This window comes from Vogesella indigofera, assembly GCF_003633895.1.
Taxonomy (GTDB): Bacteria; Pseudomonadota; Gammaproteobacteria; order Burkholderiales; family Chromobacteriaceae; genus Vogesella; species Vogesella indigofera.
The window spans coordinates 169,745-283,076 of the sequence record NZ_RBID01000016.1; the positions used below are offsets into that span (position 1 = coordinate 169,745).

105 protein-coding genes and 1 riboswitch (2 of these 106 cut by a window edge) are annotated in these 113,332 nt (G+C 64.0%); of the genes, 57 read left to right on the plus strand and 48 right to left on the minus strand.

What is annotated here, in order from left to right:
* Together C8E02_RS12595 and C8E02_RS12600 are read right to left on the minus strand one after the other, a co-directional pair.
* Positions 1-486 carry the 5' end (the start) of an AMP-binding protein gene (locus C8E02_RS12595; protein WP_120811179.1) on the minus strand. It extends 1,497 nt beyond the left edge of the window, so 486 of the gene's 1,983 nt are visible here — the first part of the coding sequence; the start codon lies at positions 484-486; its stop codon lies off the left edge, out of view.
* 304 nt (positions 487-790) lie between these two features.
* Positions 791-1,639: a 3-hydroxybutyryl-CoA dehydrogenase gene (locus tag C8E02_RS12600; RefSeq protein WP_120811181.1), complete on the minus strand. Its 849-nt coding sequence runs from the start codon at positions 1,637-1,639 to the stop codon at positions 791-793.
* A 211-nt stretch (positions 1,640-1,850) separates the two neighbouring features.
* Here C8E02_RS12600 and C8E02_RS12605 point away from each other — a divergent pair, with 211 nt between their 5' ends.
* From C8E02_RS12605 to C8E02_RS12615, 3 genes are all read left to right on the plus strand, one after another.
* Positions 1,851-2,258, plus strand: a complete 408-nt coding sequence (locus C8E02_RS12605; protein WP_120811183.1) for a MerR family transcriptional regulator — start codon at positions 1,851-1,853, stop codon at positions 2,256-2,258.
* 108 nt (positions 2,259-2,366) lie between these two features.
* Positions 2,367-3,554, plus strand: a complete 1,188-nt coding sequence (locus C8E02_RS12610) for an acetyl-CoA C-acyltransferase (protein WP_342766779.1) — start codon at positions 2,367-2,369, stop codon at positions 3,552-3,554.
* Between the two features lie 10 nt (positions 3,555-3,564).
* On the plus strand, positions 3,565-4,707 hold the full coding sequence (locus C8E02_RS12615) for an acyl-CoA dehydrogenase family protein (protein ID WP_120811185.1): 1,143 nt from the start codon (positions 3,565-3,567) through the stop codon (positions 4,705-4,707).
* A gap of 108 nt (positions 4,708-4,815) precedes the next feature.
* Here C8E02_RS12615 and C8E02_RS12620 read toward each other — a convergent pair whose 3' ends face one another.
* Positions 4,816-5,292, minus strand: a complete 477-nt coding sequence (locus tag C8E02_RS12620; RefSeq protein WP_047966089.1) for a winged helix-turn-helix transcriptional regulator — start codon at positions 5,290-5,292, stop codon at positions 4,816-4,818.
* Between the two features lie 193 nt (positions 5,293-5,485).
* On the opposite strand from C8E02_RS12620, the gene C8E02_RS12625 reads away from it, so the two are divergent.
* The 3 genes from C8E02_RS12625 to C8E02_RS12635 all read left to right on the plus strand — a co-directional run bounded on the left by C8E02_RS12625 (position 5,486) and on the right by C8E02_RS12635 (position 9,239).
* Positions 5,486-6,793: a D-amino acid dehydrogenase gene (locus tag C8E02_RS12625; RefSeq protein ID WP_120811187.1), complete on the plus strand. Its 1,308-nt coding sequence runs from the start codon at positions 5,486-5,488 to the stop codon at positions 6,791-6,793.
* Between the two features lie 8 nt (positions 6,794-6,801).
* Positions 6,802-7,872 carry an alanine racemase gene (alr, locus tag C8E02_RS12630; protein ID WP_120811188.1) on the plus strand — a complete coding sequence of 357 codons (1,071 nt, stop codon included), beginning with the start codon at positions 6,802-6,804 and terminating at the stop codon, positions 7,870-7,872.
* 179 nt (positions 7,873-8,051) lie between these two features.
* Positions 8,052-9,239, plus strand: coding sequence for a GGDEF domain-containing protein (locus C8E02_RS12635; RefSeq protein WP_047965987.1), 1,188 nt, complete (start codon positions 8,052-8,054; stop codon positions 9,237-9,239).
* 65 nt (positions 9,240-9,304) lie between these two features.
* Here the strand turns inward: C8E02_RS12635 and sbcB are convergent, their stop codons facing one another.
* Positions 9,305-10,747: an exodeoxyribonuclease I gene (sbcB, locus tag C8E02_RS12640; protein ID WP_120811190.1), complete on the minus strand. Its 1,443-nt coding sequence runs from the start codon at positions 10,745-10,747 to the stop codon at positions 9,305-9,307.
* Between the two features lie 171 nt (positions 10,748-10,918).
* On the opposite strand from sbcB, the gene C8E02_RS12645 reads away from it, so the two are divergent.
* Positions 10,919-12,637 (plus strand): sensor domain-containing protein, encoded by a 1,719-nt coding sequence (locus C8E02_RS12645; RefSeq protein WP_120811192.1) that lies wholly within the window; start codon positions 10,919-10,921, stop codon positions 12,635-12,637.
* 111 nt (positions 12,638-12,748) lie between these two features.
* On the opposite strand, the gene C8E02_RS12650 is transcribed toward C8E02_RS12645, so the two are convergent.
* The 3 genes from C8E02_RS12650 to bfr (C8E02_RS12660) form a co-directional block, all read right to left on the minus strand.
* The gene (locus C8E02_RS12650; RefSeq protein ID WP_120811194.1) at positions 12,749-13,444 is read right to left on the minus strand and encodes a VC0807 family protein; all 696 of its coding nucleotides are present in this window, start codon (positions 13,442-13,444) and stop codon (positions 12,749-12,751) included.
* 218 nt (positions 13,445-13,662) lie between these two features.
* Complete coding sequence (gene bfr / locus C8E02_RS12655; protein WP_047965990.1) at positions 13,663-14,133, minus strand: bacterioferritin; 471 nt, start codon at positions 14,131-14,133, stop codon at positions 13,663-13,665.
* 11 nt (positions 14,134-14,144) lie between these two features.
* Positions 14,145-14,615 carry a bacterioferritin gene (bfr, locus tag C8E02_RS12660; RefSeq protein WP_120811196.1) on the minus strand — a complete coding sequence of 157 codons (471 nt, stop codon included), beginning with the start codon at positions 14,613-14,615 and terminating at the stop codon, positions 14,145-14,147.
* Between the two features lie 352 nt (positions 14,616-14,967).
* Between bfr (C8E02_RS12660) and C8E02_RS12665 the strand changes: the two genes are divergently transcribed.
* Entirely contained in the window at positions 14,968-15,513 is a 546-nt protein-coding gene (locus C8E02_RS12665) for an NADPH-dependent FMN reductase (RefSeq protein ID WP_120811198.1), read from the plus strand.
* A gap of 211 nt (positions 15,514-15,724) precedes the next feature.
* Here C8E02_RS12665 and mnmA read toward each other — a convergent pair whose 3' ends face one another.
* From mnmA to C8E02_RS12680, 3 genes are read right to left on the minus strand one after another with little or no spacing between them, the layout of a single operon-like run.
* Positions 15,725-16,801 (minus strand): tRNA 2-thiouridine(34) synthase MnmA, encoded by a 1,077-nt coding sequence (gene mnmA, locus C8E02_RS12670; RefSeq protein ID WP_120811200.1) that lies wholly within the window; start codon positions 16,799-16,801, stop codon positions 15,725-15,727.
* On the minus strand, positions 16,798-17,337 hold the full coding sequence (locus tag C8E02_RS12675; RefSeq protein WP_120811202.1) for a hypothetical protein: 540 nt from the start codon (positions 17,335-17,337) through the stop codon (positions 16,798-16,800). Before C8E02_RS12675 ends, mnmA begins: the two co-directional genes overlap by 4 nt.
* A 16-nt stretch (positions 17,338-17,353) precedes the next feature.
* On the minus strand, positions 17,354-17,815 hold the full coding sequence (locus C8E02_RS12680; RefSeq protein WP_120811204.1) for an NUDIX hydrolase: 462 nt from the start codon (positions 17,813-17,815) through the stop codon (positions 17,354-17,356).
* An 88-nt stretch (positions 17,816-17,903) separates the two neighbouring features.
* On the opposite strand from C8E02_RS12680, the gene C8E02_RS12685 reads away from it, so the two are divergent.
* The 6 genes from C8E02_RS12685 to C8E02_RS12710 all read left to right on the plus strand — a co-directional run bounded on the left by C8E02_RS12685 (position 17,904) and on the right by C8E02_RS12710 (position 24,138).
* On the plus strand, positions 17,904-18,098 hold the full coding sequence (locus C8E02_RS12685) for a (2Fe-2S)-binding protein (protein ID WP_047965996.1): 195 nt from the start codon (positions 17,904-17,906) through the stop codon (positions 18,096-18,098).
* Between the two features lie 134 nt (positions 18,099-18,232).
* A complete protein-coding gene (locus C8E02_RS12690) occupies positions 18,233-18,895 on the plus strand; it encodes a YecA family protein (RefSeq protein WP_047965997.1) in 663 nt (220 codons plus the stop codon).
* A 126-nt stretch (positions 18,896-19,021) separates the two neighbouring features.
* Positions 19,022-21,025, plus strand: coding sequence for a helicase-related protein (locus C8E02_RS12695; protein WP_120811206.1), 2,004 nt, complete (start codon positions 19,022-19,024; stop codon positions 21,023-21,025).
* A 451-nt stretch (positions 21,026-21,476) separates the two neighbouring features.
* A complete protein-coding gene (locus tag C8E02_RS12700; RefSeq protein WP_120811208.1) occupies positions 21,477-22,370 on the plus strand; it encodes an amino acid ABC transporter substrate-binding protein in 894 nt (297 codons plus the stop codon).
* A gap of 389 nt (positions 22,371-22,759) precedes the next feature.
* Positions 22,760-23,155: a PA2779 family protein gene (locus C8E02_RS12705; protein ID WP_120811385.1), complete on the plus strand. Its 396-nt coding sequence runs from the start codon at positions 22,760-22,762 to the stop codon at positions 23,153-23,155.
* Between the two features lie 11 nt (positions 23,156-23,166).
* Complete coding sequence (locus C8E02_RS12710; protein WP_120811210.1) at positions 23,167-24,138, plus strand: PA2778 family cysteine peptidase; 972 nt, start codon at positions 23,167-23,169, stop codon at positions 24,136-24,138.
* 121 nt (positions 24,139-24,259) lie between these two features.
* Here the strand turns inward: C8E02_RS12710 and C8E02_RS12715 are convergent, their stop codons facing one another.
* Positions 24,260-25,408, minus strand: a complete 1,149-nt coding sequence (locus C8E02_RS12715; protein WP_120811212.1) for a GNAT family N-acetyltransferase — start codon at positions 25,406-25,408, stop codon at positions 24,260-24,262.
* Between the two features lie 8 nt (positions 25,409-25,416).
* On the minus strand, positions 25,417-26,028 hold the full coding sequence (locus tag C8E02_RS12720; protein ID WP_120811213.1) for a class I SAM-dependent methyltransferase: 612 nt from the start codon (positions 26,026-26,028) through the stop codon (positions 25,417-25,419).
* Between the two features lie 121 nt (positions 26,029-26,149).
* On the opposite strand from C8E02_RS12720, the gene pepP reads away from it, so the two are divergent.
* From pepP to C8E02_RS12765, 11 genes are all read left to right on the plus strand, one after another.
* Positions 26,150-27,445: a Xaa-Pro aminopeptidase gene (pepP, locus tag C8E02_RS12725; RefSeq protein WP_120811215.1), complete on the plus strand. Its 1,296-nt coding sequence runs from the start codon at positions 26,150-26,152 to the stop codon at positions 27,443-27,445.
* 35 nt (positions 27,446-27,480) lie between these two features.
* Complete coding sequence (locus C8E02_RS12730) at positions 27,481-28,647, plus strand: FAD-dependent oxidoreductase (protein ID WP_120811217.1); 1,167 nt, start codon at positions 27,481-27,483, stop codon at positions 28,645-28,647.
* 54 nt (positions 28,648-28,701) lie between these two features.
* Positions 28,702-29,856 carry a UbiH/UbiF family hydroxylase gene (locus tag C8E02_RS12735; protein ID WP_120811219.1) on the plus strand — a complete coding sequence of 385 codons (1,155 nt, stop codon included), beginning with the start codon at positions 28,702-28,704 and terminating at the stop codon, positions 29,854-29,856.
* A gap of 18 nt (positions 29,857-29,874) precedes the next feature.
* Positions 29,875-30,627 (plus strand): DsbC family protein, encoded by a 753-nt coding sequence (locus C8E02_RS12740; protein ID WP_120811221.1) that lies wholly within the window; start codon positions 29,875-29,877, stop codon positions 30,625-30,627.
* 28 nt (positions 30,628-30,655) lie between these two features.
* On the plus strand, positions 30,656-30,865 hold the full coding sequence (locus tag C8E02_RS17260; protein WP_147424495.1) for a hypothetical protein: 210 nt from the start codon (positions 30,656-30,658) through the stop codon (positions 30,863-30,865).
* A gap of 67 nt (positions 30,866-30,932) precedes the next feature.
* Entirely contained in the window at positions 30,933-31,136 is a 204-nt protein-coding gene (locus C8E02_RS17265; RefSeq protein ID WP_147424496.1) for a hypothetical protein, read from the plus strand.
* A 17-nt stretch (positions 31,137-31,153) separates the two neighbouring features.
* Positions 31,154-31,552, plus strand: coding sequence for a type IV pilin protein (locus C8E02_RS12745; protein ID WP_120811223.1), 399 nt, complete (start codon positions 31,154-31,156; stop codon positions 31,550-31,552).
* 1 nt (position 31,553) lies between these two features.
* Complete coding sequence (locus C8E02_RS12750) at positions 31,554-32,114, plus strand: GspH/FimT family pseudopilin (RefSeq protein ID WP_120811386.1); 561 nt, start codon at positions 31,554-31,556, stop codon at positions 32,112-32,114.
* The gene (locus C8E02_RS12755; RefSeq protein ID WP_120811225.1) at positions 32,108-32,698 is read left to right on the plus strand and encodes a PilW family protein; all 591 of its coding nucleotides are present in this window, start codon (positions 32,108-32,110) and stop codon (positions 32,696-32,698) included. The genes C8E02_RS12750 and C8E02_RS12755 overlap by 7 nt, the downstream gene beginning before the upstream one ends.
* Positions 32,699-32,708: 10 nt before the next feature.
* Positions 32,709-33,809: a pilus assembly PilX family protein gene (locus tag C8E02_RS12760; RefSeq protein ID WP_120811227.1), complete on the plus strand. Its 1,101-nt coding sequence runs from the start codon at positions 32,709-32,711 to the stop codon at positions 33,807-33,809.
* Positions 33,809-34,225 carry a type IV pilus modification PilV family protein gene (locus C8E02_RS12765; RefSeq protein WP_170152161.1) on the plus strand — a complete coding sequence of 139 codons (417 nt, stop codon included), beginning with the start codon at positions 33,809-33,811 and terminating at the stop codon, positions 34,223-34,225. The genes C8E02_RS12760 and C8E02_RS12765 overlap by 1 nt, the downstream gene beginning before the upstream one ends.
* 173 nt (positions 34,226-34,398) lie before the next feature.
* On the opposite strand, the gene C8E02_RS12770 is transcribed toward C8E02_RS12765, so the two are convergent.
* Complete coding sequence (locus tag C8E02_RS12770) at positions 34,399-35,733, minus strand: nucleotide sugar dehydrogenase (protein WP_047966010.1); 1,335 nt, start codon at positions 35,731-35,733, stop codon at positions 34,399-34,401.
* Between the two features lie 275 nt (positions 35,734-36,008).
* Positions 36,009-36,266, minus strand: coding sequence for an acyl-CoA-binding protein (locus C8E02_RS12775; RefSeq protein ID WP_047966011.1), 258 nt, complete (start codon positions 36,264-36,266; stop codon positions 36,009-36,011).
* 394 nt (positions 36,267-36,660) lie between these two features.
* Between C8E02_RS12775 and C8E02_RS12780 the strand changes: the two genes are divergently transcribed.
* Positions 36,661-37,599 carry a diguanylate cyclase domain-containing protein gene (locus tag C8E02_RS12780; RefSeq protein WP_120811231.1) on the plus strand — a complete coding sequence of 313 codons (939 nt, stop codon included), beginning with the start codon at positions 36,661-36,663 and terminating at the stop codon, positions 37,597-37,599.
* A 122-nt stretch (positions 37,600-37,721) separates the two neighbouring features.
* On the opposite strand, the gene C8E02_RS12785 is transcribed toward C8E02_RS12780, so the two are convergent.
* The 12 genes from C8E02_RS12785 to C8E02_RS12840 all read right to left on the minus strand — a co-directional run bounded on the left by C8E02_RS12785 (position 37,722) and on the right by C8E02_RS12840 (position 50,657).
* A complete protein-coding gene (locus tag C8E02_RS12785; protein ID WP_120811233.1) occupies positions 37,722-38,459 on the minus strand; it encodes a peptidylprolyl isomerase in 738 nt (245 codons plus the stop codon).
* Between the two features lie 308 nt (positions 38,460-38,767).
* The gene (locus tag C8E02_RS12790) at positions 38,768-39,661 is read right to left on the minus strand and encodes a histone deacetylase family protein (protein ID WP_120811235.1); all 894 of its coding nucleotides are present in this window, start codon (positions 39,659-39,661) and stop codon (positions 38,768-38,770) included.
* On the minus strand, positions 39,661-39,882 hold the full coding sequence (locus tag C8E02_RS12795) for a DUF1653 domain-containing protein (protein WP_120811237.1): 222 nt from the start codon (positions 39,880-39,882) through the stop codon (positions 39,661-39,663). Before C8E02_RS12795 ends, C8E02_RS12790 begins: the two co-directional genes overlap by 1 nt.
* A gap of 70 nt (positions 39,883-39,952) precedes the next feature.
* Positions 39,953-40,273, minus strand: coding sequence for a hypothetical protein (locus C8E02_RS12800; protein WP_120811239.1), 321 nt, complete (start codon positions 40,271-40,273; stop codon positions 39,953-39,955).
* A 51-nt stretch (positions 40,274-40,324) separates the two neighbouring features.
* Positions 40,325-43,774, minus strand: a complete 3,450-nt coding sequence (dnaE, locus tag C8E02_RS12805; protein ID WP_120811241.1) for a DNA polymerase III subunit alpha — start codon at positions 43,772-43,774, stop codon at positions 40,325-40,327.
* A gap of 98 nt (positions 43,775-43,872) precedes the next feature.
* Positions 43,873-44,163 carry a hypothetical protein gene (locus C8E02_RS12810; RefSeq protein WP_047966018.1) on the minus strand — a complete coding sequence of 97 codons (291 nt, stop codon included), beginning with the start codon at positions 44,161-44,163 and terminating at the stop codon, positions 43,873-43,875.
* A gap of 101 nt (positions 44,164-44,264) precedes the next feature.
* On the minus strand, positions 44,265-45,353 hold the full coding sequence (locus tag C8E02_RS12815) for a TRAP transporter substrate-binding protein (protein ID WP_047966094.1): 1,089 nt from the start codon (positions 45,351-45,353) through the stop codon (positions 44,265-44,267).
* Between the two features lie 130 nt (positions 45,354-45,483).
* Positions 45,484-46,974, minus strand: a complete 1,491-nt coding sequence (locus C8E02_RS12820; protein WP_047966019.1) for a TRAP transporter large permease — start codon at positions 46,972-46,974, stop codon at positions 45,484-45,486.
* Complete coding sequence (locus C8E02_RS12825; RefSeq protein ID WP_120811243.1) at positions 46,971-47,522, minus strand: TRAP transporter small permease subunit; 552 nt, start codon at positions 47,520-47,522, stop codon at positions 46,971-46,973. The genes C8E02_RS12820 and C8E02_RS12825 overlap by 4 nt, the downstream gene beginning before the upstream one ends.
* Positions 47,523-47,656: 134 nt before the next feature.
* Complete coding sequence (locus C8E02_RS12830; RefSeq protein ID WP_120811245.1) at positions 47,657-48,133, minus strand: hypothetical protein; 477 nt, start codon at positions 48,131-48,133, stop codon at positions 47,657-47,659.
* Positions 48,134-48,234: 101 nt separating this feature from the next.
* Positions 48,235-48,744 (minus strand): C40 family peptidase, encoded by a 510-nt coding sequence (locus tag C8E02_RS12835; RefSeq protein ID WP_120811247.1) that lies wholly within the window; start codon positions 48,742-48,744, stop codon positions 48,235-48,237.
* Positions 48,741-50,657 (minus strand): ATP-binding cassette domain-containing protein, encoded by a 1,917-nt coding sequence (locus tag C8E02_RS12840; RefSeq protein WP_120811249.1) that lies wholly within the window; start codon positions 50,655-50,657, stop codon positions 48,741-48,743. Before C8E02_RS12840 ends, C8E02_RS12835 begins: the two co-directional genes overlap by 4 nt.
* A 144-nt stretch (positions 50,658-50,801) precedes the next feature.
* Between C8E02_RS12840 and C8E02_RS12845 the strand changes: the two genes are divergently transcribed.
* The 16 genes from C8E02_RS12845 to C8E02_RS12920 all read left to right on the plus strand — a co-directional run bounded on the left by C8E02_RS12845 (position 50,802) and on the right by C8E02_RS12920 (position 71,142).
* Entirely contained in the window at positions 50,802-51,164 is a 363-nt protein-coding gene (locus C8E02_RS12845) for a hypothetical protein (protein WP_120811251.1), read from the plus strand.
* Between the two features lie 11 nt (positions 51,165-51,175).
* Positions 51,176-51,625, plus strand: coding sequence for a protein YgfX (locus C8E02_RS12850; protein ID WP_120811253.1), 450 nt, complete (start codon positions 51,176-51,178; stop codon positions 51,623-51,625).
* Positions 51,626-51,631: 6 nt separating this feature from the next.
* Positions 51,632-52,900, plus strand: a complete 1,269-nt coding sequence (gene folC / locus C8E02_RS12855) for a bifunctional tetrahydrofolate synthase/dihydrofolate synthase (RefSeq protein WP_120811255.1) — start codon at positions 51,632-51,634, stop codon at positions 52,898-52,900.
* 9 nt (positions 52,901-52,909) lie between these two features.
* Positions 52,910-53,674, plus strand: coding sequence for an SPOR domain-containing protein (locus C8E02_RS12860; protein ID WP_120811257.1), 765 nt, complete (start codon positions 52,910-52,912; stop codon positions 53,672-53,674).
* Positions 53,671-54,162 carry a CvpA family protein gene (locus C8E02_RS12865; RefSeq protein ID WP_245961145.1) on the plus strand — a complete coding sequence of 164 codons (492 nt, stop codon included), beginning with the start codon at positions 53,671-53,673 and terminating at the stop codon, positions 54,160-54,162. Before C8E02_RS12860 ends, C8E02_RS12865 begins: the two co-directional genes overlap by 4 nt.
* 72 nt (positions 54,163-54,234) lie before the next feature.
* Positions 54,235-55,779 (plus strand): amidophosphoribosyltransferase, encoded by a 1,545-nt coding sequence (purF, locus tag C8E02_RS12870; RefSeq protein ID WP_120811259.1) that lies wholly within the window; start codon positions 54,235-54,237, stop codon positions 55,777-55,779.
* A gap of 89 nt (positions 55,780-55,868) precedes the next feature.
* Positions 55,869-57,050 carry an O-succinylhomoserine sulfhydrylase gene (locus C8E02_RS12875; protein WP_120811261.1) on the plus strand — a complete coding sequence of 394 codons (1,182 nt, stop codon included), beginning with the start codon at positions 55,869-55,871 and terminating at the stop codon, positions 57,048-57,050.
* Between the two features lie 192 nt (positions 57,051-57,242).
* Positions 57,243-57,878, plus strand: a complete 636-nt coding sequence (locus C8E02_RS12880; RefSeq protein WP_047966096.1) for a TetR/AcrR family transcriptional regulator — start codon at positions 57,243-57,245, stop codon at positions 57,876-57,878.
* 34 nt (positions 57,879-57,912) lie between these two features.
* Complete coding sequence (locus C8E02_RS12885; protein ID WP_120811263.1) at positions 57,913-60,366, plus strand: acyl-CoA dehydrogenase; 2,454 nt, start codon at positions 57,913-57,915, stop codon at positions 60,364-60,366.
* Between the two features lie 84 nt (positions 60,367-60,450).
* Positions 60,451-60,840, plus strand: a complete 390-nt coding sequence (locus C8E02_RS12890) for an acyl-CoA thioesterase (protein WP_047966031.1) — start codon at positions 60,451-60,453, stop codon at positions 60,838-60,840.
* A gap of 155 nt (positions 60,841-60,995) precedes the next feature.
* Positions 60,996-62,378 carry an OmpP1/FadL family transporter gene (locus C8E02_RS12895; RefSeq protein ID WP_047966032.1) on the plus strand — a complete coding sequence of 461 codons (1,383 nt, stop codon included), beginning with the start codon at positions 60,996-60,998 and terminating at the stop codon, positions 62,376-62,378.
* Between the two features lie 198 nt (positions 62,379-62,576).
* The gene (locus C8E02_RS12900) at positions 62,577-64,952 is read left to right on the plus strand and encodes a 3-hydroxyacyl-CoA dehydrogenase/enoyl-CoA hydratase family protein (RefSeq protein ID WP_120811265.1); all 2,376 of its coding nucleotides are present in this window, start codon (positions 62,577-62,579) and stop codon (positions 64,950-64,952) included.
* 67 nt (positions 64,953-65,019) lie between these two features.
* Positions 65,020-66,222, plus strand: coding sequence for an acetyl-CoA C-acyltransferase (locus C8E02_RS12905; RefSeq protein ID WP_120811267.1), 1,203 nt, complete (start codon positions 65,020-65,022; stop codon positions 66,220-66,222).
* 263 nt (positions 66,223-66,485) lie between these two features.
* On the plus strand, positions 66,486-69,308 hold the full coding sequence (locus C8E02_RS12910; protein WP_120811269.1) for a valine--tRNA ligase: 2,823 nt from the start codon (positions 66,486-66,488) through the stop codon (positions 69,306-69,308).
* Positions 69,309-69,360: 52 nt separating this feature from the next.
* Positions 69,361-70,026: an ATP-binding protein gene (locus C8E02_RS12915; RefSeq protein WP_120811271.1), complete on the plus strand. Its 666-nt coding sequence runs from the start codon at positions 69,361-69,363 to the stop codon at positions 70,024-70,026.
* Between the two features lie 72 nt (positions 70,027-70,098).
* Complete coding sequence (locus C8E02_RS12920; RefSeq protein WP_120811273.1) at positions 70,099-71,142, plus strand: AAA family ATPase; 1,044 nt, start codon at positions 70,099-70,101, stop codon at positions 71,140-71,142.
* A gap of 982 nt (positions 71,143-72,124) precedes the next feature.
* Here C8E02_RS12920 and C8E02_RS12925 read toward each other — a convergent pair.
* Positions 72,125-72,352: a hypothetical protein gene (locus tag C8E02_RS12925; RefSeq protein ID WP_120811275.1), complete on the minus strand. Its 228-nt coding sequence runs from the start codon at positions 72,350-72,352 to the stop codon at positions 72,125-72,127.
* Between the two features lie 194 nt (positions 72,353-72,546).
* Between C8E02_RS12925 and C8E02_RS12930 the strand changes: the two genes are divergently transcribed.
* Together C8E02_RS12930 and C8E02_RS12935 are read left to right on the plus strand one after the other, a co-directional pair.
* A complete protein-coding gene (locus C8E02_RS12930; RefSeq protein ID WP_120811277.1) occupies positions 72,547-73,104 on the plus strand; it encodes a nuclease-related domain-containing protein in 558 nt (185 codons plus the stop codon).
* On the plus strand, positions 73,059-73,607 hold the full coding sequence (locus C8E02_RS12935; protein ID WP_170152162.1) for a hypothetical protein: 549 nt from the start codon (positions 73,059-73,061) through the stop codon (positions 73,605-73,607). The genes C8E02_RS12930 and C8E02_RS12935 overlap by 46 nt, the downstream gene beginning before the upstream one ends.
* 152 nt (positions 73,608-73,759) lie before the next feature.
* Here the strand turns inward: C8E02_RS12935 and C8E02_RS12940 are convergent, their stop codons facing one another.
* From C8E02_RS12940 to C8E02_RS12950, 4 genes are all read right to left on the minus strand, one after another.
* Complete coding sequence (locus C8E02_RS12940) at positions 73,760-74,527, minus strand: slipin family protein (RefSeq protein WP_120811280.1); 768 nt, start codon at positions 74,525-74,527, stop codon at positions 73,760-73,762.
* Positions 74,524-75,882: an NfeD family protein gene (locus tag C8E02_RS12945; RefSeq protein ID WP_120811282.1), complete on the minus strand. Its 1,359-nt coding sequence runs from the start codon at positions 75,880-75,882 to the stop codon at positions 74,524-74,526. Before C8E02_RS12945 ends, C8E02_RS12940 begins: the two co-directional genes overlap by 4 nt.
* Positions 75,883-76,201: 319 nt before the next feature.
* On the minus strand, positions 76,202-76,330 hold the full coding sequence (locus C8E02_RS17750; RefSeq protein WP_255348020.1) for a hypothetical protein: 129 nt from the start codon (positions 76,328-76,330) through the stop codon (positions 76,202-76,204).
* A gap of 305 nt (positions 76,331-76,635) precedes the next feature.
* Positions 76,636-76,845: a glycine zipper 2TM domain-containing protein gene (locus tag C8E02_RS12950; RefSeq protein WP_047966040.1), complete on the minus strand. Its 210-nt coding sequence runs from the start codon at positions 76,843-76,845 to the stop codon at positions 76,636-76,638.
* A gap of 224 nt (positions 76,846-77,069) precedes the next feature.
* On the opposite strand from C8E02_RS12950, the gene C8E02_RS12955 reads away from it, so the two are divergent.
* A complete protein-coding gene (locus C8E02_RS12955; protein WP_147424499.1) occupies positions 77,070-78,098 on the plus strand; it encodes an META domain-containing protein in 1,029 nt (342 codons plus the stop codon).
* Between the two features lie 111 nt (positions 78,099-78,209).
* A complete protein-coding gene (locus C8E02_RS12960) occupies positions 78,210-78,704 on the plus strand; it encodes a hypothetical protein (RefSeq protein WP_120811286.1) in 495 nt (164 codons plus the stop codon).
* Between the two features lie 122 nt (positions 78,705-78,826).
* Here the strand turns inward: C8E02_RS12960 and C8E02_RS12965 are convergent, their stop codons facing one another.
* From C8E02_RS12965 to corA, 3 genes are all read right to left on the minus strand, one after another.
* On the minus strand, positions 78,827-79,246 hold the full coding sequence (locus tag C8E02_RS12965) for a helix-hairpin-helix domain-containing protein (protein WP_120811288.1): 420 nt from the start codon (positions 79,244-79,246) through the stop codon (positions 78,827-78,829).
* A gap of 136 nt (positions 79,247-79,382) precedes the next feature.
* Complete coding sequence (locus C8E02_RS12970; protein ID WP_120811290.1) at positions 79,383-81,542, minus strand: malate synthase G; 2,160 nt, start codon at positions 81,540-81,542, stop codon at positions 79,383-79,385.
* Between the two features lie 133 nt (positions 81,543-81,675).
* Positions 81,676-82,647 carry a magnesium/cobalt transporter CorA gene (gene corA / locus C8E02_RS12975; RefSeq protein ID WP_120811292.1) on the minus strand — a complete coding sequence of 324 codons (972 nt, stop codon included), beginning with the start codon at positions 82,645-82,647 and terminating at the stop codon, positions 81,676-81,678.
* Positions 82,648-82,788: 141 nt separating this feature from the next.
* Between corA and C8E02_RS12980 the strand changes: the two genes are divergently transcribed.
* The gene (locus C8E02_RS12980; protein WP_120811294.1) at positions 82,789-84,552 is read left to right on the plus strand and encodes an ABC transporter transmembrane domain-containing protein; all 1,764 of its coding nucleotides are present in this window, start codon (positions 82,789-82,791) and stop codon (positions 84,550-84,552) included.
* Positions 84,553-84,626: 74 nt separating this feature from the next.
* Entirely contained in the window at positions 84,627-85,634 is a 1,008-nt protein-coding gene (locus tag C8E02_RS12985) for a nucleoid-associated protein (RefSeq protein ID WP_120811296.1), read from the plus strand.
* 231 nt (positions 85,635-85,865) lie between these two features.
* On the opposite strand, the gene C8E02_RS12990 is transcribed toward C8E02_RS12985, so the two are convergent.
* Positions 85,866-86,498: a helix-turn-helix transcriptional regulator gene (locus C8E02_RS12990; RefSeq protein ID WP_120811298.1), complete on the minus strand. Its 633-nt coding sequence runs from the start codon at positions 86,496-86,498 to the stop codon at positions 85,866-85,868.
* Between the two features lie 113 nt (positions 86,499-86,611).
* The gene (locus C8E02_RS12995) at positions 86,612-87,580 is read right to left on the minus strand and encodes an ornithine cyclodeaminase family protein (RefSeq protein WP_120811300.1); all 969 of its coding nucleotides are present in this window, start codon (positions 87,578-87,580) and stop codon (positions 86,612-86,614) included.
* A 427-nt stretch (positions 87,581-88,007) separates the two neighbouring features.
* Between C8E02_RS12995 and C8E02_RS13000 the strand changes: the two genes are divergently transcribed.
* Positions 88,008-88,787 (plus strand): ABC transporter substrate-binding protein, encoded by a 780-nt coding sequence (locus C8E02_RS13000; protein WP_120811302.1) that lies wholly within the window; start codon positions 88,008-88,010, stop codon positions 88,785-88,787.
* A gap of 104 nt (positions 88,788-88,891) precedes the next feature.
* Positions 88,892-90,133, plus strand: coding sequence for an NAD(P)/FAD-dependent oxidoreductase (locus tag C8E02_RS13005; RefSeq protein WP_120811304.1), 1,242 nt, complete (start codon positions 88,892-88,894; stop codon positions 90,131-90,133).
* A 102-nt stretch (positions 90,134-90,235) separates the two neighbouring features.
* On the opposite strand, the gene C8E02_RS13010 is transcribed toward C8E02_RS13005, so the two are convergent.
* The 3 genes from C8E02_RS13010 to C8E02_RS13020 all read right to left on the minus strand — a co-directional run bounded on the left by C8E02_RS13010 (position 90,236) and on the right by C8E02_RS13020 (position 94,284).
* A complete protein-coding gene (locus tag C8E02_RS13010; protein WP_120811306.1) occupies positions 90,236-91,636 on the minus strand; it encodes an L-serine ammonia-lyase in 1,401 nt (466 codons plus the stop codon).
* Between the two features lie 229 nt (positions 91,637-91,865).
* Positions 91,866-93,119, minus strand: coding sequence for a serine hydroxymethyltransferase (gene glyA, locus C8E02_RS13015; RefSeq protein WP_120811308.1), 1,254 nt, complete (start codon positions 93,117-93,119; stop codon positions 91,866-91,868).
* A gap of 249 nt (positions 93,120-93,368) precedes the next feature.
* Positions 93,369-93,458, minus strand: a riboswitch (glycine riboswitch).
* A gap of 181 nt (positions 93,459-93,639) precedes the next feature.
* Positions 93,640-94,284 (minus strand): NAD(P)-dependent oxidoreductase, encoded by a 645-nt coding sequence (locus tag C8E02_RS13020; protein WP_120811310.1) that lies wholly within the window; start codon positions 94,282-94,284, stop codon positions 93,640-93,642.
* Between the two features lie 109 nt (positions 94,285-94,393).
* Between C8E02_RS13020 and C8E02_RS13025 the strand changes: the two genes are divergently transcribed.
* The 3 genes from C8E02_RS13025 (at position 94,394) to mmuM (ending at position 98,375) form a co-directional block, all read left to right on the plus strand.
* Positions 94,394-95,296 (plus strand): LysR family transcriptional regulator, encoded by a 903-nt coding sequence (locus tag C8E02_RS13025; protein ID WP_211329244.1) that lies wholly within the window; start codon positions 94,394-94,396, stop codon positions 95,294-95,296.
* Between the two features lie 205 nt (positions 95,297-95,501).
* Positions 95,502-97,373, plus strand: coding sequence for a methyl-accepting chemotaxis protein (locus C8E02_RS13030; RefSeq protein ID WP_238377249.1), 1,872 nt, complete (start codon positions 95,502-95,504; stop codon positions 97,371-97,373).
* Between the two features lie 63 nt (positions 97,374-97,436).
* A complete protein-coding gene (mmuM, locus tag C8E02_RS13035) occupies positions 97,437-98,375 on the plus strand; it encodes a homocysteine S-methyltransferase (RefSeq protein ID WP_120811314.1) in 939 nt (312 codons plus the stop codon).
* Positions 98,376-98,433: 58 nt separating this feature from the next.
* Here the strand turns inward: mmuM and C8E02_RS13040 are convergent, their stop codons facing one another.
* Positions 98,434-99,036 (minus strand): LysE family translocator, encoded by a 603-nt coding sequence (locus C8E02_RS13040; protein WP_120811316.1) that lies wholly within the window; start codon positions 99,034-99,036, stop codon positions 98,434-98,436.
* Positions 99,037-99,152: 116 nt separating this feature from the next.
* Here C8E02_RS13040 and C8E02_RS13045 point away from each other — a divergent pair, with 116 nt between their 5' ends.
* Together C8E02_RS13045 and C8E02_RS13050 are read left to right on the plus strand one after the other, a co-directional pair.
* A complete protein-coding gene (locus tag C8E02_RS13045; RefSeq protein WP_120811318.1) occupies positions 99,153-100,028 on the plus strand; it encodes a LysR family transcriptional regulator in 876 nt (291 codons plus the stop codon).
* A 159-nt stretch (positions 100,029-100,187) separates the two neighbouring features.
* Positions 100,188-100,823: a YitT family protein gene (locus C8E02_RS13050; RefSeq protein ID WP_120811320.1), complete on the plus strand. Its 636-nt coding sequence runs from the start codon at positions 100,188-100,190 to the stop codon at positions 100,821-100,823.
* Between the two features lie 289 nt (positions 100,824-101,112).
* Here C8E02_RS13050 and C8E02_RS13055 read toward each other — a convergent pair whose 3' ends face one another.
* A complete protein-coding gene (locus tag C8E02_RS13055) occupies positions 101,113-102,366 on the minus strand; it encodes an MFS transporter (protein WP_120811322.1) in 1,254 nt (417 codons plus the stop codon).
* A gap of 96 nt (positions 102,367-102,462) precedes the next feature.
* Here C8E02_RS13055 and C8E02_RS13060 point away from each other — a divergent pair, with 96 nt between their 5' ends.
* Positions 102,463-103,362: a LysR family transcriptional regulator gene (locus tag C8E02_RS13060; RefSeq protein WP_120811324.1), complete on the plus strand. Its 900-nt coding sequence runs from the start codon at positions 102,463-102,465 to the stop codon at positions 103,360-103,362.
* Positions 103,363-103,611: 249 nt separating this feature from the next.
* Positions 103,612-105,201 carry a response regulator gene (locus tag C8E02_RS13065; RefSeq protein WP_245961146.1) on the plus strand — a complete coding sequence of 530 codons (1,590 nt, stop codon included), beginning with the start codon at positions 103,612-103,614 and terminating at the stop codon, positions 105,199-105,201.
* 224 nt (positions 105,202-105,425) lie between these two features.
* Here the strand turns inward: C8E02_RS13065 and dbpA are convergent, their stop codons facing one another.
* The 7 genes from dbpA to rsxC all read right to left on the minus strand — a co-directional run.
* Positions 105,426-106,808 (minus strand): ATP-dependent RNA helicase DbpA, encoded by a 1,383-nt coding sequence (gene dbpA, locus C8E02_RS13070; protein ID WP_047966101.1) that lies wholly within the window; start codon positions 106,806-106,808, stop codon positions 105,426-105,428.
* Positions 106,809-107,049: 241 nt separating this feature from the next.
* A complete protein-coding gene (locus tag C8E02_RS13075; RefSeq protein WP_238377250.1) occupies positions 107,050-108,528 on the minus strand; it encodes a DegQ family serine endoprotease in 1,479 nt (492 codons plus the stop codon).
* A 71-nt stretch (positions 108,529-108,599) separates the two neighbouring features.
* Positions 108,600-109,232, minus strand: a complete 633-nt coding sequence (gene nth, locus C8E02_RS13080) for an endonuclease III (protein ID WP_120811326.1) — start codon at positions 109,230-109,232, stop codon at positions 108,600-108,602.
* Positions 109,229-109,951 carry an electron transport complex subunit E gene (locus C8E02_RS13085; RefSeq protein WP_120811328.1) on the minus strand — a complete coding sequence of 241 codons (723 nt, stop codon included), beginning with the start codon at positions 109,949-109,951 and terminating at the stop codon, positions 109,229-109,231. Before C8E02_RS13085 ends, nth begins: the two co-directional genes overlap by 4 nt.
* Positions 109,948-110,577: an RnfABCDGE type electron transport complex subunit G gene (locus C8E02_RS13090; RefSeq protein WP_120811330.1), complete on the minus strand. Its 630-nt coding sequence runs from the start codon at positions 110,575-110,577 to the stop codon at positions 109,948-109,950. The genes C8E02_RS13085 and C8E02_RS13090 overlap by 4 nt, the downstream gene beginning before the upstream one ends.
* Positions 110,577-111,578 (minus strand): RnfABCDGE type electron transport complex subunit D, encoded by a 1,002-nt coding sequence (locus C8E02_RS13095; RefSeq protein WP_120811332.1) that lies wholly within the window; start codon positions 111,576-111,578, stop codon positions 110,577-110,579. Before C8E02_RS13095 ends, C8E02_RS13090 begins: the two co-directional genes overlap by 1 nt.
* Positions 111,575-113,332, minus strand: partial view of an electron transport complex subunit RsxC gene (gene rsxC, locus C8E02_RS13100; protein WP_120811334.1) — the 3' portion only. It continues 159 nt past the right edge of the window; 1,758 of the gene's 1,917 nt are visible here — the last part of the coding sequence; its start codon lies beyond the right edge, outside the window; its stop codon occupies positions 111,575-111,577. The genes C8E02_RS13095 and rsxC overlap by 4 nt, the downstream gene beginning before the upstream one ends.

Sequence of the window (113,332 nt, forward strand, 5' to 3'; positions counted from 1 at the left end):
GCCGCTGTGCTGGTAGTGACGCAGGCCGCGCGCATCGTCGTAGACGATGGCCTGCAGTGTTGGCAGGCGGTCGCGAATTTCCAGCAGCTTGTCGACCTGTTCCTGGTCCTCGACCACCGCCATCGCCACTTCGGCATCGGACAGCACGAACACCATTTCCTCCGCCGCCGAGTCCTGGTACAGCGGCACCGGCACGCCGCCCAGACACTGCGCCGCCATGATCGCCATGTACAGGCGCGGGCGGTTGTCGCCGATCACGGCCAGACGGTCGCCGCGCTTGAAGCCTTTGCTGGCAAGGCCGAGGGCGAGGGCGCGCACTTCGGCCGCCACTTGCTGCCAGCTCCAGGTCTGCCAGATGCCGAGGTCTTTCTCACGCATTGCCGGGCGCGCGCCACGTTGCTGGGCATGCGCCAGCAGCAGCTTGGGGAACGTGTCTGCCGTGTGGCCATGCGCGATGGCGGGGCGGACAGTTTCAGGCTTGGCCATTCTCGTGTCTCCTCTTGTATTTTTGGGGCGGCAGCAGGCTGCCACGGGTGGTGCGTGGCCCGGGAACGGGCGGGGGTGATGCCGGGTAAAATCAGACAGGCTTGTGGCCAGTGGGAATGCGGAAGGCTTGTGGCCTTTGCGTTGACGTAAACGTTAACTTGGTGTGACTAAGCTAAAGCAAGCGCTCGGTTTTATGCAAAGGGTTTTTATGAAAGGCGGGTTTACTGCGTTGCGTCATGTTGTGCTTCCGTCACAGCGGTGGACGCCGCGTGACGGAAGTTGCTGATTTTGCAGTAGAAAATGCTCAGTAGGCGTAGAAGCCCTTGCCGGATTTGCGGCCGAGATGGCCGGCGGCGACCAGCTGCACCAGCAGCGGGCAGGTGCGGTATTTCGAGTCGCGGAACTCGCGGTGCAGGATGTCCATGATGGACAGGCAGGTGTCCAGCCCGATCAGGTCGGCCAGCGCCAGCGGGCCGATCGGGTGGTTCATGCCCAGCTTCATCACGGTGTCGATGTCCTCGGCGGTGGCCAGGTTTTCGTACAGCACGAAGGCGGCCTCGTTGATCATCGGCATCAGCACGCGGTTGGACACAAAGCCGGGGCCGTCCTTCACCGTCACCGGCGTCTTGCCCAGCTGCAGGCTCAGTGCGTGGATGGCGGCGTGGGTGGCGTCGTCGGTTTGTAGCGCGCGGATGATCTCCACCAGTTGCATCAGTGGCACCGGGTTCATGAAGTGCATGCCGATCACCCGTTGCGGCTGCGGCACCCAGGCGGCGATGGTGGTCAGCGAAATCGACGAGGTGTTGCTAGCGAGGATGGTGTCGGGGCCGACGATGCCGGCCAGTTCGCGGAAAATCTGTTCCTTGATGGTGGCGTTCTCGGTGGCGGCCTCGATCACTAGCTGGCAATCACCGAGTGTGGCAAGGCCGGTGCGGCCTTGGATGCGTGCCAGTACTTCGCCGGCGCCGGCTTCAGTCTGCACGCCTTTCTTCACCAGTCGCGCCAGGCTGCTGCCGATGCTGGCGAGGCCGCGTGCCACGGCGGCATCGCTGACGTCGGCCATCACCACGCTAAAGCCGGCCTGGGCAAAGACCTGGGCAATGCCGTTGCCCATGGTGCCGGCGCCGATAACGCCAATCTGCTTGAATTCCATCGCTGTTCTCCTGGTTGGGGTGCTCTAAAATTATTTCCAGTTTACGTTAACGTCAACTAAAGTGATAGCAAGGGCGCAGAATTGTGGCGCAGGCGGCGTGCTTTGTTGCCGGCGCAGGGCGTTGCCGGATGTCCGGCAGGGGCCGGCCGTATTACAATTGCGGGTGGCCGACAAGAGCCGATTATCTGGACAGTTAAGCAAGGGGGTTGCCGTGGTTGTCACTGCTGATCGTACATTCAGCATTTCCGAGTTGGCGCAGGAGTTCGATGTCACCACCCGGGCGATCCGATTTTACGAGGCCGAGGGCCTGCTGACGCCGGAGCGCAAGGGGCAGCGCCGCATCTATTCGCGGCGCGATCGGGTGCGGCTGATGCTGACGCTGCGCGGCAAGCGCATCGGGCTGTCTTTGCAGGAGATCCGCGAGTTGTTCGAGCTGTACGATGCGGCCAACACCGACGAGCCGCAGCTGATGAAATTCGTCGACATCCTGTCGCGGCGCGAGCGGCAGCTGTTGCAGCAGCTGGACGACATCCAGCTGGTGCTGAAGGAAATCGGCCAGCTGCGCGGCCAGTGCGAGCAGTGGATGGAAAAGCGCACCGGCGGGTTGCCCGATCTGTAGCCGGCGCAGGCCGGTTTTTGTGTTTGTGCCACAGCCGCTGCGATGCGGCTTGTTTTTTGTGGTTGGTTTACGTTAACGTAAACGTATATTTCACCGCAGAGGAACCGGATGATGCAGAACGATGCAATTGTGATTGTCGGAATGGCGCGCACCGCGATGGGCGGTTTTCAGGGCAGCCTGTCCGGCCACAGCGCCAGCGAGCTGGGTGCGGTGGCGATCCGGGCCGCGGTGGAGCGCGCCGGTGTGGCGCCGGAAGCGGTGGAAGAGGTGATCATGGGCTGCGTGCTGCCGGCCGGCCAGGGCCAGGCCCCGGCGCGGCAGGCGGCGATCAAGGGCGGCCTGTCGCTGGCGGCGGGTGCCACCACCATCAACAAGATGTGCGGCTCCGGCATGAAGGCACTGATGCTGGCGCACGACCTGCTCAAGGCGGGCAGTAACACGGTGATGGTGGCCGGCGGCATGGAAAGCATGAGCAACGCGCCGTACATCATCCCGAAAGCACGCGGCGGCCTGCGCCTGGGCCACGGCGAGCTGAAGGACCACATGTTCCTCGACGGCCTGGAAGACGCCTACGACAAGGGCAAGCTGATGGGCGTGTTCGCCGAGCTGTGCGCGGAAAAGTACGGCTTCAGCCGCGCGGCACAGGATGAATTCGCCATCGCCTCGCTGACCCGTGCCCAGCACGCGATCACCAGCGGTGCGTTCAGCAGCGAGATCGCGGCGGTGACCGTGCTTGGCCGCAAGGGCGAGGAAGTGGTGGCCGAGGACGAGCAGCCGCTGAAAGCCAATCTCGACAAGATCCCGACGCTGAAACCGGCGTTCAAGAAGGACGGCACGGTGACCCCGGCCAACGCCAGCTCCATTTCCGATGGCGCCGCCGCGCTGGTGCTGATGCGCGAGAGCGAAGCCGCCGCCCGCGGCCTGACGCCGCTGGCACGCATCATCGGCCACAGCACCCACGCCCACGAGCCGGCGTGGTTCTCCACCGCGCCGGTGGGTGCAATGCAGAAGCTGCTGGCCAAAACCGGCTGGACGGTGGACGACGTCGACCTGTTCGAGATCAACGAGGCGTTCGCGGTGGTGACCATGGCGGCGATGCACGATCTGGGCCTGCCGCACGCCAAGGTCAATGTCAACGGCGGCGCCTGCGCGCTGGGGCATCCGATCGGCGCCAGCGGTGCGCGTATCGTGGTGACGCTGATCGCGGCGCTGCAGGCGCGCGGGTTGAAGCGTGGCGTCGCCAGCCTGTGCATCGGCGGCGGCGAAGCCACCGCGCTGGCGCTGGAACTGGTGTAAGGGGCGGACCATGCTGCTGACGACAGAACAGGAACAGGTGGTCGATGCGGTGCGCGACTTCGTGCAGGGCGAAATCGCCCCGCACGCCGCCGCCTGGGACAAGGCGCACAGCTTTCCGCGCCAGGCACTGCAGGGCCTGGGCGAGCTGGGCTGCTTCGGCCTGACCGTGGCGCCGCAGTGGGAGGGCGCCGGTTTCGACTACGTGACCCTCGCCGCGGTGATCGAGGAGATTGCCGCCGGTGACGGCGCGCTGTCCACCATCATCTCGGTGATCAACTCGGTGGGCTGCGGCCCGATCGAGCGCTTCGGCAACGACTGGCAGAAGGACACCTTCCTGCGTCCGATCGCGCGCGGCGAGTGGATCTCGGCCTTCTGCCTCACCGAGCCGGATGCCGGCTCCGATGCCGCCGCGCTGCGCAGCCGCGCGCTGCGTGATGGCGACGACTACGTGATCAACGGCGTCAAGCAGTTCATCACCAACGGCAAGCATGCCGATGTCGCCATCGTGTTCGCGGTCACCGATCCGGCCGCCGGCAAGAAGGGCATCAGCGCCTTCCTGGTACCGACCACGGCCGCCGGCTACACCGTGGCCAAGGTGGAAGACAAAATGGGCCAGCATGCGTCCGACACCTGCCAGATCGTGTTCGACAACGTGCGCGTGCCGGCCAGTCATTTGCTGGGCAAGGAAGGCGAGGGCTACAGGATCGCGCTGGCCAATCTGGAATCCGGCCGCATCGGCATCGCCGCGCAGTGCCTGGGCATGGCGCGCGCGGCGCTGGAGTTTGCCACCCGCTACGCCACCGAGCGCCAGACGTTTGGCCAGGCCATCATCCGCCATCAGGCGGTCGGTTTCCGCCTGGCTGAAGCGGCGGCGCGGCTGGAAGCGGCGCGGCAGCTGGTGCGGCACGCGGCGGCGCTGAAGGATGCCGGCAAGCCGTGCCTGAAGGAGTCGAGCATGGCCAAGCTGGTGGCCTCCGAGATGGCCGAGGCGGTGTGCTCGGCGGCGATCCAGACGCTGGGTGGTTACGGTTACCTGTCCGACTACCCGCTGGAGCGCATCTACCGCGACGTGCGCGTGGCGCAGATCTATGAAGGGACTTCCGACGTGCAGAAGCTGGTGATCGCCCGCGCGCTGGAGGACGAAGTCCGCTGATTTTTTGAGTGGGTCGTTGTTAGGGTTGGCCGCAGCGCATGCTGCGGCCTTTTTTATGGCTCAGCCGCTTGCGGCCAACCTTGCGGCCGCCGCCGCGCGCCGCCGGGGTTAGGGCGTGATCGGCAGGATGCCGGTTTCCTTCACTTCTTCCATCACCACATAGCTGCGCGATTCGTTGGCCTGCGGCAGCTTCAGCAGGATGTCGCCGAGGATGTTGCGGTACATCGACATGTCCGGCAGCCGTACCTTCAGCAGGTAGTCGTACTCGCCGGATACCAGATGGCACTCCAGTACGTCCGGCAGCTTCTGCACTTCGCGGCGGAAGGCGTCGAAAATGTCGCCGGACTTGGCCGACAGCTTGATCTCGACAAATACCAGCAGGCTGGCTCCCAGCGCTTGCGGGTTCAGTTTCGCGTGATAGCCTTCAATGACCCCTTCGCGCTCCAGCCGGCGCACGCGCTCGGTGCACGGGGTGGTGGAGAGGCCGACTTTTTCCGCCAGCTCGGTCATGGCGATGCGGCCGTTTTCCTGCAGGTGCAACAGGATCTTGCGGTCGATGCGGTCCAGCTGGCGGGACAGGTTCAAATTGCTGCGCTGCGTTTTCACTAAATAACCACCGATTAACAGGTAAGTTGACTTCCGTTTAGCTGTAACTAAGTTGAAAAAACTGTCTTGCAATCAATATACTACGCAAATTCACTGAAAGTGCAAATGCGCTTTTGGATCCCGGAAAAACAGGCTCCGGCCTGATGAGACAGCATAACTGGCAGGAGAGATCATGAAAGTAATCGTGCTTGGCGGCGGCGTTATCGGTATTTCGACCGCATGGTATTTGGCAAAGGCAGGCGTGGAGGTGACGGTGATCGAGCGTCAGCCCGGCCCGGCGCTGGAAACCAGCTTTGCCAACGCCGGCCAGATCTCTCCGGGCTATGCCGCACCGTGGGCGGCGCCGGGCATCCCGATGAAGGCGGCCAAATGGCTGTTCCAGAAGCACGCGCCGCTGGCGATCCGCGTTGACGGCAGCACCTACCAGTGGGAGTGGATGGCGCGCATGTTCGCCAACTGCAACTATCAGGACTACAACATCAACAAGGGCCGCATGATGCGCCTGGCCGAGTACAGCCGCGACAAGATCCGCGAGCTTACGGCCGAGACCGGCCTCAACTTCGAAGGCCGCACCGGTGGCACGCTGCAGCTGTTCCGCAGCCAGCAGCAGGTGGACGCGATGGGCAAGGACATCGAGGTGCTGAAGGAGTGCGGTGTGGAGTACCAGGTGCTGGATGCCGACGGTTGCGCCCGCGTCGAGCCGGCGCTGAAAAAGACCAAGCACAAGCTGAAGGGCGGCCTGCGCCTGCCCAACGACGACACCGGTGATTGCCAGCTGTTCACCTCGCACCTGGCGGAGATGGCGGCGGCGATCGGCGTCAAGTTCCTGTGGGGCAAGAGCATCGAGGCCATCGAGCACTACGGTGACAAGGTCACCGCCGTGCGCGTCGACGGCGAGCGCCTGACCGCCGACCACTACGTGGTCGCCACTGGCAGCTACTCGCGCGAGATGGTGAAGGCGCTGGGCATCGACATCCCGGTGTACCCGGTGAAGGGCTACTCGCTGACGGTGCCGATCACCAACGCCAAGGGCGCACCGGTGTCCACCGTGCTGGACGAGACCTACAAGATCGCCATCACCCGCTTTGACGACCGCATCCGCGTCGGCGGTATGGCCGAACTGGCCGGCTTCGACCTGAGCCTGAACCCGAAACGTCGTGCCACGCTGGAAATGGTGGTCACCGACCTGTATCCAGACGGCGGCGACGTGTCGCGTGCCGAATTCTGGACCGGCCTGCGTCCGATGACGCCGGACGGCACGCCGATTATCGGCGGCACCCGCTTTGCCAACCTGTCGCTGAACACCGGCCACGGCACGCTGGGCTGGACCATGAGCGCCGGCTCCGGCAAGGTGCTGGCCGACCTGATCACCGGCACGCAGCCGGAAATCCTGATCGACGGCCTGTCGATGCAGCGTTACGCCAAAGGCGGCGAGACGCTGGTGGTGCCGATGGCACGCCCGCTTGCGGCCAACGTATAAGGATCATCATGCGTCCGTTGATTGCAAGCATCCGTCTCGATCATTTTCGTCACAATTACCTGCTGGCGCGCCAGCAGCACGGCGGCCGCGCGCTGGCGGTGGTGAAGGCCAATGCCTACGGCCACGGCGCGGTGCGCTGTGCGCAGGCGGTGGCCGATGTTGCCGACGGCTTTGCCGTGGCCTGCCTGGAAGAGGCGCTGCAGCTGCGTGCAGGCGGCATTAGCGGCCCGATCCTGCTGCTGGAAGGCGTGTTCGAGCCAGCCGAGCTGGCCGAGGTGCTGGCGCACGGGCTGTGGCTGGTGGTGCAGAACCGCGAGCAGCTGGACATGCTGCTGGCGACGCCGGCCGACAAGCCGTACCGCGTGTGGCTGAAGATGGATTCCGGCATGCACCGCGCCGGTTTCTTCCCCGCCGACTACGCCGCCGCCTATCAAAGGTTGGCGGCAAGCGGCAAGGCTGACGCCATCGTCAAGATGACGCACTTTGCCCGCGCCGACGAGCCCGGCTGCGACGCCACCGCCCTGCAGCTGGCCGCTTTCGATGCCGCCACCGCCGGCCTGCCCGGCGACAGCAGTGTCGCCAACTCCGCCGGCATCATGATCCACCCGCACGCGCACCGCGACTGGGGGCGCCCCGGCATCATGCTGTACGGCTCGACGCCGCTGCCGGACGGCCATGCGGCCAACGTTGGCCTCAAGCCGGTAATGCGGCTCGCCAGCCGCGTGTTCGGCGTGCGCGAGCTGGCCGCCGGCGAGCCGGTCGGCTACGGCGCCAGCTTTGTCACCACGCGACCGACCCGTGTCGGCCTGATCGCCGGCGGTTATGCCGACGGTTATCCGCGGCTGGCGTCCACCGGCAGCCCGGTGGCGGTCGACGGCCAGCTCAGCCGCATCATCGGCCGCGTGTCGATGGACATGATCACCATCGACCTGACCGACCTGCCGCAGGCCGGCATCGGCAGCGAGGTGGAATTGTGGGGCGAGCAGATCAGCGTCAATGCCGTGGCCGCCCATGCCGGCACCATCAGCTACGAGTTGCTGTGCAATGTGAAACGGGCACACTTGCAGTATCTGGACTGAGCGCGACCGGCCACGGTGGTTGCACTGAAAAATGCCCGGCTTCGTGCCGGGCATTTTTGCTGGCGACAATGTCGCGAAATGTAACGGAAATCTGGCGGCGGCTTGATATTTGGCAAACGAGTGCACCGCCTGTGTCATGATAATGGCTTCTCGACGTCTTCTGCCTGCTTGCGGAGCCCATGACCATTTTCCATTCCACGACCTGGGTCAAACTGCTGGGCTTGTTGCCCGGCGAGCTGAACCCGAACGAAGCCAGCTGGCTGGTGACGCCGCAGCATCACATGCCGCTGATGAGCAATCGTCGCGCGCAGATGATCCTGAACCGGGTGCGCCTGTTTGCCAGCCTGTTTGCGGTGCTGACCCCGCTGTGGATGTTCGTCGATCTGCTGGTGCTGCCCAATCCGCTGGCGTGGCAACTGGCGCTGCTGCGGCTGGGCGCCACCGGCTGTTTCGCCTTCATCGTCTACTGCTACCGGCCGGAGGTGACGCTGTTCAACGCCTGGCGCGGCATGGCGATGCTGTTTGCCATCCCCACGTTGTTCTACGTGGTGTCCTACGTGCTGCTGACGCACTACCAGCTCACCGGCGCCTCGGCCGCGGTCGGCACCGGTTACGCCTTCCTGCCGTTCATCCTGCTGGCCGGCTTCGCCATTTTCCCGCTGACGCTGCTGGAGAGCGTGATCTTTGCCGCGCCGATCCTGGTGGCGCACGTCACCGCCGGCTATTTCCAGTTCTCGGTGGTGGACTGGCCGTCGTTCTGGGGCGCGTTCTGGCTGCAGGGGCTGATCGCCGGCGTGGCGGCACTGGCCGGCGTCTGCCAGCTGGCGTTCATGATCGCGCTGGTGCAGCAGGCGGTGCGCGATCCGCTGACCGGTGCCTTTTCGCGCCGCAGTGGCGAGGAGGTGCTGGAGCTGCAGTTCATCCTGGCCAGCCGCAGCGGCAGCCCGTTCTCGGTGGCCTTCATCGACATCGACCATTTCAAGGCGATCAACGACCAGTTCGGCCACCAGCAGGGCGATGTCATGTTGAAGCAGTTTGCGCAGACGCTGACCCAGGGCCTGCGCAAGGGCGACGTGCTGGTACGCTGGGGCGGCGAGGAGTTCCTGCTGTTGCTGCCGAACATCGATTGCCGCCAGGCGATGCACGCCTTGCAGCGCCTGCGTCGCAACGGCTTCGGCCTGCGGCCGGACCAGACACCGCTGACCGCCAGCATCGGCGTCGCCGACATGCTGGAGGAGGGTTGCAACGACTGGCGCCAGCTGATCGAGATTGCCGACCAGCGCATGTACGCCGCCAAGCAGCAGGGCCGCAACCGCGTCATCGCCGGTAGCGAGCCGGTGGCTAGCCTGCAGCCGGCCCTGGCCTGAGTCGCCGGCTGTCACGACAACGCCCCCGCATGCGGGGGCGTTTGCTTTGGGGCCGCCGTATCAGATCAGGCCGGTGGCGGGAGCTGGGCGCCAAGCTGCTCGCCCCACTGTTGCAGTTGTTCCAGAATCAGCAGCTGCTGCGCATCGGCGCCATCACGCAGGGTGGCGATTTCCTGCTGGAAAGCGGCAAAGGTGCGCCCCGGCGGCGTACCCAGATGCAGCTTGCGCGCGCACCACTGCTGCCAGTGTTGACGTTCTTCCGCGCTGAGGCTGTCGGGGAAGTTGCGCGCGCGATAGCGGTACAGCAGGCGTTGCAGCTGCGGGTCGTCGAAGCTTTCGCGCGCCGCGGCCAGCGCCGGGGCCGACAGGCCGCGCAGGCGGTTGAGGGTGCGCCGGTCCTGGTTGGAGACAAAGCCGCCGTACAGGTTTTCATCGACATCCGGTGTCTCGCCCGGCTCGCGGCGGAACACCTCGCGCCACAGCGGCGCGAAATCGGGCAACGCCTGCGCGTGGGCGGCATGGCGCTGCACCGCCGCCATGTCGATGCCCAGCTGCTGCGCCCGTTCCGCGCGCAGCACGCGCAGATCGCTGATCACGAACGGCGACTTGTTGATGTGGATGCTCTTGATCGGCAGCCGGCTTTCCCCCTCCGCCAGTTCGCTGCTCTTGGTGAACAGCCGGCGGCGAACGTTGGCCGCATCCAGCGCCAGCAGTTCGCGCGGATCGTGCGCCAGATCCCAGACCAGCACCTCGTTCTTGTTGCTCGGGTGTTCCGCCAGCGGCCACACCAGCGCCAGATTGCCGCGCTCGCCACCGAACATGCCGGAGACGTGAATCAGCGGCACCGGCTGGTGCAGCTGCAGCTGGTGGCGCACCGCATCCTTTTGCCGCAGGCTGAGGCAGAACGCGAACAGCCGCGGCTGTTTGTCACGGATCAGCCGTGCCAGTGCGATGGTGGCGCGCACGTCGGACAGCGCATCGTGGGCGGCATCGTGGGCGAGGCCGTTGGCGGCGGTCAGGTGTTGCAGCTTGAAGCTGGGCAGGCCGTTGTCGTGGCGCGGCCAGTTGATGCCTTCCGGGCGCAGCGCGTAGGTGGCGCGTACCACGTCCAGCAGGTCCCAGCGGCCGCAGCGGTTTTGCCACTCGCGGGCGTAGGGGTCGATCAGGTTGCGCCAGAACAGGAAGCGAGTGACTTCGTCGTCGAAACGGATCGAGTTGTAGCCGACGCCGATGGTGCCGGGCTCAGCCAGCTCGCGTTCGATGGCGGCGGCAAACTGCTGCTCCGGTACTCCGAGCTCGGCACAGCGCTGTGGCGTGATGCCGGTGAGCAGGCAGGCTTCCGGCGCCGGCAGGTAGTCGCGGGCCGGCTGGCAGTACAGCATCACCGGCTCGCCGATTTCGTTGAGCTCGGCATCGGTGCGGATGCCGGCAAACTGCGCCGGGCGGTCGCTGCGCGGCACCGCGCCAAAGGTTTCGTAGTCGTGCCAGAAGAAGGTCGGGGCTGACATGCTGGTTCCGCATCCACTAAAAGCGTGATTGTCGCACTGCAGCTGTTTGCGGCCAACCTTGCGCCGCTCGGGCGCATGGCACTATGACGATTTCCCTCCTATTCTGAATGGCGGCTCATGCTGCTGTGCAGTCATGGCCCGCGTCGATCAACCCCGCGCTGTCGGTGACCTATGACGCAGATACCGGACAAGTTGGCCACGGCGGACATCCAGTTGCTGTTGTCGCGGCAGCAGGGGCTGCTGTGGCTGGTGCAACAGCTGCCGGACATGGCCTGGCTGAAGGATGCCACCGGGCGTTACCTGGCCTGCAATCGCCGCTTCGAGGCCTTTGCCGGCGTCAGCCGCCAGGCCATCATCGGCCAGAGCGATACCATGGTGCTGGGGCCGCAACAGGCGGCGGCACTGAGCCAGGCCGACATCGCCGCGCTGGCGGCGGAAGAGCCGTTGTCCAGCCAGCAGTGGCTGGTGTCCGCGGAAGACGGACAGCGGATCCTGCTGGAGATCGTGACCACGCCGCTGCAGGCCGAGGACGGCGTGTTCGGCGTGCTCGGCACCGCGCGCGACATTACCCGCCAATACCTCAGCGATCTGGCCTTGCGCGCCAGCCAGGACCGTTTCCGTGCCATTTTCGAAAATACCGACGCGCTGGCGATCCAGGGCTACGCGCCGGATGGCACCGTGCTGTACTGGAATCACGCCTCGGAAGCGTTGTACGGCTATAGCGCCGCCGAGGCGCTGGGGCGCACCCTGTTCGAGCTGATCATCCCGCCGCCGGCCAGGACGCACGTCGAGGCCGAGGTGGCGTGGATGTTCCGAGAGCGGCGCGGCGTGCCTGCCGCCCGCCTCGGGCTGCAGCACAAGGATGGCCATATCGTGCAGGTCTATTCCAGCCACGCGATGGTGGAGTCGCCGCAGAGCGGGCTGACTCTGTTCTGCCTCGATATCGACCTGACCGCGCTGGTCCGCGCCGAGGCGGCGTGGCGCGACAGCGAGCGGCGCTATCGTGTGCTGTTCGACGCGTCCGGCGACGGCATCTTCGTGCTGCACGGGCAGATCATCGTCGACTGCAACCAGGCGGCGGCGGAGATCTTTCACTGCGAGCAGGCCGACCTGACCGGGCTGTCGCTGGAGGCGCTGTCGCCGTTGCGGCAGGATGGCGGCGTGTCGTCGCGGCAATTGCTGGGCAGCTATCTGCATCCCGACAGCGATAGCCCGGCGCGCCGTTTCGAGTGGCGCCACCTGCGCCGCGACGGCAGCGAGTTCGACGCCGAATGGATCGTGACGGCGGTGGAAATTGCCGCAGTGCCGCATTGCCTGGTGTCGTTCCGCGATATCACCGAAAAGAAGAAATCGGCGCAGCTGATCTGGGAGCAGGCCAACTTTGACTCGCTGACCGGCTTGCCCAACCGTCACCGCTTTCTCGACCGTTTCGCGCTGGAGTTGCGCAAGAGCGAGCGCAGCAACGGCCAGCTCGCCCTGTTGTTCATCGACCTCGACCACTTCAAGGAGGTCAACGATACCTTGGGGCACCGCGCCGGCGACCTGCTGCTGAAAGAGGCGGCACTGCGGCTGCTGGGCTGCCTGCGCGAGACCGACACCGTGGCCCGCCTCGGCGGCGACGAGTTCACCATCGTGATCAGCGACATGGACTCGGAGCAGTCGCTGGAGCGGGTGACGCAGCAGGTGCTGCAAAGGTTGGCCGCACCGTTTTGCCTTGGTGACGAGCAGGTGTACGTGTCGGCCAGCATCGGCATCACGCTGTTTCCGCAGGACGGCGACAATATCGACGTGTTGCAGCGCAATGCCGACCAGGCGATGTACGCGGCGAAGAAGGCGGGGCGCAACGGCTACTGCTATTACGCGGCGATGCCCAGGGCCTCGCTGGCCTGATCCGTCGTGCGGCCGGCTCTGCCGCGGCAGATGGCAAAACGCCCGTCACAATCTGTGACGGGCGTTTTGTTGTCGGGTGCCGGCTGAGGCTTCAGCTCAGGTCAGGGCTGGTCAGGTCAAGTCCTGGCGCAGCGCCTCGGTAAAGCTGAGCCCGGCCAGCTCGCGCATGCCGCGCGAGATGTAGTACAGCACCGCCATCATCATCACCAGCGACGGGATGGCGATCATCGGGTAGCTCAGCAGTGTCATGCGCCCCAGCTCCTCGTTGAAGGCTTCGGTGCCGGACGGGCTGGTGACGATCCACTTCGCCAGCACGTAGTTCATCACCGAGGAAAAGAAGAAGGTGGCGCTGAGCAGGTAGGTCGCCTTTAGCAGGCGCGCCTCGAACTGGCGGGTGTTGCCGCGCTGTTCCAGGTGCTGCTGTACCTTGGCGACGTCGATCACCGCCGGGGTGTAGAGCACGGTCTTGATCAGCGGGTAGCGGGTGCGTGTCGAGGCCAGCACCGCGATGCCGATCAGGCCGGGAATGGCGGCTTCCTTCACCGCCAGCCACTGCGCATCCAGATGCAGCAGGCCGATACCGCCGGTGAGCAGAATGCTGACCAGGCCTAGGATGGCAATGAAGTTGGTCTTGCGGTTGCGCAGCAGGTCGTACAGCCCCCAGCCCAGCGGAAAGACCAAGGCCAAGAGCAGCGCATTGGCGGTGCCAAGGTACTGTTCCGCGCTGAGCTTCATCAGGATCAGCGAGGGAATCACGATGTTGATGATCAGCTCGAGGAACTGATTGTTTTTCTTTGCTGCGGCCATGGTCGTCCTGTGGCAATGGGCAAGCCTGCGACCGTTATCTGGCGCAGGGCTGGGTTTATTCGGCTACAAGGGAGTTAGAGCGCGTGCGGTGGCGATGGTTCGCGCGGCCGCCGGGCACGGTGGTGACATTCTAGCGGTTGTTGATGGCGCGGGCCAAAAAAACAGGCCCTGCCTGCCACCGTTGTCGGTGGCGGGCAGGGCCGTGTTGCGTCGTGCGATCAGCTGGCTTGCGATTGCAGGTAGTTGTTGATGCCCATGGCCTTGATCAGGCCCAGCTGCTGCTCCAGCCAGTGGGCGTGGTCGACTTCGGTGTCGTCCAGCAGCTTGGTCAGGATGCTGCGGGTGACGAAGTCGTGTTCCTTCTCTGCCAGCACGATGGCCTTTTTCAGGGCGGCGGCAACTTCGTATTCCGTTTCCAGATCGTTGGCCAGCATCGACGGCACGTCCTTGCCAATGCGCAGCTTGCCGCGCGGGGCGATGTCCGGCACGCCGTCGAGGAACAGGATGCGTTCGATCAGCATCTTGGCGTGGCTCATTTCCTCGTCGCGCTCGTGGTGCAGACGCTCGTACAGCTTGCTGTAGCCCCAGTTGCCGTACATTTCGCTGTGGATGAAGTACTGGTCAACCGAGGTCATTTCTGCGGTCAGCAGGGTGTTCAGGGCTTCGATGATTTTCTTGCTGCCTTGCATGGTGCCGCTCCTCAGTCTTCCATTTGCGATTGCAGGTAGTTGGCGAGGCCAACGTCCTTGATCAGGGTCTGCTGGGTTTCCAGCCAGTCCACGTATTCTTCTTCCGCTTCCAGCAGCTCGGTCAGCTCTTCGCGGGTAACGTAGTCTTCCGCTTTTTCGCTGAGGGTGATGCTCTTGCGCAGGTCGCCGATATGGCCGCTGACCAGGTCGATGTCACAGGCCAGCATTTCCTCGACATTCTCGCCGATCATCAGCTTGCCCAGTTGCTGCAGGTTGGGCAGGCCTTCCAGGAACAGGATGCGCTCGATCAGCTCGTCGGCGCGTTTCATCGCCTTGATCGACTGCTGGTAGAAATGCTTGTTGAGGCCGTTCAGTCCCCAGTTCTTGCACATGCGGGCGTGCAGGAAGAACTGGTTGATGGCGGTCAGTTCGTTGCACAGCACGGTGTTGAGCGCCTTGATTACGGCTTTGTCGCCTTGCATGGGAGGGACTCCTTCATCATAAATCGTATTGATATATTTTAATTCAATATCTGATAAGGGCAAGGTATTAATCGTCTTTGAAAACGGCGGATTATTTTCTGACGGATATTTCTTTTAATAATCAAGCCTTGCCGTGGTTATTTATTTTATGGGTTCAATTAACCATTTTACCGGTAGGTGCAAATCAACTGAAAATCAGTTTTATTTGACTATCGTTAATGGCAAGTGTTAATCCGTCAGGGGGCAGCAAGCGCCAGCATGGCAGCCGGTCATGACATGCAGAAGTCGCAATTTCATGGCGCGACGCCTATACCGGTAAAACCATGTCCAATTCTTGCCGGGGAGTGACCAGATGAGCCTCAATGTGCTTGCCGTTTGCGGCAGTTTGCGCCAGAAATCCACCAACAAGGGCCTGATGCGTTATGCAGTGGCCAACGCACCGCAGGGCATGCAGATCGTGGTCGCCGATCTGTCGGAGGTGCCGTTCTACAATGCCGACATCACGGTCAAGCCGGCGACGGTGGTGACGCTGTTGCAGCAGTTTGCCGCGGCCGATGCCTTGCTGCTGGTGTGCCCGGAGTACAACTACTCGATGGCGCCGGCGCTGAAAAACGCGCTGGACTGGGCATCGCGCGAGCCGGACAACGCGCTGCTCAGCGGCAAGCCGGCGGCGATCATGGGCGCGGCCGGCGGCATGGGCAGTTCGCGCGCGCAGCACCACCTGCGCCAGAGCGCCGTGTTCCTCAATCTGCATATCCTGAACCAGCCGGAGGTGTTCGCCAACGCGTTCAGCGCCTCCTTCGACGGCGACGGCAATCTGGTGGACGCCGCGATCCAGGAGAAGATCCGCAAACAGCTGGCGGCGTTGCAGGCCTGGCACCGGCAGCTGAAGGGTTGAGCCGGGCGACGGCCATAAGAGCCACTAACAAAACCTCGCAGCGCACCTGAGCCAAGGCGCGCCGACGCAGACAGTACAAGTCGTACGGCAAGGAGGCGCAACGCAGGATCAGGGATTTTGTTAGCGGCTCTAAAAGCAAAACACCCCGCCGCGGCGGGGTGTTGGCGTTGCGGCCAACGTTGGCCGCAGGCATGGGGGGTGTTAGTGGCGCTTACTGGATGATGCCGCCGCCGAGGCAGATATCGCCGTCGTACAGCACGGCGGACTGACCGGGGGTGACCGCCCACTGCTTGTCGCGGAAGGTCAGCGTGGCACGGCCGTCGACGATCGGCGACAGGCTGCACGGCGCGTCGGCCATGCGGTAGCGGTTCTTGGCGGCGTAGTCGCCGGCGGCCGGTGGCTGCGGCAGCGTCCACGACAGGTCGTCCATCGCCAGCGTCGACTTCAGCAGCAGCGGGTGGTCATGCCCTTGCACCACGATCAGCTTGTTGCCGGGAATGTCCTTGCCGGCGACGAACCACGGCTCGCCGTTGCCATCCTTGTTGCCGCCGATATTGAGGCCCTTGCGCTGGCCGAGGGTGTAGAACATCAGCCCGACGTGCTCGCCGACGGTCTTGCCGTCCGGGGTGATCATCTCGCCCGGCTTGGTCGGCAGGTAGCGCTGCAGGAATTCGCGGAACGGGCGCTCGCCGATGAAGCAGATGCCGGTGGAGTCCTTCTTGGCGGCGGTCGGCAGCCCGGCTTCCTCGGCCAGGCGGCGCACCTCGGTCTTGCGGATGTCGCCAAGCGGAAACAGCGCCTTCGCCAGCTGGTGCTGCTGCAGGCGGTACAGGAAGTAGCTCTGGTCCTTGGTGTGGTCGACGCCCTTCATCAGGTAGTGCACGCCGTCCTGTTCCAGCTTGCGCGCGTAATGGCCGGTGGCGATGCAGTCGGCACCCAGCTCCAGCGCGTAATCGAGAAAGGCCTTGAACTTGATCTCGGCATTGCACAGCACGTCCGGATTGGGGGTGCGGCCGGCGGAGTACTCCTTCAGGAAGTAGGAGAACACGCGGTCCTTGTACTCCTTGGCGAAGTTGACGATCTCCATGTCGATGCCGACGATGTCGGCCACGCTCATCGCGTCCAGCGCGTCCTGCTTGATGGAGCAGTATTCGTCGTCGTTGTCGTCTTCCCAGTTCTGCATGAACACGCCGATCACCTCATGCCCCTGCTGCTTCAGCAGCCAGGCGGTGACCGACGAATCCACGCCGCCGGACATGCCGACGACAATACGTTTTTTACCCGTCACGGAGAAAATCCTTCCTTCCAAATAGCAAGAGGCACCACCACCGGCGGTGCCCCGAAATCCCGGAACCAGCTGTCGATCACCCAATCCTGGCCTGATGTCACGTCGCGCACGGCCACCGCCGCGTGATGGTCGAACAACAGTGGCGCACGGTGCACCTGGCCCAGCAGCTGGTGGTGGCGCAGCCAGCCCTTGCCGGCCAGCAACTGCAGCAGCACCAGCACATTATGGCTGTGATCGAGACAATCCATGCGGCCAACGTTGGCCGCATCCTCGTGATTGCCGCCGCGGTCGCTGGCAATCGGCGCCTCGCGCGCCGCGCGCTGGTAATAGGACAACACAATGTCCTGTAGTGCTGCGCGCTCATCGGCGGCTTCGGCGGCCTCGTCCAGCCGCTGTTTAAACCAGATCAGGGCAGAGTCGTCCACTTCAATGCGCTGCGTGCGATCGCAGCCGTAATGGTAACAGAGCGTCAGCACCTCCGCATCGGCGGCCACGGCCGGCAGCGCCGCGAGCAGCGCAATCGACAGCCAGCGCATGAGGGGTGGCATCGGCTCAGCCTGGCAAGTGGTGGTGGATCAGATCGAGGCTGGCGCGCTGGCCGGCAAGGTAGTCCTGCAGGCAGCGTCCGACCAGCGGGCTGCGCCACAGCGCCGCGCTGGCCATGATCTCGTCCGCGCTCAGCCATTCGGCGGCGAGGATGCCGTCGTCCAGCCGCTGCGCCGGATCGTGCGCGCCGGCGTCACCGCAGAAGGCGAAGCGCAGATAGGTGATGTCGCTGCCGGTCTTGTCCGCCAGATAGATGCCGACCAGTGCCCGCGGCGTGAAGGCGTGGGCGGTTTCCTCGCGCGCTTCGCGCACCACCGCCTGCAGCAGGGTTTCGCCGTATTCCAGATGGCCGGCCGGCTGGTTGAGGCGGACGCCGTCGTCGGTCTGCTCGCGCACCATCAGGAAGCGGCCGTCGCGCTCGATGATGGCGGCGACTGTGGTATTCGGTTTCCATTGCGTGCTGCTCATCGCGGATTTGCCTTCCTCTTAATTGACAATCGTTATCATTGTCTTCTAGTATGGATATCAAGATCAATTCTTATTCAGGATTCATGCCATGTACGTCTGCCTTTGCCACGGAGTAACCGATCGCGATATCCGCGCCGCCGTTTGCAATGGTGCCACGCGCATGAGCGATCTGGCGCGCGAACTGAAGGTCGCCACCGAGTGCGGCAGCTGTGCCTGCCAGGCCAACCAGATCCGCAAGCAGACACTGCTGCAGATCAGCGAGCCGGAACTGGCCGCCGCCTGAACCCGGCAATCTCCCGCAGTCACCACAGCCCGTCAAGCACCTGACGGGCTTTTTGCTATCCTGAAAACAGCACGCCTGCTGCCAGTACCGGGGAACACGCGTACAATGCGCGCCAAACCTTACGGAGAACGAACATGACCGAATTCAACGAAGTAGATCTGGAGCGTCTGGAAACGCTGCTGACCCCGCTGTCGCAGGCCGGCACCACCATGCGCCCGGACGAAGTGCAGGGCTTCTTCTGCGCGCTGGCGTGCGGCCCGGACAAGCTCACCATCGACGACTGGCTGGAAGATGTGCTCGGCGATGCGCCGGCCTTTGAAAGCGCCGACAGCGAAGCCGAGATCAAGGCGCTGCTGCAGAAGTACTACGATGCCGCCGCCGAGGCGCTGGCCGACGGCGACCTGCCGGAACTGACGCTGTACAGCGAGGAAGAGGGCGAAGCGCCGGACTTCCGTCCGTGGTGCAATGCCTTCATGTACGCGCTGGACGTGGTGCCGACCGACTGGTTCGACGCCGCCGACGACGAAGGCTTCGAAGAGCTGCTGATGCCGGTGATGGCGCTGGGCGGCATGTTCGATGCCGACGGCGACGAGCCGGCGATGATGGAATTCACCGCCGCCGAGCTGGAAAGCTTCAAGAGCGAGCTGGACGAAGCGGTGCTGGCGGTGTACGGCTACTGGCGCGCCAAGGAGCAGGCACCGGTGACCATGCGTCGCGAAGGCGACAAGGTTGGCCGCAATGATCCGTGCCCGTGCGGCAGCGGCAAGAAGTACAAGGCCTGCTGCGGCCAGAACTGATCGCGCCGGAACACGCCGCCTGACGGACTGCGCGCAGCCCGCAGGCGGTTTTTGTTTGCCGGCGGCGCCTCGTCCCGCCCTTGCCATCTGGCGCCATCCCGCGCTGTTTTTCCCCGACGGATACCCATGACCGAACCCACGATTGCCCCCGACACCGCGTCCGAAGACGCCATCGGCGCGCTGAACGCCTATCTGCAGCAATACCACGCCACGCTGGTGACCACCGAGGGCAGCTACGCCGTCTCGGTACAGGGGCAGATCAAGGTCGGCAAGCGCACCGTGCCTTATCATCTGGTACCGGACGCCGGCTTCCTCGGCAAAACCGGCAAGTGGCGCAAGCTCGACGCCGCCGAACGGCTGGCGCTGGTCCAGCTGCGCTGGAACGACGAGGCGCGCGAACGCCTCGAGGCGCAGCTGCTGCGCTGCGCCGGCCAGGTGATGACGCTGGCGAACGAGCACCGCGTCGATCCGCAAAGCGCCCTCAACGCGCTGCAGGCCAAGTACGAGCTGGCGCGGCTGCGCTGCGAGCTGGCGCTGGACCGTATCGCGGCACTGGTGGCGACCCGTGCCGCCGCCAGCCAGGCGGAGAAGACCCGCAACGCCATCAACCTGTCGCTGTACCCGGAATCGTTCACCCTCGCCGCCGGCATGCAGCGCCACTTCATCGCGGTGCTGGGGCCGACCAACTCCGGCAAGACCCACGCCGCGATGGAACACCTGGCGCAGGCGAAGACCGGCGTCTACCTCGCGCCGCTGCGGCTGCTGGCGATGGAAAACTACCAGCGCCTGCTGAATGCCAACGTCGCGGTCAGCCTGATCACCGGCGAGCAGCGCAAGCTGCACCCGCACGCCAGCCACGTGGCCAGTACCGTGGAAATGCTCAACCCCAACCGCGCGGTGGACGTCGCGGTGATCGACGAAATCCAGCTGCTGGACGACCCGGATCGCGGCGCGGCGTGGACGGCGGCGGTGTGCGGCGTGCCGGCGCAGACGGTCTACCTGCTGGGCGCGCTGGAAGCCAAGGAGGCGATCCAGTCGCTGGTCAAGCGCGTCGGCGGCACGCTGGAAATCCGCGAGCTGCAGCGCAAGTCGCCGCTGGAAATGGAAAAGGCGCCGCTGGGCAGCCTGAAAAACCTGCGTGCCGGCGATGTGCTGATTGCCTTCTCGCGTCGCGAGGTGCTGAACTGGCGCGACCAGGCCATCGCGCAGGGGCTGAGCGTGTCGGCGATCTACGGCAACCTGTCGCCGGAAGTGCGCCAGGCGCAGGCCGAGCGCTTCATCGACGGCGAGACACAGGTGGTGGTCGGCACCGACGCCATCGGCATGGGGCTGAATACCCCGGCGCGGCGGGTGATCTTCACCACCTCCAGCAAGTGGGACGGCTACGCCGAAGGCACCATCGCCGCCGCGCTGGCCAAGCAGATCGCCGGCCGTGCCGGCCGTTTCGGCCAGCACGAGACCGGCTATGTTGCCGGCTTCGACGGCAAGACGCACAAGGTGATCGCCGCCTTGCTGCAGCAAAAGCTGGAGCCGCTGCCGAGCACCGGTTTCTACGTGGCGCCCAACCTGTCCTACCTGCAGCAGATCGCCGAAGCCAGCGGCCAGGAGCGGCTGCAGGCACTGCTGGAGCTGTTCGCCAAGCACATCAACGTGCACGACGAATTCTTCCTGCCGGCCAACCTCAGCGACCAGATCGAGAAGGCGAAGTGGCTGGACACGCTGAAGCTGCCGCTGGAAGACCGCTTCCTGTTCAGCCTGTGCCCGGTGTCGACCAAGATTGCGATGCTGGAACAGGCGCTGCAGGACTGGGCCGAGTGCCGCGCCAAGGGCAAGCAGGCGTCGCTGCTGCGCATGGAAGGCCGTGGCGGCCGCAACGAGTTGCAGTTCCTCGAGGACACCTGCAAGCTCTACTCCGCCTACGCCTGGCTCAGCTACCGCATGCCGGAGACCTTCCCGCACGGCGAGTTGGCGCAAAGCCTGATGCAGTCGACGTCGGAGAAGATCGACGCGCTGCTGCAGGTGCAGAACACCCGCCACCGCCAGCAGCGCAAGCCGGCGCACAAGCCGACCCACATCACGCCGCCACAGCGCAGCGGCCAGCCCAAGACTGGCCGCAAGCCGCGCACTTGACGTCTGCGCGTTGAAACGCCAAACGCCCGCCGGAGCAATCCGGCGGGCGTTTTGTCTTGTGGCGGGGCTTGCGGCCAACCTTGGCTGGCTGTGTCATGCCCGGCTGCGGCTCAGGCCGGCAAGGCCAAGATCAGGCGCCTGCCTTGCCTGCCTTATCTGGCGCGATGGCGTGCAGAGGGGGCCGGCGTTTGATGTACATCATTGCGCATTGCGGATGGGGATCTAGGTTTAAGGGATCACGGCGTATGGCCGGCTGCTACCGGTGGCGGGCGAGGTGCCGTGAGCGAGAGAAACCGGCGGATGCGTGTTGCACGCGGCTGTGTTCTGACGGTTTTCTGCCGCCTTCATCGTTAATGATCTCAACGACACGGGTGTCAAACGCGCGGATTTGCTGCTGGCAGAGTCAGCGCTAATGGTGACGGGTCCGAGTTGCCTGCCTGAAGGAAATCACATGAAAACCATGAATCTGAAGCCTGCCACGCTGCTCATCGCCAGTCTGGCGGCCATGTCGTCCTTCGTCCAGGCGCAGACCCTGGACAAGATCCTTGAAACGAACAGGATCACCGTGTCCTACCGCGAAGCGGCCGTTCCGTTCAGCTACCGGCCCGCCGAGCACAAGCCGATGGGCTTTGCGGTGGACCTGACCGAGGCCATTGTCGGCGACGTGCGAACAAGGCTGAACAAGCCGGGTCTGGTGGTGGCCTATATGCCGGTCAGCGCCCAGGATCGCATTCCCTTGCTGGTGAACGGCAGCTATGACCTGGAATGCGGTTCCACCACCAATAATGCCGCCCGCGGCAAGGTCGTCGCGTTCGCGGTCAGCCATTTTTATGCCGGGACCCGCTTGCTGGTGAATACGGGCAGCAAGATCAAGAATTACGCCGACCTGGCTGGGCAAACGGTCGCCACCACTGCGGGCAGTACCAACGAGAAAGTCGTTCGCAAGTACAGCACCGACCACAATCTGGGCATGCAATTCGTGCTGGGCAAGGATTACGCCGAGTCGCTGGCCTTGCTGGAAAACAATAGCGCGGCCGCGCTGGCGCTCGACGATATCCTGCTGTTCGGCTTGCGCGCCAACGCCAAGGATCCGGCCGCGCTGAGCGTCGTCGGCGACACCTTGCAGGTCGAGCCCTACGGCTGCATGCTGCGCAAGGATGATCCCGAGTTCAAGAAACTGGTGGACGGCAGCATCGCGCGGCTGATGCAGTCCGGCGAGTTTGAGCGGCTGTACCAGAAGTGGTTCGAGTCGCCGATTCCCCCGAATGGCATGGTGCTGAACATGCCGATGAGTGATCGCCTCAGGGCCAATCTCAAGGCGCTCAGTGACCAGCCGGAGCAGTAAGGCGCGGCGGGATCTGGCCGCAGCCGTGCGCTGGCTGGCCATGCGGTGACCGCTGTTTTGCAGCCTGGCAACGCGGCCATGGTGTTGCCGCGGCACGGCGCGACGGTTCTCCCCGCAGATGGTTGGCCGCAAGCCACGCTATTGATGCAGGTGCGCTGACTGGCAGAACGCCCGCCGGAGCCATCCGGCGGGCGTTCTGTCTTGTGGCGGTGGCTTGTGGCCAACCTTGTGGTCGCGCCGGTTCGTTTGCGCCAGCGTTTACATCCGGGCATGCAATAGGCCAAATCATGCAAATGCGCTGTCTATAATGGTTCAACGCTCGTCACCCTCTTCGTTACGGCATGCGACGCAGCGTCTTCTGCTTCTTAATCCTGCACGAGGAACACATCATGAAACGCTTTCAGCGCACGCTCGCCCTTGTTGTCTGCTGCTCCATGCTCAATGTCAGCCTGCTGCAATCCGCCCAGGCCGCCATGGTGAGCACCGAAGAAGTGGCCCGCCTGGCCGCGACCACCACCCCTGATTCCGGTCACGCCCGCCTGGCCGCGGTACTGGCCCGTGACAACGTGCGTGGCGAAATGGAACGCCTTGGCATCGACCCTGCCAGCGCCCACGAGCGCGTCGCCGCGCTGACCGACGAGGAAGCGGCCAATTTGGCCGACCAGATCGACAAGGCGCCCGCCGGCGGCATCATCGGCGCCATCCTGTTTGTGTTCTTCGTGCTGGTGGTCACCGATATCCTCGGCTTTACCAAGGTGTTCCCGTTCACCCGCTCCGTGCGCTGAGCGGCAAGCCGATGCTGACAACGCTGATCCGGCAGTTGGGGGCGCTGCGGCTGGCGCTCCCGGCTGCGCTGTGTGCGCTGCTGCTGGTCGCCTGCGCCAGCACGCCGCTGCAGCCGGTCACGCTCGCGCCCGGTGAGCCGACCCGCGCCGAACTGGTCGATACCCCGTTCTTTCCCGACGACAGCCATTTCTGCGGTCCGGCGGCGCTGGCGACCAGCCTGTCCGCCGTCGGGCTGGCAACCACGCCGGCGCAGCTGGTGGGGCAGGTGTTCCTGCCGGGGCGGGAAGGCTCGCTGCAGATCGAGATGCTGAGCGGCGCGCGGCGGCAGGGGGCGGTGGCGATGGTCATCCCCGGCACGCTGACGGCGCTGAAACAGGAAATCGATGCCGGCCATCCTGTGGTGGTGCTGCAGAACCTTGGCCTGTCGTGGGCGCCGTCCTGGCACTATGCGGTGGTGGTCGGCTACGACCTTGAGCGCGGCCAGCTGCTGCTGCGCTCGGGGCCGATGCGGCGGCAGGTGATGACGCTGCGCACCTTCGGTCATACCTGGCAGCGCAGCCAGTACTGGGCCTTCGTCGCGCTGCCGCCGGGGCGTTTGCCGGCAAGTGTCGCGGAGCCGGACGCGACGCGGGCGCTGGTGGCCTTCGAGCGCAACGCCAAGCCGGCCACAGCGGTCACCGCCTATCGCGCGGCGCTGCAACGTTGGCCGCATAACACCACGCTGGCGATGGGGCTGGGCAATGCGCTGTACGCCAGCGGTGATTTGCCGGCCGCGGCACAGGTGTTCCGTGACGCCGCCACAACGCACCAGCTGGCCGCCGCCTACAACAACCTGGCGCGCATCCTGCTGCAACAGGGCCATGCCACCGAGGCCAGGCAGGCGGCGGAGGGCGGGCTGGCGCTGGCCGGCCCGCTGCGCGCGACCCTGCTGGACACGCTGCGCGACATCGAGCAGGCCGCCACGTCGCAGCCCGGCTCCTGACGCGGCGCGGTTCCCGCTTCAACCTCAACGCGGCAAGCTGAATCGCTGGCCTGCTCGCGACCAGCGGCCGCGGTGCGTGACCAGCTCACACTGCGGCCAACCTTGCCGTCACCGCTTGTGCTCAGCCCGGCTGCCGGAACGGCAGGTGCTCCGCCATCTCATCCTGATACTGCGCCACCGCCTGCTGTTCGCGCTGCAGGAAGTCCGCAATCATGCCGCGCAGGCGTGGGTCGGCGATGTGGAACGCCGACCACGTCGCCTGCGGCACAAAGCCGCGGCTGACCTTGTGCTCACCCTGGGCGCCGGGTTCGAAGTGCTGTAGCCCTTCGCGGATGCAGTAATCGATGCCTTCGTAGAAGCACAGCGCAAAGTGCAGGCTGTGGTAGTCCGCCGCCGCGCCCCAGTGGCGGCCGTACAGGGTGTCGTTGCTGCGGTAGCAGATGGCGGCGGCGACCACCGCATCGCTGGCGTCGCGCGCCAGGAACACCACCAGCTGCCGTGCCAGCGTGCGGCCAAGCTCGCGGAAGAAGCCAAGGCTGAACGCCGGGTGATTGCCGAAGCGGCAGAAGGTTGACACGTAGTGCGGGTAAATTTGCTGCCACAGCGCGGCGTCGATGTCGTCGCCGTGGCGAGTCTCGATGCGCAGGCCGGCCTCGGCGACGCGGCGCCGTTCGCGTTTCACCTTCTTGCGCTTGTCGGCGGAGAAGGTGGCGAGAAAATCGTCAAAGTCGCGGTAGCCGGCGTTGTGCCAGTGGAACTGGTAGCCGCGGCGCAGCAGGAAGCCCTGGCTCGCCAGCGCCGCGCGCAGGGCGGCATCGTCGTCCAGATACAGGTATTGCAGCGAGGACGCCTGTTCGCCGGCGGCCAGCTGCAGGCTGGCGTGCAGCAGCGCGCGGCTGACGCTGGCGCGGTCGGCATCGCGGTGGATCAGCTGCCGCGCGCCGCTGGCCGGGGTGTAGGGAATGCCGCACACCAGTTTCGGGTAGTAGCGCTGGCCGAGACGCTGGCAGGCGTCGGCCCACGCCCAGTCGTGCGAGAAATCGCCGAACGAGTGTGTGCGCAGGTACAGCGGCTGCGCGCCGAGCAGGCTGCCGTCGTCGGCGTGCAGCGTGACGTGCGCCGGCTGCCAGCCCAGTGCCGGCGCCACCGCGCCGTGGCGTTCCGCCGCCGCCAGGAAGGCGTGGCTGAGGAAGGGCGAGCCGGTGACGTTGAGCGCGTCCCAAAGGTTGGCCGCAATGTCGTCGATGGTGGTGTGGAAGCGGCAGTGCATCGCGGGCCTCAGGGGCGGCGCCACACGCTGGCCAGCCACGGTTGCTGTTCGCGTGGCAGGCCCGGCGGGCGGTAGTAGTGTTCCAGCTCGGCAAAGCCGGCCCCCTGCAGCAGCGCCTGCCATTGCGGCCAACTGTGCCAGCAGCCGTAGCGCTCGCCCTGCCAGCCTTCCTCGCCGTTGCCACGTGGGTTGGAGCAGAACAGCACACCGCCGGGCTTGAGGGTGGCGAACAGCTGCGCCAGCACCCGCGGCAGCTCGGCACCGGGAATGTGGAACAGCGCAGCATTGGCGAACACGCCGTCGAAGTGCGCCGCCGGCAGTTGCAGCTGCAGGAAATCCTGCTGCCACACCTCGCAGCCGCTGTACTCGCGCGCCATCGCCACGAAACGCGCCGCGCCGTCCAGCCCGATCGCCAGGTGGCCCAGTTCATGAAACGTCTTCAGGTCGCGGCCCGGGCCGCAGCCGAAATCGAGGATGGTCTGTGGCGCCGGCGGCAGGTGGCGCAGCAGGCTGGCGATGTTCTGGCTGACGTCGTGGTCGCGGGTGCCTTGCCAGAAGTCGTCGGCATTGTGCTGGTAGTACGCCAGCGTGCGCTGGCTGATGCGCGGATCGGTAGGCATGGTGGGCTAACGGGGTGAGGGTGATGGTCAATTGTAAGCGCTGCCGCGGCGGCGGTGGGCAGGCGTGGCGCGCCTGTTCTGCTAAACTAGCGCGATTTCCACCTTGCCGGACGTAATCGTCATGCATGTCAGCTTTCAACACCGCCGCCAGCGCCTGCTGGCGCAATTGGGCGACGCCATCGCCATCCTGCCCACCGCGCCGGAAGTGATCCGCAACGCCGATGCCCACTATCCCTACCGTGGCGACAGCCATTTCCTGTACCTGACCGGCTTTAGCGAGCCGGAAGCGGTGCTGGTGCTGGACGGCAAGGCCGGCAAGGCGCTGCTGTTCTGTCGCGACAAGAATCCGGACAGCGAGATCTGGGACGGCTTCCGCTACGGCCCGGCCGCGGCGGCAGAGGCGTTCGGCTTTGACGAGGCCTACAGCATCAGCGAGCTGGATCAGCGCCTGCCGCCGCTGCTGGCCGAGCACGCGGCGCTGTACTGGGCGGTGGGGCGCGACAATGGCTGGGACGCGCGCATCGCCGGCTATCTGCAGCAGGCACGGCAGCAGGCGCGCGTCGGCAAGGACGCGCCGCAGCAGTACGGCGACCTGCTGGCACTGATCGACGAGATGCGCCTGATCAAAGACGAGCGCGAAATCGCCGTGTTACAACAGGCCGGCCGCATTTCTGCCGAAGCGCATGTCCGCGCGATGCAGGCCTGCCGCCCCGGCATGATGGAATACCAGATCGAGGCCGAGCTGCTGCATCACTTCGTGCGCCACGGCGCGCGGCAGCCGGCGTACGAGAGCATCGTTGCCGGCGGTGCCAACGCCTGCACGCTGCACTATGCGGCCAACAATGCCCGCCTCAACGACGGCGATCTGCTATTGATCGATGCCGGCTGCGAGTTCAACGGCTACGCTGGAGACATCACCCGCACTTTCCCGGTCAATGGCCGCTTCAGTGGCGCGCAGCGCGACGTGTACGAGGTGGTGCTGGCGGCGCAGCTGGCGGCGGTTGCCGCGGTGCAGCCCGGCGCGCGGCTGGATGCGCCGGCCGACGCCGCGCTGCAGGTGCTGGTGCAGGGCATGCTGGACCTGAAACTGCTGGCCGGCAGCGTGGCCGGGGTGATCGAATCCGGCGACTACCGCCGCTTCTACATGCACGGCATCGGCCATTTCATCGGGCTGGACGTGCACGATGTCGGCGCCCGCCGTCCGGGCGGGCAGTGGCGCAGCTTCCAGAGCGGCATGTGCACCACCATCGAGCCGGGGCTGTACATCCGCCCGGACGACCGCGTGCCGGTGGCATTCCACAACATCGGCATCCGTATTGAAGACAACGTGCTGGTGACCGACGACGGCCACCAGGTGTACACCGACGACGTACCGAAGCGCATCGACGACATCGAAGCGCTGATGCAACCCCATTGACTCCGAACGAGGCCGCCGCGACAGGCGGAACGAGCATGCAAGGCGTACCCGAACATAGTGAGATTGTCATCGTTGGCGGCGGACCGGTCGGCGCGCTGGCGGCATTGCGGCTGGCGCAGGCCGGCCGTGACGTGACGCTGATCGAGGCGCGGGCCAAGGATGCGCCGCTGCGCGATGCGCGCGCGCTGGCGCTGTCGTGGTACAGCCGCCAGCAGCTGGCCGCCGCCGGCGCCTGGCCGGACGAGCTGCCGGCGACGGTGATCGACAGCGTGCACGTGTCGCAGCAGGGCGGTTTCGGCCGCACCGTGCTGACGCAGCAGGATCTGGGTTTGCCGCATCTGGGCGCGGTGGTGGACTACCCGGCGCTGACCGCGGCGCTGGCGACGGCGCTGGAGCAGGCCGGTGTGCGTGTGCTGTGGCAGGCGCGGGTGACCAAGGTCGCGTCGCTGGCGCGCTACGCCAGCGTGACGCTGACGCTGAACGAACAGCAGCACCTGCTGACCTGCCGGCTGCTGGTGCTGGCCGAGGGCGGCGCGCTGGCCGAATCGCTGCCTGGCATCCAGCGCCATGTGCACGATTATCAGCAAAGCGCGGTGCTGGCGATGGTCAATGCCAGCCAGCCGCACCGTAACATGGCCTACGAGCGCTTCTCGGCGCAGGGGCCGTTCGCGCTGCTGCCGCACGGCGAGCAGATGATGCTGGTGTGGACGCGCAGCCACGAGGAGGCGGCGCGACTGCACGCCGCCGACGGCAGCGTGCTGCTGGCCGAGTTGCAGCAGGCCTTCGGCGAGCGGCTGGGCAAGTTTGTCAGCGTCGGCGAACGCGCGGTGTTCCCGCTGGCGCTGCGCCAGCTCAACAGCGTGCACAGCGGCCGCGTGGTGATGATCGGCAATGCGGCGCAGACGATGCACCCGGTGGCGGCGCAGGGTTTCAACCTCGGCCTGCGCGATGCGGTGGGGTTGGTGGCGGCGCTGCAAGGCGCCACCGATCCGGGCGATGCAGCACTGCTGCGCCGTTACGGCGCCGCGCGCCGCGTCGACAGCCACGCGGTGGTCGGCTTCACCCATGGCCTGGTGCGGCTGTTCGACGGTCAGGGCACGGCGGTGAAGGCGCTGCGTGGCTTGGGCATGACGGCCATTGACGCGCTACCGCCGCTGCGCAAGGCGTTTGCCGGGCATCTGGTATTCGGTGTCGGCGTCTGATGCGGCCAACGTTGGCCGCAGGCATCGGCAGCCGGACACAATTGAAAGAGAAACATGTCGGACAAGTTTGACGTAATCGTGGTCGGTGGCGGGCTGGTTGGCGCCGCTCTGGCGTTGGCGCTGGATAAGCAGGGCAAGCGGGTGGCGCTGGTCGAAGGCCAGGCCGAACGCTTTGACGCGTTGGAGCAGGGCTGGGACGCGCGCATCTACGCGGTCAGCCCCGCCAACCGCGCCTTCTTGCAGCAGCTGGGCGCGTGGCCGGATGCCTCGCGGCTGGGCGTGATCGGCAGCATGGATGTCCGGGGCGACCAGGGCGGCCAGATCGCCTTTTCCGCCGCCGATGCCGGCGCCGAGGCGCTGGCGTGGATCGCGGAAAACCGCTGGATGCTGGCCACGATCTGGCAGCGGCTGCAGCAGGCCAGCGGCGTGACGCTGCTGAGCGGGGTGCGGCCGCAGCAGCTGCGCCACAGCGCGCGCGAGGCGGCGATCGTGCTCGACGACGGTCGCGAGCTGCAGGCGCAGCTGATCGTCGGCGCCGACGGTGCCAACTCCTGGGTGCGGCAGCAGAGCGGCATCGCCGCCAGCATCAAGCCCTACGGCCACAGCGGCGTGGTGGCCAACTTTGCCTGCGAACTGCCGCACGGCAATATCGCGCGGCAGTGGTTTCTCGGTGATGGCATCCTCGCCTGGTTGCCGATGCCGGGCAATCGTATCTCGATGGTGTGGTCGACCAGCCAGCCGGAGCCGCTGCTGGCGCTGGATGGTGCACGACTGGCGGCGGCGGTGGCCGCGGCCGGTGATCATGCACTGGGCGAACTGACGCTGCTGTCGCCGGCGGCGGCCTTTCCGCTGCGCCTGATTACGCCGGACAACGTGATCGCGGAGCGGGTTGCACTGGTCGGTGATGCTGCCCATACCGTGCATCCGTTGGCCGGGCAGGGCGTCAACCTCGGTTTCCAGGATGTGGCAAGGTTGGCCGCCGTGCTGGCCGGCGCCCGCGATTGCGGCGAATGGCTGACGCTGCGCCGCTACGAACGAACGCGCAAGGAAGCGGTCAGAACCATGCAGCTGACCTGCGACGCGCTGTTCCAGCTGTTCCATGCCAAGCAGGCACCCGGTCTTGCCTGGCTGCGCAACGCTGGCCTCAACCTGACCAACCGCCTGCCCCTGATCAAAAAACAACTGGCCCGCCACGCGGTGGGTTTTTAACCAGAAGAAAGCACAACCATGATTCTGCCTATGCGCCGTCTTGCCCTCGCCACCCTGATGATGCCCTTGCTGGCCTGCTCCGCCTCCGCCGAAACGCCGGATCAGGTGCGCGCCGCCTTCAAGAGCAAGTTCCCGCAGCACGAGGTCAGCAGCGTGCAGCCTGCGCCGGTGGCGGGGCTGTTCGAGGTGGTGGTGAAGATGAAACAGCAGGGGCGCGCGCAGTACAGCGTGGTGTATACCGACGCCAAGGTAGACCACCTGATCACCGGCGACCTGATCGACACCAAGACCCGCACCAGCGTCACCGAAGAGCGGCTGGCGGAGCTGAACAAGGTGACCGTGGAATGGGCGAAGCTGCCGCTGGACAAGGCAATCAAGGAAGTGCGTGGCAAGGGCGAGCGCAAGCTGGTGGTGTTCTCCGATCCGGATTGCCCGTTCTGCAAGAAGCTGGAGCGCGAATCGCTGAGCCAGCTGGACAACGTGACGGTGTACACCTTCCTCTACCCGCTGGCACAGCTGCACCCGGATGCTCCGCGCAAATCGCGCCAGATCTGGTGCAGCAGTGATCGTGCGGCAAGCTGGCTGGGCTTCATGCGCCAGGGCAAGGCGCTGAGCGGCAGCGACAAGTGCGCGACGCCGCTGGCTGAAATCGCGACGCTGGGCGAACGCCTCGGCATCAGCGGCACCCCGGCGCTGGTGTTCCCGAACGGCGAGCTGGTGGCCGGCGCCATTCCGCTGGCCGAGATCGAGCGTCATCTGGCGGCAAAATAAAGCACGCTAGCCGTGCGAGGACGGGAAAGTGTTTGCCGGCATCGTGATCGACCGTGCGGCAAGGCTTTCCCGTTTTGCTTGGGTGCTGTTTATTTCAAATGCATGGATTGCTGAATCAGGAAATACCGCATTCCAATTTATGCATATTAATTATCCTGGCTGGCTTGTTGCTATTTGTAGCACCAGCACGGGTGCTTTTAAATCACCGTTGACAATGATGACGGGACAACTAGGCTGAAAACAGCGGCGGCAAGGGGCGAGGGCGGATTCCGGGCCGGCTGTTGCCGATAAACCCGCTGCGCGCTGTGGATGAAGCTACGCCTTGGTGGCCGGTTTTCGGCGGTGGCCACGCATTTTTGCTGCTGTTTTACGCTCAAGCTGGCAAAATTCATTACACTGCTGCAGTGAGCGCATTGTTTTTAAAGCTGTTTTATAGAAATTTCAATTGCCGCTATGGCTTGTTGCGGCGTGATGCTTCGCATTCAACCGGAATTGAACGTAATTTATGACGTTTATAAAAAAATCGATGACGACAAGCAAAGGTTTTACCCTGATTGAATTGCTGCTGGTGGTGGCGGTCGTCGGCATCCTGGCGGCGATTGCCATGCCGGCCTATTCCGGCTACATCCAGAAAAGCCGGCGTACCGATGCGACGGTGGCGATTCGCGCGGTCCAGTTTGCGCAGGAGAAGTATCGCGGCAACAACACCACATATGGCACGCTGGCCCAAATTGGCATGCCGGCGACGACCGAGAGCGGCTACTACACCATTGCCGTCAGCAGCGCCACCGCCACCGGCTATGTGGTGACGGCAACGGCGGTGTCCGGCAAATCGCAGGCCTCGGATTCCGACTGCACCGCGATCCAGCTGCAGCAAGCGGCAGGCAGCATTACCACCACGCCTAGCGCGTGCTGGAGCAAGTGACATGAAGCGTCCGGCTTGTACGGCAGCAGGTGTTGGCCGGGGCTTTACCCTGATCGAGCTGGTGGTGGTGCTGGCCATCACCGGCATCCTGATGGTGATGGCGGTGCCGGTGCTGAATGAGCAGATCGACAAGCGCCGCCTGGTGGCGGTGGCCGATGCCATTTATGGCGACATGCAGTATGCGCGCTCGGAAGCCATCCGCAACAACCAGAATGTGCAGATCAGCTTCAGCAGTGGTGCCAGCTGGTGCTACGGCATGGTATTGGGGGCGACGGCTTGTGACTGTTCGGTGGTGGCCAGTTCCAGTACCGGTTATTGCGCGCTGAAACGGGTGGATTACCTGGACTTCCAGAAGGTGTCGATCCCGGCTTCGGCGGGGATCAGTTTCAGCGGCAACAAGACCGGATTCGACCCGGTGCGCGGCGTGGCACTGGGTACCGGTCACGTGATCATGGAGTCGGCGCTGGGCAAGCAGGCACAGGTGAACCTGGCGCTGCTTGGCCGCATCAGTGTCTGCGCGCCGGCGGGCGTCGGGCTAACGGGGACCTATCCGGCATGTTGAAACCTACTCGGCAGCGCGGCTTCACCCTGATCGAGCTGATGGTGGCACTGGTCATTGGCCTGGTACTGATGCTGGGGCTGACCACCTTCCTGATCAACAACATTCGCAGCAATAGCGACACGCTGAAGGCGATCCGCCTGAACCAGGAAATGCGCGCCACCATGATGCTGATGAGCCGCGAGCTGCGGCGTGCCGGGTACTGGGCCAGCACCGCGTCCAGCACCAACCCGTTCCAGACTATGACCACTTCGACCGCCGGCTGCGTGCTGTATAGCTATGACCGCAATGCCACGGCATCGGCAACGGTGCCCAGCGATGTGCAGTACGGCTTTTTGCGGGCGAGCGGCGCGGTGTACATGCGCAGCAGTGGTTCGAGTTACAGCTGCACCCCGGGGGCCAACAATGTCTGGGAGGCGGTGACCGATGATAATGTCACCAATATCAGTGCCCTGAGCTTTGTGCCCAGTAGCGCCTCCGGCACCATCGCCATCACTCTGGTGGGCGAGCTGAAAAATGCCAGCGAGGTCAGGCAGACGCTGACGGAAACGGTCAAGCTGGAAAATGGCCCGCTTACCTTCAATTGAGGGCTGCACTATGCGCAACGCAATCATGATTCTCGCATTACGGCGGCAGCAAGGCATGGCCACGCTGACCATGTCGCTGGTGGTGCTGTTTCTTGCCAGCCTGATGGTGTTTTATACCAGCTCCGGCATGCTGTTCGAGATCAAGACCGGCAACAACCAGCTGTACCAGTCGAAGGCGATGGAAGCGGCCCGCGGTAGCGTGGAGCACTCGATGGCGTGGCTGGTCAACAGCAGCAATACCAGCAGTCTGGCGTGGACTACTGATGCCACCGGCCCGGCCGGTACCAACCAGAAAGCGACGGCGGCATCGTTCCCGTCTTCGGTCAGCAGCCAGACTATCGGTGGTTATACGGTAGCGGTGTCGCTGTGGCGCAATTCTGCAACGCCGACGATTCTGGAGGTGAGTGCGGCCGCCAGCGGGGATGCCAATGCCATCATCCGCCAGCGTATCCGCCTTGGCACGACCACGGTGACCACGACTACACCGAATACGCTGAATATTGCCACGGTGGCACCGATCGTGATTAACGGCAAGTTATTGGATGTTGTAGGGACTCCGGATGTGTATCCAAGCACGATTGGTGGTGTCGCCATTGCGACATCGTCTACTAATTCCAACGATATTCAAATCGGGCACTTGGATTTAAATGGCGGGACCATAAGCTATGGTGCATTCACTGGTGATGCATGGAGCTTTGTTTTTCCTAACACCACCAAGGCACAAATGAAAGCGGCGGCTGATTTCGAGAAGATATATTATTACGATGCTGCGTTGCAGCCGCCAAATCCGTGGCATACCAGTATAGGTACAGCAAGCAATCCGGTGATTTTGATTTTTGATACTGGTGCAGGTTGCCCGACAATCAATGGCAATGTGGCAATTTATGGTCTTGTTTATTTTGCCAATGCCTGTGTTGATAATGGCTGGGGTGGCGTTGAAATTCATGGCAGCATGGTTGCGGATGGCACCATTACAAAACTAAATGCAAATGCGGAATTTACTGGCTGGTCGGTAAGTAGTGGTACAGGGGTCATTACCCTGCCTCCAACCACGACTACCAGTACTGCGCAAACTTTTGCCAAGTTGGCCGCATCATGGAGAGACTTCTGATGACCCGTGTTGGTCACCAAACTGGCTTCAGCTTGCTGGAGATGCTGATCACCATCATCGTGCTGGCCAGTGGCCTGCTCGCCATCGGCAGCATGTATGGCGCGATACTGAACGCCAATACCCTGTCCAAGCAGCGCAGCGAGGCGGTGGTGCTGGCGGAGAAGAAGCTGGAAGAGTTAAGGGGGCAAAGTTACGCCACTCTGGTGTCGGCAACGGATACGGTTACTGCCGCCAGCTCCAGCGGCAGTAGCGCCAATTACCAGCGCAGCTGGTCGGTTGCTACCGCCAGTGGCGGTTTGGCTTACAAGGATGTCGGCGTGACGGTCACGTGGACGGACAATAAAAACCAGTCGCAGAATATCGTGCTGTCGACCCGCATCAGTAATGTCAGTGCCACGCCGGTGACGATTCCATAAACAGCTGGCGGCTTTTATTCGTCTGCCAGTGCCGGCTATCGTAAAATATTCGAGATATTGCCAATCATAAAAGCAGGGCGTAACTGACCGTTACGCCCTGCTTTTATTTTATTGCCAGCTTCTTGTGGCCGGAAGGCTGCAACAAGGAGCAAGCCGCGCTTCAATTTGGTGGCTTACGCCTTGACCACATTGGCTGCTGCTTGCAGGTACTTGCCACGGCTGTCGACGATCAGGTCGCCATGCTTGCTGATCAGCTCGTAGTCGAAACGGTCGTGATCGGTGGCCAGCAGGATGCAGTCGTATGCGGCCAACGTTTCGGCGCTCAGCGGCACGCTGGACAACTCGAAGTGGTGCTCGCGCATCTTCGGGAACACCGGCACGTGCGGGTCGCTGTAGCTGATCTCGGCGCCCAGATCGCGCAGTTTTTCCATCAGGAACACCGACGGGCTTTCGCGCATGTCGTCCACGTTCTTCTTGTAGGCGATGCCCAGCACCAGGATCTTGCTGCCGTTGATGGCTTTCTTGCGCTGGTTCAGCGCCGCGGCGATCTTGCTGATCACGTAATCCGGCATCGACGAGTTCACTTCGCCAGCCAGCTCGATGAAGCGGGTGTGCACACCGTACTCGCGCGCCTTCCAGGTCAGGTAGAACGGGTCGATCGGGATGCAGTGGCCACCCAGACCCGGGCCGGGGTAGTAGGGCACGAAGCCGAACGGCTTGGTGGCGGCGGCGCGGATCACTTCGTGGATGTCGATGCCCATCTTGTCGGCAACGATCTTCATCTCGTTGACCAGGCCGATATTGACCGCACGGTGGATGTTTTCCAGCAGCTTGGTCATCTCCGCGGCGCGGGTGGACGACACCGGCACCACCTTGTCGATCACCGCGCTGTACAGCGCCACGCCAACTTCCTGGCAGGCTTCAGTCACGCCGCCGCACACCTTGGGAATGGTGCGGGTGGTGAAGTCGGGATTGCCCGGATCTTCACGCTCCGGGGAGAACACCAGGAACGCATTCTCGCCAATCTTGAAACCGCGCGATTCGATGCGCGGCAGCAGCTCTTCGTCGGTGGTGCCCGGGTAGGTGGTCGATTCCAGCGACACCAAGTGGCCTTCGCGCAGATAAGGCACCAGGCTGTCGATGGTGTTGAGGACGAAGGACAGGTCCGGCTCGCGGTACTTGTTCAGTGGCGTCGGCACACACAGGATCAGCGCGTCGGCTTCCGGGGCGCGGCTGAAATCGGTGGTGGCCTCGAAACCGCGCTCGCGTGCCAGCTGGATGCTGTCGGCACTGATATGCTCGATATAGCTTTTCCCTTGCTGCAGGCTGTCGACCTTGTTCTTGTCAATGTCAAAGCCGAGGACCTTGTAGCCGACTTCGGCAAAGCGCAGCATGAGCGGCAAGCCGACATAACCCAGTCCGACGATGCCGATCACGGCAGACTTGTCCTGAATGCGAGAGAGGAAGTTCTGTTTCACCAAGAGTCCAATACACAAAGCAGTGCCCATCACGGACACTGTCTAAAAGCGGAAAAAGTTAGTGCCGAATTGTGCTACCAGCCCCTGAAAAGAACAAGCTTGGCAACGCTTTCGCCGCGTATTTTCTGTGGCAGGGCATGGGGGAGGGACGGACTGTCCGCATTTGGCGGGCAAAACGGATCTGGGCGTTGGCGATATGCGGTAAAAGCGGACAAGGCCGGTCATGGTTAGCCCATGACCGGCCTTGTTGGCTTTGTGCTGGCTGCGGCCACAGTTTGTCGTGCGGCGCGAGAGCTGGCGGTGTATCAGGCCATCAGCGATTTAACGACATTGATGTAGTTCTGCATCGCTTCCTCGGCGCTTTGGCCCTTCAGCTTTTCCCACGAGTCGTACTTGGCACGGTTGATGAAATCCATCATGCCCGGGCGTTCGCCGGTGACATCGCCGGCAGTGGCTTGCTTGAACAGGGAGTACAGCTGCAGCATGGTCTGGTTGTCCGGGCGTTCGGCCAGGGTGGTGACATCTTTCTGTGCTTGTTCAAACTGGGTCTTCAGATCGGACATGTGGACTCCTTGTGAAAGTGAGCGGCACTCTATGGTGGCCGGCTAGTTGATGTGTTGTTTGCCCTGCGCGGCAGCGACGTTGGGCTGCCAGGCTGCTTATAATTTACCATGAAACGATCGTTTCAAAATGGCCTGATTGCTTGTGCTGGCCTTGTTTTTGTTGTCGCCAAGAAGAGTGCTAAGCAGTTTCATTCTTGTTGAGTGGTAAGGGCGTCTTTTTTTGTCGAATCTTTCAATTCATATGTAATTTTTTGTTTCAAAGTATGGAATTTGTGCTGCTTGCCGGTTCGATCTCGGTTTACTGTAAGTAAATGGCGGTATCGTAGCGTGGCATGATCGTTGCTCGTTACCGCGGCTATCAGGCAATCGTACTGTTTCTGCTAAGGGAAGATGAATGACGGATGGCTCAACGCCCCCCGCCGACCAGATGCAGCAGCTGCAAGCGCAGCTGGCTGCGGCACTGGCTGAAGTTGCCCACCTCAAGGAAAAGCTGGATGCGGCGCTGGATGGCACCGGCATCTGTATCTGGCAGGGGCGTCCGCAAAGCGGCGATTTGACCGTATTCAACTACCAGAATTTCGAGATCGGCGACATGGCGCCGCACTTCGGCCTCTGGCTGGCCAAACTGCATCCGCACGACAAGCAGGCGGTACTGGATAACTACTACGCGCACCTTGCCGGCAAGACCCCCTGCTACGAGGCGGTGTACCGCACCTTGACCCCGGATGGTAGCGTGTGCTGGCTATGGGATCGTGGCCGGGTGGTGGAGCGGGATGACGCCGGCCAGCCGCTGCGCATTCTGGGCGCCCACCGCGACATTACCCTGGAGAAAGAGCACGAAGCGCAGCTGGCGATGCAGGCGCGGCTGGATCCGCTGACCGGGCTGGCGAACCGTCGCGGCCTGCTCGATTTCCTGAAGAGTATCGATCGTCGCGGCGGCAGTTACGCGCTGGCGATGGTGGATGTCGATCACTTCAAGCAGTTCAACGATCTGCACGGTCACGATATCGGTGACCGGGTGCTGATGGCCATTGCGCGCAGCCTGTCGGCGCCGTTATCCGATTACGACCTGTGCGGGCGCTGGGGCGGGGAGGAGTTCCTGCTGGTGCTCGGCAACGCCGACATGGCTGCCGCCAACGACGTCATCGTGCAGCTGCACCAGGCGGTGCAACGCTTGACGGTCAGTTCCGGCGAGCAGGACTTGTCAACCACGGTCAGTATCGGCCTGACCGTGCACCAGCCGGGTGAAAACTTCGATGAGGTGCTATTGCGTGCCGACCGGGCGTTACTGAGCGCCAAGCGCAAGGGGCGCAACATGGTCTGCCGCCGTTAGCGGTGCTGGCCGGGTGCGGCAAGGGGTTTGGGAAGCGTGTTAGGCTTGCCGCGATGACACAGAAAAATGCCCCCGTTACGGCAAGCGCCGTAACGGGGGCATTCACGTTCGGATGACGCTGCTTAGTTCAGGCCTGGCATGGTGTAGCCTTCGATCTTGGCGGCGCTGACCAGCTTGGTCAGGTAGTCGTGCATCGCCTGACGGCCAGCCATTTCGTTCAGGTATTGCCCCAGGCGATCCTTGATGTCTTCAAAGGCGATCTGGCCACCTTCGCTACGCTGGTTGACCTGGATGATGTGGTAGCCGAACTGGGTTTGCACCAGGTTCGGGGTGATCTGGCCGGCGTCGGTGCCGAATACCGCCTGTTCGAATTCCGGCACCATCTGGCCGTGGCCGAATTGGCCGAGATCGCCGCCCTGCTTGCCGGACGGGCAGGTGGAGTGCTCGCGTGCCAGATCGGCAAAGCGCGACGGGTTGGCCTGTACTTCAGCCAGCACGCCTTCCGCCTTGGCGCGGGCCAGGGTGGCGGACAGCTCGTCGCCGCTACCCAGCGGGAACAGGATGTGGCTGGCCTTGGCGCTGTCGCCTTGCTTGAATTGCTGCTGGTTGGCTTCGTAGTAGGCGATGCAGGCGGCTTCGTCGGCCGGAACGAATTGCAGTTCCTTGTCGAGCAGGGCGCCGATGGCCTGACCTTCGTTGGCGGTATCAAAGCCGCTTTCCTGTGCCTTTTGCAGCAGCAGCTGGTGCAATACCAGTTGCTGGATCGCGGCGTCGCGCGGGCTAGGCGTATCGGCGTGGTTTTCCAGCTCGGCTTGTACCATTGCGTCGGTAATTTCAACGCCGTTAACGATGATGGCCATGAGGTGTCCTGTCTGATGGTGGCACCGTGGTGCCGGTTTTGAAATAAGTGCAATGCAGGTGGGGCTGACGGCAGGAATCTCAATCCCGCGCCGCCGATTTCTCTGCCACTGCTTGCGGCCAACCTTGTCCGGGGGGCATGAGCGGCAAGACCGGGCGCGGCATTTGGCCGACGCTAGACGGCGGCCCCGTAAAACTGCGCGCTATCTTAGCACGCTCGGCTCGCCTTTCCTTGTCGTGTGTCACGTGGTAAGGCCAGCAGCTGGGAGGCGTTTGCCAGGGCCGTTCGCCATGTGGTTTAGCGCCGGCGCTACTGCTGCTGGCAGGCCAGTACCGCGCGCACGGTATTGAGGTGGATGGCGACGGTGTCGCTGATCGGTTCTGCGTAGCCGCCCGCCATCACCACCGCCAGCGGCCACTGTCGCGCCTCGCACAGCGCCAGTACCTGCGCATCGCGCGCCTGCAGTCCGGCCATGCTCAGCTGCAGTCGTCCGAGGCGGTCGCCCTGGTATGGGTCGGCGCCGGCAAGGTAGAACACGATGTCCGGTGCAAAGTTGGCCGCAAGCTGCGCCAGCGCCGGCGTCAGTGCCGCGAGGTAGGCCGCGTCGCCGCAGTCGTCGGCAAGGTCAATATCCAGCGTCGACGGGCTGCGGCGGAACGGAAAGTTTTTGGCGCCGTGCAGCGACAGCGTGAACACCGAGGCGTCGCCGGCGAAGATGGCGGCGGTGCCGTTGCCCTGGTGCACGTCAAGATCGATCACCGCCGCGCGGCGGATGCGGCCTTCCTGCTGCAGCACACGGATGGCGACCGCGACATCGTTGAACACGCAAAAGCCGCTGCCCTGCTGGCGGTTGGCGTGATGGGTGCCGCCGGCCAGATTGATGCCGTGGCCGTGCAGCAGCGCCGAACGCGCCGCGGCCAGGGTGGCGCCGGTGGAGCGGGCGCTACGCTCGACCAGCGCCGCGCTCCACGGCAGGCCGATTTCGCGCATGATCACCGGGGCGATGCTGCCGTCGAACATGGCCTGGATGTAGTCCGTATCGTGGGCCAGTGCCAGCTCCGCTGGCGTCGCCGCGGGTGCGGTGGCCATGTGTCCGGTGGCGATGGCCTCGACCGCGCTGGCCAGCAGCGCATACTTCTCTGCCGGGAAGCGGTGGCCGGCGGGCAGCGGTAGCGGGAACTGGTCGGTGCGGTAGATCTGCATCAGTCGGCCTTGAGCAGGGCGAAGCGCGGCACGCTGTGGCCGTCGATGGTGACCGTTTCACAGAACATCGCCAGTGGCCGCACCCACAGCTTGCCTTCGCCGTACAACGGGCGGTACACCACCAGCTGCTCGCCGCTTTCGGAGTGGGTGGCGACATCGATGACCTGGTACAGCTGGTCCTTGTAGTGGCGGTAGGTGCCGGGTACGACGGTGGTGGGCATGGCGGCTCCGGTGACAGACGAATGAGATGAGGGGGCAAGGTTGGCCGCAATGGCAGCCGTCGCCGGCGGCTTAGTCCGGCAGGTGGCAGCTGCGCCCCTGCTCCAGGTGTTTGACCGCGCTGACGATCAGGTAGTCCCGGCCGTGGCGCGCATCGTACTTGGCAAACAGCGCGAGATAGGTCGGCCGCTGCGGATCGAGGCCGGCATTGAGCAGGCCCGGCAGCACCGGCTGAGGGTTGCCCTCGGCATCGACCAGCAGGTAGCGGTTTTTGGCTGCATCGCAGCGGGTGAGTACCAGCTGCGTGTCGTGGCGGCTGACGGTGCCGATGAACAGGTCGTTGCCCAGCGCCGGCAGGCTGCACAGCAGCAACAAGGTGGCAATACGCAGCATGGCATGCTCCTTGGTGACGGCGTGCGGCCAACCTTGGCCGCACGCGCCGGTTTACCAGAGGACCTTGACGGTCTGTTCGCCCAGCCAGTCCTGCAGCGTCAGCAGCAGGCCGTCGTCGAGGCGCACGCCCCACTCCGGCGGCAGCATCAGGTCGCCGCGCGCTTGGCCGTTGTTGTAGCTGATGCGTACCGGGCAGCCGGCGTCCTCGCTGCGGTACGGCGTCAGGATGTTGCGCAGGGTGGTGACGTCGTGGCGCTTGTCCATCTGCACCGCCAGGCTGCGCGCATAGCGGCTGCGCGCCTCGCCCAGCTCGTACACGTTGTCGGCGATGATGCGCAGGCCGCCGGAGAACTTGTCCTCGCTGACCTTGCCTTCCACCACCAGCACCACGTCGTCCTTCAGTCGGGTGCGGTTGGCGTCCACTGCCTCGGCAAACAGGCTGACCTCGATCTTGGCGGTGCCGTCGTCCAGCTGCACGAAGGCCATCTTGCCGCGGTTGCCGACCTTGGTGCGGATGCCGGTGACGAAGCCGGCCAGCAGCTGCGGTTCGCGCTTGGGGCTGAGGCGGTTCAGTGGTGTCTTGATGAAACCGCGGACCTCTTTTTCGTAGGCGGTGAACGGATGGCCGGACAGGTAGTAGCCGATGGCGATTTTTTCTTCCGACAGCTGTACCGCCGGCGTCCACGGCTTGCAGTCCACCATTTCCACGCCGGGGGCGATGTCGTCGTCGAACATGTCGAACAGGCCGCCCTGGTTGGCATTGGCCGCTTCCTGGTCGGCGGCGGTCATCGCCAGGCCGACGTTGGCGAACAGCTTGGCGCGGTTGGGGTCGATGCTGTCGAAGGCGCCGGCACGGATCAGCGATTCGATCACCCGCTTGTTGACCAGCTTCTTGTCGGTGCGCTGGCAGAAGTCGAACAGGCTGGTAAACGGCCCGCTGGCGTTGCGCACCGCTACGATGTGGTCGACCGCCGATTCACCGGTGCCCTTGACCGCGCCCAGCGCGTAGCGGATGTGCTTGCGATCGACCGGCACGAAGCGGTAGAAGCTGTGGTTGACGTCGGGCGGCAGGAATTTTAGGCCGTTCTTGCCGTCGATACTGTCGTCGTAAAAGATCTTCAGCTGGTCGGTGTTGTCCAGTTCCGACGACATGGTGGCGGCCATGAAGGCGGCGGTGTGGTGCGCCTTCAGCCAGGCAGTCTGGTACGACACCACCGCGTAGGCGGCGGTGTGCGACTTGTTGAAGCCGTACTCGGCAAACTTGGCCATCAGGTCGAACAGCATTTCCGCCAGCTTCGGGTCGTAGCCCTTGAGCTTGGCACCCTCGGCGATCTTGCCGCGGTGTTCGGCCATCTCTTCCGGCTTTTTCTTGCCCATCGCGCGGCGCAGCATGTCGGCGCCACCCAGGGTGTAGCCGCCGATGATCTGCGAGATCTGCATCACCTGTTCCTGGTACACGATCACGCCGTAGGTCGGATCGAGGCAGGCCTGCAGGTCGGGGTGGTAGTAGTCGACTTCCTGTTTGCCGGCCTTGCGCAGGATGAAGTCGTCGACCATGCCGGAGCCGAGCGGGCCGGGGCGGTACAGCGCCAGCACCGCGATGATGTCTTCGAAACGGTCCGGCTTCAGCTTTTCCAGTAGCCGCTTCATGCCGTCCGATTCAAGCTGGAACACGCCGGTGGTGTTGGCCTGCTGCAGCACCTTGTAGGCGGCCGGGTCGGTGAATTCCAGCAGGTTGATGTCGGTGGTGAAGCTCGGGTCCAGCGCCTTGATGTAGCGCACCGCCAGGTCGATGATGGTCAGGTTGCGCAGGCCGAGGAAGTCGAACTTCACCAGCCCGATCTGCTCCACGTCGTCCTTGTCGTACATCGATACCGGCACGGTGTCGTCGCCGGCCGCCTGGTACAGCGGGCAGAAGTCGGTCAGCTTCCCTGGCGCGATCAGCACACCACCGGCATGCATGCCGATGTTGCGGGTCATGCCTTCCAGCTTTTTCGCCAGCTCCCACAGCTCGCGCAGTTCTTCCTCGTTTTCCAGCCGCTGCTTCAGCACCGGCTCCATCTCCACCGCGTCGTCCAGCGAGTACTGCTTGCCCGGCGCCGCCGGGATCAGCTTGGACACGCCGTCGCAGAACATGTAGGGCAGGTCCAGCACGCGGCCAACGTCGCGCACCACCGCCTTGGCGGCCATGGTGCCGAAGGTGGCGATCTGCGACACCGCCTCGGCGCCGTAGGCCTGGCGCACGTACTCGATCACGCGGTAGCGGTTGTCCTGGCAGAAGTCGATGTCGAAGTCGGGCATCGATACCCGTTCCGGGTTGAGGAAGCGCTCGAACAGCAGCGCGTAGGCCAGCGGGTCGATGTCGGTGATGCCGAGGCTGTAGGCGACCAGCGAGCCGGCACCGGAGCCGCGGCCCGGCCCCACCGGGCAGCCGTTGTTCTTGGCCCAGATGATGAAGTCGGCCACGATCAGGAAGTAGCCGGGGAAGCCCATGTCGATGATGGTCTTGCACTCGATTTCCAGGCGGGCGTCGTATTCCGGGCGCCGGGCGGCGCGGACTTCCGGATCGGGGAACAGTTTTTCCAGCCGCGTTTCCAGCCCTTCGCGCGACAGGTGCACCAGATAGTCGTCCAGCGTCATGCCTTCCGGCGTCGGGAAGTCCGGCAGGTAGTTCTTGCCCAGCTGTACGCTGATGTTGCAGCGTCGGGCGATCTCGACGCTGTTCGCCAGCGCCTCCGGAATGTCGGCAAAGCGCGCCAGCATCTCGTCGGTCGACAGGAAGTACTGGCATTCGGCAAAGCTCTTCGGCCGCCGCTTGTCGGACAGGGTGTAACCCTCGGCGATGCATACCCGCGCCTCGTGCGCCTTGAAGTCGTCCGGCTCCATGAACTGGATCGGGTGGGTGGCCACCACCGGCAGCCCGGTTTCACCGGCCAGCCACAGCGTGGACTGCACGATGTTCTCGATCTGCTGGTTGTCCAGCCGCTGCAACTCAAGGTAGAAGCCGCCGGGGAACAGGCGCGCCCAGTACTCGGCGCGGGCGCGGGCTTCGTCGGGGTTGCCGTTGGTGAACGACACGCCGATATCGCCGAGATGGGCGCCGGACAGGCACAGCAGGTTGCTGTTGTCGCCGTGCTCCAGCCATTCGCGCTTGATCTCGGCGCGGCCGCGGTACTGGTTGCCGGTGTAGGCGGCAGCCAGCAGTTCGGACAGGCGGCCGTAGCCGGCGCGGTTTTTCACCATCAGCATCAGGCGGAACGGCTTGTCGCGATCGTCCTCGTTTTCCAGCCAGATGTCGCAGGACACGATCGGCTTGATGCCCTTGTTGCGGCAGGTCTTGTAAAACTTGACCATGCCGAAGATGTTCATCAGGTCCGACATGCCCAGCGCCGGCATGCCATCCTTGACGGCACGCTTGACGGCGTCATCAAGGCGCACGATGCCGTCGCTGATGGAGAATTCGGAATGGAAGCGGAGGTGGACAAAGCGCGGTGAGTTCATCGCGCCATTGTAGCGGGGCAGGGCACGGGCGTCATGCCCTGTTGCCGCTGCGTGGCGCGCCGTACTGCGTCATCCGGCGCGGTGCTGCGAGTGGCGACTCATGGCCGCAGCTGCGGCGGATCTTCGGGGTAGGCGTCGGGGTCTACCCGAGGTGGCTGGAAGCCGTTGATCTGGCGGGCGGATTTTTCCAGCAGCAGCACGATGCTGGTGTTGAGCGCGCCAAAGCCCCAGGCGATCAGGAAAAACACCGAGTAGGCGGACAGCTTGTCGGCAAACAGCTGCGCACCGTGCAGGGTCAGCTCCTGCGGGTCGAAGATCGAGAAGAACAGGCCGGTGGCGAGTGCGGCAATGATGAAGGATGGCCAGAACAGCAGGATGGCTTGGCGCATGATGGTGGTACCCCGGTGGTTGCCTCATTTCAGCCTAGCGGCCGCCACTGCAAAAAGCAAAAACCGCGCATGACGCGCGGTTTTTGCGGCAGCTGGCAGCCTTATTTGACGCGGTTGGCGTACATGAAGTTTTCCATCTTGCTTTCGGCAAGGTTGGACCAGCCGTGCTGCAGGGTGCGGAATTTCTTCCACTCGGTATAGATCTTCCGGAAGTCCGGATTCTTGGCGGCCTCCTGCTCGTACAGTTCGAAGGCGGCCTTTTGTGCTGCCTTCATCACGTCGGCCGGGTACTGGTGCAGCTTGGTGCCTTTTTGCAGCAGGCTGACTAGGGCCACCGGGTTCTTGGCGTCGTACTCGGCCTGCATGCTGAGGTTGGCCTCGGCCGCGGCGGCTTCGAAGGCGGCCTTGTATTCGGCCGGCAGCTTGTCCCATTCTTTCTTGGAGACGTAGAAAGAGATGTTGGGACCCGGCTCCCAGAAGCCCGGGTAGTAGTAGTGCTGGGCCACCTTGTAGAAGCCGAGCTTCTCGTCGTCGTAGGGGCCGACCCATTCGGTGGCGTCGATGGTACCTTTTTCCAGCGCCGGGTAGATGTCGCCGCCGGCCAGGGTCTGCGGTACCGCGCCCAGCTTGGCCATGATTTCGCCGCCGAAGCCCGGAATGCGCATCTTCAGGCCCTTGAGGTCGGCCAGCGACTTCACTTCCTTGCGGAACCAGCCACCCATCTGGGTGCCGGTGTTGCCGCCCGGGAAGTTGACGATGTTGTACTTGGCGTAGAATTCGCGCAGCAACTTCATGCCGCCGCCGTAGTACAGCCAGGCGTTCTGCTGGCGCGAGGTCAGGCCGAACGGCATGGTGGTGTCGAAGGCGAAGGTCTTGTTCTTGCCGACATAGTAGTAGCCGCAAGTGTGGCCGCACTCGACGGTACCGTTCTGTACCGCATCCAGCACCTGGGTGCCAGGCACGATCTCGCCGCCAGGGAAGCTGCGGATCTGGAACTTGCCGCCGGTCAGCTCGGCCACGCGCTTGGACAGCTGCTCGGCGCCGCCGTAGATGGTATCCAGGCTTTTCGGGAAGCTGGACGCGAGGCGCCAGCGGATGGTCGGGCTTTCGGCAGCCAGTACCGGTGCCGATACCCCGGCGCCTACCAGGCCGGCCGCGCCGGCTTTTTTCAGAAACGAACGTCTTTCCACCGTGATCTCCTTTGTGTTGTGCTTGCTGTGTGTCCCGGGCGATACGTGCCGCCAGAGGATGTTGTTGGTAATGCGCTTACGCTTTGGTGAGCGAGGCATGTTGCCATTGGCATCATGCCTCGCTTGCCGCTTATTGGCCAGTCAGTTCCTTGAGCAGCGCGTCCGACTGCTGGCTGTCGCTCTCGGCGGCGGAGGTCTCGCTGGCCGGGATTTCGATACCCTGCGGCAGGTCGCTGCTTGGTGCCGTCTCCATCTGTTGCATGATCGACGCCGCATCGTCGGCGTTGGTCTTCACCTCGGCGTGCAGCGAGCCGGTAACCAGCCCCGGGAAGGCGATCAGGGCGCCGACCATGATCAGCTGCATCACCACGTAAGGCACCGCGCCCCAGTAGATCTGCGTGCTGCGCACTTCCTTCGGTGCCACGCTGCGCAGGTAGAACAGCGCGAAGCCGAACGGCGGGTGCATGAAGGAGGTCTGCATGTTCACCGCTAGGATGACGCCGAACCACACCAGGTTGATGTCCAGGCTCTGTGCCACCGGCGCCAGCAACGGCACCAGGATGAAGGCGATCTCGAAGAAGTCGAGGAAGAAGGCGAGGAAGAACACCATGATGTTGACGGTGATCAGGAAGCCGGTAGCACCGCCGGGCAGGCTGGTGAGCAGGTGCTCGACCCATTTGTCGCCGTCAACGCCGAGGAAGGCGATGCGGAACACACGGGCGCCGATCAGGATGAACACCACGAAGGTGGACAACTTGACGGTGGAATCCATCGCCTGTTTCAACAGCGACATGTCCAGACGGCGGTTCATCATCGCCAGGATGATGGCGCCGACCGCGCCCATGGCGCCGCCCTCGGTCGGGGTGGCAATACCGAGGAAGATGGTGCCCAGTACCAGGAAGATCAGCAGCAGCGGCGGGATCATCACCAGCACCACGCGCTTGCCCAGTGCCGCGCCGCGCAGGGTGCGGGCTTCCGGTGGCAGCGCCGGTACCCACTGCGGTTTCACCATCGACACCATGAAGATGAACACTGCGTAAAACACGCACAGCAAGAGGCCGGGCAGCATGGCGCCGGTGTACATGTCACCGACCGAGGTGCCCAGCTGGTCCGCCAGCACGATCAGCACCAGCGACGGCGGGATGATCTGTGCCAGCGTGCCGGAGGCGGCAATCACGCCGGTGGCGATGCGGGTGTCGTAGCCGTAGCGCAGCATGATCGGCAGCGAGATCAGTCCCATCGAGATCACCGAGGCAGCCACCACGCCGGTGGTGGCGGCCAGCAGCGCGCCGACGAAGATCACCGCGTAGGCGATGCCGCCGCGCATGGTGCCGAACAGCTGGCCGATGGTGTCCAGCATATCTTCCGCCAGCCCGGAGCGTTCCAGAATCAGCCCCATGAAGGTGAAGAACGGGATTGCCAGCAGCGTGTCGTTGCGCATGATGTCGTAGACCTGATTGGGCAGGGCCTGCAACAGCTCGGGGCGCAACAGATCGAAGTGAATGCCGATCCAGCTGAACAGCAGACCGACAGCGGACAGGGCAAAGGCAACCGGGTAGCCGATCAGCAGGAAGAAGATCAGCGACACGAACATGATCGGGGCCATCAGATCGAGACTCATGCCGGCTCCTTGTGCGGATCGTTGGACTTGATGGCCGGATTGGGAATCAGACCCTGCAGGAAGGCAACGCGCTTGATCAGCTCGGACAGGCCTTGCGCCATCAGCAGCGCAAAACCGACCGGGATCAGCAGGAACACCGGCCAGCGCACCAGGCCGCCAGCGTCGGACGACATCTCGCCGCTGTTCCAGGCGTCGATGAACATCGGCCAGCCGAAGCTGATCAGCAGGTAGCAGACCGGCATCAGGAACAGCAGGGTGCCGACAATGTCGACCACGGCCTGACCGCGCTCGGACAGCTTGCCGACCAGCAGGTCGATGCGGATGTGTTCGTTCTTTTGCAGGGTGTAGGCGGCTGCCAGCAGGAAGATGGCAGAAAACAGGTACCACTGGATTTCCAGCAAGCCGTTCGAACTGATGTTGAACAGTTTGCGCACCACAGCGTTACCCGCGCTGATAAGCACGACCACCAGGACAAGCCAAGACGCAGCCTGACCGATGCGTGCGTTGATCGCGTCGATAAGACGCGACAAGGCAAGCAGCAATTGCACTGTTTTCTCCTAATGTGTTGTGAGGCTCTGTGGCCTTGTTCTTTTGCGGCGCTCTCCAACGCCGCCACCGTCTAGCGGTGTGTGCCTATAAGAGCATAGTCATTTGCCCTTGCAAAGCGGCATGACATAGGGGATTACCCTTGCTTGTGCCAGCCCAGGGTCAGGCGCAGGTGGTCAGGCGGGGTGGTGATGGACTTCAGTTGCAGGTGACGGGCGAGGGATTTGCCCGGGAAAGACTGTTCCTGCCAGCGGGTAAACGGTGGCAGTTGATCGAGGTGGACAACGATGTGTTGCGGCTGGATGTCGAGGAAAGCCAGCTCTGCGGCCAACCTTTGCAGCAGGTGGCTGCCGAGGCCGGCGTCGAGTGCCGTCAGCAGCAGGGTGCCAAGCGCGCGCCGGATCAGGCCGCTGTCGTGCGGCGTGCCCTGCAGCCGGTAGTGGATCAGCAGGGTGCGCCCTGGCCAGTCGATGTCGCCAAAGTGGAACAACAATTGCAGGCGGGCATGCACCGGCTGTTGTATCTCCAGCGCCAGTACGCTCTCTTCGGGTTGCAGCTGCAGGTCGAGTACCCGCAGTTGTGGACCGTTCAGCCGCTGTTGCAGGCTGGCCAATAGCAGCGCCGCCGGCAGCGAGGCACCGTCGCGGTGCAGTTTGGGCCGTAGCGACTGCCACTGCTGCCAGCGTTACCGCCAGGGCGCGGTGCGCATCAGGTTTAGCCGAACAGGGTGCGTGCACCCTCGAAGCGGCTGGCGAAGTAGCGGTTGTCCAGTCGGTCGACGCGGATCACGCTGTTGCTGCGTGGCGCGTGCACGAACTTGCCGTCGCCGATATAAAGCCCCATGTGCGAGAACGGCCGGTTCATGGTGTTGAAGAACACCAGATCGCCGACCTGCAGCTGGTGGTTGCCGATCGGCCGCGCCAGCGCCGCGATTTGCGCCGCATTGTGCGGCAGCCTGATGCCGGCGGCGTGCTGGTAGATGTAGGCCACCATGCCGCTGCAGTCGAGGCCGGCCTCCGGGTTGCTGCCACCGAACTGGTAGTCGATGTCGAGCAGGCTTAAGGTGTAGAGCAGGATTTCGCGGCTGACGCCGTCGGCCTTGAGTGCCGACAGGTTGCTGGCCGCCGGCGGGCGCGGCTTGGGCTTGACGGCGGTTTTCGAGGGAGTGCTGGCGCAGCCCGCCAGCAGGACGAGTAGCAAGAGGGCGGGCCAGCGGCGGGTCATGACTGTTTGCTCTCCAGGATTTCCCAGCGTTCGAGTTTTTCCAGCAGCAGCAGTTCGATTTCCTCGATGCGCGCCTGCCACTGGCGCGCGTCCTGCGGTGCATCGCGGTACACGTTCGGGTCCAGCAGCTTCTGGTTCAGCTCGGCCTGCTCGCCTTCCAGTGCCGCGATTTCCGCCGGCAACCGCTCCAGCTCGCGCTTTTCATTAAAGCTCAGTTTTTGCGTGCGGTTGCTGCGATCGCGCTCGCTCTTGGCGGCCTCGACGCTGGCCGCAGCCTCCTTGCGCGGTGCCTCCTGCTTCAGCGCCGCCATGCGCGCCTTGGTATCGAGCCAGTCCTGATAGCCGCCCGGATACTCTTCCAGCTTGCCGTTGCCCTCGAAGGCGATCACCTGCGTCACCACGTTGTCGAGGAAGGCTCGGTCGTGGCTGACCAGGAACACGGTGCCGTTGTACTGCTCGATCAGTTCTTCCAGTAGCTCCAGGGTGTCGATGTCGAGGTCGTTGGTCGGTTCGTCCAGTACCAGCACGTTGGCCGGATGGGTGAACAGGCGCGCCAGCAGCAGGCGGTTGCGTTCGCCACCGGACAGTGACTTCACCGGGCTGCGCGCGCGCTGCGGCGAGAACAGGAAGTCTTCCAGATAGCTCATCACGTGCTTTTTTTGGCCGCCGATTTCGACGAAGTCGTTGCCCTGGCTGATGATGTCGGCGACGCTGGTCTCTTCGTCCAGCTGGGTGCGGAACTGGTCGAAGTAGGCGACTTCCAGCTTGGTGCCGCGCTTGATGCTGCCGCTGTCGGCTTCCAGCTCGCCCAGGATCAGCTTCAGCAGCGTGGTCTTGCCGGCGCCGTTGGGGCCGATCAGGCCGATCTTGTCGCCGCGCAGGATGCGGGTGGTGAAATCCTTGATCAGTTGCTTGCCGTCAAAACCCTTGCTGACGTGCTCCAGCTCGGCCACCAGTTTGCCGGAGCGTTCGCCGGCGTCGAGCTGGAAGTTGACTTGGCCGACACGCTCGCGGCGCGAGGCGCGTTCGCGGCGGATCTGTTCCAGACGGCGCACGCGGCCCTCGTTGCGGGTGCGGCGCGCCTCAATGCCCTTGCGGATCCACACCTCTTCCTGCGCGTGGAACTTGTCGAACAGGCGGTTCTGCTCTTCCTCGATCGCCAGCTCTTCCGCCTTGCGCACCTGGTAGGCACTGAAGCTGCCGGGGTAGCTGCGCAGGATGCCGCGATCCAGCTCGATGATGCGGGTGGCGACGTTGTCGAGGAAGCGACGGTCGTGGGTGATCAGCAGCACGCTGCCGCTGAAGTTCTTCATCAGCCCTTCCAGCCACTCGATGGCGCTCATGTCCAGGTGGTTGGTCGGTTCGTCCAGCAGCAGCACGTCCGGGCGCGAGGCCAGGGCGCGCGCCAGCGCCACGCGTTTTTTCCAGCCGCCGGACAGGTCGCTGACCAGCGTGTCCGGGTTGAGGTCGAGGTGCGACAGCGTGGTGCTGATCAGCGCGTCGAACTGCCAGCCGTCCCGTGCTTCCAGCTCCTGCTGGATGTGGGTCATGCGCGCCAGCACCTGCTCATGGTTGGCCGCAGGGTCGGACAGCTGCTGGGTGATGTGGTGGTAGTCGGTGAGCAGCTGCTGCAGCTCGCCCAGCCCCTCGGCCACCGCCTCGAACACGGTGTGGCCCTCGCTGAATAGCGGCTCCTGCGGCACGTTGGCGACCTTGAGGTCGCCCTGCTGGTTGATGCGGCCGTCGTCGAGCTTGATGCTGCCGGCAATCGCCTTCAGCAGCGAGGACTTGCCGGCGCCGTTGCGGCCGATCAGGCCGACGACTTCGCCGGGCTCCAGCGAGAAATCCACTTTGTCGAGCAGGGCGTGGTGACCAAAGGCGAGGCAGGCTTTTTCTACGGTAATCAGGGCCATGATGGTATGCGGGAGGCTGTCTTCTTATTGCAATGGAGCGGATTGTAGCATGTGGCTGCATCGCCCTTCGCCTCGGGGGCGGTCGCTGTTACAATGCGCGCCAACCGAAGACCTGCGCTGCAGGTCAATGCGAAAGGATTTGCCATGTACTTTGTTGATCGCTCCGTTGCCGTTATCAAGCCCAAGGCCCCGTTTCTGGCGTGGCTGAATGCCGTACCGGACAACGACATGATCGAATTGTCGCTGGACGCGCTGCGTGCCGACTGCACGGTGATCCTTTTGCCCGAATTCGACGAGCCGGAAGAGGCGATCAGCCACATTGATGAAATGTTCGACAAGCTGTTCCGCATCGAGCTGTCGTCGTGGTACGAGGACGAGGCGCTGTGGCCGCAGGACCGCTCGCTGAAAGCCTTCTGGGAGTGGTTCGACGTCGAGGTGCACTCCACGCTGCTGGACACCGTCGACGCCGACATCATGAATTCCCCGGTCGACGTTGACGAAGACTGACCGCCGCCGCGATGCACGCTAGCCGGGTCAGCCCCATTGCCGCCACGCTGGCGCCGTCACGCCTCGCCGTCGCACTGGTGAGCGTGGCGCTGCTGTTGCTGCTGGCGGCACTGTCCTTTCTGGAACGCGACCTCGCGTTGCTGGTGTTGCTGGCGGCCGCGGGCTGTGGCTGGCAGGTGCTGCGCCAGAGCGGCATGCTGCGGCCAACCTTTGACGGCTTTGCCGTCGACATGCGCGGCGTGCTGCAGCTGCAGCAGGGCGGCCGGGCCTGCCGCGTCCGCCTGCTGCCGGCCAGTATCGCGTTGCCGCTGCTGGTGGTGCTCAGCGTGAGCGACGACAACGGTCGCCGCTACCGGCTGCTGGTATGGCCGGACGCGGTGCCGGCCGACACCCACCGCGCGTTGCGCGTCTATGTGCGCTGGTGCCGCGGCGCCGGCAACCCTGAAACTGAACGGATGTAATCAAGCATGGCAAGTTTTGACACCCTGAACGACTGGCTCTCCCATCTGGAATCGATCCACCCCGCCACCATCGACATGGGCCTGGCGCGGGTCAGCGCGGTGCGCGATGCGATGGGCTTGCGGCCAACGTTTCCGGTGGTGCTGGTTGGCGGCACCAACGGCAAGGGCTCGGTCTGCGCCATGCTGTCCACCATGCTGGAGCGCGCCGGCTTCAAGGTCGGCACCTACTCCTCGCCGCACATCCTGCGCTACAACGAGCGCGTGGCCATCAATATGCAGCCGGTCAGCGACGAACGCATCGTGCACAGCTTCGCCGCCATCGAGGCGGCGCGGGGCGAGACCACGCTGACCTATTTCGAGTTTGGCACCCTGGCGGCGATGCACACCTTCATCGACGAGCAGGTTGATGTCGCGGTGCTGGAAGTCGGCCTCGGCGGCCGTCTCGACGCGGTCAACATCTTCGAGCCGGAGGTGTCGGTGGTGGTCAGTGTCGATCTCGACCACCAGAGCTATCTTGGCGACACCCGCGAGCTGGTCGGTTTCGAGAAGGCCGGCATCTTCCGCGCCGGCAAGCTGGCGATCTGTGCCGACCCCAACCCGCCGCAAAGCCTGCTCGAGCATGCGGCCAACCTTGGCACCGACCTCAGGCTGGTGGGCAAGGATTTCGGTATCACCCGTCTCGATCACCAGTGGTCGTTCCACATGGGCGAGGTGCACCGTCACGCCCTGCCGGTGCCGGCGCTGCGCGGCGAGTACCAGATGATCAACGCGGCGGCGGCACTGGCGGCGCTGGAAGGGCTGCGGCCACTGCTGCCGGTCGGCATCGGTGCCATCAAGCGCGGCCTGCTGGAAGTCGACTGGCCGGGCCGTTTCCAGGTGCTGCCGGGACGGCCGCTGACCATACTCGACGTCGGTCACAATCCGCACGCCGCCCGCGCGCTGGCCGACAGCCTGAAGCGCATGGCCTACGCGCAGAACCGCTTCGCGGTGTTCTCGATGCTGTCGGACAAGGACCTGCCGGCGGTGGTGGCGGCGCTGAAGGACGAGTTCGACGAGTGGTTCGTCGGCGGTCTGGATATGCCGCGTGGTCAAACCGCTGCGGCATTGACAAGCCAGCTGCATGAGCAGGGCGTGGCCAAGGTGAAACCGTTCGCCTGCGTGGCCGATGCGTGGCACGCGGCTTTATCGGCGGCAGGGGAGAATGATAGAATCGTGGTCTTCGGATCCTTCCACACCGTCGCCGAAGTGATGGCTGCGAAATCCACTCACGCCTGAGGACGCCAGATGTCTCTTTCCGCACACGATGAACTGCTGATGCTGCGCAAACGGGCGCGTCGTCGCCTGGTCGGCGCCATCGTGCTGGTGCTGGTGGCCACCACCGTGTTGTGGAATGTGCTGGACGCGCTGCCGGAGCAGGAAATGAAGCCGGAACAGGTCGAGATCTCCGGCCTGCCAGCCTCGGCGCCGACGCCGGCCCCTGTTGCACTGCCGCCCGTGGTGGCCTCGGCGCCGCAGGAAACCGACATCCTCGCCACGCTGCCGCCGGAAGACAGCGTGCTGGCACCGCCGCCCGCCGCCGAGGCCAGCCGTCCTCCGGCTGTCGCCCCGGTTGCTCCGGCTGTCGCGCCGGCCGCGGTGGTGACGCCGCCTCCGGCACCGAAGCCGGCCGAGCCGAAACCGGTGACGCCGAAAGTGGCCGACAAGAAACCTGAGCCGGCAGTCGCGGAGAAAAAGGCGGCGCCGGATCCGGCGGCGATTCTGGAAGGGCGCGAGGCGGAAGCCCCGCGTGCGGCGGCTACTGCGGCGACTGCGGCGACTGCCGAAAAATACCAGGTACAGCTGGCTGCGCTGTCCGATGTGGACAAGATCAGCGCGCTGAAGCAGCGCCTGTCCGCCGTCGGCGTTGCCGCCCGATTCAGCAAGGTGCAGACCAGCAAGGGCGAGGTGACACGGGTGCGTGTCGGCCCGTTCGGCAGCCGTGCCGAAGCCGATGCCGCGTTGCGTAAACTGGAACGGGCCGGCGTGTCGGGCATTATCGTCACCAAATGATGCTGACGGCTCTTGACTGGCTGATTCTTGCCATCATCTTAGGTTCCATGGCCGTGGCGCTGTTCCGCGGCCTGGCCGCCGAGCTGCTGTCGCTGTGTTCGTGGCTGCTGGCATTCTGGGTGGCGCGCAGTTTCGCCCCGGATCTGGCCGGTTTCATGCCCTTGGGCGGTCAGGGTATACAGCTGATTGCCGCCTTTATCGTGCTGTTGCTGCTGACGTGGCTGGCAACGGCGCTGTTTCGTGTGACCCTGACCGCGCTGATCGATGCGGTCGGTCTGGGTGGCGTCAACCGTTTTCTTGGCGTCGTGTTCGGCCTGGCCCGTGGCCTGCTGCTGGTCACGGTGCTGGTGATGCTGGGTGGGATGAGTACCATGCCGCAACAGAGTTTTTGGCACGACGCCTTGCTGGTGCAGCCTTTCGAGACGGTGGCGATGGCTGCCCGACCGTGGCTGCCGGATACGCTGGCGCACGCGGTGCACTTTTTTTAGCAGTACCAAGAGGGGTGATGGCGCGATCCGCTGTCACCCCTTGTTTTTACTCGTGTTGTCTGGGGATGAGCTATGTGTGGAATTTTGGGGGTGGTGGGTCAGTCACCCGTAAACCAGCTGTTGTATGACGGTTTGCAATTGTTGCAGCACCGTGGTCAGGACGCAGCCGGGATTGTTACGGCCAATGGCAAGACCTTTCACATGCACAAGGGCAGCGGCCTGGTGCGGGACGTGTTCCGCACCCGCAACATGCGGTCGCTGTTCGGTAATGCAGGCATTGGTCATGTGCGCTACCCCACAGCCGGCTCGGCATCCAGCCTGGCCGAGGCGCAGCCGTTCTATGTCAACTCGCCGTTCGGTATCGTGCTGGCGCACAACGGCAACCTGACCAATACCGACGAACTGAAGCAGGACATGTACCGTAATGACCTGCGCCATATCAACACCAACTCCGACTCGGAAGTGCTGCTCAACGTGTTCGCGCACGAGATCGCCGCCCGTGTCGAGAACGCGACGCTGACTGCGGATGCGGTGTTCGGGGCGGTGGAGGCGGTGCATCGCCGCGTCAAGGGTGCCTATGCCGTGGTGGCGATGATCGCCGGTTACGGTCTGGTGGCGTTCCGCGATCCGCACGGCATCCGCCCGATGGTGATGGGTGCCACCGAGGTTGACGGTAAGGCCGAGTACATGTTCGCCTCCGAATCGGTGGCGCTGGACTGTTCCGGCTTCAAGGTGCTGCGCGACGTGCAGCCGGGCGAGTGCGTGTATGTCACCTTCGACGGTGACATGCAGGCGCGCATCTGCGCCGAGAACACCCAGCTGGCGCCGTGCCTGTTCGAGTACGTGTACTTTGCACGTCCAGATTCGGTGATCGACGGCGTGTCGGTCTACCAGTCACGCCTGGTGATGGGCGAGATGCTGGCCGAGAAGATCCGCCGCCAGTACGCGGACATCGACATCGACGTGGTGATCCCGATTCCGGATTCCAGCCGCCAGAGCGCGATGCAGCTGGCCAACGCGCTGGGTCTGCCGTACCGCGAAGGCTTCATCAAGAACCGCTACATCGGCCGTACCTTCATCATGCCGGGGCAGGCGGTACGCAAGAAGTCGGTACGTCAGAAGCTGAACCCGGTGCCGCTGGAATTCGCCGGTCGCAACGTGCTGCTGGTGGACGATTCCATCGTGCGCGGCACAACCTCCAAGGAAATCGTGCAGATGGCACGCGATTCCGGCGCCAAGAAGGTGTACTTCGCCTCGGCCGCGCCGGCGGTACGCTTCCCCAACGTGTACGGCATCGACATGCCGACCCGTGCCGAGTTGCTGGCTACCGGGCGCAACGATGCGCAGATCGCCGCCGAAATTGGCGCCGATGCGGTGATCTACCAGGAGCTGGAGGCGCTGGAGCACGCGGTGCAGAGCCTGAACGGCGAGCTGAACGTGTTCGAGGCTTCCTGCTTCAGCGGTTGCTACATCACCGGTGACATCAGCGAAGCCTATCTCGATGCCATCGAGGCGGCACGCAAGAAGGGCAAGGCGGCCAGCGAGCAGAAAGAGGAAGACAGCAGCAACCAGATGGTCGATCTCAACCTGAATGTTGCCGAACAAAACCTGATCTGAATTTCTATATAACGACAAGGGTTGGCTGTTGCGGCCAACCCTTGTTATTGTTGAAAGTCTTTCAGCCATACGCCGTACGAGAGCCCACCATGTCGCGCGAAGACACCTGTCCCCCCTTGCATCCCGAGACGCTGGCCATCCGCGCCGGCCGCGAAACCAGCGAATACCGCGAACACAGCCAGAGCCTGCACCTGACCTCCAGCTTTACCTTTGATACGGCCGCACAAGCCGCCGCCATGTTCATGGGCGAGATCGAAGGCTATACCTATTCCCGTTTTACCAATCCGACCGTCAGCGCTTTCCAGCAAAGGTTGGCCGCAATGGAAGGCGGTGAGCGCGCGATTGCCACCGCCAGCGGCATGGCCGCGATCCAGGCCACCATGCTGACCCTGCTCAAGGCCGGCGATCACGTGGTGTCGTCGCAGAGCCTGTTCGGCTCCACCATCAACCTGTTCAACGGCATTCTCGGCAAGTTCAATATCGAGACCACTTATGTCGACGCCTCCGATCCGACGGCGTGGCGGGCGGCGGTGAAGCCCAATACCAAGCTGTTCTTCCTGGAAACACCGTCCAACCCGCTCACCGAGCTGGCCGACATCGCCGCCGTCGCCGACATCGCGCATGAAGCCGGTGCCTTGCTGGTGGTCGACAACTGCTTCTGTTCGCCGGCGCTGCAGCAGCCGCTGCAACTGGGCGCCGATCTGGTGGTGCACTCTGCCACCAAGTACCTCGATGGCCATGGCCGGGTGCTGGGCGGGGCGGTGGTCGGCAACGACAAGCTGATCGAGCAGATCTACCTGCACGTGCGTACCGCCGGCCCGACCCTGGCCGCATTCAATGCCTGGGTGCTGCTGTCCGGTCTGGAAACACTGCACCTGCGCATGGAAAAGCACTCCGCCAATGCGCTGCAGCTGGCACGCTGGCTGGAACAGCAGCCGTCGGTGGCGCGCGTGTTCTACCCAGGGCTGGAAAGCCATCCGCAATTCGCGCTGGCGCAAAAGCAACAGCGCAGCGGCGGGGCGGTGGTGTCGTTCGAGGTCAAGGGCGGGCGCGAGGCGGCCTGGCGAGTGGTGGATGCGGTGCAGGTCATTTCGCGCACCGCCAACCTCGGCGACGTCAAGACCACGCTCACCCATCCGGCATCGACCACCCATGCACGCATCACGCCGGAGGCGCGCGCGCGCGCCGGCATCAGCGAAGGGCTGTTGCGGGTTGCCGTCGGTCTGGAGCATGTCGACGACCTGCAGGCGGATCTCGCTAGAGGCTTGTAATAAAAAACGTTTGTTTCAATCGAACGGCAGTCTAGACTAAGGGCTGCCGTTTTACTTGTGTTTACCGCGGGAGGCTTCAGGAATGCATTTCTTGACAGGCATCAAATTAAAACGTAAGTTTCAAACGCTTGTTCTAAAATCATGATGGACAAGGCGACGCAATTACTCAATCCGATGAAAGTGCAAGACGACATGGAAGTGAACAAACCCGATACCGCAACTCGGATTCTCGATGTTGCCGAGCGGCTGTTTGTCGAACATGGCTTCGAGGCCACCTCACTTCGCATGATCACACAGCAGGCTGAAGTCAACCTGGCCGCTGTGAACTACCACTTCGGTTCAAAGGATGCGCTGTTCGAATCGGTATTCATGCGCAGGATCGGCCCGTTTGTGGCTGCCTGTCTGGCCGAACTCGACGCGCTGGAACAATCCGGACAAGCCCTGACCGCCGAGGCGTTGGTACTGACCTTCATCAAGCCCTGCCTGATGTTGTCAAAAGACCCGACCAAGGGCGGGGCGCTGTTTGTCCGCTTGATGTCGCGCACGCTGGTGGAAAACCACCGTCTGCTGCGCGAGGCACTGAACCAGCAGTACAGCGTGTTTGTACAGCGCTATACCAGTGCCTTCCAGGCAGCTTTGCCGCAGTTTGAAACCGAAGACATTGCCTGGCGCATGCATTTTGCCTTTGGCGTGATGTTCAATGCCTTCGCCGGTAATGATGTGCTGAAGATCTTTGTCCGCAGTCAGGTGGTCTCCGCCCGTGACCCGGACATGGTGGTCAAGCACCTGGTGCCTTTCGTCGTAGCGGGGTTGACGGCGCCCGTCTGATTGACTCCACGAGGTCAACACGAGGGTAACCATAATGACATCTGCTATTGTTCTGATCCTGCTGCTCGGGGCGCTCGCGTATTTCCGCGCTCCCGTGCTGGCGTGGACTGTCGTGATCGCAGGCTGGCTTGCCAGCCTGCAGCCAGTCTGGGGCTGCCAGGTCCCGCTTGCGGTGTGGGTGCTGTTTGCCGTCATCGCGCTGGTGCTGAATCTGGTGCCGCTGCGCCGCGCCGTGTTCACCGGCCCGGTGTTCTCCGTCTTCAAGAAAATCACCCCTGCCATGTCGCAAACCGAGCAGGAAGCGATCAACGCCGGTACCGTGTGGTGGGATCGCGACCTGTTTTCCGGCAAGCCGGACTGGAACCGTCTGCTGTCCTTCCCGGACCCGAGACTGACTGCCGAAGAGCAGGCGTTTCTGGATGGCCCGACCGAGCAGCTGTGCAAGATGGTCGACGACTGGAAAATCACCCACGAGCTGAAGGACCTGCCGCCAGAAGTATGGCAGTTCATCAAGGACAACGGCTTCCTGGGCATGATCGTCAAGAAAAAGTACGGCGGTCTGGAGTTCTCCAATTACGCCCACGCCAAGGTGGTGACCAAGATCGCCACCCGCGGCGGCACCGCGGCGGTGTCGGTGATGGTGCCGAACTCGCTCGGCCCCGGCGAACTGCTGCAGCACTACGGTACCGAAGCACAGAAAGACTACTATCTGCCGCGCCTGGCCAAGGGCGTGGAAGTGCCGTGCTTCGCGCTGACCAGCCCCTACGCCGGCTCGGACGCCGGGGCGATTCCAGACTATGGCATCGTTTGCCGTGGCAGCTACACTGACCCGCGCAGCGGCCAACGTTTTGACGACGTGCTCGGCCTGCGCGTGAGCTGGGAGAAGCGCTGGATCACGCTGGCGCCGGTAGCCACCATTCTCGGCCTCGCGTTCAAGATGTACGACCCGGATCATCTGCTGGGCGACAAGGAAGAACTGGGCATCACCTGCGCGCTGGTGCCGACCGAGCACGAGGGCGTCTGCATCGGCCGCCGCCACTTCCCTGGCGGTGCCGCGTTCATGAACGGCCCGACCTGGGGCAAGGATGTGTTCATTCCGCTGGAGTGGATCATCGGTGGCCGCGATTACGCCGGCCAGGGCTGGCGCATGCTGGTGGAGTGTCTGTCGGTAGGCCGCTGCATTTCGCTGCCGGCGATGTCGGTCGCCTCCGGCAAGGTGGCGTCCTATACCACCGGCGCCTATGCCCGTATCCGCGACCAGTTTGGCCTGTCGATCGGCAAGTTCGAAGGTGTGGACGAGGCGATGGCGCGCATCGGTGGCTTTACCTACCAGATGGAAGCGTCGCAGGATCTGGCACTGACCGGCCTCGATATCGGCGAAAAACCGTCGGTGCTGTCCGCGGTGCTGAAGTATCACAACACCGAGCGCATGCGCAAAACGCTGAACGACGCGATGGACATCCATGGCGGCAAGGCAGTGGTGCTGGGGCCGCGCAACTATCTGGCGCGGGCCTACCAGGCGATCCCGATTGCGATCACGGTGGAAGGCGCCAACATCCTGACCCGCTCGATGATCATCTATGGTCAGGGCGCCATCCGCTGCCATCCTTTCGTGCTGCGCGAGATGAAGGCGGCGATGAGCAATGACGCTGCCGAGTTCGACAAGGCCATCACCGGCCACATCAACTTCGTGATCAGCAACGTGTTCCGTTCGCTGTGGATGGGCCTGACCGGTGCCAAGCTGGTCGGCAGCCCGAAAGGTGGCGAAGTGGCCGCCTACTACAAGCAGCTGACGCGTTTCTCCAGTGCCTTTGCGCTGCTGTCCGATATGGCGATGTTCAGCCTCGGCGGTTCACTGAAGTTCCGCGAAAAGCTGTCGGCGCGGCTGGGTGACATGCTGTCCAACCTGTATATCGCCTCTGCCTGCCTGAAGCGTTTCGAGCGTGATGGCGCGCCGAAGGAAGACCTGCCGGTGCTGCAGTGGGCGGTGGAAAATGCGCTGTACGACCTGCAGCAGGCGATGGATGGCTTCCTCGCCAACCTGCCAAGCCGCACGTTGGCCGCAATCCTGCGCAAGGTAATCTTCCCGTGGGGGCTGACCATGAAGCCGGCCAGCGACCACACCGGCACCAAGGTGGCGCGACTGCTGATGGAGCTGGGCCCGACACGCGAGCGTCTGACCCGCGGCATCTTCGCGCCGAGCGACGAATCGGATCCGGTCGGCGTGCTGGAGCCGGCACTGAAGGCGATGCTGGAGACCGAGCCTCTGGAACAGAAGTTGCGCAAACTGGGGCGTGATGGCAAGTTCAAGACTGTCACCGCGCGTGAGCGGCTGGCAGAAGCGTTGCAGTCCGGGCAGATTACGCAGCAGGAGTTTGACGCCGTGACGCGTGCGCGCAAACTGAAGCGCGACGTGATCATGGTCGATGATTTCGACATGAAACTTGAGCAGCATGATGACAAAATGCTGCAGCGGCTGATCTTCTGATCGGCTAAACAATAAGGAGTCGGGCGGCAACGCCCGTCTCTGTCGATGGCACTCTGTCGACAGAGCGCCATCGAGAGAGACAACATGACCCCATCCCCACAGCAACAACCCGAAGTCGTCCGCGTGCCAGTGCTGCGCCTGCGCGCCGAGCCGCGCAGCACCAATGCCCACGGCCGTGTCCACGCCGGCTGGCTGATGTTCCAGATCGATACCGCCGGCGCCATCTGCGCCGAAAGGCTGGCCAAGGGGCCGGTGACGACGGTCGCGGTCAATGCCTTCCAGCTGACCAGTCCCATCCATGTCGGTGACGTGGTGTCACTGTATGCCGAGTGTTTCCGTCTCGGACAGAAGTCGGTCACGCTGAAGGTGACGGTGGAGGCGGAGCGTCTTGGTGGCGAAGTGGTGCCGATTACCGAGGTGATTGCCACCTACGTCGCCATCGATGCCGATGGCAAATCCAGAATCATTTCCTGAGTGCATTTGATGTGTTGTTTCATTGAAACGAATGTTTGGAACGAATGCTCGAAAAAGCTGGATAACAGCTTCGTCTCTAGGTAGTATCGGGCCAGATCGTCAATCAAACAGGCGTTCGGAACAGCATGAATAACAATGCACAGAGGGAATAACACATGAAACTGAAACACGTCAGCTTGTCCGTCATGATGATGGGTGCAACCACTGTTGCAATGGCTTCCGGCTACCACTTCGGTACCCAGTCGGTCAGCGCCCAATCCACCGCCAATGCCAGTGCCGCCGAAGCGGCCAATGCATCCACGATCTTCTACAACGCGGCGGGCATGACCAAGCTGGAGGGGACCAACTTTTCCGGTGCCTTGAACCTGGTTGCGCCGAATGCCAGATATAGCGACGCCAGTGCTACCTATCCGACACTGGCTGTAACACCAACGAATTCAACGGTCAAAGGTTCGACCAGTGGCAAGATCACTGAAGATTTGGTGGTGGTGCCTCAGCTGTATATGACACACCAACTGAGCGACAAAGTGACGGTTGGCTTGGGTATTTATGTGCCATTCGCTTCTTCCACCGAATATCAGCGTGATTCGGTGTTGCGTTACAACCTGAACTCTACCGAACTGACCACCATTGATGTCAACCCTACCGTGGCCTTCAAGCTCAATGACCAACATTCGGTCGCGGTCGGTGTCCTTGCCCAGCACGCCGAGGCAACCCTGCGCCAATACGCCAACTTCGGCTATGCGCTGGCTGGTGGCAACCTGGCGCTGCCGGGTTCGGTGGCCGGTAACGGTGCAGCCGACGGCTATGCCGATGTCGAGGGTGATGACTGGGGCTTCGGTTACAACCTGGCCTGGATGTGGGACATCAATGACAACACCCGCGTCGGTGTGAATTACCGCTCGGAAATCGAGCACACGCTGGAAGGTTCGGCCAAATGGACCAAGCCGGCCGCTGGCTATGCCGCCTTGAATGCCGCCGGTTTTAAAGATTCGGAAGGCGCCAAGGTTGACATCACCACTCCCGAAGCCTTGTCCGTGCACGGTATGCACAAGCTGAACAGCAAAACCAACCTGTTCGCCGACGTAACCTGGACCAAGCACTCCCGCTTTGATAAAGCGTTGCTGGTTTATGAAAATGCAAAAACCGGGCAGGGCAACACGACTTACCTGACCCCGGCCTGGAAAGACACCTACAAGCTCTCGCTGGGTGGTTCCTATCAGTACACCGAGCCGCTACAGCTGCGCGCCGGTATCGCCTACGACAAGTCGCCGGTGCCGAATGATGACCGTCGTCTGGCGACCCTGCCGGACAACGACCGTATCTGGCTGTCCTTCGGTGGCAAGTACGACCTGAACAAGCAGTCCTCGATCGATTTCGCCTACAGCTACATCAAGATCAAGGATGCCAAGGCCAATGTGAACGGTACCTGCGTGGCTCAGGGGCAAACGACCTGCGTTTCCAGTCAGACCAAGGGCACCGTCAACTACAAGTCCAGCGCCCAGATCCTGGGGGTGCAGTACAACCACCGTTTCTAAGCCGCGAGGCTTTGCGGCCAACGTTTGACGTTGGCCGCAACAGGCACGGCGACCCTGTTGCCGTGTTTTTTTCGGGAAGTGCTGAACCATTATTCAGATACTGTGATTCAGCCGATCTTTCCCGTTGGATGGCTTACCCGGAATCTATAATCCGTGAAGCCGCAACCATGTTTGTTCGTTAAGACAACCGAGGAAACCATGTCTCAGACCAAGTTTATCGTACGCAAGGTCGCCGTTCTCGGCGCCGGCGTGATGGGGGCGCAGATCGCCGCCCATCTGGTTAATGCCAAGGTGCCGACCGTGCTGTTCGACCTGCCGGCAAAAGACGGCAACAAGAACGGGATCGCACTGAAAGCCATCGACGGCCTGAAAAAGCTCAAGCCGTCACCACTGTCCAACAAGGATGCGGTCAACTACATCCAGCCGGCCAACTACGAAGACCATCTGCACCTGCTGAAAGAGTGCGATCTGGTGATCGAGGCAATCGCCGAGCGCATGGACTGGAAAACCGACCTTTACGCCAAGGTGGCGCCGCATCTGGGCGAGCACACCATCTTCGCGACCAATACCTCCGGGCTGTCGATCAACCAGCTGGCCGCCGGCGTACCGGCCGAACTGGCGCCACGCTTCTGCGGCGTGCACTTCTTCAACCCGCCGCGCTACATGCACCTGGTGGAAATCATCCCGTGCGTGGGCTCCGATGCCGGCATGCTGGACAACCTGGAGCGCTTCCTGGTGACCACGCTGGGCAAGGGCGTGATCCGTGCCAAGGACACCCCGAACTTCGTTGCCAACCGCATCGGCGTGTTCTCGATGCTGGCCACCATTGCCAATGCCGAGAAATTCGGCATCCGCTTTGACGTGGTCGACGACCTGACCGGCCCGCGCCTCGGTCGTCCGAAGTCCGCCACCTTCCGCACCGCCGACGTGGTCGGGCTGGACACCTTCGCCCACGTGGTGAAAACCATGGACGACACGCTGCCGAACGACCCGTGGCACGCCTACTTCAAGTCGCCGCAGTGGCTGCAGCAGCTGATCGCCGACGGTAGCCTGGGTGCCAAGACCAAGCGCGGCATCTACAAGAAGGAAGGCAAGCAGATGTTTGTCTTCGACGCTGCCAAGGGCGAGTACGTGGGCGCCGGCGAGAAGGGCGACGAAGCGGTCAAGGCCATCCTCAAGATCGAGAACCCGGCCGAGAAGTTCAAGCAGCTGCGTGCCAGCAGCCATCCGCAGGCGCAGTTCCTGTGGGCCTGCTTCCGTGACGTGTTCCACTACATTTCCTACCACCTCGGCGATATCGCCAACTGCGCCCGCGATGTCGACTTCGCCATCCGCTGGGGTTTCGGCTGGTCGGTCGGCCCGTTCGAGACCTGGCAGGCGGCCGGCTGGCAGCAAGTCGCCGGCTGGATCGATGAAGACATCAAGGCCGGCAAAACGTTGGCCGCAGCGGCGCTGCCGGCCTGGGCGCTGGAAACCGACCGTGCCGGCGTGCACTTTGCCGATGGCTCCTTCGATGCCACAGCCGGCAAACTGGTCGGCCGCTCCACACTGGACGTGTACCAGCGCCAGCTGGCACCGGCCAAGGTGCTGGGCGAAACCGCCGGCCTGCTGGGCGAGACCGTGTTTGAGAACGAGGGCGTGCGAGCCTTCACCACCGGTGACGACGTGCTGGTGGTGTCGTTCAAGTCCAAGGCCCACGCCATCGGTCCGGACGTGATCGACGGCGTCAACACCGCCATCGACATCGCCGAAGCCCGCTTCAAGGGGCTGGTGATCTGGCAGACCGAAGAGCCGTTCTCGGTCGGCGCCGACCTGCAGTCGATGCTGCCGGCGTTCATGATGGGCGACTGGGACGCGATCGACACCATGGTGCGCCGCTTCCAGACCACCTCGATGCGCCTGCGCTACAGCCACATCCCGACCGTCGCCGCGACGCAGGGCTATGTGTTCGGCGGTGGCTGCGAATTCGCGATGCACTGCGACAAGGTCGTCGCCGCGCTGGAATCCTACGTCGGTCTGGTCGAGGTCGGTGTCGGCCTGCTGCCGGGTGGCGGTGGTTGCAAGGAGTTCGCGCTGCGTGCGGCGCAGAACGCGCAGGGCGACGTGCTGGCGGCACTGAAGGACTACTTCATGGCCATCGCTACCGCCAAGGTCGCCACCAGCGGCCACGAGGCGCAGGAAATCGGCTTCTTCCGCAACAGCGACAGCGTGGTGTTCAACGCCTACGAGCTGCTGTACGTCGCCAAGCAGCAAGCTCTGGCGCTGTATGAAACCGGCTACCGTCCGCCGCTCAAGGTCGCCGGCTTCCCGGTCGCCGGTCGCGCCGGTGCCGCCTCGATCAAGGGTCAGCTGGTCAACATGCTGGAAGGCCACTTCATCAGCCAGCACGACTTCACCATCGCCGCGCTGATCGCCGATGTGATGACCGGTGGCGACGTGGAGCAGGGCACGCTGGTCAACGAGCAGTGGATTCTGGATCTGGAACGCAAGGCGTTCATGACCCTGCTCAAGTCCAGCAAGACCCAGGACCGTATCGCCAACATGCTCACTACCGGCAAGCCGCTGCGTAACTGATACCGCCGAACAGCGGCCGGAGGGCAGCGTGCGCGCCGCCGCTCCGGCCTGAAGGAGATTGCAAAAAATGGTTAAACAAGTACAGGAAGCTTACATCGTCGCCGTGACCCGCACGCCGGTAGGCAAGGCACCGCGTGGCATGATGCGCAACGTGCGTCCGGACGACATGCTGGCGCACGTGATCAGCGGCGCGCTGGCACAGGTGCCGACGCTGGACCCGAACCTGATTTCCGACTGCGTCGTCGGCTGCGCCTTCCCCGAGGCGGAACAGGGCCTGAACATGGCGCGTATCGGTGTGCTGCTGGCCGGGCTGCCGAACACCGTCAGCGGCATCACCATCAACCGCTACTGCTCCTCCGGCATCAACGCGGTGCAGATGGCCGCCGACCGCATCCGTCTGGGTGAGGCCGACGTGGTGATCGCCGCCGGTTCCGAATCGATGTCCATGGTGCCGATGATGGGCAACAAGGTGTCGCTGAACCCGGCGATCTTCGCCAAGGACGAGAACTACGCCATCGCCTACGGCATGGGCCTGACCGCAGAGAAGGTCGCGCAGCAGTGGGGCGTGTCGCGTGAAGACCAGGATGCGTTCGCGGTCGAGTCGCACCGTCGCGCCATCGCTGCCATCGACGGCGGCAAGTTCAAGAGCGAGATCACGCCGCTGGAAGTGACCTACCGCACGCCGAACCTGGAAACAGGCGAAGTGATCAGCACCACCCGCGTGCTGGACACCGACGAAGGCCCGCGCCGCGAGACCACGCTGGAAGGCCTGGCCAAGCTGAAGACGGTGTTCGATGCCAAGGGCAGCGTCACCGCCGGCAACTCGTCGCAGATGTCCGACGGCGCCGGTGCCGTGATCCTGGTGTCCGAGAAGATACTGAAGCAGTTCAACCTGACGCCGCTGGCCCGCTACGTGACCTTCGCGGTGAAGGGCGTGCCGCCGGAAATCATGGGTATCGGCCCGAAGGAAGCGATTCCGGAAGCCTGCCGCAACGCCGGCATCACCCAGGATCAGCTGAAGTGGATCGAGCTGAACGAAGCCTTTGCCGCGCAGGGTCTGGCGGTGGCGCGTGACCTGGAGCTGGACATGGGCCTGGTCAACCCGCACGGCGGTGCCATCGCGCTGGGTCACCCGCTGGGCGCTACCGGCGCCATCCGGACCGCCACGCTGGTGCACGGCATGCGCAATGCCGGCATGCAGGGCTACGGCATGGTGACCATGTGCATCGGTACCGGTATGGGTGCCGCCGGCATCATCGAAGTGCTGTAAGCGTAGCGTTGCGGCCAACGTTGGCCGCAGAGCGCCACGAATGCCCCGCCCTTGGCGGGGCATTTTTCATGGCTGCGCGGGTGGCGGCGGTTGCCCGCGCCTTGTCGCGCCCACATGTCCGGCGCGCTGCGTGGCCGGCTGGCGCCAGTCGTTGGCGCTGACGCTTGCCGCCCGGCCGGCATAACGGATGCTGACGACGCTGTAGCCGATTCGGTTTATAATCGACGTCATTTTTCTGCATCGATAAAGACCGAATTCACACCATGACCACTGAACTTGCCAAAAGCTACGAGCCGGGCGACATCGAACGTCGCTGGTACGATCAATGGGAACAGTCCGGCTACTTCAAGCCGCACATGGACACCAGCAAACCCGCCTTCTGCATCCAGCTGCCGCCGCCCAACGTGACCGGCACCCTGCACATGGGCCACGCCTTCAACCAGACCATCATGGATGGCCTGACGCGCTACTACCGCATGAAGGGCGACAACACGGTGTGGATTCCGGGTACCGACCACGCCGGTATCGCCACCCAGATCGTGGTCGAGCGCCAGCTGGCCGAGCAGGGCATCAACCGCCACGACCTCGGCCGTGAAGCCTTCACCAGCAAGGTGTGGGAGTGGAAGGAGCAGTCCGGCGGCACTATCACCAGCCAGATGCGCCGCGTCGGCTGCTCGGTGGACTGGGACCGCGAATACTTCACCATGGACGACGTGCGCGCCGATACCGTTACCGAGGTATTCGTGCGCCTGTTCGAACAGGGCCTGATCTACCGTGGCAAGCGCCTGTCCAACTGGGACCCGAAACTGGGTACCGCCATCTCCGACCTCGAAGTGGTCTCCGAGGAAGAAGACGGCTTCATGTGGCACATCAAGTACCCGGTAGTGGGCAGCGACGAATTTGTGACCGTCGCCACCACCCGTCCGGAAACCCTGCTCGGTGACGTGGCCGTGGCCATCAACCCGACGGACGAGCGCTACCAGCACCTGCTGGGCAAGATGCTGGAACTGCCGCTCACCGGCCGCCAGATCCCGGTGATCGCCGACGACTACGTCGATGCCGCCTTCGGCACCGGCTTCGTCAAGATCACCCCGGCGCACGACTTCAACGACTATCAGGTCGGCAAGCGCCACAACACCCAGCTCATCAACGTGATGAGCCTGCAGGCGACCATCCTCGCCAAGGCGCAGCTGTTCGGCTTCGACGGCACCGCGCAGGGCACCATCGACCTGCCGGCCGCCTACGCCGGCCTGTCCACCGCCGACGCACGCAAGGCGATGCTGGCCGACCTCACCGCGCAGGGCCTGCTGCTGGAAGCCAAGCCGCACAAGCTGATGGTGCCGCGCGGCGACCGTACCGGCTCGGTGATCGAGCCGCTGCTCACCGACCAGTGGTTCGTGGCGATGAGCAAGGTCGGCGACGATGACGCCACCGGCAAATCCATCGCCCAGAAAGCCATCGACGCCGTCGAATCCGGCGAAGTGCGCTTCATCCCGGAAAACTGGGTCAACACCTACAACCAGTGGATGAACAACATCCAGGACTGGTGCATCAGCCGCCAGCTGTGGTGGGGCCATCAGATCCCGGCCTGGTATGACGAAGACGGCAACATCTACGTTGGCCGCAACGAAGCCGAGGCGCAAGCCAAGGCGCCGGGCAAGACCCTGCGCCGCGAACAGGACGTGCTGGACACCTGGTTCAGCTCCGCGCTGGTGCCGTTCTCCACCATGGGCTGGCCGGAAGACACCCCGGAACTGCGTGCCTTCGTACCGTCGCAGGTACTGGTCACCGGTTACGAGATCATCTTCTTCTGGGTGGCGCGCATGATCATGATGACCACTCACTTCACCGGCAAGGTGCCGTTCAAGGACGTGTACATCCACGGCATGGTGCGCGACCACGAAGGCAAGAAGATGTCGAAGTCGGAAGGCAACGTCATCGACCCGGTCGACCTGATCGACGGCATCGCGCTGGCGCCGCTGGTCGACAAGCGCACCACCGGCCTGCGCCGCCCGGAAAAGGCACCGCAGATCGCCAAGGCCACCGAAAAGCTGTTCCCGGACGGCATCCCGGCCTACGGTACTGATGCGCTGCGTTTCACCATGGCCAGCTACGCGACGCTGGGCCGCTCGGTCAACTTCGACTTCAAGCGCGCCGAAGGCTACCGCAACTTCTGCAACAAGCTGTGGAACGCCACCCGCTTCGTGATGATGAACGTGGAAGGCAAAGACTGCGGCCAGGACGAAAGCCTGCCGCTGGAATTCTCTTTCGTCGACAAGTGGATCATCGGCCGCCTGCAACAGGCCGAGCTGGACGTGACCGAAGCGCTGGAAACCTACCGCTTCGACCTCGCCGCGCAGACCGTGTACGAGTTCATCTGGAACGAATACTGCGACTGGTACGTCGAGTTGGCCAAGGTACAGCTGCAGACCGGCAACGAGGCACAGCAGCGCGCCACCCGCCGCACCATCGTGCGCGTGCTGGAAGTCGCCCTGCGCCTGACCCATCCGCTGATGCCGTTCATCACCGAAGAACTGTGGCAAACCGTCGCCCCGCTGGCCAACGCCAAGCACACCGATTCCATCATGGTCGCCGCCTGGCCGGTTGCCGTGCCCGAGAAGATCGACGCTGCGGCCAACGCGCGCATGGACGCGTTCAAGGACCTGGTCAACGCGGTGCGCAACCTGCGCGGTGAAATGGGCATCGGCCCGGCGGTGAAGGCGCCGCTGTTCATCGAAACCGCCGACGCGTCCATCGCCGAGTTCATCCCGTACCTGAAGCTGCTGGCCCGCCTGACCGAAGGCAGCATCGTGTCCGCCTTGCCGGAAGACGACTCCCCGGTCGCCATCAGCGGCGATGCCCGCCTGATGCTGAAGGTGGAAGTGGACAAGGCCGCCGAAACCGCACGCCTCACCAAGGAAATCGGCAAGGTCAGCGCCGAGCTGGAGAAGCTGACGGCGAAACTGGAAAAACCGGGCTACGTCGACAAGGCGCCTGCGCATCTGGTGGAGCGCGACAAAGCGCAGCTGGCTGAGCTGAATGACAAGCTGGAGAAGGTGAAGGGGCAGTTGGTGAAGCTCGGGTAAGATTCTTTTTTAAGAAATAGGGGCGAAAGCCCCTTTTTTTTGGATATTTAATATGACAATATTGTCGAGTATTTCGCTTAAAAATTACAAATGCTATAGAGAAGTGCAGAGTTTTTCGCTTAAAGACGCAACTTTCTTTATTGGTGGAAATAATGCAGGTAAGTCAGTTGTTTTGAAGGCGATACGTTGCTTTTTCAATTACGATGAAATGAATGTTAATGACTTCAATCAAACTGAATTAAGATCAAGAAAAGCAGGTGCAAATTCTCTGGAAATTGAGTTGTCTTTTGATGTGAGAGGTATTAGGAGCGATGCGAAATTTATCAAAGATTTAAGAAATAGTACTAAAAATAGTCAAGGACTTTTGAGTGTTGTAAAAAGGGCAATATATCGAGAGGTTAGTGATACGGTTGAATTTTATTATCAAGCTCGCTTGGATGATGAATTTGGTGGGCAGTCGTATTTTGATCTCAATGACAGTGTTGAGAATTTTTTGTCAAAATTCTCGGTTTCATATTTGCATCCCCAAGAGGCAGATAGGCTTTTGATGGAGGCGCAAGAAAAGTTAAAAATAAGGTTGCTCTCAAAGTTTGGTAGAGGCGCTGCACGCTTTGAGGCCATTGAAGGTTTGCAAAAGTCGTGGAATGAAATGAGGGAAGAGGCAAATCGAGATTTATCTGTAAATCTGACTGGCGAGCTTAGGAAGATTTGGCCTTAATCTACTGCAACGGTAGAGCTTCCACAGACTATTAATGAAATAGTTGCCATTTCTGAAATAAAATTTAAAGGGATGGATGCATTTCCGGAGGTCTCGCTTTCTGAGCAAGGTAATGGAATTCAATCAACTGTTCTTTATCAAACACATTATCTTTTAGATAGTGATAGAACTATTCATCGGGGTCGTTTGCATTTTCCGATTTGGTTGATTGAGGAGCCGGAGACGTTTTTGCACGCAGATATAGCATATAAACTAGGGAAATTGCTAGTTTCAGATGAGTGGCTTGGTGCTATTCAAATGGTTATTACTACTCACTCACCATTGATATTAGCGGCATCATCTTCGTCGGGTGATAATATTAGCTGGAGTCTGTTGAATCAAGGTCAGTTGGAGTTTTCTAAAGAAGTGTCTGAATTAGATGCAAGTGACTTTGATAGGGTTGGCGCCTGTCTTGGAGAGCCAAATTTTGAGGTTTATTTCAATGCTTCTAAGTTTGAAGATAGCTTGATTATTGAAGACTCTCGTGCTTTGACTGCAGATGTTTTAGTTAAGTCTGGTGTGCCGGTTACTAAGAGATTGACTGGGTCAAGTGAATTAAAGAAATACGTTGACACTCTCAGGGTTTTAGATTTAGATGTTTCATCTCGTGTTATTTTTTTGTTGGATAATGATAAAGGAGCAAGAGAGTTTAAATCTATTTTGCGTGAGGAGTGTGTTGAGGCGAGGCTGAATGGTTTTGTGCTTTACAAGATAAAAGACTATCTTTTTGTCATTTTGTTTCCGGAGGATATGGCAGTTGAGGATATGTTCTCAGAGTATGATGATAGTCTTTGTTCTGATGTGGATATTCTTTATGATTTCAATGAACATGCTAATGATGGTGGCGCCACGGTGACAAGGGCAGTGCCGCCGGATCTGTCTAGGGCGCATGCTGAAATTCGAGGAAAATCTAAGGTTGGATCTGTTTCAGAAGCAAAGCGACAAATTGCAAAGTGCCAAGATGTTAAAGATAGATTTTGGGTGCGGGTGGAAAAAGAAGAATTAATGATTGATAATCTATGTTCTGAATCTATCAGAAATCTGCTAGTTGTTTCTGGGTGGCGTGGCTTAAATTAATCGGATGCTTAGATTTTTTGTCGCATATGATGGTGTGCATCAAAAACGATAGGTTGGATTGAGTGAAGTGAAGCTTAATGTTCTCCGTATCGTATTTTAAGATGAACTGTAATCCATATGAGTTACAGCACGGTAGGTTGTGCTGAATGAAATGAAGTCCAACATTCATCGTGTAAAACCAAGGTTGGTTGTAGAGTGTTACTGGTTTGCGCTCAACCTTGTTTTTGAATGTGGTATCCGCTGCGCGGATATTTTTTTATTTGCCGCTTTCCGCGCGGCGGCGGCTTACTTTCTTTTGCTTCGCCTAAAAGAAAGTAAGCAAAGAAAAGGCGACCCGAAGGGGCAAGAATTCCCGTGCAAACTGCCGCCATCCCGGCGCCGCCCATACGCTTCGCTCAAAAGAGGGCGGCTTGTTTCCGGGCTGGCGGCAGTTTGCACGGCTTGCCCCAACGGGACGGGCGCGCCGGTTCGGTTTTGGCTGACGGTTGACGGTGTCCGGTGTTGACGCGGCAGATGGGGGGCGTGGCGGGTCGATTCTGGCTGCCGTTTGGCGGTGACGGTAGTTGTAGGTTGGCGCTGAGCTTGCGAAGCCCAACGTTCACCGCGTCAATCAAAGGTTGGCCGCAAGCCCGTAGGGTGCGTCACCCGGCTCGCCGGGCGACGCACCGTCGATGCTCAAACGTTGGCCGCAGTGGGTAGCCTGGATAAGCCGTAGGCGCATCCGGGGTTGGAGCACGGGTGAAGGCACAGGCAATGACGGATGCGGGTTCCCGGATGCGGCTTCGCCTTATCCAGGCTACGGTGTTGTGTCGCCCAACGCCTGCCGCGCGTTTTTCAACGTTGGCCGCGTACCATTTCAGACCTGTAGGGTGTCGTCACCCGGCTTGCCGGGCGACGCACCGTTGATGCGCAAACGTTGGCCGCAAACCATTATCGGTTTGCGGCCAACGTTGTTTTGCGCTTGGTTACGCCGCAGCCATGCTCAGGCCAGCAGGCGGCAATGCCATTGCTTCAGATCGGCGGGAATGCCGAGGTCGCGCGGGTTGCCGAAGGGGGGCCACGGACTGTGGCCTTCGGCCAGCGCTCTGGCGGCTTCTTCCGGGGTCGGGTAGGCGGCCAGCGCCTCGCCCTCGTGCATGATGTGGTAGCTGCCATCGAGCGGCACGATCTCGAAGGGGCCGTAGCGTGTGTCGTAGGTCCAGCATTTCATGATGATGCCTCCTTACTTTTAATGGTAGTCGACATGGCGCGGTGCGGCAGATTGAGCTGCATAAAATGCAGTTCGATACTTATTGGCCCCGAAGGTTGGCCGCAAGATGGCTTGTAGTGTTTGCCGACATGGCAACGATGACTGCATGACGAGGTTATAATACGGCTTCCTGTCCAAAAAACTGCACCTCATCCATGATCCTGAAAGAAAAGACTTTTACCGAAGCCCGTGACTGGAAGCAGGCGGCGGGTGACGCGGCTGAAAAAGAGATGGCGTTTTATCTGCGCCGCTATTTCGGTGACGACAGCGAGGTGTATGTGCTGAACGATATCCGGCTGGAGATGGATGGCGATGCGGCGCAGATGGACCATGTGCTGATTCATCCCGCCGGATTGACCATCATCGAGAGCAAGAGCGTGGCCGGCAAGCTGCAGATGAAGGCGGGTGGCGAGTGGCTGCGCTGGTATGACGACCGCTCGTCCGGCATGGCGTCGCCGATTGTGCAGGCCAAGCTGCAGGCGGAGTTCTTGCGCAAGTTTTTGCGCCGCATGGCCAAGCAGCCGCAGGTCATTGATGCGCTGGCTATCGATTTCATGATCGCCATTTCCAGCAAGGGTCAGTTCATCGCCCCAAGGGCGAGACGGTGGCCGAGGTATGCAAGGCCGACTTGGTGGGGGAGCGTATTCGCGCCAAGGTGGCCGGGGCGGTGGCATTTCCGGCGCCGTACCGCAAGATTCTGGGCGAGTACATGAGCCGGATGCATACGCCCAGGGCGCAGCCGGCGCCAGTTGCGCCTGCACCGGTAGCGGAAGCGCCGGTGGCGCGGGAACCGGCTCGCGAGTATGCGGCGACACTGGTCGAGGTGGTGATGGCCGCGTCGGCCAGTCCGCTAAAGCCGGCCGCAACGCCGCCGGTCGCGGCGCCGGCGTATCGTCATCTGGATTACATCGGCGACAAACTGCGCCAGGCCGGCTTCTGGGAACGGCTGCTGCGTGACGAGGGGCCGCAAAAGGAATATGTGACGTATTGCAAGGCGTGTGCCTCGCAGCAGCTGGAATTTCGCTATGGCAAATATGGCTACTATCTGAAGTGCCTGGCGTGTGGCGAGAATACCGGCATCAAGCCGGACTGCCGTTTGTGTGGTCGTCAGGCCCGGCTGCGCAAGGAGAGCGAGTTGCTGTATGTCGAGTGCGAGGCCTGCAAGCTGAGCGAGGTGCTGCACCGCAATGACCGGCCGCTGCCGAATCTGCCCTGAAGTAGCCCGTGTGCCGCCAGTCGCGGTAATGGTCTGTACCTGAAGGTTGGCCGCAAGCGAAAAACGCTTGCGGCCAACCTTTTTGCATCTGCGCGGTCGTTGCGCGCTGTCGCTGCGTGATGGGGCAGCGCTTGCCGCCGCCGCGCCTCGCTTCATTCCGGCGGGGTTTTGCCGCCGCGCAGCGCCTGCAGGATGTCCATCGGGAACACGATGGTGGAGCTCTTGTCGCCGGCGATCTGCGTCAGCGTTTGCATGTAGCGCAGTTGCATTGCTTCCGGTTGCTGAGCCAGCATGCGCGCCGCGCCCAGTAGCTTTTCCGATGCCTGCAGCTCGCCCTCGGCGTGGATGATCTTGGCGCGCCGTTCACGTTCGGCCTCGGCCTGGCGGGCGATGGCGCGGATCATCGATTCGTTGAGGTCGACGTGCTTGATCTCGACATTGGACACCTTGATGCCCCAGCCGTCGGTCTGCACGTCGAGCGCCTTCTGGATGTCCAGATTCAGCCGTTCGCGCTCGGCCAGCATCTCGTCCAGTTCGTGCTTGCCCAGCACCGAACGCAGTGTGGTCTGCGCCAGCTGGCTGGTGGCCTCCAGGAAGTTGGCGACTTGGATGATGGCGCGTTCCGGATCGACCACGCGGAAGTAGAGCACGGCGTTGACCTTCACCGACACGTTGTCGTGCGAGATCACATCCTGCGACGGCACGTCCATCACCACCGTGCGCAGGTCGACGCGCACCATCTGCTGCACGCCGGGGATCAGCAGGACCAGCCCCGGCCCCTTCACCCGCCAGAAGCGGCCGAGCATGAACACCACGCCGCGCTGGTACTCGCGCAGGATGCGGAACGACGACGCGATCAGCAGCAGTACCAGTAGTGTCAGGATCAGTATTAACAAGCCACCGCCCATTTCGTAACTCATGGTGATTCTCCTTTGTCGGTGTCGCTGCTTGGCGTCACCTCCAGTAGCAGCCCTTGCCGTGCCGTCACCCGCACCGGCTGGCCGCGTTTCAGTGGCGTCGCACTGTGCACGCGCCAGCATTCGCCGCGGATGCTGGCCCAGCCTTCGCTGTCCAGATCGTCGAGCATTTCGCCGTGGCTGCCGATCAGCGCCACTTCGCCGCCGACTTGTGGCTGGCGGCGGGCCTTGAGCGCCATGCCGCTGACCAGAAACACGAACAGGCCGGAGATGGCCGCCAGCGCCACGATCAGCCCCAGTGGCACGCCGAGGCCGGGCTGTTCGGTATCGACCAGCATCACCCCGCCGATGACGAAGGCGACGATGCCGCCCAGTCCCAGCGTGCCGAAGCTGGGCAGGAAGGCCTCGGCGATCATGCAGCCCAGCCCCAGCAGCACCAGCGCCAGCCCGGCGTAGTTGACCGGCAGCATTTGCAGCGCGTACAGCCCCAGCAGCAGGCAGGTGGCGCCAACCACGCCGGGCAGCACGAAGCCGGGATTGGAAAATTCGAACAGCAGGCCGTAGATGCCCAGCAGCATCAGGATCATCGCCACGCTGGGGTCGGTGATCACGCCCAGGAAGCGGCTGCGCCAGTCCGGTGGCAGGGTGATGACTGCGGCGCCGGCGGTGTGCAGCACCCGTGTGCCGCTGGCCATCGGCACGCTGCGGCCGTCCAGCCGCTGCAGCAGGTCGGGGATGTCGCGCGCGGTGAGATCCACCACCCGCAGCGCCAGCGCGTCGCCGGCCGACAGGCTGACGGCCTCGCGCACCGCGCGCTCGGCCCATTCCACGTTGCGACCGCGCAGCTGCGCCAGGCCGCGGATGTAGGCGGCGGCGTCGTTCACCTGTTTGCGGCTCAGTGCATCCTGGTTGCTGCTGGCCGGGGCGCTGCTGTCGGGCTTGCCGGCCTTGTCCGGCGGGCCGGTCATGCCGATCTGCACCGGGGTGGCGGCGCCGAGGTTGGTGCCGGGGGCCATCGCGGCGATGTGGCTGGCGTACAGGATGTAGGTGCCGGCGCTGGCGGCGCGGGCGCCGCTGGGGGCGACGAAGCTGGCCACCGGCACCGGCGAGGCGAGGATGGCCTTGATGATCTGCCGCATCGAGGTGTCCAGCCCGCCGGGGGTGTCCATCTGCAGTACCGCCAGCTGCGCGCCTTCGCGCTGCGCACGCGCTAGGCTGCGGCCAACATGGTCGGCGCTGGCCGGGCCGATGGCGCCGCTAAGCGGGATGACGACGACCGGTGCCGGCGTGGCCGCTGCCGTCAGGCCAGGCAGCAGGGCCAGCCAGACCACGGCGATGAACTGCCACAGCTTGCTCATTGCAGGACTCCGCGCCATGGGGGCGCTGCTTTCAGTCTAGACCATGGTGCCGCTCGCCATGCGCGGGCGCGCGCGGTCTGCCGCGTGGCCCTGCGGCCGGGGCAGTGTCAGTTTGCGAGGCTGGATTGCGGTTTGCGCGATGCGTTCGCGCTTGCAGGCTGGCGTGCAGGTGTTTAGCGCCCGTTCGCTGTTGGCGTCGGGGTGAGCTTCATGACGTGGTGAGGGGCGAGTGGCTCGCCTGCTGCTGCCTGGCGCGGGAGTCGTGACCAGGCAGCGTAAGGGGCTCGTTACTGGTGGACGGGGTAAAAGCGGGCGGGGTTCAGTGCGGGGGTAGCAGAGGAGGGGTGTCGCCAGCGTGTTTCTTCAGCTGCTTGGCGGCGCGTTTCTCCTTCGGCGTGTGCTGTGCCTGCTTTTTCGCTTCCTTGGTGCTGTGTCGGATTTTGCCCATGATGCTGCTCCTTGGCGAAGTCGCGGCGGGAGGTCGCGGCTCATACCGCAGTATAGCCGCTGATCGCCGGCTGACCATGTGCCGATGCGGCGGTCTGGTGTGCCGGTGCTGTCGTTAATGGTCTGTTCTGTAACGGTTTTTCGGTGCAGTGTCTGTGTGCCGCTTGCCGGCTGCGCGCTGTCGGGTGTGGCGCTGTCTGCGGCCAACGTTGGCCGCCACAAACAAAACCGCCGTCACGGCAGCGTGACGGCGGTTTTGTGGCCGGGCACGCAGTGCGCGCCCGGTGCTTGTAACGGCGTGGCGGCTTACTTGATGCCGCCGTTGCCGATGACGCCGCCGACGGCCGCGCCACCAAGGGTGCCGAGGGTGTCGCCGCCGGTCAGGACCGAGCCGGCCACGCCGCCGATGGCAGCGCCGATGGCGGCGTTACGCTGGTTCTGGGTCATGCCGGCGCAGCCGGTCAGTGCCGCGATGGCGGCCAGCAGGATCAGCGAACGGGTCAGGGTTTGTTGCATGGTGTACTCCTAGAATGGGGCTGGTGGGGAATGGGCCAGCTGATGCTGTTCACCGCACTTAGAAGGCATACTGGTGGCCAAGTTCCGTACCGCTGGCGAATGGCGGCGCATTTCGCCGCTACCAGCCGCCGCCGGCCGTTTGCGCGTGGCCGGCCAGCGCTGCGGAACGCTCCGGCACCGGGCCGGTCCCAGCCTGTCCCTTACTGTCCACCAAGGAGTCTGCGTTGCTGAAATCCTCACTCATGCGCGGCCTGCTGCTGTTGCTGCCGCTCACGCCGCTGCCGGCGCCTGCGCAGTCGCTGCCCGACTATCCGGCCACCTATCGCGGCGAGCTGCCGTGTGCCGATTGCGCCGGCGTCAGCTGGCAGCTGGATCTGTGGGACGAGCGCTATTACACCCTGCGCCAGGTTTATCGCAGCAAGCCGCAGCCGCTGCAGCACGACCAGATGGGCGTCTGGCGCATGGAGGATGGCCGGCTGCATCTCAGTGCCGCCAACGAGGCGCCGCTGCTGTTTGCGGTGCGCAACAAGCGGCTGACCAAGCTCGACAGCGACGGTCGCCTGATCGTGTCGCGCCTCAACTATTCGCTGCGCCGCGCGCGCCAGTTTGCGCCGATCGAACCGCGGCTGCAGCTGAGCGGCCTGTACCAGTACATGGCCGATGCCGGCACCATCGAGCTGTGCGAGCTGGGCATGCGCCTGCCGGTGGTGGCGGAGGGCGACAACGTCGCGCTGGAGCGCGCCTATCTGGCCACGCGGCAGCGGCCGGGCGAGCGCCTGCTGGTGCGGATGGAGGCGACGCTGGCACCACGCCACGACGAGGCCGGCTACCGGCTGAGCGTGATTCCGCAGCGCTTTGGCAGCATCAGCCAGCGCCAGCGCTGCGATGGCGCCGTGCCGGACACCACCCTGCAACGGCTGCAGCAGGAGCGCTGGCACTTGCGCACGCTGGCGGGCAAGCCGATCGCCGCCAATGTGGCACGGCCGTATTTCGAGCTGGATGCCGCCACGCAGCGGGTGAGCGGCGTGGCCGGTTGCAACCGCTTCGGCGGCAGTTACCGTCTGTCGCCGGCCAAGCTGCGCTTCCGCCAGCTGGCCAGCACGCGGCAGGCCTGCCCGCAGCCGCAGGAGATCGAGCCGGCCTTCCTTGCCGCGCTGAAATCAGCGAGGCGCTGGCAATGGCAGGGCGGCGACTTGCTGTTGCTGGACGAGCACGGCCAGCAGCTGGCGAGCCTGATGCCGCTGCTGCCCTAGGGTTGGCCGCGGCGGCTGACGCAGGTCATTTCACTGGCATGGTGCTGATGGTATGTTGTGTGGCCACGCGTCGCGGCCGAGCGGCACGTGCTTTGCACAAGGGGAGAGAAGATGAGATACCGCTCAACGCTGCTGCTGGCCTTGCTGGCACCGCTGCTGGCACAAGCCGGCGAGCCCAGCCCGGTGGAGAATGCCGTGGATGCCAAGATCAAGACCTGCATGGCACCGCTGAAGAAGGTGGCCAGTTTTATCGTCAAGGACGGCGGCCATGCCTCGCACGATATCTGGAATGACAAAGACGCCGACCGCCGGCCGTTTTCCAGCCTGATCGCCAAGAAGTATTCGGATGGCGACAGCCACGTGTCGATGAGCGTCGGCCCGGACAAATCGGGCCGGTGTTCGGCGGAATACAACGAAACGGCGTACTGGCCGAAGGCCTGCACCGTGCTGCGCGAGGAAATCTACGGCGAGTTCAAGTATCACGCATCGCTGAACGAGAGCACCACCATCCTGCGCAACGACGACAAGTCGGTGTACGTGTACCTGACGCCGCAGATGCAGGGCAACGGTTGTCTCAGCACTCGCCGCGAGGTGATTTACTACTGAGCGGCCGTTGCCAGGGTTGGCCGCAGCGTTGCGGCCAACCCTGGGCACAACCCAAAAAACGCGCCATCCCCGGATGGCGCGTTGTCGTTGGCGGATGGTGTACTGCGAGTGCCCGGACCGGCTCAGTTGCCCTTGCCTTTGCCGCCACCGTTACCGCCGCCACCGCCGTTACCCCCGCGCTGGCTGCCGCCACTCTTGCCCTTGCTGCCGGGGCTGCCCAGATCAACGGTGCTGCTCTTGCTGGCCGGGATGGCGGCCCGCACGCCGGGAATGGCCGGCGCAGTGCCGGAACGGGTGGTGACCGGCTTGCCGTTGATGGTCAGCGATGCGCGCACGCGGTTGAGATCGCCCTGGGTGATGCCCTTGATCGCCAGCAGGTCACGGCTGCTGCTAAAGGTGGTGCTCAGCTGCGCGTCGACGATGCGCTGCGCATCGGCGGTGCTGAAACCGGCGGCCACCAGCTCGTCGTAGCTGGCGTCGTTGATGTCCAGCGCCATGGCCGGCGCCGCCAGCAGGCTGAGCAGGATGATCAGTTGCTTCATGGTGTCCTCCCGGATAAGCGACAGTGCAGTATAGTTCGCGCCGCCGCGGGCGCCGGCCTTGTTGCGTCGGCGTGTCCGGCATGAAAAAACGCGCCATCGGTGATGGCGCGTTTGCGGGGCGATGGGGCGGTGGCGCTTACTGCGCCTTGGCCACGAGACGCCAGGCGTGCAGCAGCGGCTCGGTGTAGCCGGACGGCTGCGCGCAGCCCTTGAACACCAGGTCGCAGGCGGCCTTGAAGGCAACGGATGTCTCGAAATTGCCGGCCATGTTCTGGTACAGCGGGTCGCCGGCGTTCTGCTGGTCCACCACTGCCGCCATGCGCTTGAGCGTTTCCATCACCTGCGCCTCGCTGGTGATGCCGTGGCGCAGCCAGTTGGCAATGTGCTGGCTGGAGATGCGCAGCGTGGCACGGTCTTCCATCAGGCCGACGTTGTGGATGTCCGGCACCTTGGAGCAGCCGACGCCCTGGTCGATCCAGCGCACCACGTAGCCGAGGATGCCCTGCGCGTTGTTGTCCAGCTCCTGCTGGATTTCGGTGGCGCTCCACTGAGGGTTGGCCGCAACCGGAATGGTCAGCAGCTCGTCCAGCACGTCGATTTGCTGGCCTTCCAGCCCTTGTTGAACCTGTTGCACGTTGACCTGGTGGTAGTGCAGCGCGTGCAGCACGGCGGCGGTGGGCGACGGCACCCAGGCGGTGTTGGCGCCGGCTTTCGGGTGGCCGATCTTCTGCTTCAGCATTTCTGCCATCAGGTCCGGCATCGCCCACATGCCCTTGCCGATCTGGGCGTGGCCGCGCAGGCCGCAATCGAGGCCGACCTGCACATTGCTGCGCTCGTAGGCGGTGATCCACTTGCTGGTCTTCATGTCGCCCTTGCGGATCATCGGGCCGGCTTCCATCGCGGTGTGCATCTCGTCACCGGTACGGTCGAGGAAGCCGGTGTTGATGAAGGCGACGCGGTGGCGCGCGGCGGCGATGCAGGCCTTGAGGTTGACGCTGGTGCGGCGCTCCTCGTCCATGATGCCCAGCTTCACGGTGTACTGCGGCAGGCCGAGCAGGCTTTCCACCGCGCCGAACAGCTCGTTGGCGAACGCCACTTCGTCCGGGCCGTGCATCTTCGGCTTCACGATGTAGATGGAGCCGGCGCGCGAGTTGCCGCGGCGCTGCTGGTCGTGCAGCGCGATCAGGGTGGTGACCACCGCGTCCATGATGCCTTCCGGAATCTCGCGGCCGTCGCCGTCGAGGATGGCCGGGTTGCTCATCAGGTGGCCGACGTTGCGGATGAACATCAGGCTGCGGCCGTGCAGGCTCAGCGTGTCGCCAGCCGGCGTCTGGTACTGGCGGTCGGCATTCAGGCGGCGGGTGATGGTTTTATCGCCCTTGCTGACTTCCTCGACCAGATCGCCCTTCATCAGGCCCAGCCAGTTGCGATAAACGACCACCTTGTCGTCGGCATCGACGGCGGCGACGGAGTCTTCGCAGTCCATGATGGTGCTGATCGCGGCCTCCATCACGATGTCCTTGACGCCGGCTGCGTCCTGCGCGCCGATGGCGCTGTTCTTGTCGATCTGGATTTCGAAGTGCAGGCCGTTCTGTTTCAGCAGGATGGCGCTCGGCGCGGCGGCGTCGCCGTTGAAGCCGATGAACTGGCCAGGCTGCTTCAGGCCGCTGCGGCTGCCGTCGTTCAGTTGTACCTGCAGCTGGCCGGCGACCACGGTATAGGCGGTGGCGTCAAAGTGCGAGCCGTTCTCCAGCGTTGCCGCCTGGTCGAGGAAATCGCGACCGAAGGCGATCACCTTGCCGCCGCGTACCGCGTTGTAGCCGCCGGCACGGCTGGCGCCGCCGTCTTCGCTGATGGCGTCGGTGCCGTACAGCGCGTCGTACAGGCTGCCCCAGCGCGCGTTGGCCGCGTTCAGCGCATAGCGCGCGTTCATCACCGGCACCACCAGCTGCGGGCCGGCCTGTTCCGCGATCTCGCTGTCGATGTTGCTGGTGCTGATCTGCGCGTCGGCCGGTACCGGTTTCAGGTAGCCGATGCCGGTGAGAAAGGCCTTGTAGCCGGCCATGTCGGCGATCGGGCCGGGATGGGCGCGGTGCCAGGCGTCGATCTCGCTTTGCAGGCGGTCGCGCTCGGCCAGCAGCGCGCGGTTCTTCGGCGCCAGCGTGTGCACCAGCGCATCAAAACCCTGCCAGAAGGCGGCGGCATCGACGCCGGTGCCGGGCAGCGCTTCCTGTTCGATGAAGTGGTAAAGGTTGGCCGCAACTTGCAGGCGGTGGCTCTGGATACGCGCAGTCATGAAGTTTCTCTCTGTGTTGTCTTGCGTCGGATGAGGACGCTTTGCTTAAGCGGATGATCCGAGTGTACTGATGTCAGGGTGAGGGTAAAAGCGCCAATAATCGATAACATCTTTTACTTTTAGTTGGGTAATGCTACAGCCAGCCGGCGCGGCGGAAGCGGCGCCACAGCAGCACATCCAGCACCACCATGCTCAGCAGTGACAGCGGGTAGCCCAGCGGCGTGCGCAGCTCCGGCATGTAGTCGAAGTTCATGCCGTAGATGCCGGCGATCATGGTCGGCACCGCGAACAGCGCGGCGTAGGCGGCCAGCTTCTTGCTGATGCTGCTTTCGTCCAGCGAGATCATCGCGATATTGACCTGGATGGCGGTGGCCAGCAGGTCGCGCTGCGATTCCACGGTATGCAGGATGCGCGACAAGTGATCGTCCACGTCACGGAAATATTCCGGCAGCTCGTGGCACGGTGGCGGCACGCGGCCACCGTACAGCCGCGCAGTGGCCTCGTGCAGCGGCGCGGCGGCGTGGTGGACGGTGATCAATTTGCGCTTGAGCGCGTACAGCGCCGCGATATTGCGCCGCGCCGAGCCACCCTTGAGAAACAGCCGGCCTTCGATGCTGTCCAGCTCGTCTTCCAGCTGGTGGATCACGGCCAGGTAGCGGTCGACCACCGCATCCATCAGCGCGTACAGCACGAAGCCGCTGCCGTGCGCCAGCAGGTGCGGCTCGCGCTCGCAGCGTGCGCGCACGTCCTGGAAGCCCTTGCGCGTCTGGTTGCGGATCGACAGCAGGAAGTTGCGGCCAACGAACAGGTCGACCTCGCCGACGTGGATGCCGTTCTCGCGGTCCGGCTCCAGCGTCTTCATCACCAGAAACAGGGTGTCGCCGTATTCGTCCAGCTTCGGGCGCTGGTGGCCGTGCAGCGCGTCCTCCACCGCCAGCGGGTGCAGCGCGAACTGGTGGCCGAAGTGGCTGATTTCGTCCGGGGTCGGGTCTTGCAGCGCGACCCACACCAGGCAGTCCGGCTTGGCCAGGTGTTCGGGAATGGTGTTTACCGGGATGTCGCCGAGTTTTTGGCCGTTGTGGTAGGCAACGCAGTTGATCAGCATGACGGGCCTTGTGGTGGTCGGCGCCGGCCGCCGGCAGGGCAGGCGGCGCCGGATGGGGATGGCAATTGCGGTGCCGCTCTTGAAAAAAGCGTACCGTTGCGGCACTTGTTACGCATCGTATGCTAATTGTGGAGTGCTGCCGTGGCTAGCCCAGGTTTATTGCAACGTCTTACCCCGCTGTCCGGGTTGTGGCCGTTTTTACGGCCGTATCGCGGCCGTGCACTGCTGGCCGCGCTGGCGCTGCTGGTGGCGGCCACGGCCACGCTGCTGCTGCCGGTGGCGTTCCGCTACCTGATCGACCACGCCTTCGTGCAGCGCGAGGCGGTCGACGGCTACTTTCTGGCGCTGTTGGCGCTGGCGCTGGTACTGGCGCTGTTCACCGCGCTGCGTTTCTATCTGGTGTCGTGGCTGGGTGAGCGCGTCACCGCCGACGTGCGCAGCGCGGTGTACCGCCACGTGATCCGCATGAGTCCGGAATACTTCGAGACGCTGCAAACCGGCGAGGTGCTGTCGCGGCTGACCACCGACACCACGCTGGTGCAGACCGTGATCGGTACCAGCCTGTCGATGGGGCTGCGCAACATCCTGCTGATGCTGGGCGGGCTGGTGATGCTGGCGGTGACCAGCCCCAGCCTGACCGGCTACATCCTGGTGACGCTGTTGCTGGTGATCCTGCCTATCCTGATCTTCGGCCGCCGCGTGCGCGCCTTGTCGCGCTCCAGCCAGGACCGCATCGCCGATTCCAGCGCCATGGCCGGCGAGACGCTGAACGCGGTGCAGACGGTGCAGGCCTTCGCGCAGGAGGCGCGCGAAACCGTGCGTTTCGACGGCTCGGTGGCGCTCAGCTTCGACACCGCGCTGGCGCGCATCCGCGCCCGTTCGCAGCTGACGGCGGTGGTGATCATGCTGGTGTTCGGCGCGGTGGTGTTCGTGCTGTGGCTGGGCGCACGCGCGGTGCTGGCCGGCGAGATGTCCAGCGGCCTCTTGGCGCAGTTCATCCTCTACGCGGTGGTGACCGCCGGCGCCATCGGCGCGGTGGCCGAGGTGTGGGGTGACCTGCAGCGTGCCGCCGGCGCCACCGAGCGGCTGATGGCACTGCTGGCACAGCGCTCGCCGGTACAGCCGCCGGCGCAGCCGCTGCCCTTGCCGGCAACGGGCGACGGCCTTCAATTGCAAGACGTCGGCTTCGCCTACCCGTCACGCCCCGGGCAGCCGTCGCTGTCCGGCATCACCCTCGCCATCCGCCCCGGCGAACAGGTGGCGCTGGTCGGGCCGTCCGGCGCCGGCAAGACCACGCTGTTCCAGCTGCTGCTGCGCTTTTACGATCCGCAGGTTGGCCGCATCACGCTGAACGGCACCGATATCGCGCAGCTGAATCCGCAGGCGCTGCGCCGCCACATCGGCATCGTGCTGCAGGACACGGTGATTTTCGGCGCCAGCGCGCTGGAGAACATCCGCTACGGCCGGCCCGACGCGACGGACGAGGAGGTGTTCGCCGCCGCCCGCGCCGCCGCCGCGCACGAATTCATCGAGCGCCTGCCGGAGGGCTATCACAGCTATCTGGGCGAGCGCGGCGTGCGCCTGTCCGGCGGCCAGCGCCAGCGCATCGCCATTGCGCGCGCCATCCTGAAAAACCCGCCCATCCTGCTGCTGGACGAGGCCACCAGCGCGCTGGACGCCGAATCGGAACAGCTGGTGCAGCAGGCGCTGGAGCGCGCCGCCGCCGGGCGCACCACCATCGTCATCGCCCACCGCCTGGCCACCGTGAAGCAGGCCGACCGCATCGTGGTGCTGGAGCAGGGCCGCATCGTGGCGGAGGGCACCCACGCCGAGCTGCTGCAGCGCTCGCCGCTGTACGCCAGGCTGGCCGCCTTGCAGTTCGGGCTGGCCGAGGTGGCGGCCTGAGCTGCGGCCAACCTTGTTGCGAGAGGCAAGGGCGGCGATAATCGCGCCTTGATTGAATGAGGACAGATCCGAGCATGCTGATTAGCGAATCCAGGGTAGAGCGTTTGGTGGTACACCGTGTCGGCAATCCGGCGCGCGGCGAGCCGTTGCAGCTGTCGCACAAGGCCATCGGCGTGGACGAGGCGGTGTCGGCGCTGATTCTGGACGGTTACCTGAAGGGCATCGTCTCCGACAAGAAGAAGTACCAGTTCTTCCACGAGACCGATCTCAACCTCAACGAGCTGTATCACTACACGCGGCAGTTTTTCCGCGGCGACGTCGATTTGCTGGAGGTGTCGCAGCGCATCGCCAAGCACCTGTTCGCGCGTTCGCAGCACCCGAACATCGCCGCCGGCGACCTGCTGGTGATCCTGTTCTCCGGCCTGGGCGAGGCGGACAGCCCGCAGCGCGCGCTGGGTGTGTTCAAGGCGGAAATCCAGGAGGATTTCCTGACCATCGTCGAAAGCGGCGAGGTGTTCGACATCAGCCACGCCAGCGGCATCAACCCGCGCCTGATCGACAAGGGCGCGCTGATCCTGGAAAATGGCCCGCTGCTGTACGCGGTTGACCGGCAGGGCCACGAGGCCAAGTTCTGGCTCGACGATTTCCTGCAGGCGATGCGGGTGCCGGATACCAGCAGCAGCAGCAAGCTGGTGGCCGAGGTGATGGAGCAGATCTCGGAAGAGATCGAAGACCCGCTGGCGCAGGTGCGCTTCAAGGACGAGGTGATGACGCTGTGCAAGACGGTGCCGGAAGTGTCGCCGCGGCAAATGGGCAGCATGGCGGAGCGCTACGTCGAGCCGGAGCAGATCGGGCGCCTGTTCGACAGCGCCGCCGAGAATTATGGCTTTGCGCTGGAGAGCGACGTGCGGCTGCCGGCGCAGGGCATGGCGCGGCGGCTGGAAAAGAGCTGGAGCAAGGTTGGCGTCGGCAATGGCATCAGCCTGCTGCTGCCGTCCGATCTGAGCCTGCAGAACGTGCAGACGGTGAAGGGTGACAACGGCGAGCTGCAGATCACGCTGCGCCTGCTGCAGAAGCAGTAAGAACCTGTTCAATGTCTGCTGCGACTTGATCGCAATGGGGCGATACGGCGTTAAAAACGCCTTCGGAATGCTCATTGACTCCATGTCAACTCTGCTTCCTCTGCCGTTTTCGCCTTGTCTCGCTCTAGCTCGCGAGACCTTGAACAGGTTCTAAACCTCCGGCCCGCACGGGCCGCAGACAATAAAAGGTTGGCCGCATCGCTGCGGCCAACCTTTTTCATTGGCGGCTGGCTATTTCAGCGTCTGCAGGTATTTGTACACCGTGGCGCGGCCGAGACCGAGCACGTTGGCGATGTAGTGGGTGGCGCTCTTGCCGTTGAAGGCGCCCTCGGCGTACAGCGCCTCGACCAGTTCCTTGCGGTGCTGGCGCGACAGGGTATTGAGCGCCAGTTGCCGCTCCTGCAGCCAGCGGTGCATGAAGGTGTTGATGCGCTCCTGCCAGTCGTCACGGAACAGCTCCGCCGGTTGTTCCACCAGCCCGGCACCCTTCAGCAGCATGCCCAGCATGCCGTGCATGTCCTCGAACACCGCGATATTGAAGTTGATGCACATCACCCCCAGCGCGGCGCCGGCATCGTCAAACAGCACCGAACTGACACAGCGCATCTTGCGACCGTCCCAGTTCACCTTTTCATACGGCCCGACGTAGCGTTCGCCGATGGTGCGCTCGATTTCCTCCAGTGCTGATTCGTCGCCGATCTCGCGCCGAGACAGGTTGTTGGCGAGGTAGAGCACGCGCTGGCTGTCCAGATCGTGGATCACCACTTCGGCATAGGGGAAGAACAGCTTGGCGATGCTGTCGGCGAGGTGGCTGTAGCGCGACAGCAGCAATTGCTGCGGCGTGGGGCTGGGCGTGGGCGTCATGGTCGGGTCGTGCGCAACGGCAGGGACAGCGATAGTGCCTGATGCGGCGGGCAGGGCACAAGCCTTGCGCCCGCCGGCCGCCGCCAGACCGTCCGCGGTGTGCCGGCGCGGACTCATTGCGCGGCCTGGGCCTGTTGCAGCAGCGCGCAGGCGATGGCGATGTCCTGCAGCCCCATGCCGATGGAGCGGAAGAATACCGGGCGCTGGTAGTCCGGCAGCGCGCAGCGCTGGCTGACCAGATCGGCCAGATCACCGACGATGCGGTCGCGCTGCCAGCTGCCCTGCTGGCTGGCGAGTACCATCTCGCCGGCGCTGTCCGGCGTGCTGTGCTTGTGGTCGCAGTACACGTCCATCGTGGCGAGGCTGGCCGGTGCCACCTCGTGCGCGTTGACGGCGTTGGTGCTGATCGAGGTGATCAGCGCCGGTTTGCTGAGCGTGGCCGGGTCCAGCACCGGGCTGGCCGAGGAGGTGCACAGCATGATCACGTCGGCGTTGTCGCAGGCGGCATCGACGCTGCTGCTGATTTCGATGCGCACATCCAGCGCCTGCAGTTGCTGCTGCAGTTCCGGCTTGCTGGCGAGGTCCGGCGCGTACACGCGGATGCGCTGCCAGTCGCGCAGCGGCAGCACGTGGCGCAGGTGCGCCTGGCCGAGTGCGCCGCAGCCGATCAGCGTCAGCTGGCGGCTGTCTTGCCGCGCCAGCAGGTCGATGGCCAGCGCGCTGGTGCCGGCGGTGCGTTCCACCGTCAGCAGGCCGGAATCGCAGAACAGCAGCGGCTGGCCGGTTTGCATCGACATCAGGCTGGTCCAGGCGCTGATCACCGGGCGGCCGTCGGTGACGATATAGGGCGACAGCTTGGCGCCGAACACGCCGGCATCGGCCAGCACGCCCTGATAGGTGATGACGTCGCCGGCGCCTTGCGGGAACAGGGTCAGCGTCTGCGCCGGCTGCACCGCGCGCTGCTGCGCCAGTGCCTGGAACAGCGCGCTCAGTGCGGCGCGCACCGGCAGCGTCGGCAGGTAGTCGCGCACCTGTTGCTGGGTGAGGAGCAGGGGGGCGGCGTGGTGGTCGATGTGGTTCATGTTGGACTCTCGTATTGGTGTGGTCGGGCGCGGCCGGGTGGTAGACCGCGGCGGGCAGGCTTGTTTGTTGTATTAAATTCCATTGTGGAAAAAAAGTCTACAAATTGTGCGATTACCAATTCCACAGGGTTTTGCGTATGTTTTTTGATGTTGATTTGACGTCAAGTTATTGTTATTTAAGTAATAAGTTGCAATTTGCGACATGGTTTTGTCATGATGAGATCGGCTTTGATTGCCGTGTCTGGCGGGTGGCGGCCAGATTTTTTATAAATTAATTGTCCAAAGTGGAAAAAATGTCTATCTTGTGACCGAGCCAAAGCAAGACGTGAACGCAGCCCTGCCGGCTGCCAAACCACGCAGGCGCCATGGCCTGGCCAGGCGCAACGGGACGGGACGTTACCCGCTACAGGAACAAAGGAGACATTTCATGATCAGCAAACGCGTTCGCAATGCCGTTTTCCCTCTGCTGGCCTGCCTCGCCGGTACCGCCATGGCGCAGGGTGCGCCGCTGCGCATGGGGCTGGAACCGTTCTACCCGCCGTTCGAGAGCAAGCAGGCCGACGGCCAGCTGGTCGGCTTCGACATCGATGTCGGCAAGGCGATCTGCGAGCGCATGGCCGCCAAGTGCAGCTGGGTGGAAACCTCGTTCGAGGGCCTGATCCCCGGCCTGAAAGCGAAGAAATTCGACGCCATCAACTCGGCGATGAACATCACCGCCAAGCGCCGCGAGTCGATCGACTTCACCGCCCCGATCTACATCGTGCCGATCCAGATGGTGGCGCGTCGCGACAGCAAGCTGACGCCGACCGTGGCCAGCCTGAAAGGCAAGACCGTCGGCGTGTTGCAGGGCGCCACCCAGGAAGACTTCGTGCGCAAGCACTGGGAGAAACACGGTGTGAAGGTGGTGGCCTACCGCGACCAGGCGCAGATTTTCCTTGATCTGGCCGCCGGCCGGCTGGATGCCGGGGTGCAGGAAGCGCAGACTGCGATGGAAGGCTTCCTCAGCAAGCCGCAGGGCAAGGACTTTGACTTTGCCGGCGGCGTGATCAGTGATTTCGCCACCCTCGGCGAGGGCACCGGCATGGGTGTACGCAAGGGCGACCCGCGCAAGGCCGAGCTGGACAAGGCGATTGCCAGCCTGAAGCAGGATGGCACCCTCAGCAAGCTGTCGCACAAGTACTTCCACCGCGACATTATCGCCAAGTAAGCGGCGTGCAAGGTTGGCCGCAGGCTGCGGCCAACCTTGCAGATTCCGTTGCCATGGCCACTGGCCGCAGCGCCCATGGCAACTGCATCTGAAAGAAGCAAAACATGGATTTCGACATCATCGTCCTCGGCGCCGGCATGATCGGCGTCTCCAGCGCCATCGCCCTGCAACAGCGCGGCCTGCGCGTGGCGCTGCTGGACCGCCGCGCCCCCGGCGAGGAAACCAGCCACGGCAACGCCGGCCTGCTGGAACGCGCCGCCGTGGTGCCGTATGGCTTCCCGCGTGACCTCGCCAGCGTGCTGCGCATCGGTCGCAACCGCTCCACCGACGTGCGCTACCAGCCGTCCAGCCTGCTGCAGAGCACGCCGTGGCTGTGGCGCTACTTCCGCGCCTCCGCGCCGCATCGCCTCGCCGCCGCCGCGCGCGACATGCTGCCGCTGATCAGCCGCAGCCTGGACGAACACGCCACGCTGATCGCCGCGGCCAACCTGCAGCAACTGTGCAGCGACGACGGCCTGTACGAGGCCTACCGCAGCGAGGCGGGCTTTGCCGCCGAGGCCGCCAACGCCCGCCGCATCGCCGCCGAACACGGCCTGCAGCTGCAGATCCTGGACGCCGCCGCACTGCGCGCCGCCGAGCCGGGCTTGGGCGAAGGCTTTGCCGGCGCGGTGCACTGGCGCGACCCGCAGCGCATCAGCGATCCGGGTGCGCTGACCCGCGGCTATGCCCGCTATTTCGAAAGCCTGGGCGGGGTGCTGTTGCAGCAGGAAGCCACGTCGCTGGTCCCGGATGGCAGCGGCTGGCAGATCGGCACCAAACAAGGCACGCTGCGCACGGCGCAGGTGGTCGTCGCCATGGGGCCGTGGTCCGACGACATGTTCCAGCCGCTGGGCTACCGCATTCCGCTGCAGACCAAGCGCGGCTACCACATGCACTACCAGCCGCTGGGGCCGGGGCTGAGCTACACCGTGGCCGACGTGGAAGGCGGCTTCGTGGTGTCGCCGATGCAGCGCGGCCTGCGCATCGCCACCGGTGTGGAACTGGCGCGACGCGATGCCGCGCCCAACTACGCGCAGCTGGAGCAGGCCGAGGTGCTGGCGCGCGGACTGTTTCCGCTGGGTGAGCGGCTGGACGCCACGCCGTGGCTGGGCAGCCGCCCGTGCCTGCCGGACATGCGCCCGGCGCTGGGCGCCGCACCACGTCATCGCGGGTTGTGGTTCAACTTCGGCCACGCCCACCACGGTCTGACGCTGGGGCCGGTATGCGGCCAACTGCTGGCGCAGGTGATCTGCAACGAGACGCCGTTTACCGACCCGGCACCGTATGCGCCGGCGCGCTTTTTGTAACCGTCACCGGATGCGCAATGACAAAGCCCGCCAATCATGGCGGGCTTTGTCATTGCGGCCAACCTTGCACAAGGTTGGCCGCAGATTTTTTGACAGGCGGGCTCAGCACTCGACGATGTTGACCGGTACCTCGATCACGTTGATCGCCAGCCCGCCGCGTGCGGTTTCCTTGTACTTGGTGCTCATGTCGCGGCCGGTGTCGCGCATGGTCTTGATCACCCGGTCCAGCGACACGAAGTGCTGGCCGTCGCCGCGCAGCGACATGCGCGCCGCGTTGATGGCCTTGATCGACGCCATCGCGTTGCGCTCGATGCACGGCACCTGCACCAGGCCGCCGACCGGGTCGCAGGTCAGGCCCAGGTTGTGTTCCATGCCGATCTCGGCGGCGTTTTCCACCTGCTCCGGCGTGCCGCCCAGCACTTCGGCCAGGCCGCCGGCCGCCATCGAACAGGCGGAGCCGACTTCGCCCTGGCAGCCGACTTCGGCGCCGGAAATGGAGGCGTTGAGCTTGAACAGGATGCCGATAGCGCCGGCGGTGAGCAGGAAGCGCACGATGCCGTCGTCGCTGGCGCCGGGAATGAAACGTGCGTAGTAGTGCAGTACCGCCGGGATGATGCCTGCGGCGCCGTTGGTCGGCGCGGTCACCACGCGGCCACCGGCGGCGTTTTCCTCGTTCACCGCCAGCGCGTACAGGTTGACCCAGTCCAGCACCGTCAGCGGGTCGCGCAGTGCCGCTTCCGGTGACGACAGCAGCTTGCGGTGCATGTCGGCGGCGCGGCGCTTGACCTTCATGCCGCCGGGCAGGATGCCTTCGCGTTCGCAGCCGCGCTTCACGCAGGCCTGCATCACGTGCCAGATGTTGAGCAGGCCGCTGCGGATCTCGTCCTCGCTGCGCCACGCCAGCTCGTTCTCCAGCATGATCTGGCTGATGCTCTTGCCGTGGCGCTGGCACAGCGCCAGCAGCTCGGCGCCGCTCTTGAACGGGTGCTTCAGCTCGGTGACGCCCGGTGGCACGAAGCCGGCGTCGATCGCCGCCTCGTCGACCACGAAGCCGCCGCCGACCGAGTAGTAAGCACGCTTGGACAGGCTGCTGCCGTCGGCGGCAAACGCCTCGAAGATCATGCCGTTAGGGTGATAGGGCAGCGCCTTGCGCTTGTGCAGGATCAGGTGTTCGGCTTCGATGAAGTCGATCTCGTGCGTGCCCAGGAGCGCGATGCGCTTGTTGTTGCGGATGGCGGCCAGCATGCCGTCGACGGCATCGGTGTCGACCAGATCCGGGTATTCGCCCTGCAGCCCGAGCAGCACCGCCACATCGCTGCCGTGGCCTTTGCCGGTGGCACCGAGAGAACCGAACATTTCGGACTTGACCGCGGCGGTCTGCGTCAGCAGGCCGTCCTTTTCCAGCCGGGCGACGAATTGCCGCGCCGCGCGCATCGGGCCGACGGTGTGGGAGCTGGACGGGCCGATGCCGATCTTGAACAAATCAAAAACACTGATTGCCATGTTGCTTCTCTTGAGGTGGTGCCTGCGGCGCAGGGCTAGTTTTCATTATAGTCGGGCGCCATCCGCTGGACGGCGCCCGCTGCTGCTTGAACCTGTGCACGATCTGCTGCGCTTCGGCGATACCGCGTTGAAAACGGCTTCGGAATGCTCATTGACCTGATGTCAACTCCGCTTCCTCAGCCGTTTTCGCCTTGTCTCGCTCTAGCTCGCGAGATCGTGCACCACGTTCTTAGCGGTAAACCGGGAAGGCGGCGCACAGCTCCGCCACCTGGCGTTTCACGCGGGCGGCGACATCGGCGTTGTCGATGTCGTCGAGGATGTCACACACCCAGTGCGCCACCTGGCCGGCTTCCGCTTCCTTGAAGCCGCGGCTGGTGATGGCCGGGCTGCCGATGCGGATGCCGCTGGTGACGAACGGGCTTTGCGGGTCGTTCGGTACCGCGTTCTTGTTGACGGTGATGCAGGCGGCACCCAGTGCGGCGTCGGCGGCCTTGCCGGTGAGGCCCTTGTCGATCAGGCTCAACAGGAACAGGTGGTCATCGGTCTTGCCGGATACCACGGTGTAGCCGCGCTGCTGGAACACCGCCACCATGGCGCGGGCGTTGGCCAGTACCTGTTTCTGGTAGTCGACGAATTCCGGCTGCAGCGCCTCGAGGAAGGCCACCGCCTTGGCGGCGATCACGTGCATCAGCGGGCCGCCCTGGATGCCGGGGAAGACCAGCGACTGCAGTTTCTTTTCCAGCTCCGGGTTGGATGCAGCAAGGATCAGGCCGCCGCGCGGGCCGCGCAGCGTCTTGTGGGTGGTGGTGGTCACCACGTGCGCGTGCGGAATCGGGTTCGGGTACAGGCCGGCGGCCACCAGGCCGGCAACGTGCGCCATGTCGACAAAGAAATACGCGCCGACGCTGTCGGCGATCTGGCGCATGCGCGCCCAGTCCACGATCAGCGAATAGGCGGAGAAGCCGGCGACCAGCATCTTCGGCCGGTGTTCTGCGGCCAACCTTTGCACTTCGTCGTAGTCGATCTCGCCGGTGTCCACGTTGATGCCGTACTGCACCGCGTTGTAGATCTTGCCGGAGAAGTTGACCTTGGCGCCGTGGGTGAGGTGGCCGCCGTGCGCCAGGCTCATGCCCAGCACGGTGTCACCCGGCTGCAGCAGCGCCATGTACACCGCGGCGTTGGCCTGGCTGCCGGAGTGCGGCTGCACGTTGGCGTAGTCGGCGCCGAACAGTTGCTTGGCGCGGTCGATGGCCAGCTGCTCGGCGACATCGACGTGCTCGCAGCCGCCGTAGTAGCGCTTGCCGGGGTAGCCCTCGGCGTACTTGTTGGTCAGCTGGCTGCCCTGCGCCTGCATCACGCGCGGGCTGGTGTAGTTCTCGGAGGCGATCAGCTCGATGTGGTCTTCCTGACGTTGTGCCTCGGCCTGCATCGCGGCCCACAGTGCGTCGTCGAAACCGGCAATCTCCATCTCTTTGGTAAACATCGTGCATTCCTTTTTCTTGGCGCGAACGGCAAAGGTTGGCCGCAACCGCGCTGGTAGTGGCGGCAGGGTCGGGCAGGGCGTTGACGCATGGATGTGCGGCGTAAAGGACAATGGCGCCCGCCCGGCGTCTGCCGGACGATGCCCCCTCTGTCCCTTTGCCTGAGAGATTGCGGCGCACGGTGTACCCACCGGGCCATGCTTCCTTCGGCGAGATCCGGCCTTGCGGCTGATCTACTCTCCAGAGTGCCAGACGTCGCTGCAGTTCTTTTGCCTGAGAGTTTCCGGGGCGATTCCCCTTCGGCGCTGTCAGCGAATGACAGTCTCTCCTGCAGCGGCTTGATTGGCTGGTCGCAATCTAGTGAAGCGGCGCGCGGCTGTCAACGCATCGACGACAGTATTCAATGTGCTGTTGCAACAAAAAACCCTGCCGCAAACGCGCCAATCCAGTCGGATCGGGCGTTCGGCAGGGTTTGCACTGCAAAACCGTATGCTTATATAAGGTGCGCTATCGCGGCGTGAATCAGACGCTGGCGACGGTAAAGCGCTGGCGGTGGTGTTGCGGCTGCAGCGCTTCGTCCACTACCGCCACGGCGAGGTCGGCGTCGCTGATGCCGGCCGGTGCTTCGCCTGCCATCAGCAGCTCGTTACCGCCGAGACGGTACTGGCCGCTGCGCGCGCCCGGTGCCAGCAGTGCCGGCGGCGACACGAACACCCAGTCCAGCTGTGTTTCCTGTTGCAGCAGGTTCAGCGCCTGGCGCGCGCCCTCGGCACCTTCCTTGTACTCCGCCGGGAAGTGCGGGGTGTCGATCAGCTGCAGGCCGGGGGCGACGAACAGGCTGCCGGCGCCACCGATCTCGATGAAGCGCGGCACACCGGCGGTCTTGACCCCGGCGACGATGGCCTGGTGGCCGGCGAGGAACAGCGCGCGGATGTCGGCCTTGTCCCAGCCGGGGTTGAAGGCGCTGATCACCACGTCGTGGCCGGCCACGGCACGGGCCACCGCGTCGGCGTCGTAGGCATCGGCGGCCACCACCTCAAGGTTGGCCGCAGCGCCGATGCGCTCGGGACGGCTGGCGATAGCGGTAACGGCGACATTGCGCGACAGCAGTTCTTTCAGGATGGCCGAGCCGACAAAGCCGCTGGCGCCGATCAGTGCGATTTTCATGAGTGCTCCTTGCTGCCCGCTGACGGGCGGTGATTGATGAGGGCAGTGTAATTGCCGGTTCACATTCCGATAATCCGTCGTAAAATTGATTGATTGTTAAGTTGAAATAATGAATATGGACGAATTGCGCAGCATGGCGGTGTTTGCCCGGGTGATCGAGAAAGGCTCGATGAACGCGGCGGCGCAGAGCCTCGGCATCACGCCGTCGGCGGTCAGCCAGCATCTGCGGCGGCTGGAGCAACGCCATGGCGTCACCTTGCTACAGCGCACCACGCGCAAGCTGACGCTGACCGAGGCCGGGCAGCTGTTCTACCAGGGCTGCGCCGCGATGCTGGCGGCGGCGCGGCAGGCGGAGCAGCAGCTGTCGGCGCTGCGCGATGCGCCGGTGGGCGAGCTGCGCATCTCCGCCCCCAGCGGCCTGGCCGGCGGCGTGCTCAGCAGTGCGCTGGCACCGCTGTTGGCGGCCAACCCCGGCCTCAGCCTGCGGCTGTTCTTTCACGACGAGATGGTGGACCTGCTGGAGTTGCAGATCGATCTCGCGATCCGGGCCGGCAAGCTGAAGGATTCGTCGCTGGTGGCGCGCCATCTGGCCGACTGGCACTTTGTCATTTGTGCGTCGCCGGTCTATGTTGCAAAGCATGGCCTGCCGCAAACACCGGCCGAGCTGTTGCAACACGACTGGGTCGGGGTGGCCGCGCACGAAGGCCTGAGCCGCTTGCAGTTGACGCGCGGGGCAGAAACGGTGACTTTATCGATGCCGCCGCGTATCAGCAGCAACAATATCCTGTCGGCGCGTGCCTTTGTGCTGGAAGGCCTGGGTCTGTCCTTGCAGCCGGAGCCGGAAGTGCGCAAGGAGCTGGCCGCAGGTTTGCTGCAGCCGGTGCTGAGCGAGTGGAGCCTGCCGGAGTTGCCGTTGTGGATGGTGACGCCGCGGCGCGAGGGGCAACCTGCAAAAGTGCGACATGCAATGTCGGCATTGCAGGCGGCCTTGGGTGGTGAACGCCGTCTTTGACATTGGCAAGGGCGGTTTGTTGCCGAATTTTTGCAGTATTGTTGTATAAAAATGCGGTGTAATAGGGATTGTACGCAGAATACAAAATTCCGTTGTTAACGAAATGCCATGAAATGGCTTTGTGAATATAAACAAATAACCATAGGTGTGCTTAGTAGTACTATGCCGCACCATAACTTACAAAATTCAGTGGGGAATACACATCATGATGTCATTGCGTACTCGCCTGATGGCCTTCGTGCTGCTGGTACTGACGGTACTCGCGGTCATGTTCTGTGCCGTCGCGTACTGGAAAATGAGCGACGCCCTGTCCAGTGCCATCCGTAACGAAATCAATCAGGCCGCCAACAGCAAGGCGAGCTTTGTTGCCGAGTGGGTGTCCACCCGCCAGAAGATCGTCGCCTCGGCGCTGCCGCGCTTCGGTACCGGCGAATTGCAGCCGGTGCTGGACCAGGCGCGCGATGCCGGTGGTTTTGACGACATGTACATCGGTCAGCCGGACAAGACCATGACCCAGTTCACCGGTGCGCCGAAAGTACCGGAAGGCTACGACCCGACCGGGCGGCCATGGTATCTGGCGGCCAAGGATGCGACCGGCCCGATCGCGTCGCCACCTTATATCGATGCTGCCACCAAGCGTCCGATCATCACCTTCGCCCAGGCACGCAAGGATGGTGGCCAGCTGGTGGCCGTGGCCGGTGGTGACGTGACGCTGCAGCGCGTGGTGGACGAAGTGGTTGCCGCCAAGCTGCCGGGTGACGGCTATGCCTTCCTGGTGACCGGCGACGGCACCGTGATTGCGCACCCGGAAAAAGAATCCGGCCTGAAAAAGATCGGCGAGGTGGTGGCCGGCTACGACATGAACGCGGTGAACAAGGATGGCCAGATCGTGGACGTGTCGATCAACGGTGACGCCACCCTGACCGCGCTGTATCCGGTGGGCAAGACCGGCTGGTTCCTCGGCGTGATGGTACCGGTGGCCGCCGCAATGGCTCCGGTGACGCAGCTGCTGATGGTGATGGTAGGCCTGCTGGTGATTGGCCTGGTGGTGTCCGGCATCTTCGCCTACGTTGGCGTGGCGCGCATGCTGTCCGGCCTGTCGGTGCTGCGCAATGCGATGCGTGAAGTGGCCAGCGGCCACGGTGACCTGACCAAGACACTGCCGGTCGGCAACCGTGACGAAGTCGGCCAGATTGCCGAAGCCTTCAACCAGTTCGTGGCCAAGCTGCGCGAGATGTTCCTCACCGTGCGCGACGAATCCGATTCGCTGGCGCGCGACGCTGCCGACCTGAACCGCGTGGCGGAGCAGATCGCCCAGGATTCGCGCGTGCAGTCGTCGGAACTGTCGTCGACCGCCGCCACCATCGAACAGATCACCGTCAGCATCAACCACATTGCCGACCACGTTGGCGAAACCGAAGTGCTGGTGTCGCGTTCGCGTGACAACTCGCTGGATTCGCACCGCGCGATGGCGGAAGTGGCGCGCGAGGTGGAATCCATCGTCGGTGCGGTGTCGTCGCTGCAGGGCGTGATGTCCAACCTGTCCGGCCAGTCCGAGCAGATCAAGGGCATTGTCGGCGTGATCCGCGACATCGCCGACCAGACCAATATGCTGGCGCTGAATGCAGCGATCGAGGCGGCGCGTGCCGGCGAGCAGGGCCGCGGCTTTGCGGTGGTGGCCGACGAAGTGCGCAAGCTGGCCGAGCGTACCGCCAGCGCCACGGTGCAGATCGCCGAGCTGATCGATACCGTGATCCAGAAAACCGGCGAGGCGATCAACCATGCCGACGCCACCAACGCGAAAGTGGAAACCGGTGTAACCCTGTCGCGTGAAGCGGCCAGCAAGGTGGAGCTGATCAAGGGCAACGCCGAAGAGATCTCGACCCGCATGGGCGAAATCACTTCTTCCACCGCCGAGCAGGGTATCGCCACCAACGAAATGGCGCGCAGCGCCGAGCGAGTCAACTCGATGGCGCAGCAGACCGACAGCAGCCTGCAGGAAGCGCTGGCGACGATCCAGGTGCTGGCCAGCCGCGGCGACCAGCTGAAGGCACTGGTATCGCAATTCCGTCTGTGATACATCTTGCATGCAGCAAGCCCCGGCCTGTGCCGGGGTTTTTCTTTTTGTGGAGTCTGTTCAATGTATGCCAATCCTTTTGCCCGTTTTCAGGATGTCCCCGTCGTGCTGGACGGCGCGATGGCGTCCGAGCTGGAGCGTCGCGGTTGTGACCTGAATGACGCGTTGTGGTCGGCGCGGGTGCTGATCGAGCAGCCGGAGCTGATCCGCCAGGTGCATTTCGACTACTTCGCCGCCGGTGCCGATGTCGCCACCACCGCCAGCTACCAGGCGTCGTTCAGCGGCTTTGCCAAGCGCGGCCTGGACGAAGCCGCCGCCGCGGAACTGATGCAGCGCTCGGTGCAGCTGGCGCAGCAGGCGCGCGACGAGTTCTGGGCCGATGCGGCCAACCATGCCGGGCGCCTGAAGCCGCTGGTGGCGGCCTCGGTGGGTCCGTACGGCGCGATGCTGGCCGACGGTTCCGAATACCGTGGCGATTACGGCCGCAGTGAAACCGAGCTGATGGATTTCCATCGCCCGCGCATTGCCGCCTTGCTGGCCGCAGCGCCGGATCTGCTGGCGTGCGAGACCATCCCGTGCGCGGTGGAAGCGCGCGCCATCGCCCGCGTGCTGCAGCAGGACTTCCCGCAGACCGCGGCATGGATCAGCTTCTCCTGCCGCGATGACGCCAACCTGAGTGATGGCACGCCCTTGCTGGCGGCGGTGGCCGAGCTGGAAGCCTATCCGCAGATCGTGGCGGTGGGCGTCAATTGCACCGCGCCGCGCCATATCGTGCCGCTGCTGCAAACGTTGGCCGCACAGACCGGCAAGCGGCTGCTGACCTATCCCAACTCCGGCGAAGCCTACGACGCGGTGACCAAGACCTGGCACGGTAGCAGCGATCCGCTGGCCTTTGCCGAGGCGGCGCGGCAGTGGCGGCTGGCCGGCGCCAGCTGCATCGGCGGCTGCTGCCGCACCTCGCCGGACGACATCCGCGCGCTGGCCGGCTGGCTGCGCGGCTAAGACTGTTCGGCGGCAAGCTCAGCCACGGCGACCATTTGGTCGCCGTTTTTCATGGCATCTACTGCAGCAGCGGGCCGGCGGCGAGCAGGCTGCCCAGCGCCATCAGCAGCAGGCCGATGCCGCGGTTGAGCCACAACTGCATGCCGAGCAGGCGCTGGCGCAGACCGTCCTGCGCCAGCAGTACCGCCACCAGCGCAAACCACAGCACGTGCGCCAGCGACATGAACAGGCCGTAACCGAGCAGCACCGGCAGCGGCGTGCTGGCGGCGACGACCTGGGTGTAGGTGCTGATCACGAACAGCATGGTCTTGGGGTTGAGCGCATTGGTGAGGAAACCGTTGCGCAGCGCGCGGCCATGGCTGTCCGGCGCCGCCGCCTCGTTGACGGCGCCGCTGCGGAAGGTGCACCAGCCGACATACACCAGATAGCCGGCGCCCAGCACGCGCAGCAACTGCAGCAATAGCGGCGTCTGTTGCAGCAGGCTGGCGCCGAGCAGGGTGTACATCACGTGCACCTGCACGCCGAGGCCGATGCCGAGCGCGGCGGCGAGGCCGGCGCGTTTGCCGTACAGCAGGCTGTTGCGGCTGATCATGGCGAAGTCGGCGCCGGGGCTGATCACGGCGAGCAGGGTAATGGTCATCACGGCAAACAGTTCAGTCATTGCGTATACTTTCGGTGAGTTTGGTGCTGGGTAAACGGACGACTGTCATTGTCACGCTTTGCCCTGACAATGAATAACGATGGTTTCTGCCTGATTTACGTGAGAAAAACTGACCTATGAGCTTTGCCGCACTGCCGTCGCTGAACGCCTTGCGCGTGTTCGAGGCCGCTGCCCGCCACGGCAGCTTCGTGCGTGCGGCTGACGAGCTGTGCGTGACGCACGGCGCGGTCAGCCGCCAGATCCGCCTGCTGGAAGAGCCGCTGGGCGTGACGCTGTTCGAGCGCCGCAACCGCGCGGTCTTCCTCAGCGCCGCCGGCACCCGGCTGTTTGCCGCCTGCGGCGAGGCGTTGCACACCCTGCAGCAGGCGGTGACGCAACTGCAGCCGGCCGCCACGCCGCCGCTGGCGGTATCGTGCGAGCCGACGCTGGCGATGCGCTGGCTGATTCCGCGCCTGCCGCAGTTCCATGCGCTGCATCCCGATATCGAGGTCCACCTCAGCGCCGCCGGCGGCGCGGTGCGGCTGGAGAGCGGCCATGTCGAGCTGGCGATCCGGCGCGAGGACTTTGCCTTGCCGGCGCACTATTGCGTGCAAAGGTTGGCCGCAGAGCATGTCGGGCCGGTCTGTCGCGAACAGGCGGAGGCGGTACGGCTGCACACCCGTTCGCGGCCGCAGGCGTGGCCGGAGTGGCAGCGCTTGCAGCCGGCGGCGGCGGTGGCGCTGGCCGGCAGCCGCGAGTTCGAGCACTTCTACCTCAGCCTGCAGGCGGCGCTGGCCGGGCTGGGGGTGGCAATGGCGTCGCTGTTCATGGTGGCCGACGATCTGGCGGCGCAGACACTGCAGGCCCCGGCCGGCTTTGTCGCCGACGGCAGTCACTACGTGCTGCTGTCGCTGCAGCCGCTGGCGCAGGATGCGCGGCAGCAGGCGTTTGCCGTGTGGCTGGCGGACTGCATGCGGCAGACGCTGACCTCGCATGCAAACAGGATAATCTGAGCGTGGTGACTCAGCATTTATATTGCGTCGAATGAATGGTTATGCCGTTATGTGTGCAAAATTTTGCCATTCACGGGTTTTTTGATCTGGATTCATTGCCTTTGGTGCACGGCTGACTACAATCCGCGGCTGACATATTGCACTGCGGAATAATTCGAGATGACGAGCGCCAGCCACACCCTGTTGGATCCCGAAACCAACGACGTTTCCCACACCCTGCTGGAAGACATTCTGGCCATCCTGGTCGGCACCCTGCTGGTGGCCTTCGGCGTGGCGATGTTCAAGCAGGCCGGCCTGCTCACCGGCAGCACCGCCGGCATTGCCTTCCTGATCCACTACCAGAGCGGCATTCCGTTCGGGGTGGTGTTTTCGCTGATCAATGTGCCGTTCTACTGGCTGGCGGTGAAACGCATGGGCTGGGCGTTCACCATCAAGACCTTTGTCGCGGTCAGCCTGCTGTCGCTGTTCTCCGGGCTGCACGCGCAGTTTGCCCATTTCGGGCCGCTGGACCCGTTCTACAGCGGCGTGGTCGGCGGCCTGATGATGGGCATGGGCTTTATCGCGTTGTTCCGCCACAAGGCCAGTCTCGGCGGCATCAACATCCTAGCGCTGTACCTGCAGGACCGCCACGGCATCCGTGCCGGCAAGCTGCAGCTGGGTGTCGACCTGCTGATCCTGCTGGCGTCGCTGTTCATGGTCAGCGTGCCGGCCTTGCTCGGCTCCATCCTCGGCGCGCTGGCGCTGAACATGGTGATCGGTTTCAATCACCGGCCGGACCGCTATATCGCGATGTAAACCGCAGAAGCCGTTCACGATCTGCTGCGCCTGTGTGATCCTGCGTTGCAATTGGCCAAAAAATGCTCATTGATACCACGTCAACTGCGTTTTTTTGGCCGATTTCGCCTTGTCTGACTTTGGCTCGCGAGATCGTGAGCCGCTTCTTAGAGCCTGTTCAGAGTCTCGCGAGCTAGAGCGAGACAAGGCGAAAACGACTGAGGAAGCGGAGTTTACATGGGGTAAATGAGCATTCCGAAGTCGTTTTCAACGCCGTATCGCCGAAGCGCAGCAGACATTGAACAGGTTCTTAGGTGCCGGGCAGCGGCGGCAGCCGGCGCAGGTGCAGCGCGATGGCCAGTGCCGCCAGCAGCAACAGGCTGAGGCAGGCGGCCACGCCCGGCCAGCGGTGCGATTCCCACAGCACGCCGGACAGCGTGCCCATCACGCTGGAGCCGGCGTAGTAGGCGGTCAGGTAGCATGCCGACGCCAGCGCCCGTGCCTGTAGCGCGCGGCGCCCGACCCAGCTGCTGGCCACCGAGTGCGCGCCGAAAAAGCCGAAGGTGAACAGTGCGACGCCGCCGACCACCAGCAACAGCTGCTGCGGCAGCGTCAGCAGCAAGCCGGCCGCCATCACCACGATCATCAGCCACAGCACATTGCGCCGCCCGAGGCGGTCGGCGAGGGTGCCGGCCCACGCCGACGACCAGATCCCCACCACGTACAGCAGGAACACCAGGCCGATCTGGCTCTGGCTGAGGCCGAACGGCGCCTGCAGCAGGCGGTAGCCGAGGTAGTTGTACAGGCTGACGAAGCAGCCCATCAGCAAAAAGGCGGACAGGAACAGCCACGGCAGGCCGGCATCGGCAAAATGACGGCGACCGTTGTGCCACAGCTGCGCCAGACTGCCGCGAGCCGGCTGGAAGTGGCGCGATGGTGGCAGCTGCTTCCACACCAGTGCCGCCGCCAGCAGCCCGAGGCCGCCCAGCACTGCCAGCGCCAGCCGCCAGCCGGCGACATCGGCCAGCAGCGCCGCCAGATAGCGGCCGCTCATGCCGCCCAGCGCATTGCCGGCGATATACAGCCCCAGCGCCTTGCCCAGCGAGCTGGCTTCCACTTCCTCACTCAGATACGCCATCGCCACCGCCGGCAGGCCGGCCAGCACCATGCCGAAGGCGGCGCGCGACCAGACCAGCGCGCCAAAGCCCTGCGTCAGCGTTGCGGCCAACGTCAGCAGTGCCCCGACCAGCAGGGCGGCCACCATCAGCGGCTTGCGCCCGAGGCGGTCGGCCAGCAGGCTGGCCGGGATCAGCATCAGCGCCATCGACAGCGTACCGGCAGAGAGCACGGTACTGGCGTGGGCGGCGCCGCTGCCGAATTCGGCCGAGAACAGCGGCAGCAGTGGCTGCACGCCATAGAGCATGGCGAAGGTGGCAAAGCCGGCGCAGAACAGCGCCCAGCCGGTACGACGGTAGGCGGCGGAGCCGGTGACCAGCTTGCCGGGGGCGGGGGCGGCCGGCGTGACGGAGCAGGGGGATGGCAGGGGGGCGCAATAGCTGGACATGGCAAGGTACCGGGCAGAAGACAGGCTGATGCTAGGCTTGGCCAATCTGGCAGTCCAATATATATTTCAGTGGTAATTCATATCTAGAAGCGATTAATGGAACTGCGCCATCTGCGTTATTTCGTCACCGTGGCCGAAGAGTTGCACTTCACCCGTGCCGCCGAACGGCTGCACATCGGCCAGCCGCCGCTCAGCCAGCAAATCCAGGCGCTGGAGGCCGAGCTGGGGGTGCAGCTGTTCCAGCGCAGCAAGCGGCGGGTGCTGCTGACCACGGCCGGCGAACGCCTGCTGTTGCGGGCGCGGCGCCTGCTGGCCGATGCCGAGGCCGCCGCCGAGGAAGCGCGCCGGGCCGGTCGCGGCGAGGTCGGCGAGCTGCGCATCGCGTTCACCTCGTCGATGCCGCTGGCCGGCGTGCTGCCGGACAGCCTGCGCCACTATCGCGAACGCTATCCAGCGGTCAGCCTCAAGCTGGAGGAAATGTTCAGCGGCGACCAGTACCTCGCGTTGCAGCAGCAGCGTCTGGATGTCGGCTTCGTGCGCTACAACGGCGACGAAATGGTGCCTGGCATCCGCCGCCGCGAGCTGCGCCGCGACCGGCTGTGCGTGGTGATCCGCCGCGACCATCCGCTGGCGGCGCGCGCCCGGCTGGCGTTTGCCGAGCTGCGCGACGAGGGCTTCATCGTCTACCCGCCGGGGGTGTCCACCGGGCTGCCGGCGCTGATCCGGCAGCTGGCGCAGGCGGCCGGCTTTCAGCCGCGTATCGCGCAGACCTCCGGCGAGGCGATGACGCAGATCGCGCTGGTCGCCGCCGGGCTGGGCATCGCCATCCTGCCGTCGCCGCTGGCCTGCGTGCAGCTGGACGGGGTCTGCTACATCCCGCTCACCGACGCCGCCGCCTACCTGTCGATGGCGGTGGCGACCCGCGAGCAGGAATCGTCGCCGCTGGTGGCGGCGTTTCTGGATGTGCTGCCAACGTTGGCCGCAATCGCGTCGTAGCGGGTGCTGCGGGTGAAAAATGGCGCCGTAGCGCTGCTGGGCGCAGTGATCTGCGCCACGTTGCCGCCTCGGCGTGGCGGCCGTGCCGCGTGCGGCTTGATCCACGGCAACACTGGCCGGCAGCGGGGTTCGTAACTATGGTAGTAACACCGGCTTTGCTGTATTTTTAGCCTCACGCCGCGTGTGGTTGCAGCACTGGAGCAGGCCGTTTCGGCGGCAGATAACGATAAGAAAAACAAAGGAGGGCGTGTGAACACGTTCGATGAAAGCACCACGGTGCTGATTATTGAGGATTCGCATACCGTGCGGCAGTCGCTGCGCGCGATGCTGGCCCAGGTCGGCATCGCCCGTTCCGAGGCGGCGGTCAATGCCGCCGACGGTTTGCAGCGGATACGGCGCAAGCAGTTCGACGTCGTGTTGTGCGACTACAACCTGGGCGACGGCATGAGCGGGCAGGAGCTGCTTGAGCTGCTGCGCCGCAGCAATGCCTATCCGCTGACCTCGGTGTGGATCATGATCACCGGCGAGCGCAAGTACGAACGTGTGGTCGCCGCCGCCGAGGTGGCGCCGGACGACTACATCCTGAAGCCGTTTTCCAGTCAGACCCTGTTCGACCGCCTGCGCCTGGCGCTGCAGCGCAAGCTGTTCCTGCGCCCGGCCCACCTCAAGCTGCTGGCCGGCGAGGTGTCGCAGGCGCTGCTGATCCTGCGCCAGCTGGAGAGCATTGCCGAAAACAATGTGCAGGTGATGGACGTGCTGCGGCTGATGGCGGAGACCTATATGCTCAACGACCAGTTCAGCGAGGCGCGGCAGGTGTACGAGAAGATCCTGGCGATGAAGGCGATCCCGTGGGCGAAGATGGGCATGGTGCGCATCCTGAAGGAACAGGACGACATCGAGCAGAGCACGGTCATCCTCAACGAGATCATCGCCGACGCCCCCAACTACACCGATGCCTATGACGCGCTGGCACAGAACCTGACCCACGGCGGCCAGTTCCAGGAGGCACTGTCGATCCTGGAAAAGGCGGTGGCGCTGTCGCCGCGCAACTTCCAGCGCCTGTGCGCCTGTGGCGAGACGGCGCTGAACGTCGGCGATCCACTGAAGGCGGCCACCTATCTGGAAAAGGCGGTGCTGATCGGGCGCAACAACAGCGCCTTCGGTCCCGGGGTGATGGTCGACCTGCTGCAGGCCTACAGCGAGGGCGAGCAGCTGGAGAAGATGGACCGCCTGTCGCAGGAGCTGGGCGGCCTGCTCAAGGGCGAGGCCGACCAGTTCCTGCTGCTGGTCTGTCGTGCGCTGTCGACGCTGGGGCGCAAGCGCTATACCGATGCCATGGCGTTGCTGCGGCAAGCGGCGGCTTTTCTGCTGCTGCCGCAAACCGGCTGGCGCGACGCCACCCGCTTCATCGAGGCGGTGGCCCGCCTGCCGCAGGACATCGACGGCTACTGTGCCGGCGAATGGCTGCAGCAGCTGGCCTTGCGCTTCGTGAAGAACCACCAGGACGTCACGCTGATGACCGCGCTGTCGCGTGACAACCAGGTGATGATCGCGGCGATCGAGGCGGCGCATACCACGCTGCAGGCGGCCAACGATCAGGCGGTGGCGATGGCGAAAAGCGGCCAGAAACAGCAGGCGGCACTGATGCTGTACGGCGTGGCGACACAGACCCGCAACGACCGTCTCGGCATGAACGCCTGTTCGCTGCTGCTGCAGGACAGTGCGCCGGAGAGTCTGGACAAGGTGTTGCAGCTGATGAAATGGCTGCCGCAGGACCACGAACGGGTGCAGGGCTTCAACGCCATTCTGTCCAAGCGCGAGATCCTGTCCGAAGGCTGAGCCGGCGGCAGGTCACGAAAAAGCCCGGATCGGTGATCCGGGCTTTTGCATGCGGCGGGGCGGTGGCGGTTTAGAGCGTGTTCACGAACTCGCGAGCTAGAGCGAGACAAGGCGAAAACGGCTGAGGAAGCGGCATGTGTCCAGATTTAAACAAGCATTCCGAAGACGTTTTTAACGCAGTATCGCTCCCTTGAGATCAAGTCGCAGCAGATCGTGTACAGGCCTTAGCTGACGAAGCGCATCTTGTAGCTCTTGGCCTTGATCTTGCCGACCGACAGCCGTTCCATCGCCTGCTGTGCGATGCCGCGTTCCAGTGCGACGAAGGTGCAGAACTCGAACACCATGATCTTGCCGACCTGGCTGCCGGCAATGCCGCCTTCGCCGGTCAGCGCGCCGAGGATGTCGCCCGGGCGCAGCTTGTCACGCTTGCCGCCGCCGATTTCCAGCGTCAGCATCGGGGGCAGCAGCGGGCCGCCTGGAGCCGGCTTCAGCTCGCTGACTTCACCCCAGATCAGCGGCGCCTTCTGGTATTCCTCTACCGCCGAGGCGCGGCGCGCGTCGCTGGGGCTGACCAGGGTCAGCGCCAGGCCGTGCTTGTCGCCACGGCCGGTGCGGCCGATACGGTGGATGTGGATTTCCGGATCGTGCGCCACGTCGACGTTGATCACCAGGTCGAGGTCCTTGATGTCCAGGCCGCGGGCGGCGACGTCGGTGGCGACCAGCACCGTGGTGCTCTTGTTGGCAAAGCGCGCCAGGATCTGGTCGCGGTCGCGCTGTTCCAGTTCGCCGTACAGCGCCAGCGCGGAGAAGCCGGCCTGTTCCAGTTCGGCTACCAGCTCCTTGCAACGCAGCTTGGTGTTGCAGAACGCCAGTGCCGAGCTGGGGCGCACGCTTTGCAGCGCGCGGGCGACGACGTCCAGACGCTGGTCCGGGTCGATCTCGTAAAACCACTGCTCGATCTTGCTGTCGTCGTGCAGCGATTCCACCTTCACCTGCTGCGGGTTCTTCATGAACTGCTCGGCCAGCTTGCGGATATTGTCCGGATAGGTGGCGGAGAACATCAGCGTCTGGCGCTGGCGCGGGCAGGCGCGCACGATGCCGACGATTTCCTCGATGAAGCCCATGTCCACCATGCGGTCGGCTTCGTCCAGTACCAGCGTTTTCACACCGCTGAGGTTCAGCGATTCGCGGAACAGGTGATCCTGCAGCCGGCCGGGGGTGCCGACCACGATGTGGGCGCCGTGCTCCAGCGAGGCGCGTTGCGGCGCCATCGGCGTGCCGCCGCACAGGGTGATGACCTTGATGTTGTCGATGGCGCGCGCCAGACGGCGGATTTCCTGCGCCACCTGGTCGGCCAGTTCGCGCGTCGGGCACAGTACCAGTGCCTGCACGCCGAACCAGCGCGGATTCAGGCTGTTGATCAGGCCCAGTGCGAACGCCGCCGTCTTGCCGCTGCCGGTCTTGGCTTGCGCGATCACGTCACGGCCATCGAGGATGGCGGGCAGGCTTTCGGCCTGGATCGGCGTCATGCTGTGGTAGCCGAGGCTATCCAGATTGGAGAGCAGGTTTTGCGGCAGGGAGAGCGAGGAGAATTTGGCTTTGTTCACAATGACTTGGCGTTGATTAATCAGCAAGGGGCGGAGTGTAGCAGCAAGGGCGGCTGCGGCCAACCTTTCAGCGGTGACGGGTGGCAAATCGGTGGCTGGGCGCAGGTAGTACTAAGCGGCCTGTTGTGCGGACTTGTCTGGCTGGCTGGCGGGCGTGGATAGGAATGTCAGCCGGCCCCAGATGCGAACAACCCCGCCGTAGCGGGGTTGTGCACGATGACGGCAAGGTTGGCCGCACGCTTCAGTTCAGGCGCAGCGGCACGTACAGCGTGCTGTCCTGGCGGCGTACCAGCAGCGCGATATTGCCCTTGGCGTTTTGCAGCGCGCGTTCGAAGCTGCGGATGTTGCTGATCTCCATCTGGTTCAGGCCGATGATCACGTCACCGTTCTGCAGCCCGGCCTGCGCCGACACGCCCTGTGCCTGCTGGATCACCAGCCCGCCGCGTACGCCCAGTGCTTCCTTGTCTTCCGCGCTCAGCTCGGACAGGGTCAGCCCCAGCTGGTCGAAGCGGTAGCTCTGTGGCAGCGCCGGGCTGTTGTTGCCCTGTGGCGTGGCCAGCTGTTCGCCCGGCAGCTCGATCAGGGTGGCGTCGATATTGCGCTCGCTGCCCTTGCGCCAAACGCCCAGCTTGATGGTGGCGCCCGGCGGCTGGTCGCCAACCATGCGCGGCAGGTCGCGCGAGTTTTCCACCACCTGGCCGTTGAGGCGCAGGATGATATCGCCCACCAGCAGGCCGGCCTTGCTGGCCGGGCCTTGCGGCTCGACACGCACCACCAGCGCCCCGCGCGGCCGGTCAAGGCCGAAGGACTGTGCCAGCTCTTTCGACACTTCCTGGATATGCACGCCCAGCTGGCCGCGGCTGACCTTGCCGCTGGTCTTCAGCTGGTCGGCCACCTTCATCGCCAGGTCGATCGGGATCGCGAACGAGATGCCCATGAAGCCGCCGGAGCGGCTGTAGATCTGCGAGTTGATGCCGACCACTTCGCCCTTGAGGTTGAACAGCGGGCCGCCGGAGTTGCCGGGGTTGATCGCCACGTCGGTCTGGATGAAGGGCACATAGCTCTCGTCCGGCAGGCTGCGGCCCTTGGCCGACACGATGCCGGCGGTGACGGTGTTCTCGAAGCCGAACGGCGCGCCGATGGCGGCCACCCATTCGCCGACTTTCAGCGCGTCCGGGGTACCGATCTTGACGGTCGGCAGGTTGGCCGCGTCGATCTTCAGCACCGCCACGTCGGTGCGCTTGTCGAGGCCGATCAGGCGCGCGCGCATTTCACGCTTGTCGGTGAGCATCACCTTGATCTGGCTGCTGCCGCTGACCACGTGGGCATTGGTGAGGATGTAGCCGTCCTGGCTGAACACAAAGCCGGAGCCGAAGGACACGCTGTCCTGCGCCGGCGCCGGGTCCTGCTGCGCGTTCGGCGGCATGAAGCGGCGGAAGAATTCGTACAGCGGATCGTCTTCCGGCACCGGAATCGGCAGCTCGCTCTGGCGCGGGGTGCTGTCGGCGCGGCTGGCCTGGATGTTGACCACGGACGGGCCTTCGCGCTCCACCAGCAGGGTGAAGTCGGGCAGCAGCATGGCGACCTGGCCGTTTGCCTGCGCCGGAATGGCGACGGTGGAAACCGGCTTTTCGTCTTTGAACAGGCCTTCGATCTTGCCGCAGCCACCCAGGGCAGCGGCGATGGCGGCCACGATGAGCAGCCTTGTGTACGGATTCACCTCGGTATTCCTTTTAATGGTGTACTTTGCAGATGAGGTTTTGTCGCAAAACTTCAACTGGCAGGGAACTATCATAGCGGTTTTGCCGGATATTCGCAGAGGTCCGCGATGATGCAGCGCCAGCATTCCGGCTTGCGTGCCTTGCACACGTAGCGGCCGTGCAGGATCAGCCAGTGGTGGGCGTCGAGCCGGTATTCGGCCGGAATCAGCCGCACCAGCTTGTCCTCCACCTCGCGCACGTCCTTGCCGGGGGCGATGCGGGTGCGGTTGGCGACGCGGAAGATGTGGGTGTCGACGGCGATGGTCGGTTGGCCGAAGGCGGTGTTGAGCACCACGTTGGCGGTCTTGCGGCCAACCCCGGGTAGCGCCTCCAGCGCCTCGCGCTGCTGCGGCACCTCGCCGCCGTGCTGTTCCAGCAGGATGCGGCAGGTGGCGATGGTGTTCTTCGCCTTGGTGCGGTACAGGCCGATGGTCTTGATGTACTCCTCCAGCCCTTCCACGCCCAGCGCCAGCATCTTGTCCGGCGTCGGCGCCACCGGGAACAGCAGCCGGGTGGCCTTGTTGACGCCGACGTCGGTGGCTTGCGCCGACAGCAGCACGGCGATCAGCAGCTGGAACGGCGTCGCGTACTCCAGCTCGGTGGTGGGGTGCGGGTTCTGCGCCTGCAGGCGGGCAAAGATCTCGGCGCGGATGGCTTTGTTCATTCGGTACTCGCTACGCTTGAAGTCGGGGATGCCGCCTGGCTGGCACGCCGGGTGGCGCTGCGGCGGGCGCGTTCGTCCAGCCAGTTCTTGGCGGCGATCAGCAGCGCGAGGCCGATGAAGCCGCCCGGTGGCAGCATCGCCAGCAGGAACTGGTAGTTGGCCTCGGGCAGCACCAGGTGCAGCACCAGCGCGTGGCCGGCGTCACCCAGCAGCAGGTGGGCGCCGTCAAACAGCGTGCCCTTGCCCAGTGCCTCGCGCAGGCCGCCGAGCAGCAGCAGCACCAGCGTCAGCCCCAGCCCCATCATCAGGCCGTCCAGCGCCGCCGCGCGCACGCTGTTGCGCGAGGCAAACGCCTCGGCCCGCGCCAGCACGATGCAGTTGGTGGTGATCAGTGGAATGAAAATGCCGAGCACCAGGTACAGGCCGTGCAGCCAGGCGTTCATCGCCAGATCGACGCAGGTGACCAGCGTGGCGATGATGATGATGAACACGGGGTTGCGGATGTCGTTGGGGATCCATTGCCGCGCGGCGGCCACCGCGCTGCCGGAGAGGGTGGTCACCAGCGTGGTGGCCAGTCCCAGCGCCAGCGCGTTGACGGCGGTGTTGCTGATCGCCAGCACCGGACACAGCCCCAGCAGCTGCACCAGGCCAGGGTTCTGTTTCCACAGCGCGTTGTGGCAGATGTCGCGCCAGCGGCTGGCGCTTGCGGGTGTGGTCATGGCGTATTCCGGGGGAGCAGGGTGGCACGGTACTGATGGAAGGCTGCCACGGTGCGGCCAACCGCGGCGGTGACGGCGCGGGCGGAAACGGTGGCGCCGCTGACGTAGTCGAATTCGCCGCCATCCTTGCGCACGCGCCACGCCGGCAGGTTGGCCGCGCCCTTGCTGCCGAACTGGCGTGCCCATTCGCTGCGCGCGAGGTCGATGTAGTCGCCAAGGCCGGGGGTTTCCTGGTGCTTGACCACCCGTACCGCGTGCACGCTGCCATCCGGCAGCAGGCCGATCAGCAGGCGGATGCGGCCGCTGTAGCCGTCCGGCGCCACGTTTTCGAATACCAGACCGCTGACGCGGCCCTGGCGGCGTGCGGTATAGAACGCCAGCGCTTCAGGGCTGCCGAACGCCTGCTGGATGGCCGGTGGCAGCGGCTGGCGGCTGGCGGGCAGCACGTTGTCGAAACTGGCCGCGGGCAGTGTCTGCGCCAGCAGCGCACTCTGCGCCGCCATCTCGTTGGCGGCGACGATGCGGTGGGTGGCCAGCCAGGTGCCGCCCAGCAGCAGCGTGGCGGTGGCGGCGAAGCCGGCCAGGATCAGCGCGCTGCGTTGCGCCTGTTGCCACGGGCGGCGCATCAGGAACGCCCCTTGCGATGGCCGAACACGGCCGGCCGGGTGTACTGGTCCAGTAGCGGCACCGTCATGTTCATCAGCAGCACGGCAAAGGCGATGCCATCCGGGAAGTTGCCGAACACGCGGATGACGTAGGTCAACAGACCGACGCCAAAGCCGAAGATCAGCCGTCCCTTGGGTGTGCTGGCGCCGGACACCGGATCGGTGACGATGAAGGCCGCCGCCAGCAGGGTGCCGCCCTGCAGCAGGTGCAGCAGCGGCGACGCGTACTGTGCCGGCTGCCACAGCCATAGCGGCAGCGCCAGCGTCAGCAGCCCGGCCAGCATCGCCACTGGCGTCTGCCACGGGATCAGCTTCTGCCGCCACAGCCACAGGCCGCCTACCAGCCAGCCCAGCGCGATCAGCCCCTGCGCCGACGATTGCGGCAACAGCCCGGCCAGCGCCTGGCCCTGGCGCAGCCCGGTCTTGAGCACGTCCAGCGGCGTGGCGCTGCTGATCGCGTCCGGCACGCTGCCGGGCGCCAGCGTGTGCAGGAAGATCCACTGCCACTGCGCGGTGGCGTCCAGCGGCAGCTGCGGGCTGCCCCATTGCGCCATCTGCGCCGGGAACGACACCACCATCAGCGCGAAGCCGGCCATCGCCGGATTGAACGGATTGTTGCCGAGGCCGCCGTACAGCTGCTTGGCGACGATGATGGCGAACAGGGTGGCGACCACGATCATCCACCAGCCACCCAGCGGCGGCAGCGACAGCGCCAGCAGCCAGGCGGTGACGATGGCGGACAGGTCTTTCAGCGCCGGCCACACCGGCACGCCGCGCAGGCGCAGCATGGCGGCCTCGGCACCCAGTGCGGTGAGGCTGGCCAGCAGCAGTTGCAGCAGTATGCCGATGCCGTTGCAGTAGACGGACAGGGCGATGCCGGGCAGCAGCGCGGCGAGGACCTTCAGCATCACCGTGGAGACGGTGGCCGGTTTGGCGATATGGGTCGAGTGGATGGCGGTCATGAGTCGGGTTGCTGGTTGGCCTTGGCTTGATCGGCGGCAGCCTTGCGCGCGGCGGCGCGGGCCATCGCGGCGGCAATGGCCGCCTGCTTTGCGTCGTCGAGCCCGCTGCTCTGCGGTGTCGGGGAAGGTGGCTGGCCGCTGGCGGCCTTGGCCTCGTCGGCGGCGTTCTTGCGCGCGGCGGCGCGGGCCATTGCGGCGGCGATGGCCGCCTGCTTGGCGTCGTCGAGCCCGCTGCTCTGCGGAGGCGGGGTCGGTGGCTGGCCACTGGCGGCCTTGGCTTCGTCGGCGGCGGTTTTGCGTGCGGCGGCACGGGCCATTGCCGCGGCAATCGCCGCCTGCTTGGCGTCATTCAGGCCGCTGCTATGCTGTTCCGGCAGTGGCGCCGCTTCGCGCTGCGCGGCGGCCCGTGCCATGGCGGCGGCGATGGCCGCCTGTTTCGGGTCGGCGGCGGGTGCAAGGTTGGCCGCAGCACTGTGGCTGGCCGCCTGGCGTGCGGCGGCCTGGGCCGCCTTGTCGGCGAGGCGTTGCGCCTTTTCCGTCTTGTCGCGCTGCAGACGGAACTGGCGGAATTCGTGGCGCTGCCGCGCCAGATTGGCGGCATTCTTGTCGCGCTCGGCGCCCCAGATCTCGCTCTTGGCAAAACGGTAGTAGTCGACCAGCGGGATCTGGCTGGGGCAGACATAACTGCAGGCGCCGCATTCGATGCAGTCGAACAGCTGCCACTGCTGCGCCTTGTCGAAGTTCTTGGCCTTGGCGAACCAGAACAGGTCCATCGGCTGCAGCGATACCGGGCAGGCGCTGGCGCAGTCGCCGCAGCGGATGCAGGGCTGCGCCGGCGGCCGCGGCGGGAACAGCGCCGGCGACTTGACGAGCAGGCAGTTGCCGGCCTTGGTCAGCCCGGCAGCAAGATCGGGCAGGGTGAAGCCCATCAGCGGGCCACCCATCACCACCTCCTTGCTGTCGTGGTGCGGCCGCGCCAGCGCCAGCAGGCTGGCGAGCGGGGTGCCGATCAGCGCCTCGACGTTGGCCGCAGCGTCCACCGCGCCGGTAAGGGTGACGATGCGGCTGATCAGCGGCTCGCCGTGCAGCACCGCGCGGCCGATGGCGTAGACGGTGGCGACGTTGAAGCACTGCACGCCGTGTTCGGTGGCGCGCACGCCGTGCGGAATGGCCTTGCCGGTCAGCACGTGGATCAGCTGCTTGGCGCCACCGCTGGGGTATTTGGTTGGCACTGCCACCACGCGGTAGCCGTGCATGGCGGCGGCGGCCTGCATCGCGGCGATGGCCTGCGGCTTGTTGTCCTCGATGCCGATCAGCACCTGGCGTGCCTGTAGCGCGTGGTGGGTGACGGCGATGCCGTCGCAGATGGCGTCGGCGCGCTCGCGCATCAGGCGGTCGTCGCAGCTGATATAGGGCTCGCACTCGGCGCCGTTGATGACCAGCGTTTCCAGTTGGCTGACGCCGAGTTTGAGGTGGCTGGGGAACACCGCGCCGCCGAGGCCGACGATGCCCATCTGCGCCAGGAAGTCGCGGATCTCGGCGCCGCTGCGCTGCGCCCAGTCGTGCAGCGGCTGGCGCTCGATCCAGCGCTCCTCGCCGTCACTGTCTAGGGTGATGGCCAGCTCCGGCAGGCCGGACGGGTGGGCAAACGGTTGCGGCGCGATGGCGCTGACCACGGCGGAAGTCGGCGCGTGCACCGCGGCCGACAGGCGGCCGTCGGCGGTGGCGATCAGCTGGCCCTTGGCGACACGGTC

Coding starts and splice junctions, on each gene's coding strand:
- C8E02_RS12965 (WP_120811288.1), bottom strand. CDS start 79,246: ATGAAGCAACTGATCATCCTGCTCAGCCTGCTGGCGGCGCCGGCCATG.
- C8E02_RS12985 (WP_120811296.1), top strand. CDS start 84,627: ATGCTGATTAGCGAATCCAGGGTAGAGCGTTTGGTGGTACACCGTGTC.
- C8E02_RS12820 (WP_047966019.1), bottom strand. CDS start 46,974: ATGAGTCTCGATCTGATGGCCCCGATCATGTTCGTGTCGCTGATCTTC.
- alr (WP_120811188.1), top strand. CDS start 6,802: ATGCGTCCGTTGATTGCAAGCATCCGTCTCGATCATTTTCGTCACAAT.
- C8E02_RS13005 (WP_120811304.1), top strand. CDS start 88,892: ATGGATTTCGACATCATCGTCCTCGGCGCCGGCATGATCGGCGTCTCC.
- C8E02_RS12785 (WP_120811233.1), bottom strand. CDS start 38,459: ATGGCCATCATCGTTAACGGCGTTGAAATTACCGACGCAATGGTACAA.
- C8E02_RS12750 (WP_120811386.1), top strand. CDS start 31,554: ATGAAGCGTCCGGCTTGTACGGCAGCAGGTGTTGGCCGGGGCTTTACC.
- C8E02_RS12910 (WP_120811269.1), top strand. CDS start 66,486: ATGACCACTGAACTTGCCAAAAGCTACGAGCCGGGCGACATCGAACGT.
- bfr (WP_120811196.1), bottom strand. CDS start 14,615: ATGCAAGGCGACAAAGCCGTAATCAAGGCGCTCAACACCGTGCTGTGC.
- C8E02_RS12695 (WP_120811206.1), top strand. CDS start 19,022: ATGACCGAACCCACGATTGCCCCCGACACCGCGTCCGAAGACGCCATC.
- C8E02_RS12995 (WP_120811300.1), bottom strand. CDS start 87,580: ATGAACCACATCGACCACCACGCCGCCCCCCTGCTCCTCACCCAGCAA.
- C8E02_RS12810 (WP_047966018.1), bottom strand. CDS start 44,163: ATGCGCCAAGCCATCCTGCTGTTCTGGCCATCCTTCATCATTGCCGCA.
- C8E02_RS12720 (WP_120811213.1), bottom strand. CDS start 26,028: ATGCCTACCGATCCGCGCATCAGCCAGCGCACGCTGGCGTACTACCAG.
- C8E02_RS12775 (WP_047966011.1), bottom strand. CDS start 36,266: ATGTCCGATCTGAAGACCCAGTTTGAACAAGCACAGAAAGATGTCACC.
- C8E02_RS12795 (WP_120811237.1), bottom strand. CDS start 39,882: ATGCCCACCACCGTCGTACCCGGCACCTACCGCCACTACAAGGACCAG.
- pepP (WP_120811215.1), top strand. CDS start 26,150: ATGCATGTCAGCTTTCAACACCGCCGCCAGCGCCTGCTGGCGCAATTG.
- folC (WP_120811255.1), top strand. CDS start 51,632: ATGGCAAGTTTTGACACCCTGAACGACTGGCTCTCCCATCTGGAATCG.
- C8E02_RS12940 (WP_120811280.1), bottom strand. CDS start 74,527: ATGAGTTACGAAATGGGCGGTGGCTTGTTAATACTGATCCTGACACTA.
- C8E02_RS12635 (WP_047965987.1), top strand. CDS start 8,052: ATGACCATTTTCCATTCCACGACCTGGGTCAAACTGCTGGGCTTGTTG.
- C8E02_RS12705 (WP_120811385.1), top strand. CDS start 22,760: ATGAAACGCTTTCAGCGCACGCTCGCCCTTGTTGTCTGCTGCTCCATG.
- nth (WP_120811326.1), bottom strand. CDS start 109,232: ATGAACAAAGCCATCCGCGCCGAGATCTTTGCCCGCCTGCAGGCGCAG.
- C8E02_RS12840 (WP_120811249.1), bottom strand. CDS start 50,657: ATGGCCCTGATTACCGTAGAAAAAGCCTGCCTCGCCTTTGGTCACCAC.
- C8E02_RS12970 (WP_120811290.1), bottom strand. CDS start 81,542: ATGACTGCGCGTATCCAGAGCCACCGCCTGCAAGTTGCGGCCAACCTT.
- C8E02_RS12665 (WP_120811198.1), top strand. CDS start 14,968: ATGAGCCTCAATGTGCTTGCCGTTTGCGGCAGTTTGCGCCAGAAATCC.
- C8E02_RS12945 (WP_120811282.1), bottom strand. CDS start 75,882: ATGAGCAAGCTGTGGCAGTTCATCGCCGTGGTCTGGCTGGCCCTGCTG.
- C8E02_RS13010 (WP_120811306.1), bottom strand. CDS start 91,636: ATGGCAATCAGTGTTTTTGATTTGTTCAAGATCGGCATCGGCCCGTCC.
- C8E02_RS12865 (WP_245961145.1), top strand. CDS start 53,671: ATGATGCTGACGGCTCTTGACTGGCTGATTCTTGCCATCATCTTAGGT.
- C8E02_RS12645 (WP_120811192.1), top strand. CDS start 10,919: ATGACGCAGATACCGGACAAGTTGGCCACGGCGGACATCCAGTTGCTG.
- C8E02_RS12905 (WP_120811267.1), top strand. CDS start 65,020: ATGGTTAAACAAGTACAGGAAGCTTACATCGTCGCCGTGACCCGCACG.
- C8E02_RS12990 (WP_120811298.1), bottom strand. CDS start 86,498: ATGACGCCCACGCCCAGCCCCACGCCGCAGCAATTGCTGCTGTCGCGC.
- C8E02_RS12930 (WP_120811277.1), top strand. CDS start 72,547: ATGATCCTGAAAGAAAAGACTTTTACCGAAGCCCGTGACTGGAAGCAG.
- C8E02_RS13000 (WP_120811302.1), top strand. CDS start 88,008: ATGATCAGCAAACGCGTTCGCAATGCCGTTTTCCCTCTGCTGGCCTGC.
- C8E02_RS12690 (WP_047965997.1), top strand. CDS start 18,233: ATGACCGAATTCAACGAAGTAGATCTGGAGCGTCTGGAAACGCTGCTG.
- C8E02_RS12915 (WP_120811271.1), top strand. CDS start 69,361: ATGACAATATTGTCGAGTATTTCGCTTAAAAATTACAAATGCTATAGA.
- C8E02_RS12800 (WP_120811239.1), bottom strand. CDS start 40,273: ATGCTGCGTATTGCCACCTTGTTGCTGCTGTGCAGCCTGCCGGCGCTG.
- C8E02_RS12895 (WP_047966032.1), top strand. CDS start 60,996: ATGAAACTGAAACACGTCAGCTTGTCCGTCATGATGATGGGTGCAACC.
- C8E02_RS12710 (WP_120811210.1), top strand. CDS start 23,167: ATGCTGACAACGCTGATCCGGCAGTTGGGGGCGCTGCGGCTGGCGCTC.
- sbcB (WP_120811190.1), bottom strand. CDS start 10,747: ATGTCAGCCCCGACCTTCTTCTGGCACGACTACGAAACCTTTGGCGCG.
- C8E02_RS12675 (WP_120811202.1), bottom strand. CDS start 17,337: ATGCGCTGGCTGTCGATTGCGCTGCTCGCGGCGCTGCCGGCCGTGGCC.
- C8E02_RS12950 (WP_047966040.1), bottom strand. CDS start 76,845: ATGCAACAAACCCTGACCCGTTCGCTGATCCTGCTGGCCGCCATCGCG.
- C8E02_RS12770 (WP_047966010.1), bottom strand. CDS start 35,733: ATGGGCACTGCTTTGTGTATTGGACTCTTGGTGAAACAGAACTTCCTC.
- C8E02_RS12700 (WP_120811208.1), top strand. CDS start 21,477: ATGAAAACCATGAATCTGAAGCCTGCCACGCTGCTCATCGCCAGTCTG.
- dnaE (WP_120811241.1), bottom strand. CDS start 43,774: ATGAACTCACCGCGCTTTGTCCACCTCCGCTTCCATTCCGAATTCTCC.
- C8E02_RS12745 (WP_120811223.1), top strand. CDS start 31,154: ATGACGACAAGCAAAGGTTTTACCCTGATTGAATTGCTGCTGGTGGTG.
- C8E02_RS12875 (WP_120811261.1), top strand. CDS start 55,869: ATGTCGCGCGAAGACACCTGTCCCCCCTTGCATCCCGAGACGCTGGCC.
- C8E02_RS12680 (WP_120811204.1), bottom strand. CDS start 17,815: ATGAGCAGCACGCAATGGAAACCGAATACCACAGTCGCCGCCATCATC.
- C8E02_RS12600 (WP_120811181.1), bottom strand. CDS start 1,639: ATGGAATTCAAGCAGATTGGCGTTATCGGCGCCGGCACCATGGGCAAC.
- C8E02_RS12760 (WP_120811227.1), top strand. CDS start 32,709: ATGCGCAACGCAATCATGATTCTCGCATTACGGCGGCAGCAAGGCATG.
- C8E02_RS12925 (WP_120811275.1), bottom strand. CDS start 72,352: ATGAAATGCTGGACCTACGACACACGCTACGGCCCCTTCGAGATCGTG.
- C8E02_RS12900 (WP_120811265.1), top strand. CDS start 62,577: ATGTCTCAGACCAAGTTTATCGTACGCAAGGTCGCCGTTCTCGGCGCC.
- glyA (WP_120811308.1), bottom strand. CDS start 93,119: ATGTTTACCAAAGAGATGGAGATTGCCGGTTTCGACGACGCACTGTGG.
- C8E02_RS12735 (WP_120811219.1), top strand. CDS start 28,702: ATGTCGGACAAGTTTGACGTAATCGTGGTCGGTGGCGGGCTGGTTGGC.
- C8E02_RS12780 (WP_120811231.1), top strand. CDS start 36,661: ATGACGGATGGCTCAACGCCCCCCGCCGACCAGATGCAGCAGCTGCAA.
- C8E02_RS13060 (WP_120811324.1), top strand. CDS start 102,463: ATGGAACTGCGCCATCTGCGTTATTTCGTCACCGTGGCCGAAGAGTTG.
- C8E02_RS12880 (WP_047966096.1), top strand. CDS start 57,243: ATGGAAGTGAACAAACCCGATACCGCAACTCGGATTCTCGATGTTGCC.
- C8E02_RS13050 (WP_120811320.1), top strand. CDS start 100,188: ATGACGAGCGCCAGCCACACCCTGTTGGATCCCGAAACCAACGACGTT.
- C8E02_RS12765 (WP_170152161.1), top strand. CDS start 33,809: ATGACCCGTGTTGGTCACCAAACTGGCTTCAGCTTGCTGGAGATGCTG.
- C8E02_RS13025 (WP_211329244.1), top strand. CDS start 94,394: ATGAATATGGACGAATTGCGCAGCATGGCGGTGTTTGCCCGGGTGATC.
- C8E02_RS12860 (WP_120811257.1), top strand. CDS start 52,910: ATGTCTCTTTCCGCACACGATGAACTGCTGATGCTGCGCAAACGGGCG.
- C8E02_RS13085 (WP_120811328.1), bottom strand. CDS start 109,951: ATGACCACACCCGCAAGCGCCAGCCGCTGGCGCGACATCTGCCACAAC.
- C8E02_RS12850 (WP_120811253.1), top strand. CDS start 51,176: ATGCACGCTAGCCGGGTCAGCCCCATTGCCGCCACGCTGGCGCCGTCA.
- C8E02_RS12755 (WP_120811225.1), top strand. CDS start 32,108: ATGTTGAAACCTACTCGGCAGCGCGGCTTCACCCTGATCGAGCTGATG.
- C8E02_RS12625 (WP_120811187.1), top strand. CDS start 5,486: ATGAAAGTAATCGTGCTTGGCGGCGGCGTTATCGGTATTTCGACCGCA.
- bfr (WP_047965990.1), bottom strand. CDS start 14,133: ATGCAAGGCAGCAAGAAAATCATCGAAGCCCTGAACACCCTGCTGACC.
- C8E02_RS12650 (WP_120811194.1), bottom strand. CDS start 13,444: ATGGCCGCAGCAAAGAAAAACAATCAGTTCCTCGAGCTGATCATCAAC.
- C8E02_RS12920 (WP_120811273.1), top strand. CDS start 70,099: ATGGATGCATTTCCGGAGGTCTCGCTTTCTGAGCAAGGTAATGGAATT.
- purF (WP_120811259.1), top strand. CDS start 54,235: ATGTGTGGAATTTTGGGGGTGGTGGGTCAGTCACCCGTAAACCAGCTG.
- mmuM (WP_120811314.1), top strand. CDS start 97,437: ATGTATGCCAATCCTTTTGCCCGTTTTCAGGATGTCCCCGTCGTGCTG.
- C8E02_RS12740 (WP_120811221.1), top strand. CDS start 29,875: ATGATTCTGCCTATGCGCCGTCTTGCCCTCGCCACCCTGATGATGCCC.
- C8E02_RS13095 (WP_120811332.1), bottom strand. CDS start 111,578: ATGACCGCCATCCACTCGACCCATATCGCCAAACCGGCCACCGTCTCC.
- C8E02_RS12890 (WP_047966031.1), top strand. CDS start 60,451: ATGACCCCATCCCCACAGCAACAACCCGAAGTCGTCCGCGTGCCAGTG.
- C8E02_RS13055 (WP_120811322.1), bottom strand. CDS start 102,366: ATGTCCAGCTATTGCGCCCCCCTGCCATCCCCCTGCTCCGTCACGCCG.
- C8E02_RS13040 (WP_120811316.1), bottom strand. CDS start 99,036: ATGACTGAACTGTTTGCCGTGATGACCATTACCCTGCTCGCCGTGATC.
- C8E02_RS17750 (WP_255348020.1), bottom strand. CDS start 76,330: ATGGGCAAAATCCGACACAGCACCAAGGAAGCGAAAAAGCAGGCACAG.
- C8E02_RS12960 (WP_120811286.1), top strand. CDS start 78,210: ATGAGATACCGCTCAACGCTGCTGCTGGCCTTGCTGGCACCGCTGCTG.
- C8E02_RS12730 (WP_120811217.1), top strand. CDS start 27,481: ATGCAAGGCGTACCCGAACATAGTGAGATTGTCATCGTTGGCGGCGGA.
- C8E02_RS12685 (WP_047965996.1), top strand. CDS start 17,904: ATGTACGTCTGCCTTTGCCACGGAGTAACCGATCGCGATATCCGCGCC.
- C8E02_RS12610 (WP_342766779.1), top strand. CDS start 2,367: ATGATGCAGAACGATGCAATTGTGATTGTCGGAATGGCGCGCACCGCG.
- C8E02_RS12715 (WP_120811212.1), bottom strand. CDS start 25,408: ATGCACTGCCGCTTCCACACCACCATCGACGACATTGCGGCCAACCTT.
- C8E02_RS13045 (WP_120811318.1), top strand. CDS start 99,153: ATGAGCTTTGCCGCACTGCCGTCGCTGAACGCCTTGCGCGTGTTCGAG.
- C8E02_RS12845 (WP_120811251.1), top strand. CDS start 50,802: ATGTACTTTGTTGATCGCTCCGTTGCCGTTATCAAGCCCAAGGCCCCG.
- C8E02_RS12615 (WP_120811185.1), top strand. CDS start 3,565: ATGCTGCTGACGACAGAACAGGAACAGGTGGTCGATGCGGTGCGCGAC.
- C8E02_RS13090 (WP_120811330.1), bottom strand. CDS start 110,577: ATGCGCCGCCCGTGGCAACAGGCGCAACGCAGCGCGCTGATCCTGGCC.
- C8E02_RS12790 (WP_120811235.1), bottom strand. CDS start 39,661: ATGCAGATCTACCGCACCGACCAGTTCCCGCTACCGCTGCCCGCCGGC.
- C8E02_RS13020 (WP_120811310.1), bottom strand. CDS start 94,284: ATGAAAATCGCACTGATCGGCGCCAGCGGCTTTGTCGGCTCGGCCATC.
- C8E02_RS13030 (WP_238377249.1), top strand. CDS start 95,502: ATGATGTCATTGCGTACTCGCCTGATGGCCTTCGTGCTGCTGGTACTG.
- corA (WP_120811292.1), bottom strand. CDS start 82,647: ATGCTGATCAACTGCGTTGCCTACCACAACGGCCAAAAACTCGGCGAC.
- C8E02_RS12835 (WP_120811247.1), bottom strand. CDS start 48,744: ATGACCCGCCGCTGGCCCGCCCTCTTGCTACTCGTCCTGCTGGCGGGC.
- C8E02_RS12885 (WP_120811263.1), top strand. CDS start 57,913: ATGACATCTGCTATTGTTCTGATCCTGCTGCTCGGGGCGCTCGCGTAT.